The 115,343-nt window shown below is 52.4% G+C and carries 108 protein-coding genes, 1 tRNA gene and 1 rRNA gene (1 of these 110 running past the window's edge); 75 read left to right on the forward strand and 35 right to left on the reverse strand.

Going from position 1 to position 115,343, the window contains the following annotated elements; genetic code table 11:
• Positions 1-81, forward strand: a 5S ribosomal RNA gene (gene rrf / locus EOE65_RS18450); the annotation flags it as partial.
• 119 nt (positions 82-200) lie between these two features.
• Complete coding sequence (gene fabI / locus EOE65_RS13975; RefSeq protein ID WP_127694947.1) at positions 201-977, forward strand: enoyl-ACP reductase FabI; 777 nt, start codon at positions 201-203, stop codon at positions 975-977.
• A 2-nt stretch (positions 978-979) separates the two neighbouring features.
• On the opposite strand, the gene EOE65_RS13980 is transcribed toward fabI, so the two are convergent.
• Both EOE65_RS13980 and EOE65_RS13985 read right to left on the reverse strand, forming a co-directional pair.
• Positions 980-1,762: a TSUP family transporter gene (locus EOE65_RS13980; RefSeq protein ID WP_206052693.1), complete on the reverse strand. Its 783-nt coding sequence runs from the start codon at positions 1,760-1,762 to the stop codon at positions 980-982.
• 168 nt (positions 1,763-1,930) lie between these two features.
• Positions 1,931-2,006, reverse strand: a tRNA-Phe gene (locus tag EOE65_RS13985).
• 212 nt (positions 2,007-2,218) lie between these two features.
• On the opposite strand from EOE65_RS13985, the gene EOE65_RS13990 reads away from it, so the two are divergent.
• From EOE65_RS13990 to EOE65_RS14060, 15 genes are read left to right on the forward strand one after another with little or no spacing between them, the layout of a single operon-like run.
• Positions 2,219-3,124: a type IV pilus biogenesis protein PilM gene (locus EOE65_RS13990; protein ID WP_127694948.1), complete on the forward strand. Its 906-nt coding sequence runs from the start codon at positions 2,219-2,221 to the stop codon at positions 3,122-3,124.
• Positions 3,121-3,726 carry a PilN domain-containing protein gene (locus EOE65_RS13995; RefSeq protein WP_127694949.1) on the forward strand — a complete coding sequence of 202 codons (606 nt, stop codon included), beginning with the start codon at positions 3,121-3,123 and terminating at the stop codon, positions 3,724-3,726. The genes EOE65_RS13990 and EOE65_RS13995 overlap by 4 nt, the downstream gene beginning before the upstream one ends.
• Entirely contained in the window at positions 3,719-4,411 is a 693-nt protein-coding gene (gene gspM, locus EOE65_RS14000; RefSeq protein WP_127694950.1) for a type II secretion system protein GspM, read from the forward strand. The genes EOE65_RS13995 and gspM overlap by 8 nt, the downstream gene beginning before the upstream one ends.
• 25 nt (positions 4,412-4,436) lie before the next feature.
• Complete coding sequence (locus tag EOE65_RS14005; protein WP_127694951.1) at positions 4,437-4,724, forward strand: hypothetical protein; 288 nt, start codon at positions 4,437-4,439, stop codon at positions 4,722-4,724.
• Positions 4,725-4,742: 18 nt separating this feature from the next.
• Complete coding sequence (mshL, locus tag EOE65_RS14010; RefSeq protein WP_240657004.1) at positions 4,743-6,344, forward strand: pilus (MSHA type) biogenesis protein MshL; 1,602 nt, start codon at positions 4,743-4,745, stop codon at positions 6,342-6,344.
• Positions 6,345-6,361: 17 nt separating this feature from the next.
• The gene (locus EOE65_RS14015) at positions 6,362-7,279 is read left to right on the forward strand and encodes an ExeA family protein (protein WP_127694952.1); all 918 of its coding nucleotides are present in this window, start codon (positions 6,362-6,364) and stop codon (positions 7,277-7,279) included.
• Positions 7,276-8,652: a tetratricopeptide repeat protein gene (locus EOE65_RS14020; RefSeq protein ID WP_127694953.1), complete on the forward strand. Its 1,377-nt coding sequence runs from the start codon at positions 7,276-7,278 to the stop codon at positions 8,650-8,652. The genes EOE65_RS14015 and EOE65_RS14020 overlap by 4 nt, the downstream gene beginning before the upstream one ends.
• A 21-nt stretch (positions 8,653-8,673) precedes the next feature.
• Positions 8,674-10,434 (forward strand): GspE/PulE family protein, encoded by a 1,761-nt coding sequence (locus tag EOE65_RS14025; RefSeq protein WP_127694954.1) that lies wholly within the window; start codon positions 8,674-8,676, stop codon positions 10,432-10,434.
• A gap of 3 nt (positions 10,435-10,437) precedes the next feature.
• Positions 10,438-11,667 (forward strand): type II secretion system F family protein, encoded by a 1,230-nt coding sequence (locus EOE65_RS14030; RefSeq protein WP_127694955.1) that lies wholly within the window; start codon positions 10,438-10,440, stop codon positions 11,665-11,667.
• Between the two features lie 6 nt (positions 11,668-11,673).
• Positions 11,674-12,177, forward strand: coding sequence for a type IV pilus modification PilV family protein (locus EOE65_RS14035; RefSeq protein ID WP_127694956.1), 504 nt, complete (start codon positions 11,674-11,676; stop codon positions 12,175-12,177).
• Between the two features lie 58 nt (positions 12,178-12,235).
• On the forward strand, positions 12,236-12,757 hold the full coding sequence (locus tag EOE65_RS18360) for a type II secretion system protein (protein ID WP_127694957.1): 522 nt from the start codon (positions 12,236-12,238) through the stop codon (positions 12,755-12,757).
• 17 nt (positions 12,758-12,774) lie between these two features.
• Positions 12,775-13,281: a pilus assembly FimT family protein gene (locus EOE65_RS14045; RefSeq protein WP_127694958.1), complete on the forward strand. Its 507-nt coding sequence runs from the start codon at positions 12,775-12,777 to the stop codon at positions 13,279-13,281.
• Positions 13,262-13,777, forward strand: a complete 516-nt coding sequence (locus tag EOE65_RS14050) for a type IV pilus modification PilV family protein (protein ID WP_127694959.1) — start codon at positions 13,262-13,264, stop codon at positions 13,775-13,777. Before EOE65_RS14045 ends, EOE65_RS14050 begins: the two co-directional genes overlap by 20 nt.
• Entirely contained in the window at positions 13,777-14,568 is a 792-nt protein-coding gene (locus EOE65_RS14055) for a prepilin-type N-terminal cleavage/methylation domain-containing protein (RefSeq protein WP_127694960.1), read from the forward strand. Before EOE65_RS14050 ends, EOE65_RS14055 begins: the two co-directional genes overlap by 1 nt.
• Complete coding sequence (locus EOE65_RS14060) at positions 14,558-14,965, forward strand: hypothetical protein (protein ID WP_127694961.1); 408 nt, start codon at positions 14,558-14,560, stop codon at positions 14,963-14,965. The genes EOE65_RS14055 and EOE65_RS14060 overlap by 11 nt, the downstream gene beginning before the upstream one ends.
• Before the next feature lies 1 nt (position 14,966).
• Here the strand turns inward: EOE65_RS14060 and pyrE are convergent, their stop codons facing one another.
• Positions 14,967-15,608, reverse strand: a complete 642-nt coding sequence (gene pyrE, locus EOE65_RS14065) for an orotate phosphoribosyltransferase (protein WP_127694962.1) — start codon at positions 15,606-15,608, stop codon at positions 14,967-14,969.
• Positions 15,609-15,770: 162 nt separating this feature from the next.
• Here pyrE and EOE65_RS14070 point away from each other — a divergent pair, with 162 nt between their 5' ends.
• On the forward strand, positions 15,771-16,544 hold the full coding sequence (locus EOE65_RS14070) for an exodeoxyribonuclease III (protein WP_127694963.1): 774 nt from the start codon (positions 15,771-15,773) through the stop codon (positions 16,542-16,544).
• 60 nt (positions 16,545-16,604) lie between these two features.
• Here EOE65_RS14070 and rph read toward each other — a convergent pair whose 3' ends face one another.
• Positions 16,605-17,378, reverse strand: a complete 774-nt coding sequence (gene rph / locus EOE65_RS14075; protein ID WP_127694964.1) for a ribonuclease PH — start codon at positions 17,376-17,378, stop codon at positions 16,605-16,607.
• A gap of 108 nt (positions 17,379-17,486) precedes the next feature.
• Between rph and EOE65_RS14080 the strand changes: the two genes are divergently transcribed.
• Positions 17,487-18,350, forward strand: a complete 864-nt coding sequence (locus EOE65_RS14080; RefSeq protein ID WP_164847118.1) for a YicC/YloC family endoribonuclease — start codon at positions 17,487-17,489, stop codon at positions 18,348-18,350.
• A 355-nt stretch (positions 18,351-18,705) separates the two neighbouring features.
• Here EOE65_RS14080 and EOE65_RS14085 read toward each other — a convergent pair whose 3' ends face one another.
• Entirely contained in the window at positions 18,706-20,292 is a 1,587-nt protein-coding gene (locus EOE65_RS14085) for a DNA cytosine methyltransferase (protein ID WP_127694965.1), read from the reverse strand.
• A gap of 381 nt (positions 20,293-20,673) precedes the next feature.
• Here EOE65_RS14085 and EOE65_RS14090 point away from each other — a divergent pair, with 381 nt between their 5' ends.
• Entirely contained in the window at positions 20,674-22,119 is a 1,446-nt protein-coding gene (locus EOE65_RS14090) for an MvaI/BcnI family restriction endonuclease (protein ID WP_127694966.1), read from the forward strand.
• Positions 22,120-22,181: 62 nt separating this feature from the next.
• On the opposite strand, the gene EOE65_RS14095 is transcribed toward EOE65_RS14090, so the two are convergent.
• Together EOE65_RS14095 and EOE65_RS14100 are read right to left on the reverse strand one after the other, a co-directional pair.
• Positions 22,182-22,400, reverse strand: a complete 219-nt coding sequence (locus EOE65_RS14095; RefSeq protein ID WP_206052694.1) for a hypothetical protein — start codon at positions 22,398-22,400, stop codon at positions 22,182-22,184.
• A 174-nt stretch (positions 22,401-22,574) separates the two neighbouring features.
• Positions 22,575-23,426, reverse strand: a complete 852-nt coding sequence (locus tag EOE65_RS14100) for a helix-turn-helix domain-containing protein (protein WP_127694967.1) — start codon at positions 23,424-23,426, stop codon at positions 22,575-22,577.
• A gap of 152 nt (positions 23,427-23,578) precedes the next feature.
• On the opposite strand from EOE65_RS14100, the gene EOE65_RS14105 reads away from it, so the two are divergent.
• Positions 23,579-23,818 (forward strand): DUF2061 domain-containing protein, encoded by a 240-nt coding sequence (locus EOE65_RS14105; protein WP_127694968.1) that lies wholly within the window; start codon positions 23,579-23,581, stop codon positions 23,816-23,818.
• Between the two features lie 46 nt (positions 23,819-23,864).
• Here EOE65_RS14105 and EOE65_RS14110 read toward each other — a convergent pair whose 3' ends face one another.
• From EOE65_RS14110 to EOE65_RS14120, 3 genes are read right to left on the reverse strand one after another with little or no spacing between them, the layout of a single operon-like run.
• Positions 23,865-24,521, reverse strand: a complete 657-nt coding sequence (locus EOE65_RS14110) for a carbonic anhydrase (protein ID WP_127694969.1) — start codon at positions 24,519-24,521, stop codon at positions 23,865-23,867.
• Between the two features lie 60 nt (positions 24,522-24,581).
• The gene (gene oadA / locus EOE65_RS14115; RefSeq protein ID WP_127694970.1) at positions 24,582-26,387 is read right to left on the reverse strand and encodes a sodium-extruding oxaloacetate decarboxylase subunit alpha; all 1,806 of its coding nucleotides are present in this window, start codon (positions 26,385-26,387) and stop codon (positions 24,582-24,584) included.
• A gap of 52 nt (positions 26,388-26,439) precedes the next feature.
• Positions 26,440-27,855 carry an acetyl-CoA carboxylase biotin carboxylase subunit gene (locus tag EOE65_RS14120; protein WP_127694971.1) on the reverse strand — a complete coding sequence of 472 codons (1,416 nt, stop codon included), beginning with the start codon at positions 27,853-27,855 and terminating at the stop codon, positions 26,440-26,442.
• Positions 27,856-27,993: 138 nt separating this feature from the next.
• Between EOE65_RS14120 and EOE65_RS14125 the strand changes: the two genes are divergently transcribed.
• The 11 genes from EOE65_RS14125 (at position 27,994) to EOE65_RS14175 (ending at position 43,015) form a co-directional block, all read left to right on the forward strand.
• Positions 27,994-28,941, forward strand: a complete 948-nt coding sequence (locus tag EOE65_RS14125) for a LysR family transcriptional regulator (protein ID WP_127694972.1) — start codon at positions 27,994-27,996, stop codon at positions 28,939-28,941.
• 49 nt (positions 28,942-28,990) lie between these two features.
• Entirely contained in the window at positions 28,991-29,626 is a 636-nt protein-coding gene (gene acuR / locus EOE65_RS14130; RefSeq protein WP_127694973.1) for an acrylate utilization transcriptional regulator AcuR, read from the forward strand.
• Between the two features lie 53 nt (positions 29,627-29,679).
• Entirely contained in the window at positions 29,680-30,663 is a 984-nt protein-coding gene (acuI, locus tag EOE65_RS14135) for an acrylyl-CoA reductase (NADPH) (RefSeq protein WP_127694974.1), read from the forward strand.
• A gap of 181 nt (positions 30,664-30,844) precedes the next feature.
• Positions 30,845-31,831: an AAA family ATPase gene (locus EOE65_RS14140; protein WP_127694975.1), complete on the forward strand. Its 987-nt coding sequence runs from the start codon at positions 30,845-30,847 to the stop codon at positions 31,829-31,831.
• A gap of 11 nt (positions 31,832-31,842) precedes the next feature.
• Entirely contained in the window at positions 31,843-32,772 is a 930-nt protein-coding gene (locus EOE65_RS14145; RefSeq protein WP_127694976.1) for a DUF58 domain-containing protein, read from the forward strand.
• On the forward strand, positions 32,759-33,295 hold the full coding sequence (locus EOE65_RS14150) for a DUF4381 domain-containing protein (protein WP_127694977.1): 537 nt from the start codon (positions 32,759-32,761) through the stop codon (positions 33,293-33,295). Before EOE65_RS14145 ends, EOE65_RS14150 begins: the two co-directional genes overlap by 14 nt.
• Positions 33,288-34,277: a vWA domain-containing protein gene (locus EOE65_RS14155; RefSeq protein WP_127694978.1), complete on the forward strand. Its 990-nt coding sequence runs from the start codon at positions 33,288-33,290 to the stop codon at positions 34,275-34,277. Before EOE65_RS14150 ends, EOE65_RS14155 begins: the two co-directional genes overlap by 8 nt.
• A complete protein-coding gene (locus tag EOE65_RS14160) occupies positions 34,277-36,148 on the forward strand; it encodes a VWA domain-containing protein (RefSeq protein WP_164847119.1) in 1,872 nt (623 codons plus the stop codon). The genes EOE65_RS14155 and EOE65_RS14160 overlap by 1 nt, the downstream gene beginning before the upstream one ends.
• On the forward strand, positions 36,142-37,791 hold the full coding sequence (locus EOE65_RS14165; protein ID WP_127694980.1) for a BatD family protein: 1,650 nt from the start codon (positions 36,142-36,144) through the stop codon (positions 37,789-37,791). The genes EOE65_RS14160 and EOE65_RS14165 overlap by 7 nt, the downstream gene beginning before the upstream one ends.
• A gap of 235 nt (positions 37,792-38,026) precedes the next feature.
• Positions 38,027-41,362: an EAL domain-containing protein gene (locus EOE65_RS14170; protein WP_127694981.1), complete on the forward strand. Its 3,336-nt coding sequence runs from the start codon at positions 38,027-38,029 to the stop codon at positions 41,360-41,362.
• A gap of 9 nt (positions 41,363-41,371) precedes the next feature.
• Positions 41,372-43,015 carry a diguanylate cyclase gene (locus EOE65_RS14175; protein ID WP_127694982.1) on the forward strand — a complete coding sequence of 548 codons (1,644 nt, stop codon included), beginning with the start codon at positions 41,372-41,374 and terminating at the stop codon, positions 43,013-43,015.
• On the opposite strand, the gene EOE65_RS14180 is transcribed toward EOE65_RS14175, so the two are convergent.
• The gene (locus EOE65_RS14180; RefSeq protein WP_127694983.1) at positions 43,012-43,773 is read right to left on the reverse strand and encodes a DUF4197 domain-containing protein; all 762 of its coding nucleotides are present in this window, start codon (positions 43,771-43,773) and stop codon (positions 43,012-43,014) included. The two genes, EOE65_RS14175 and EOE65_RS14180, sit on opposite strands and share 4 nt — an antisense overlap.
• Positions 43,770-44,693, reverse strand: a complete 924-nt coding sequence (locus tag EOE65_RS14185; protein ID WP_127694984.1) for a DMT family transporter — start codon at positions 44,691-44,693, stop codon at positions 43,770-43,772. Before EOE65_RS14185 ends, EOE65_RS14180 begins: the two co-directional genes overlap by 4 nt.
• A 219-nt stretch (positions 44,694-44,912) precedes the next feature.
• Between EOE65_RS14185 and EOE65_RS14190 the strand changes: the two genes are divergently transcribed.
• Complete coding sequence (locus tag EOE65_RS14190) at positions 44,913-47,303, forward strand: polysaccharide deacetylase family protein (protein WP_127694985.1); 2,391 nt, start codon at positions 44,913-44,915, stop codon at positions 47,301-47,303.
• Between the two features lie 54 nt (positions 47,304-47,357).
• Here the strand turns inward: EOE65_RS14190 and EOE65_RS14195 are convergent, their stop codons facing one another.
• Positions 47,358-48,275 (reverse strand): LysR substrate-binding domain-containing protein, encoded by a 918-nt coding sequence (locus EOE65_RS14195; protein WP_127694986.1) that lies wholly within the window; start codon positions 48,273-48,275, stop codon positions 47,358-47,360.
• 316 nt (positions 48,276-48,591) lie between these two features.
• Here EOE65_RS14195 and phnG point away from each other — a divergent pair, with 316 nt between their 5' ends.
• Genes phnG through phnN form a run of 8 tightly spaced genes read left to right on the forward strand, consistent with a single transcriptional unit; the run spans position 48,592 to position 54,888 of the window.
• On the forward strand, positions 48,592-49,065 hold the full coding sequence (gene phnG / locus EOE65_RS14200) for a phosphonate C-P lyase system protein PhnG (RefSeq protein ID WP_127694987.1): 474 nt from the start codon (positions 48,592-48,594) through the stop codon (positions 49,063-49,065).
• Positions 49,062-49,676, forward strand: coding sequence for a phosphonate C-P lyase system protein PhnH (gene phnH / locus EOE65_RS14205; RefSeq protein WP_127694988.1), 615 nt, complete (start codon positions 49,062-49,064; stop codon positions 49,674-49,676). Before phnG ends, phnH begins: the two co-directional genes overlap by 4 nt.
• 1 nt (position 49,677) lies before the next feature.
• Entirely contained in the window at positions 49,678-50,793 is a 1,116-nt protein-coding gene (locus EOE65_RS14210) for a carbon-phosphorus lyase complex subunit (RefSeq protein WP_127694989.1), read from the forward strand.
• A complete protein-coding gene (locus EOE65_RS14215) occupies positions 50,786-51,640 on the forward strand; it encodes an alpha-D-ribose 1-methylphosphonate 5-phosphate C-P-lyase PhnJ (RefSeq protein WP_127694990.1) in 855 nt (284 codons plus the stop codon). The genes EOE65_RS14210 and EOE65_RS14215 overlap by 8 nt, the downstream gene beginning before the upstream one ends.
• Positions 51,637-52,437, forward strand: coding sequence for a phosphonate C-P lyase system protein PhnK (phnK, locus tag EOE65_RS14220; RefSeq protein WP_127694991.1), 801 nt, complete (start codon positions 51,637-51,639; stop codon positions 52,435-52,437). Before EOE65_RS14215 ends, phnK begins: the two co-directional genes overlap by 4 nt.
• 11 nt (positions 52,438-52,448) lie before the next feature.
• Entirely contained in the window at positions 52,449-53,138 is a 690-nt protein-coding gene (gene phnL, locus EOE65_RS14225; RefSeq protein ID WP_240657005.1) for a phosphonate C-P lyase system protein PhnL, read from the forward strand.
• A gap of 10 nt (positions 53,139-53,148) precedes the next feature.
• The gene (locus EOE65_RS14230) at positions 53,149-54,297 is read left to right on the forward strand and encodes an alpha-D-ribose 1-methylphosphonate 5-triphosphate diphosphatase (RefSeq protein ID WP_127694992.1); all 1,149 of its coding nucleotides are present in this window, start codon (positions 53,149-53,151) and stop codon (positions 54,295-54,297) included.
• Positions 54,298-54,312: 15 nt separating this feature from the next.
• Positions 54,313-54,888: a phosphonate metabolism protein/1,5-bisphosphokinase (PRPP-forming) PhnN gene (phnN, locus tag EOE65_RS14235; RefSeq protein ID WP_127694993.1), complete on the forward strand. Its 576-nt coding sequence runs from the start codon at positions 54,313-54,315 to the stop codon at positions 54,886-54,888.
• On the opposite strand, the gene modC is transcribed toward phnN, so the two are convergent.
• From modC to EOE65_RS14265, 6 genes are all read right to left on the reverse strand, one after another.
• A complete protein-coding gene (modC, locus tag EOE65_RS14240) occupies positions 54,880-55,977 on the reverse strand; it encodes a molybdenum ABC transporter ATP-binding protein ModC (protein ID WP_127694994.1) in 1,098 nt (365 codons plus the stop codon). The genes phnN and modC overlap by 9 nt on opposite strands.
• Entirely contained in the window at positions 55,971-56,672 is a 702-nt protein-coding gene (gene modB, locus EOE65_RS14245) for a molybdate ABC transporter permease subunit (RefSeq protein WP_127694995.1), read from the reverse strand. Before modB ends, modC begins: the two co-directional genes overlap by 7 nt.
• A complete protein-coding gene (gene modA / locus EOE65_RS14250; RefSeq protein ID WP_127694996.1) occupies positions 56,665-57,426 on the reverse strand; it encodes a molybdate ABC transporter substrate-binding protein in 762 nt (253 codons plus the stop codon). The genes modB and modA overlap by 8 nt, the downstream gene beginning before the upstream one ends.
• 99 nt (positions 57,427-57,525) lie before the next feature.
• Positions 57,526-58,482 carry a GTP cyclohydrolase FolE2 gene (folE2, locus tag EOE65_RS14255; RefSeq protein WP_127694997.1) on the reverse strand — a complete coding sequence of 319 codons (957 nt, stop codon included), beginning with the start codon at positions 58,480-58,482 and terminating at the stop codon, positions 57,526-57,528.
• Positions 58,483-58,614: 132 nt separating this feature from the next.
• A complete protein-coding gene (gene phbB / locus EOE65_RS14260) occupies positions 58,615-59,358 on the reverse strand; it encodes an acetoacetyl-CoA reductase (RefSeq protein WP_127694998.1) in 744 nt (247 codons plus the stop codon).
• Positions 59,359-59,386: 28 nt separating this feature from the next.
• Positions 59,387-60,751, reverse strand: a complete 1,365-nt coding sequence (locus EOE65_RS14265) for a malonyl-CoA decarboxylase (RefSeq protein WP_127694999.1) — start codon at positions 60,749-60,751, stop codon at positions 59,387-59,389.
• Positions 60,752-60,941: 190 nt separating this feature from the next.
• On the opposite strand from EOE65_RS14265, the gene EOE65_RS14270 reads away from it, so the two are divergent.
• The 8 genes from EOE65_RS14270 to EOE65_RS14305 all read left to right on the forward strand — a co-directional run bounded on the left by EOE65_RS14270 (position 60,942) and on the right by EOE65_RS14305 (position 68,400).
• A complete protein-coding gene (locus EOE65_RS14270; protein ID WP_127695000.1) occupies positions 60,942-61,379 on the forward strand; it encodes a MaoC family dehydratase in 438 nt (145 codons plus the stop codon).
• Positions 61,380-61,388: 9 nt separating this feature from the next.
• Positions 61,389-61,934, forward strand: coding sequence for an isochorismatase family protein (locus EOE65_RS14275; RefSeq protein ID WP_127695001.1), 546 nt, complete (start codon positions 61,389-61,391; stop codon positions 61,932-61,934).
• An 81-nt stretch (positions 61,935-62,015) separates the two neighbouring features.
• Positions 62,016-63,203, forward strand: a complete 1,188-nt coding sequence (locus EOE65_RS14280) for a sensor histidine kinase (RefSeq protein WP_240657006.1) — start codon at positions 62,016-62,018, stop codon at positions 63,201-63,203.
• A 7-nt stretch (positions 63,204-63,210) separates the two neighbouring features.
• A complete protein-coding gene (locus EOE65_RS14285) occupies positions 63,211-63,849 on the forward strand; it encodes a response regulator transcription factor (protein WP_127695002.1) in 639 nt (212 codons plus the stop codon).
• Positions 63,850-63,871: 22 nt separating this feature from the next.
• Complete coding sequence (gene gmk / locus EOE65_RS14290) at positions 63,872-64,495, forward strand: guanylate kinase (protein WP_127695003.1); 624 nt, start codon at positions 63,872-63,874, stop codon at positions 64,493-64,495.
• Positions 64,496-64,560: 65 nt separating this feature from the next.
• Positions 64,561-64,773 (forward strand): DNA-directed RNA polymerase subunit omega, encoded by a 213-nt coding sequence (rpoZ, locus tag EOE65_RS14295; RefSeq protein ID WP_127695004.1) that lies wholly within the window; start codon positions 64,561-64,563, stop codon positions 64,771-64,773.
• Positions 64,774-64,857: 84 nt separating this feature from the next.
• Positions 64,858-66,972 carry a bifunctional GTP diphosphokinase/guanosine-3',5'-bis pyrophosphate 3'-pyrophosphohydrolase gene (gene spoT / locus EOE65_RS14300; RefSeq protein WP_127695005.1) on the forward strand — a complete coding sequence of 705 codons (2,115 nt, stop codon included), beginning with the start codon at positions 64,858-64,860 and terminating at the stop codon, positions 66,970-66,972.
• A gap of 108 nt (positions 66,973-67,080) precedes the next feature.
• Entirely contained in the window at positions 67,081-68,400 is a 1,320-nt protein-coding gene (locus EOE65_RS14305; RefSeq protein ID WP_240657007.1) for an HDOD domain-containing protein, read from the forward strand.
• A 25-nt stretch (positions 68,401-68,425) separates the two neighbouring features.
• Here EOE65_RS14305 and EOE65_RS14310 read toward each other — a convergent pair whose 3' ends face one another.
• A complete protein-coding gene (locus tag EOE65_RS14310) occupies positions 68,426-70,354 on the reverse strand; it encodes an ATP-binding cassette domain-containing protein (protein ID WP_127695006.1) in 1,929 nt (642 codons plus the stop codon).
• A 23-nt stretch (positions 70,355-70,377) separates the two neighbouring features.
• On the opposite strand from EOE65_RS14310, the gene EOE65_RS14315 reads away from it, so the two are divergent.
• Positions 70,378-70,869, forward strand: coding sequence for a TIGR02444 family protein (locus EOE65_RS14315; protein ID WP_127695007.1), 492 nt, complete (start codon positions 70,378-70,380; stop codon positions 70,867-70,869).
• A 66-nt stretch (positions 70,870-70,935) separates the two neighbouring features.
• Complete coding sequence (locus EOE65_RS14320) at positions 70,936-71,634, forward strand: BamJ family beta-barrel-assembly machinery protein (RefSeq protein ID WP_127695008.1); 699 nt, start codon at positions 70,936-70,938, stop codon at positions 71,632-71,634.
• A gap of 40 nt (positions 71,635-71,674) precedes the next feature.
• Here the strand turns inward: EOE65_RS14320 and EOE65_RS14325 are convergent, their stop codons facing one another.
• Both EOE65_RS14325 and rsd read right to left on the reverse strand, forming a co-directional pair.
• A complete protein-coding gene (locus EOE65_RS14325) occupies positions 71,675-72,652 on the reverse strand; it encodes a WD40 repeat domain-containing protein (RefSeq protein WP_127695009.1) in 978 nt (325 codons plus the stop codon).
• A gap of 6 nt (positions 72,653-72,658) precedes the next feature.
• Positions 72,659-73,132, reverse strand: coding sequence for a sigma D regulator (gene rsd, locus EOE65_RS14330; protein ID WP_127695010.1), 474 nt, complete (start codon positions 73,130-73,132; stop codon positions 72,659-72,661).
• Between the two features lie 138 nt (positions 73,133-73,270).
• On the opposite strand from rsd, the gene EOE65_RS14335 reads away from it, so the two are divergent.
• Positions 73,271-73,675, forward strand: coding sequence for a flagellar basal body-associated FliL family protein (locus tag EOE65_RS14335; RefSeq protein WP_127695011.1), 405 nt, complete (start codon positions 73,271-73,273; stop codon positions 73,673-73,675).
• Positions 73,676-73,696: 21 nt separating this feature from the next.
• On the opposite strand, the gene gshA is transcribed toward EOE65_RS14335, so the two are convergent.
• The 3 genes from gshA to pyk all read right to left on the reverse strand — a co-directional run bounded on the left by gshA (position 73,697) and on the right by pyk (position 79,113).
• Positions 73,697-75,262 carry a glutamate--cysteine ligase gene (gene gshA, locus EOE65_RS14340; protein WP_206052695.1) on the reverse strand — a complete coding sequence of 522 codons (1,566 nt, stop codon included), beginning with the start codon at positions 75,260-75,262 and terminating at the stop codon, positions 73,697-73,699.
• 83 nt (positions 75,263-75,345) lie between these two features.
• On the reverse strand, positions 75,346-77,604 hold the full coding sequence (locus EOE65_RS14345; protein WP_127695012.1) for a Tex family protein: 2,259 nt from the start codon (positions 77,602-77,604) through the stop codon (positions 75,346-75,348).
• A gap of 72 nt (positions 77,605-77,676) precedes the next feature.
• Entirely contained in the window at positions 77,677-79,113 is a 1,437-nt protein-coding gene (gene pyk / locus EOE65_RS14350) for a pyruvate kinase (protein ID WP_127695013.1), read from the reverse strand.
• Positions 79,114-79,319: 206 nt separating this feature from the next.
• On the opposite strand from pyk, the gene EOE65_RS14355 reads away from it, so the two are divergent.
• The gene (locus tag EOE65_RS14355; RefSeq protein ID WP_240657008.1) at positions 79,320-81,512 is read left to right on the forward strand and encodes an ATP-binding protein; all 2,193 of its coding nucleotides are present in this window, start codon (positions 79,320-79,322) and stop codon (positions 81,510-81,512) included.
• A gap of 7 nt (positions 81,513-81,519) precedes the next feature.
• Positions 81,520-82,893 (forward strand): sigma-54-dependent transcriptional regulator, encoded by a 1,374-nt coding sequence (locus EOE65_RS14360; RefSeq protein WP_127695015.1) that lies wholly within the window; start codon positions 81,520-81,522, stop codon positions 82,891-82,893.
• Between the two features lie 53 nt (positions 82,894-82,946).
• Here the strand turns inward: EOE65_RS14360 and EOE65_RS14365 are convergent, their stop codons facing one another.
• Positions 82,947-84,542, reverse strand: coding sequence for a methyl-accepting chemotaxis protein (locus EOE65_RS14365; protein ID WP_127695016.1), 1,596 nt, complete (start codon positions 84,540-84,542; stop codon positions 82,947-82,949).
• A gap of 426 nt (positions 84,543-84,968) precedes the next feature.
• Here EOE65_RS14365 and EOE65_RS14370 point away from each other — a divergent pair, with 426 nt between their 5' ends.
• The 6 genes from EOE65_RS14370 to EOE65_RS14395 all read left to right on the forward strand — a co-directional run bounded on the left by EOE65_RS14370 (position 84,969) and on the right by EOE65_RS14395 (position 89,680).
• Positions 84,969-85,952 (forward strand): TRAP transporter substrate-binding protein, encoded by a 984-nt coding sequence (locus EOE65_RS14370; protein WP_127695017.1) that lies wholly within the window; start codon positions 84,969-84,971, stop codon positions 85,950-85,952.
• 161 nt (positions 85,953-86,113) lie between these two features.
• The gene (locus EOE65_RS14375) at positions 86,114-86,698 is read left to right on the forward strand and encodes a TRAP transporter small permease (RefSeq protein ID WP_127695018.1); all 585 of its coding nucleotides are present in this window, start codon (positions 86,114-86,116) and stop codon (positions 86,696-86,698) included.
• The gene (locus EOE65_RS14380) at positions 86,695-88,092 is read left to right on the forward strand and encodes a TRAP transporter large permease (RefSeq protein ID WP_127695019.1); all 1,398 of its coding nucleotides are present in this window, start codon (positions 86,695-86,697) and stop codon (positions 88,090-88,092) included. The genes EOE65_RS14375 and EOE65_RS14380 overlap by 4 nt, the downstream gene beginning before the upstream one ends.
• A gap of 198 nt (positions 88,093-88,290) precedes the next feature.
• Positions 88,291-88,911: a LysE family translocator gene (locus EOE65_RS14385; protein WP_127695020.1), complete on the forward strand. Its 621-nt coding sequence runs from the start codon at positions 88,291-88,293 to the stop codon at positions 88,909-88,911.
• 66 nt (positions 88,912-88,977) lie between these two features.
• Entirely contained in the window at positions 88,978-89,505 is a 528-nt protein-coding gene (locus EOE65_RS14390) for a hypothetical protein (protein WP_127695021.1), read from the forward strand.
• Positions 89,495-89,680 (forward strand): DUF6726 family protein, encoded by a 186-nt coding sequence (locus tag EOE65_RS14395; RefSeq protein WP_127695022.1) that lies wholly within the window; start codon positions 89,495-89,497, stop codon positions 89,678-89,680. Before EOE65_RS14390 ends, EOE65_RS14395 begins: the two co-directional genes overlap by 11 nt.
• 42 nt (positions 89,681-89,722) lie before the next feature.
• Here EOE65_RS14395 and ilvA read toward each other — a convergent pair whose 3' ends face one another.
• On the reverse strand, positions 89,723-91,240 hold the full coding sequence (ilvA, locus tag EOE65_RS14400) for a threonine ammonia-lyase, biosynthetic (protein WP_127695023.1): 1,518 nt from the start codon (positions 91,238-91,240) through the stop codon (positions 89,723-89,725).
• Between the two features lie 187 nt (positions 91,241-91,427).
• On the opposite strand from ilvA, the gene rpiA reads away from it, so the two are divergent.
• Positions 91,428-92,102, forward strand: coding sequence for a ribose-5-phosphate isomerase RpiA (rpiA, locus tag EOE65_RS14405; RefSeq protein WP_127695024.1), 675 nt, complete (start codon positions 91,428-91,430; stop codon positions 92,100-92,102).
• Between the two features lie 51 nt (positions 92,103-92,153).
• Here the strand turns inward: rpiA and EOE65_RS18365 are convergent, their stop codons facing one another.
• Both EOE65_RS18365 and EOE65_RS14410 read right to left on the reverse strand, forming a co-directional pair.
• On the reverse strand, positions 92,154-92,276 hold the full coding sequence (locus EOE65_RS18365) for a hypothetical protein (RefSeq protein ID WP_276317526.1): 123 nt from the start codon (positions 92,274-92,276) through the stop codon (positions 92,154-92,156).
• 140 nt (positions 92,277-92,416) lie between these two features.
• Positions 92,417-93,010, reverse strand: a complete 594-nt coding sequence (locus EOE65_RS14410) for a hypothetical protein (RefSeq protein WP_127695025.1) — start codon at positions 93,008-93,010, stop codon at positions 92,417-92,419.
• A gap of 136 nt (positions 93,011-93,146) precedes the next feature.
• Between EOE65_RS14410 and EOE65_RS14415 the strand changes: the two genes are divergently transcribed.
• Positions 93,147-96,149, forward strand: a complete 3,003-nt coding sequence (locus EOE65_RS14415) for a DUF748 domain-containing protein (protein ID WP_127695026.1) — start codon at positions 93,147-93,149, stop codon at positions 96,147-96,149.
• Between the two features lie 43 nt (positions 96,150-96,192).
• On the opposite strand, the gene EOE65_RS14420 is transcribed toward EOE65_RS14415, so the two are convergent.
• Positions 96,193-98,649, reverse strand: a complete 2,457-nt coding sequence (locus tag EOE65_RS14420; RefSeq protein ID WP_127695027.1) for an ABC transporter permease — start codon at positions 98,647-98,649, stop codon at positions 96,193-96,195.
• Positions 98,639-99,355, reverse strand: coding sequence for an ABC transporter ATP-binding protein (locus EOE65_RS14425; RefSeq protein WP_127695028.1), 717 nt, complete (start codon positions 99,353-99,355; stop codon positions 98,639-98,641). The genes EOE65_RS14420 and EOE65_RS14425 overlap by 11 nt, the downstream gene beginning before the upstream one ends.
• Between EOE65_RS14425 and EOE65_RS14430 the strand changes: the two genes are divergently transcribed.
• From EOE65_RS14430 to EOE65_RS14450, 5 genes are all read left to right on the forward strand, one after another.
• On the forward strand, positions 99,354-99,962 hold the full coding sequence (locus EOE65_RS14430) for an arylesterase (RefSeq protein ID WP_127695029.1): 609 nt from the start codon (positions 99,354-99,356) through the stop codon (positions 99,960-99,962). The two genes, EOE65_RS14425 and EOE65_RS14430, sit on opposite strands and share 2 nt — an antisense overlap.
• A 10-nt stretch (positions 99,963-99,972) precedes the next feature.
• Positions 99,973-100,599 (forward strand): DUF2799 domain-containing protein, encoded by a 627-nt coding sequence (locus tag EOE65_RS14435; protein WP_164847122.1) that lies wholly within the window; start codon positions 99,973-99,975, stop codon positions 100,597-100,599.
• Between the two features lie 11 nt (positions 100,600-100,610).
• Positions 100,611-101,450: a fumarylacetoacetate hydrolase family protein gene (locus tag EOE65_RS14440; protein WP_127695031.1), complete on the forward strand. Its 840-nt coding sequence runs from the start codon at positions 100,611-100,613 to the stop codon at positions 101,448-101,450.
• A gap of 102 nt (positions 101,451-101,552) precedes the next feature.
• Positions 101,553-101,846: a hypothetical protein gene (locus EOE65_RS14445; RefSeq protein WP_127695032.1), complete on the forward strand. Its 294-nt coding sequence runs from the start codon at positions 101,553-101,555 to the stop codon at positions 101,844-101,846.
• Between the two features lie 35 nt (positions 101,847-101,881).
• Entirely contained in the window at positions 101,882-102,256 is a 375-nt protein-coding gene (locus EOE65_RS14450; protein ID WP_127695033.1) for a hypothetical protein, read from the forward strand.
• Positions 102,257-102,270: 14 nt separating this feature from the next.
• On the opposite strand, the gene nudE is transcribed toward EOE65_RS14450, so the two are convergent.
• The gene (gene nudE / locus EOE65_RS14455) at positions 102,271-102,819 is read right to left on the reverse strand and encodes an ADP compounds hydrolase NudE (RefSeq protein ID WP_127695034.1); all 549 of its coding nucleotides are present in this window, start codon (positions 102,817-102,819) and stop codon (positions 102,271-102,273) included.
• Positions 102,820-102,864: 45 nt separating this feature from the next.
• Here nudE and yrfG point away from each other — a divergent pair, with 45 nt between their 5' ends.
• The 4 genes from yrfG (at position 102,865) to EOE65_RS14475 (ending at position 106,604) form a co-directional block, all read left to right on the forward strand.
• Positions 102,865-103,545 carry a GMP/IMP nucleotidase gene (yrfG, locus tag EOE65_RS14460; protein ID WP_276317527.1) on the forward strand — a complete coding sequence of 227 codons (681 nt, stop codon included), beginning with the start codon at positions 102,865-102,867 and terminating at the stop codon, positions 103,543-103,545.
• 1 nt (position 103,546) lies between these two features.
• Positions 103,547-103,933 carry a ribosome-associated heat shock protein Hsp15 gene (gene hslR, locus EOE65_RS14465; RefSeq protein WP_420846531.1) on the forward strand — a complete coding sequence of 129 codons (387 nt, stop codon included), beginning with the start codon at positions 103,547-103,549 and terminating at the stop codon, positions 103,931-103,933.
• A 72-nt stretch (positions 103,934-104,005) separates the two neighbouring features.
• Positions 104,006-104,878 (forward strand): Hsp33 family molecular chaperone HslO, encoded by an 873-nt coding sequence (hslO, locus tag EOE65_RS14470; protein WP_127695036.1) that lies wholly within the window; start codon positions 104,006-104,008, stop codon positions 104,876-104,878.
• A 178-nt stretch (positions 104,879-105,056) separates the two neighbouring features.
• Positions 105,057-106,604: a phosphoenolpyruvate carboxykinase gene (locus EOE65_RS14475; protein WP_127695037.1), complete on the forward strand. Its 1,548-nt coding sequence runs from the start codon at positions 105,057-105,059 to the stop codon at positions 106,602-106,604.
• A gap of 87 nt (positions 106,605-106,691) precedes the next feature.
• Here EOE65_RS14475 and ppx read toward each other — a convergent pair whose 3' ends face one another.
• The gene (ppx, locus tag EOE65_RS14480) at positions 106,692-108,212 is read right to left on the reverse strand and encodes an exopolyphosphatase (RefSeq protein WP_127695038.1); all 1,521 of its coding nucleotides are present in this window, start codon (positions 108,210-108,212) and stop codon (positions 106,692-106,694) included.
• A 331-nt stretch (positions 108,213-108,543) separates the two neighbouring features.
• Here ppx and trxA point away from each other — a divergent pair, with 331 nt between their 5' ends.
• The 4 genes from trxA to EOE65_RS14500 all read left to right on the forward strand — a co-directional run bounded on the left by trxA (position 108,544) and on the right by EOE65_RS14500 (position 113,055).
• Positions 108,544-108,870: a thioredoxin TrxA gene (trxA, locus tag EOE65_RS14485; RefSeq protein ID WP_127695039.1), complete on the forward strand. Its 327-nt coding sequence runs from the start codon at positions 108,544-108,546 to the stop codon at positions 108,868-108,870.
• Positions 108,871-109,166: 296 nt separating this feature from the next.
• Positions 109,167-110,426 carry a transcription termination factor Rho gene (rho, locus tag EOE65_RS14490; RefSeq protein ID WP_127695040.1) on the forward strand — a complete coding sequence of 420 codons (1,260 nt, stop codon included), beginning with the start codon at positions 109,167-109,169 and terminating at the stop codon, positions 110,424-110,426.
• A 96-nt stretch (positions 110,427-110,522) separates the two neighbouring features.
• Complete coding sequence (gene ubiD / locus EOE65_RS14495; RefSeq protein WP_127695041.1) at positions 110,523-112,007, forward strand: 4-hydroxy-3-polyprenylbenzoate decarboxylase; 1,485 nt, start codon at positions 110,523-110,525, stop codon at positions 112,005-112,007.
• A gap of 28 nt (positions 112,008-112,035) precedes the next feature.
• Complete coding sequence (locus EOE65_RS14500; RefSeq protein ID WP_240657009.1) at positions 112,036-113,055, forward strand: 2Fe-2S iron-sulfur cluster-binding protein; 1,020 nt, start codon at positions 112,036-112,038, stop codon at positions 113,053-113,055.
• Positions 113,056-113,291: 236 nt separating this feature from the next.
• On the opposite strand, the gene EOE65_RS14505 is transcribed toward EOE65_RS14500, so the two are convergent.
• Both EOE65_RS14505 and EOE65_RS14510 read right to left on the reverse strand, forming a co-directional pair.
• Positions 113,292-114,578 (reverse strand): heme biosynthesis HemY N-terminal domain-containing protein, encoded by a 1,287-nt coding sequence (locus EOE65_RS14505; protein WP_127695042.1) that lies wholly within the window; start codon positions 114,576-114,578, stop codon positions 113,292-113,294.
• On the reverse strand, positions 114,578-115,343 hold the 3' portion of the coding sequence (locus EOE65_RS14510) for a uroporphyrinogen-III C-methyltransferase (RefSeq protein WP_127695043.1). It continues 521 nt past the right edge of the window; 766 of the gene's 1,287 nt are visible here — the last part of the coding sequence; its start codon lies off the right edge, out of view; its stop codon occupies positions 114,578-114,580. Before EOE65_RS14510 ends, EOE65_RS14505 begins: the two co-directional genes overlap by 1 nt.

Below are 115,343 nucleotides of genomic sequence, written 5' to 3' on the forward strand. Positions count from 1 at the left end.
CATCCCGAACTCAGAAGTGAAACGATTTAGCGCCGATGGTAGTGTGGGGTTTCCCCATGTGAGAGTAGGACATCGCCAAGCTTTTAATTAGGAAGCCCTGATCGGTAACGGTCAGGGCTTTTTATATGGGAAAAATTTGTCACAGGATCGTCATTTCGTCTCCGTATAGTGGCGGCTCAATATTAACGAGGTATGCATCAATGACTGCTGCACTGACATTGAGTGGTAAACGCGGTGTGATCTTGGGTGTTGCGAACTCGCACTCAATTGCTTTTGGTTGTGCTAAGGCACTGGCGGATCTTGGCGCTGAGTTATGTATTACTTATGTAAACGAGAAGTCAAAACCGTTTGTTGAACCGCTACTTCCGGAGCTGAATGCACCGCTTTGTTTGCCCTGTGACGTCTCGGTGCCTGGTGCTATTGAGGCACTATTTGCGCAATTAGAAGCAGAGTGGGGCAGCCTTGATTTTGTTATCCATTCCATTGCATGGTCTCCATTAGCCGAGTTGCAAGGGCGCCTTGTGGATACATCCGCAGAAGGTTTTTCGCAAGCAATAGATATCTCATGTCACTCTTTCATTCGTGTTGCTAGTGCAGCAGAGAAGCTGATGGAGGCGAATGGCGGCACATTAATCACAATGAGCTACTACGGCTCAGAAAAGGTGGTTGATCACTACGCAATGATGGGGCCGATAAAAGCAGCCTTGGAGAGTTCTGTTCGTTATTTGGCAGCTGAGCTAGGTGAGAAGAATATTCGAGTTCATACGGTTTCGCCTGGCCCGATGCCGACGCGAGCTGCATCGGGCATCAGCCACTTTGATGAGCTTATGGATGATGCTGTGCGTCGTTCGCCTTTACACCGTTTAGGTACCCCGGATGATGTTGGCAAGCTGGTTGCATTCCTTGTTAGTGATTGGGCAACAGGCCATACCGGCAGCCAGATGTTTGTCGATGCTGGCCACCATATTATGGCGTAAGGCTAACCGAGCCAGCTAAACCACTCTGGGTAAGCTTGATAGAGCAAGCGCGCTGACATAATCGTTGAGACGCAAACAATCAATGGCTTAACCAGTGTGGTTCCTTTAGCAACGACCAATCCTGAGCCGAGCCTTCCGCCTAAAAACTGGCCCACTGCCATCGTTAAACCAATCCCCCACGCTACGTGCCCTCCCAGCGCAAAAAACAGTAATGCGGCGATATTAGAGGTGAAGTTAAGTAGCTTCGTATGCGCAGTCGCTTTTGCCATGCCAAAGCCTGCCAATGAGACAAAAGCGATAGCAAAGAACGAGCCGGTGCCCGGACCAAAGAATCCATCATAAAAGCCAATAGCGGTGCCAAAGATAAGGGCAAATGCGGCTTCACCGATGCGGCGCTGACTATCTTCATCTTTAACACGTTTAGAGAAAAGAAAGTAGAGAGCAAAACCTGTTAGGAGCAACGGTAATAGTTGGCTGAGCGCTGTTGCGTCAATTTGCTGTACTAGCAGAGTACCTGTCGCACTGCCAATAAAAGTGCAGATAACAGCAAGGCGCATATCGTGTAAATTGATCAGTTTTTGCTTGATAAAAAAACGTGTCGCTGAGAGCGAACCAAAGCAGCTTTGTAGCTTGTTTGTGCCAAGCGCCATGGCAGGAGACATACCGGTGGCTAGTAAAGCTGGAAGAGTAATAAGGCCCCCACCGCCAGCGATTGAGTCAACGGTTCCACCAATAAAGCCGACAAGTAGCAATAAACTAAGGGTGAGTAGATCAAGTTCCAGCATGAGGGTACTTTTGTCCTGTTTGCGCAGTACTCGTTATAGGTCGTTAGTCAGATGAGGCGGTACAGAAATTGCCTACAAAACAGCTAGCCGCTAAGGCAATAAGTCATTACCGTGACGTTATAGATGGGTATCAATAAAGAAGTTAACAGCAGAGCGCCATTTTTAGAATGGTGCCCAGAGGCGGAATCGAACCACCGACACGGGGATTTTCAATCCCCTGCTCTACCGACTGAGCTATCTGGGCTTCAAGATGGCGCATATTCAATCAAAAACCTGTTCGTAGATCAAGAGTGAATTTACTTTTTATTTTAAATTCATATAAATAAAACCGATACTGAGACTAAATTATTAGCAGTTCCTGACGTTATATTAAAAAGCGGTTCATATTTTGATATCAGTTCTTCTACCTGATGGAAACAGTCGTTAATATCTTACAAAAGTTAAAGGATGCCTAACTTGTTCTCATTCAAGCGCGGAAAAAAGCGACAGTCTGGATTAGTTTCTATCCACGTCAGTGAATCGGGCGTTGCGATTGCCTCTTCACACGGAGCCAATGCCTCAAAGCTTGCCTTTGCTGAGCTGTTTTCCGGAACCCCCGATACTGCCGCGCCTGCAATTACCGCTGCACTCGATAAGGCTAACCTAACAGGAATGCGCTGTTCGCTTGTGCTGTCCGGTGGCGAATACCAGCTATTGCTAGTCGAAGCGCCGGAAGTTCCCGCCAATGAGATGAAAGAAGCACTACTGTGGCGTGTTAAAGACCTCATTCAATATCCAACGGATGATGCGCTATTAGACTACTTTGAGCTGCCTGAAGATGCGTTTCGTGGCCGCGGTCAGATGCTTTATGTTGTAGTCGCGCAGCGCAGCACGGTAGAGAAGCGTATCGCTTGGGTGGAATCTTTAGGCCTAACCCCTGCGTATGTTGATATACCTGAAATGGCATTGCTGAATCTCGTTGAGGAGGTTTGTGATAATGAGGCAGGTACAGCGGTGCTTTATCTAGATGATAAAAGCAGTTTTCTGAATATTTTATCAGGTAGCTCCCTCTATCTGACACGTGCGTTGGCATCTGGTAGCCCCGCCGCGCTAGAGAGTACAGTGCTGGATCTGCAACGCTCGATGGATTACTTCGAGAGTCAGATCGGTAAGCCCCCATGTGTGCGCATCTTGCTGCTGCCACTTCAGGTTGGTGAGACGGCGCTAATGAGGGAGCTGAGAGAAAACCTTGGGGCTGATGTTCAGTCGTTTGATCTTGCGGATAGTATCGCGTCTGAAATCTCATTAACCATTGAGCTGCAGCAACACTGTTTACTCGCTATAGCGGGAGCGTTGCGGGTTGAGACGAGGAGCAAAGGATGAAGCAGAGAATCAACCTGCTGCCACCGCGACCTAAGGTGGTAAAACAGCAGTTTACGTTCAAACAGATGCTCTCTTTTGCTGCGGTTATCTTGGTTGCGTCTGGTGCGATGGCAGCTTGGCTGCATTTTGAAACGGCGACCAAAGATAACGAGCTGCGCGTCTACGCCGATACCGAGCGTAAGCAGAGCGAGACATTAAACCGTTTGGAATCTTTGCTTGCAGAGCAAGTGCCAGATCCTGTTTTAGTTGCCCGCCGTGATCGTCTTACAGGTATGTTGACTCAGCAGTCGAAGCTGGCTGACCTCCTAGAGCAGGTTGAGGTGGCACAGCGCTCAGGCTTCTCTCGTGATATGCGGATGTTATCGGAGCAGGTGCCGAACAAACTTTGGTTTACTGAATTCTCCATCACAGGCCCAGGGCAAGCGCTCACTCTAGAGGGGGTTGCTCAAAACGCCGATCTCGTGCCGTTGTTGGTGAAGTCTCTGAGCACTGCCGAGCATTTTGGCGCGCTCTACTTTAGTAGTTTAGAGACCACACGCGACGATGATGGCCTTTATACTTTCACGATTGCTGGGCAACGCGTAGGAGGCGAGCGTGATTAATCAGATGGCAGAGCGCTTTAACGGCTTGAGTACCCGTGAGCGTGTGCTGGTATTTGTCTCTGTGCTTGTGATTCTTGCGTTGCTCTTATTCGTTGTGTTGATTGAACCGGTCATGAAGCGATCGGCGCAAATCGATAACCAGTTAGCGGCGCAGCAGCGAGCGAGCAACGCTCGGCAGGTACAAATTTCAGCGCTTAGCCGCATGCTGAAAGAAGACCCTTCGATTGAAGTGCGTGCGCAGATCGAGGGGTTAGTTGGGCAGCAGACCGAGCTGCAAGAGATTATCCGTGAACGCTCTCAATATTTGGTAGCACCGTCGGAGGTCGCGCCACTTATCGAGCAGGTTTTAGAGCGTGAGAGCGGCGTTAAATTACTCAAGTTCAGCTCATTACCCGTACAGCAGCTTCAACTGACCAGCGCCACAGCCGCAGACACAGACACACCTGCGGCGGAGGAGAGTGCACAAGGGGAGGCGCTTGATGTTGCACCCGTTTACATGCACGGTTTTGAGGTCACGCTAGAGGGCGACTATAACGGGGTCTATGCGTATCTGTTGCAGCTAGAGTCGTTGCCACAAGCGTTCTTTTGGGAGCAAATGAGCTACCAAGTGGCTGAACACCCCAGCGCGCTAGTAACACTGCGTATCTATACATTAAGTATCAGCGAGGCATGGATCGGTGGTTAAGTATGTTTGCTCGGCGCTATTATTGATGGCGACGTCGCTGAGTGCGGCGCAGCTCAATGACCCTACTCAGCCGCAACTGCCAGCAGCGCTATTGAGCGAGGTAGAGGCTCACGATCAGTTTACAGTTTCATCCATTATTCTTCGCAAGCGTGCCCGTCTGGCCATTATCAACGAGCAACCCGTTCGTGAGGGTGAGCACGTCGATGGCGCTTATGTAGCACGCATAGAAGCGACCCGCGTTCGGCTTGTAGTCGCTGGTGAAGCTCGTTGGGTAACCACCCTAGCTGAGCCATCTGTAAAAACGAAGCGGTAGATAGGACAAGGTTTGTTTATGAATAAGATGCGAAAGCTCTCGATCTTGACACTGGCAACGATGGTTTCAGGCTGCCAGCTCGTTGGGCACGTTACTAAGGAGCCACCTAAGCAAGCTTCGGAAGTGATACTCGCGCAAGCGATTGAGACCGCGGCACCAACGGCACAAGCTTTACCAGCACCACAGCCTTTGCCTCCGCTTGATTTAGGCCAATTAGCGCAAGCGACAGAAGAGCGCTTTGATGTGGCGGCAAACCAGCTCTCTGCTCGAGCCTTTTTTATGGGACTTGTTGAGGGCACGCCGTACAACATGATCGTCCATGAAGCGATTGGTGGCGATATTTCACTGCAGTTAAAAGATGTGACCGTACCTGAGGTGATGCAAGCGGTGCGCGATGTGTATGGCTATGAGTTCAAGCGCAGCGGCAACCTCTATCAAGTGGTACCGGCCAAGCTTGAGACCAAGATCTATCAACTCAACTACCTTGATGTCTTGCGGGAGGGTAAATCCCAGATCTCAGTCAGCGCTGGTGCTGTGACCACCGCAGGGTCAAGTAACAGTGGTTCGGAAGATAGCAGCTCAAACAGCAGCTCGGATAACGACAGCACCGAAGCGGTTGTCGGCTCTGCTATTAGCACGCGCACCGAGGCAAACTTCTGGGGTGGGTTGCAGCAAACGCTAGCCGCCATCGTCGGTAGTGAGCAAGGGCAACAGGTCGTGGTGACGCCGCAGGCAGGTGTTGTGGTGGTGCGTGGTATGCCGAGCGATCAACAGCTGGTCGAGGAATATCTCGCGCGTTCAGAGCTGATTCTGCGCCGTCAGGTGGTGATCGAGGCGAAAATTCTTGAGGTCCGCCTGAATAACGGTTTCCAAGCCGGTATCGATTGGACCGCAATTGGCAACGATGGCAAGAATGTTGTCGTGGGAGGCATTGCCGGTACTCAGCTAAATAACCCAGATAACATTGGTGGTGTATTCTCAGCATCACTCAACTTAAATGACTTTACGGCACTGATTGAGCTGCTCGGCACACAGGGTGATGTGCAAGTGCTTTCCAGCCCGCGCGTCTCAACGTTGAATAACCAAAAAGCGGTTATCAAAGTGGGTTCAGATGAGTTCTTCGTGACCGAGATTGAAAACACCACGACAACAGGGGATACCACCACAACGTCACCGAGCGTTGAGCTGACGCCGTTCTTCTCGGGTATCGCATTGGATGTCACACCACAAATTAGTGAAGATGACGATATCGTGCTGCATATTCACCCTTCGGTGAGTGAGGTGAAAGATCAGCAGAAGCTGATCAAAGTTGGCGACGACTCATTTGATATTCCGTTGGCGCTGAGCACCATTCGTGAGTCCGATAGTGTGGTACGGGCACGTAATGGCCAAGTCATTGTGATTGGTGGCTTGATGACATCTGGTAGTTCCGACACGCAGGCGAAGACGCCATTGCTGGGTGATATTCCGGGATTAGGTACGCTGTTCCAGCAACGTCGCCAAAACTCGAGTAAAAGTGAGCTAGTGATCTTGCTGAAGCCGGTTGTGACAGGGTCACAAGAGTGGAAAAGCGAGCTGGAACGCTCGCTACAAAGCTTTCAATCACTAAAACCACGTTAGTGGAGCACACCTAGGGTATGTACTTAGAGCACTTTGGGATGCAAGAGCTTCCCTACACGCTAACGCCGAATACGCGGTTCTTTCTGCAGTTACCAACGCATCAGGAGGCACTGAACGTGCTGTTGGTGGCGTTGGGTAGCGGTGATGGCTTTATTAAAGTCGTGGGCGAGGTGGGTACAGGAAAAACGATGCTGTGCCGCGCGCTGCTCAATACGCTGGATAAAGAGCCGTGCGTTACCGCTTATCTGCCTAACCCCTATTTAAGCCCCGAAGCACTGCGCCGCAACTTCGCGCTTGAGATCGGGATTGAAGATGCGTTAGAGGTGCCTGATTACGAGTTGGTGAACCGCATCAATTTGCGTTTAGTTGAGATCGCGAAAGCGGGTCAGCACACCATACTGCTTGTGGATGAAGCCCAAGCCATGCCAGAAGAGACTATCGAGGCGTTGCGCCTGCTGACTAACCTGGAGACCGAGTCGGAAAAGCTGTTTCAGGTGGTGCTGTTTGGACAGCCTGAACTCAATCAGCTCTTGGCTCGTGATTCACTGCGCCAATTAAAGCAGCGTATCACCTTTAGCTGCCATCTCAATACGCTGTCAAATGATGCGGTGGCGCAGTATTTAGAGCAGCGTGCGCATCGCGCTGGGTTTGATGGCTTGGCACTGTTTGCTCCAGGAGCCGCTAAGTTGATCGCAAAAGCGTCAGGCGGTGTGCCACGGCTGGTGAACATCTTGGCGCATAAATCATTGATGGTGGCGTATGGACGCGGTGAGATGCAGATCAAAAAGGAGCATGTTCGTCACGCCGTTGAAGATACCGAAGGTGCGGCCGCGGTAGCGCGCGCCAACCCAGTGCATTGGTTGCTAGGGACAGGCCTTGTGACCACCTTGCTATGCGGTGCTGTTTATCTGGCTTGGCTACGGGGGATGATATGAGCTTGGTAAACGATATGCTGCGCGATTTAGATCAGCGCCAGCGTCAAGGCAGCGAGGGCTATACGCCGGTCCCGACGCGAAAGTCCGGCCCCAGCCGTCTATTTTTAGCCATTGCCTCCCTGCTGGTGATCGGCATTGTTGGCTTTTTATTGATGGACTTTCTTGGCCTTAACAAAAAGCTGATGACACAAACGTCACCGGTAGCTGCTGTTCCTGAAGAGTCCGTTGTGCCGCACAATGAGCCTACCTTTCAAGCAGTAAGTACAGAAAGTCAGCAAGTGCCTGAGGCTGTTAACGAAGACAAATCAGCGGCTGTTGCCAACCGTATTAGCGCGATCAACTGGATGCAGACGGGGCCGGCCCAAGGCCATCTCACGTTCTGGCTAGATCAAACCGCACCCTATGTCGTCCATGCTAAGGGCTCTAAGCAGCTAGATATTGAGTTACAGAGTGTCGACCTTGCGGCAGCGCCGCCGAGCAGTCTCGGTGCACTGTTGAACGGCATGGATATTATCGCCAGCGACGCCGGAAGCCGCTTTCGCTTATCCTCTGCGCATGATGTGGAGTTTAAAGCCCACCTAAAGCGTGACCCTGCAAGGCTACAGATCTCGGTTGCGCAGCGTCTACCCGATACCGCAACTACGCCGCCTAAAGCCGAGGTCGCGATACAGGATCAAGATACTGTACCGCCGCCGACTACGAGCGCTTCACCACCTCAGCCATCGCCAGATGTCGAAGCGCCTGACATTGCGCCTGCTAAGCCTACGATTGCTGCGAAGCCCGTAGAGAAACCGGTGCAGAAAAAGGTACAGCGGCGGGTGACCGATGCTTCGGTGGTTCGTGCAGCGAAGCGCTTGCTTGGCAAAGGGCAAACAGCAGCGGCACAAGCCCAGCTAGAGCGCCACGTGAGTCAGCAACCACAAGCGTTACAAAGCCGCTATTTGCTGGCTCAAATCTACTTGGCACAGGCGGACTACTCCGCCGTAGCGCAGCAGTTGCAACACGCGCCAAATAATCTGTCTTGGGCGTTGTTACGTGCCCGTGCAGCCCTCCAACAAGGGCAGCCCAACGCAGCGTTGCAAAGGCTTAAAGCGTTCCCTGAAGGGGCCGCTCGCGAGGACTATCTCGAGCTGTTCGCTGCAGCTCAACAACAGCTAGGGGCGCATCAGCAGGCCGTCGCGCACTATGTGAAACTTTTGGAGCTGAATACTCAAAATGGCCGTGCATGGCTCAATATGGGTGTGTCGCTGGAGCATTTGCAACAGCCAGCTAAAGCGCGTGATGCTTATCAAAACGCGCTGAAAGTCCCCACTTTAGATGGCGCTGCACGCACCTTCGCAACCCAGCAACTGCAACGTTTGGCAGCCAGATAACAAAGGAACCGCGATACGCTTATGGCTTCACCGAAGATGAAAATCCGCATCGGCGACCTGCTGGTACAAAACAGCGTTATTACTGAAGCGCAGCTGATGGAGGCGTTGGCGCGCCAGAAAGAAACCCGCCAAAAGTTAGGGCGTCAGCTGATCTCTTTGGGTTATGTTGAAGAGCAGCAGTTTCTTGAGTTTTTGGCGCAGCAGCTGAAAGTGCCGCTGGTGGATTTGGCCCACTACAATTTTGATCAACAGGATGTCCTGAAGCTTTCCGAGACCCACGCGCGACGCTTTCGCTCGGTGGTGTTAAAAGAGAATCCGGATCACTTTTTGGTGGGAATGTCTGATCCGCTGGATATCTTCGCATTCGATGAGCTGCAACGTTTGTTGCCGAAAAAAGTTGAGCTAGCCGTTGTTGCTGAGAGCCAACTTCTACAAACCCTTGATCTGATGTATCGCCGCACGAGCGATATCGATAGCTTAGCGAGTGAACTGAGTGAAGATATCGCTGAGGATACCTTTGACCTCTCACGCCTCACCGCCACCGATGAGGTGGATGCACCGGTGGTGCGGCTCTTAAAGAGCCTGTTTGAAGATGCGGTACAGGTGGGTGCGTCTGATATCCATATTGAGCCTGACGAAAGCGTGTTGCGTATTCGCCAGCGTGTGGATGGCGTGCTGCAAGAGCACGTTATGAAGGATACCCGGATCGCATCGGTGCTGGTACTGCGCCTGAAACTGATGGCAGAGCTCAATATCTCTGAGAAGCGCTTACCGCAGGATGGCCGCTTCAATATCACGGTGAAGAGCCACAATATCGACGTGCGTTTATCCACGCTGCCAACCCAGTATGGCGAGTCGGTTGTAATGCGTTTGCTCGATCAAAGCGCCGGTATTATCGGCTTGGATAAAGCTGGCTTACCTGAGCGCTTGTTGATGCGTTTGCGTCGATTGATCCGTGAACCCCACGGCATCTTACTCGTTACAGGACCTACCGGTAGCGGTAAAACGACGACCTTGTACGGGGCTTTGCATGAACTGAACGATGCATCTAAGAAGATCATCACCGTCGAGGATCCGGTGGAGTATCGGCTGCCGCGCATCAACCAAGTGCAGGTGCATCCGCAGATAGGATTGACCTTCTCCAAAGTGTTGCGCTCTTGCTTGCGTCAGGACCCGGATATCTTGCTCGTCGGTGAGATTCGTGACTTAGAAACAGCCGATATCGCCATGCGCGCTGCAATGACCGGCCACTTTGTGCTTTCAACACTGCACACCAATGATGCGATCTCGAGTGCGATGCGTTTGGTTGATATTGGCGTTGAGGGCTATTTGGCGGGTACCGCCTTACGGGGCATTTTGGCACAACGGTTGGTGCGGCGTATCTGCAACAACTGCGAGACCACCTACCAGCCAACAGCGCAGGAGCGCGTTTGGTTAGATATCAAAGCTGAGGAGTCGGGCATTGAAGCGGCTGAGCTAAAACATGGCAAAGGCTGTGCGTACTGTAACAACACCGGCTACAAAGGGCGTATCGGTATTTTCGAGTTGCTCGAATTTAACGATGAGATGGCCGATGCATTACGCCGTAACGATAGCGCTGAGTTCGCACAAGCGGCACGCCGTAGCGAAGGGTATCAGCCGTTGGTGATCAGTGCACTTGAGTTAGCCGCACAAGGTGTGACCTCGTTGAACGAGGTGTTCCGCGTTACCGAGCAGTTGGATGATAGCCTCTATCTTGAGCAGGTCGCCGAGCAGAAAGCTGGCGGTTTGGAGCTGGAGTAACGGATGGCTACCTTTCGCTACAGTGGCAGACGAGCCGATGGTTCAAAGGCAACGGGTAACCACGAGGCACTCAACCGTGATGAAGTGGCGGCGATGTTGTTGGAGCAGGGGATTACACCTGTGTCCATCGAGATAGCTAAGGCCGCTGCCCATGAAAAGCGCAACCGAAAGCGGGGCGAGATTCGCTTGTTTGAGAAGGTCTCTCTGGATGAGCTAATCATGTTTAGCCGCCAGATGGCGAGCCTTACCCGCGCGGGTGTACCGATTACAAACGGTATGCGCGGGTTAGCAAATACGATTCGTAATCCACTGCTCTCCACCACGTTGCACGAGATTGCCGATGAACTAGAGAAGGGTAACTCGCTCTCTACAATACTGAATAAGTACCCGAAAATTTTCAGCCATCTGTATGTCAGTATTATCCATATAGGCGAAAACACAGGTCGGTTGGACGACTCTTTTCGGCAGATGTCCGAGTATCTCGAACTAGAGCGCCAGACGATACGCAGCATCAAGCAGGCGACGCGCTACCCGACCTTTGTGTTGATTGCCATCGCGGTGGCGTTGGGAGTGATCAATGTGTTTGTGATCCCGGCATTTAAATCGGTCTTTGACTCGTTTGGTGCGGCTCTGCCTTGGCAAACCCAGATACTAATCAGTATCTCCGATTTTACGCTCGCGTGGTGGCCCGCAATTCTAGTGGGCCTAGGTGCGCTTTTCGTGAGCTTCTTGCGGTGGAAGAAAAGCGTTAAAGGGCGGCCCATATGGGATCGCTGGAAGCTGCGCATCCCGCTGGTTGGCAGTATTCTTTACCGCGCAACACTAGGCCGCTTTGCGCGGACTTTTAGTGTGGTTTTGCGCGCAGGCATACCAATCGAACAGGGGCTTTCAATCGTTGCTCGTGCGCTGGATAACGAGTTTATCGGTGAGAAAGTAGCGACGATGCGAAAAGGGATTGAGCGCGGTGAGGGCTTTACAGCGACGGCATTTCGTACCGAGATGTTCAGTCCGCTGGTAATGCAGATGTTAGCGGTTGGTGAGGAAACTGGCCGAGTGGATGAGATGTTGGAAGATGTTGCCAATTTTTACGAGGAGGAGGTCAGCTACGACCTGAAAAACCTCGCCAGTGCCATTGAACCCATCCTGATTATCGCGATTGGCGCAATGGTGCTTGTGTTAGCGTTGGGCGTCTTTTTACCGCTTTGGGAACTCAATACAACCATCAATGGATAGATAGTGGTGCGCAGGCAGCAGGGGTTTTCGCTTTTAGAAGGCGTCATCAGCATCTTACTGGTGGCATGCTTTTACGGTGTGCTCTCCCTGTATTTGGACCGCTTAGCGGCAAGAACCGAAGCTGCGGCGATGGACGCCGTAGTGCGGCAGTTGGAGCACCAAGTGAACCGACGGGTGGCGCAGCTCTACATACGTGGAGAAACCCAGAAAATCACAATGTTGGAGGGGCAAAACCCGTTTGTGTGGTTTGCCGAGTCACCGCAGTTTTACGGTGGTGAGATAGCGGGGCAACAAAAAGGCCAACTGAGATCAAAACGTTGGTATTACGATACAGAAAGTGGTCACATTCTGTATTTAGCTGAATATAATAACTATTTGAAAATTGAAGGAAGCAGCTCACGTTTTGTTCAGTTTGTGCTTAAATTAAAGCACACCGCTGCCGATGCAGTAGCTAAGAGGACAAGCTTGGAGTTAGTTATCCATCCTGTCACACCGTATAGCTGGTTTTAGGACGTTTTTGCGATATGGCGCAGAGTTGACTGCCCGTCGATTAACTAGGAGTAGGAAAATGAAACGACAATCTGGTTTCACAATCATTGAACTGGTAGTAGTGATTGCGCTGCTAGGTATCTTATCGGCGGTAGCACTGCCACGCTTTATCGATGTTACCCAAGACGCACGTCGTGCTGCCGTATCCGGTGCAGCAGGTGGTTTAGGCGCAGGGGTCGCTCTGGTGCGTGCTCAGTCGGTGGTGGATAACGTAGCGGCAGGCAATACTGTAGCGATTGATGGTTTGAATATTATCGCCAATGGTCGTGGTTATCCTGTGGGTACCAACGGTACAGCAATTACTGATGGCTCGGGTGACCAGACGCTGAATGCTGCAGACTGCGTAGCGATCTGGGGTGCCGTATTGCAAGGTAGTGCTCCAACTGTGGCGGCGAGTGGCACAGCTACGGACTATGTTGCTAGTGCGAGTGGTTCTGTTTGTACTTACGCTTATCAGGTCGGCCGCTCTGCTACTGAAACACGCGATATCACTTACGACTCCAACAATGGCGACGTATCGATCGCAACAACCGAGCCTTAATCTGGCTGGCGCCTAACATGCACAAGCTGCGGCGCCACGTTGCTGGCTTTACCATGATCGAATTGGTCACCGTTCTGGCCCTCTTAGGGATTCTCAGTGCGGTGGCTTTTTCACGTTTAGGGAACGTGGGGAGTTACGAGAGCTCACTGTTCTCGAATCAGCTACTGGCTTATCTTCGCCTCGTCCAGCGCACTGCGGTTGCGCATCAACAAAGCGACACCCTCTTTACCCTGACCCGAGCTGCCGATGATGCCTGGCAGGTGGAGTTGCGCTTTGGCGCTCCACAACAGACGTTGCGCTATGGTATCGAGAGCGATATTACCTTTAACTACGCGATGGCAGGTATCAATGGGCAACTCGATACTGGCGATACATTAACACTACGATATAACGATGAGGGTGATTTAGCGCGGTTGGAGTCTCCGGCGGCTGCGGACATTACCCGTAGCCTAGCGCTCACCGTCAGCGGCCGCGCGCTCTGTATTTCACCCACCGGCTTTGCTTATGCTAATACCTGCCTCTAACAAACGTCAGCGCGGTTTCTCTTTGGTTGAGAGCATTGTCACGATTGTGATCATTGGTATTGCGCTGGTGGCGTTGATTTCTGGCTGGGCTGGTTCCGCTAGCCGCAGTGCTGATCCCTTTTGGCACGCCAAAGCCGCTTATCTTGGCCAAGCGTATCTGGAAGAGATTATGGCAAAGCGCTATGACGAGAACACGCCAGAGGGAGGTGTACCGCCTTGCTCATCAACGAGTTGTTCTGCGGTGCTGGGGCCAGAAGGAGAGACGCGCGCAACCTTTGACGATGTGGATGATTATGATGGGCTCAACGAAGCGCCATCGGAAAATGCACTGGGTATCGTGCGGCCGGAATACCAGAATTACCGGATTGCTGTGCAAGTGAGCTATGCGCATGATGACTTCTCTCGCATTGCGCGTACAGTGAAGCGGGTAGAAGTCGCGGTGACACCGCCAGGCCAGAGCGTACAACGCTTTGTCGCGTATCGAGGTAATTTCTGATGCGTCGAGGGCAGTTGGGTTTTACGCTGGTGGAGCTGGTTGTTGTGATCGTGCTGCTGGGCATCATATCACTTGGAGCAACGGGGTTTATCGTCAGTTCGGTACAAGGATATGCCGATATGGCGCGGCGTGATGGTATGGCGGGAGCGAGCCGAGTGGCGATTGATCGGATTATCCGCGAGGTACGCAATGCGCTGCCCAATAGTGCGCGCGTTTCGGGGCAGTGCCTCGAGTTTATCCCGATCAACAACGCCACTCAGTACCTGATGGCGCCAACAGCAACCCCTGCTAATACTTTTAATGTTGTGCCATTTAGTGAGACGCCTGATGCTTTGGGGAGTGTGGCGATCTACCCAATCAGTACCGCGGCGATTTATCAAGGTGGCTCACCCGCTGTGATATCGCCAGCGATCACCAGTGCGGCGAGTGATCTGACGGGGAATGCGCCAGTGGCACTGAGCTTAGCGTCTGCCCACCAGTTCCCAACCGATTCGCCCAGCCAGCGTATGTACATTGTGGGCGGCCCGATCAGCTACTGCTTTCAGGGGGATCGGCTCTACCGCTATACAGGCTACAGCCGCCGTAGCGTGCAGCCGTTACCGGCTCAGTTGCCAACTGCCGAGCCATCGCGGGCGTTGCTAGCGTTTCCGGTGACCCACGATGGCCAGCCTTTTGAGCTTATTGGCGCTTCGCTGCAGCGCAATGCTCTGGTGATGGTGGAGTTTGCGGTTGAGCAGGGAGGAGAGGCGTTACGTATTCAGCAGGAGGTACAGATCCGCAATGTGCCCTAATCGTTCGTTACGCCGTGAAGCGGGTTTAGGCCTGATCTCTGCGATCTTTGTGATCGTGATTTTAGCGATTGTAGTGGTGGGGATGAGTAATATCGCGACGGTATCGCAAAAGTATCGTTCACAAGAGATTCTAGCAGCGCGAGCATTGTTTGCCGCTGAGTCTGGTGCGCAGCTACACCTATCAACCCTGTTGCACCCAGAGAACAGCCAAACCTGCGCTACTATGGCTGCGCCTGCTAACTTCACCACACAAGGGCTGCGTGAGTGCAGCTATCAGGCTAGCTGTGCGCAGGTAACCATCAACACCATCGACTACTTTACCGTTAAAAGCGTAGGGCGTTGCGGCACCGGAGTTGATTCCGCAACGCGTGTGGTGGAGATGCGTATCTCGCGCTAGCTTAGATACCGTATTGAGCGCGGTAGGCTTGGATCGCTTGGATCGATTCAGCGTAGCCGCCCACTTCTTGCAGGTACGCTACAACGTCTTCTAGCGAAACAATGCTGATCACTGGCATGTTGTAATCGCGCTCAACCTCTTGAATAGCAGACAACTCACCTTGGCCTTTTTCCATGCGGTTTAATGCGATCATGACCGCAGCAGGCGTCGCGTTGGCTGCATTGATGATCTCCATGACCTCACGGATGGCGGTGCCAGCGGTGATTACGTCATCGATGATCAGCACACGGCCCTCAAGCGGCGCACCCACCAGATTGCCACCTTCACCGTGATCTTTAGCTTCTTTACGGTTGAAAACATAAGGTGTGTCGACTTGGTAGTCATTGGATAGCGCGACAGCCGTTGTAGCGGCCAAAGGGATACCTTTGTACGCAGGACCAAACAGCACATCGTACTTGATACCCGCATCTTGCAACGCTGCAGCGTAGTAGCGGCCAAGCTTCGCTAGGGCTGTACCAGAGTTAAAAAGGCCCGCATTGAAGAAGTAAGGACTTACGCGGCCAGACTTGAGGGTAAACTCACCAAAACGTAAAACGTTCTGCTCAATTGCAAATTGAATAAACTCTCGTTGGTAGTCGCGCATGCTCGCTGCCTCTTGTCTGGGTTGAAAAAGCGCCATTCTACCACTATCTATAGGGGAGGAACGAGAATTCCGAGCGGGGAAAATTTCTTTTTCAAGCGCGAGACTATACAATTCCTCGTCTGACTTTTTGTGTTTGTATGCGCTTTATAGGATAAACCAGACATGCGTGTGATCACCTTCAATACACAGGGTATTGAGCAAGCGGCTGACCGAGGCTTTTTTGATTGGATGGTTAAGCAGGATGCAGATGTTATCTGCTTGCAGGACATCCGCGCCCGTGAGTATCAGCTCGACGGTGATCGTTATCACCCTGAAGGGTATTATCCCTACTTTTTTGAAGCGTTTGATGACGACTTTAGTGGCGTAGCCATCTACACCCGCCATGTACCCAAAGCGATTATGACGGGGCTAGGTTTTGAGCTGTGCGACTATCAGGGTCGCTTTATTCAAGCCGACTTTGATAAAGTGAGCGTATCGTCGCTGTTTATTCCATCGGGTTTGAAAAGCCACGAAGCGCAGAAAACTAAAGAAGAGTTCATGGCACATTTCATGGGTCATCTGAAAAAGACACTGCGTAAGCGCCGTGACTTTATCTTCTGCGGAACCTTTAACACCGCTCACCGCACCATCGACTTGAGTAACTGGTACGCGAATCAAACCGTATCGGGTTTCTTACCAAGCGAGCGTGCGTGGATGGAAGAGATGCTAGGTGATTTGGGTTATGTGGATGCCTTCCGCGAGATCAACAAAGCTGAGCGCCAGTTCACCTGGTGGCCCGATTACAATCGTGCGCGCAAGCTAAACGAGGGTGCGCGCCTTGATTACCAAATCACCACAGCCAATTTACGTAAGCTAGTGAAGAATGTGTCGATCTACAAAGATGAGATGTTCTCTGAGCACGCGCCGCTGATTATCGACTACGAAGGTGATTTTTAAACACCGCATGCAATGACAAAAAAGGCGCTATTTAGCGCCCTTTTTACATGCTGCATTGGATTAGTCCTGCGCCAGCGCTGCTTTTTGCAGCTCAACAATCTCTTTAATGCCTTTCTGAGCGAGCGCGAGCATCGCGTTTAGCTCATCTTGCGTGTAAGGCGCACCTTCAGCGGTGCCCTGTACTTCAACAAAACCGCCTTTCTCCGTCATGATGACATTCATATCGGTTTCGGCAGACGAGTCCTCGGCGTAGTCTAGATCGAGCACCGCCTCGCCCTTGTACATACCCACCGAGATCGCTGCCAGCATATGCTTAACAGGGTTGCCCTTCAGTGCACCATGCTTATCTTTCTTTAGGAACGCAATCGCATCCATAAGTGCTACGCAAGCACCTGTAATCGATGCGGTACGCGTACCGCCATCCGCCTGCAATACATCGCAGTCGATGGTGATGGTGTTCTCGCCAAGCTTGTCCAGATCAAGCGCTGCACGCAGTGAGCGGCCAATCAAACGCTGGATCTCGATAGTGCGGCCTGTTTGCTTACCGCGTGCTGCTTCACGGTCGTTACGCGTGTTTGTTGAGCGCGGCAACATCCCGTATTCCGCCGTTACCCAGCCAGAGCCTGAACCACGCAAAAAGCGTGGCACGCCGCGATCAACCGTAGCGGTACACAGCACCTTGGTATCACCAAACTCCACCAAGACAGAGCCCTCGGCATGCTTTGTGAAATGGCGTGTGATGCGAATATCACGTAGCTGGTCAACTTGGCGCCCGCTTGGACGGATCGTAGCAATACCCAACGTTTGAAGCTGATCGGAGATAGAGGAGCTCATCTGTAAAAATAACCTATCTTTTTAAGGAGGACACAGCACACATAGAGCAAAGCTCACAGGGCTGTTAAACTGAATCGAATGACAGCATTTTAATCGAGATTACCGCATATGACACGTAGTATGACCGCTTTTGCCCGCCAAGAAAGCCAACAAAGCTGGGGCAGCTTGACATGGGAAGTCCGCTCAGTGAACCACCGCTTTCTGGAGCCGCACCTGCGTCTGCCAGAATCGCTACGCGAGCTAGAAGGCCCCCTACGCGAGCTACTACGTAAGCGCCTTAGCCGTGGCAAAGTGGAGTGCACACTGCGCTTTGTACCCGAAGAGTCTGCGCAAAAACTCCAAGTCAACCAAGCCTTCGTGCAGCAACTGCTAGACGCAACCGCCGAAGTTGAACAACTGATGCCAGTATCCGAATCGCTCAACCCGCTGGATATTTTACGCTGGCCGGGTGCGCTTCAAGACAGCCGCCTTGATATGGAGCAGGTCAAAAACGAAGCGCTACGCCTTTTCAAAAGTGCCCTAGACGACCTTGTTGCTGGGCGTGAACGCGAAGGTAAAGAACTGGCCGACATGATCGAACAGCGCCTCGTGAGCATTGCCAGCGTCGTGGCAGAGGTGCGCAGCAAGCTACCGCAAATCCTAGAGAACCAACGCAATAATCTAAAAGCAAAAGTCACCGAACTGGCCGATGATCTAGATCCACAGCGCCTCGAACAAGAGATTGTGCTGCTGGCGCAAAAAGCGGATGTAGATGAAGAGATGGACCGCCTTAACACTCACGTACAGGAAGTACGCCGCGTGCTAAAGCAGAAAGAACCTGTTGGCCGCCGCCTAGATTTTCTGATGCAAGAACTCAACCGAGAAGCCAACACGCTATCGTCTAAATCGATCGTAACTGACACCACCCAAAGCGCTGTTGAGTTAAAGGTGTTGATCGAACAGATGCGTGAGCAGATTCAGAATATTGAGTAGGATTTCATAAGCCATCATAAACTATAAAATATAGCTATATATCAAATGCTTATGTAAAAAGCATCATTTCATAATTTTTCAATCACTAGCATAAGATTTAATTCAAATGGCGACATATAAGGTGACAAAAAATCCTCCGAATCTAGGATTCACCTCATCTGTCACCATTTTTATTTTCGCTTATGAATTACGCACAACTAAAGGCAGTACTAACATCAGGCAAGGTACGGCAAGTACAGGGTCGATACCGGTCTATATTTTTTTTAACCACAGGTTTGGGCTGAGAAGAATTTCGCCCAAATCTAATCTGACAGAAGTACTGGAAAAAACGGGTAACTGTTAGCTCATGTCTGAGCTAGTACAGCTTAAATATGCTTTTTAAAACTTTACCCAATGCAAAACCAAGTAAAGGCGGAACAGCATTACCCACTTGAGTATATTGAGGTACTTCAAACTTTCTCATCTGCCCCCCCGTAGTTACTTTGGACCTGAACACAAAGCTATCAGGGAATGACTGGATTCTTGCCATTTCCCTTACGGTCAAAACTCTCAGCTCTCTTTCGTCGTAATGACATGCATCATCAGGAATAGACAGTGCTGCTGGCGCTGGAGCATTCGGATTTAAAGCTTTCTGAGTCTGCTTTTTGGTAGGATGCCTCAGCAAATATTGCTCAAGCTCTCGCTTTGTATTGATGAATCTTAACTGTTCATTCTCTAGAAGAAATTCATATTCCTTCAGTACACTCCAAGCACTTTCTGAAAGTGTCAGAGACTCTCCTTTCAATATCGAAACCACCTCTTTGGTTGCCAGCTTTGAACTACTTAGTTGCAATACTTGATAAATTCTAAAGCGGCGCTGTACCACAGCATCATGTTTTCTTAGTTCATGGTTATGAACCCCTTTTACTTTAGGGGTTATTTTAGAGAAGAGTTTATTAAGATCTTTAATAAACTTAGACTGCTCAGTTGATGCTCTCTTTAAATCATCTAAAGCACTACCAACACTAACGACCGGGCTGGAAACTAAAGGCGCTAAGAAAGAGCTTTGAAACAAAGCCCTATGCTCTTCTTTCTGAACATCAAAGTAGTCTAAATGCCCAAACTCTAAAGACTCTCCATGCTGTTGCACAAGATTAAAGAATTCTAATGATTGATCAAACAAGTGACTCTCAGCTTTTTTACTAGCAAGTAACTCCAGTTGATAGTTACGAAAGTAATCCTCTCGTAATGCAATCATTATAAAGCGAGGTCTATTTTGTGGAACGCCTGCAAACTTAGCATTTATATGAAGACAAAGGGGGACGTAGCCAATGAGAGCAAAAGCTTTGGCTACTTCGTACCATGCATGAAATTTTTTACCATCATCATCGGAAAATGCTCTTAAGATCCCTGTGACATTCTCTAAAAGAGCTACTTTAGGTTTTGTCAGCTTAACGAATTTCGCGAACTCCCAAGGCAGTGTGTTTTTCTCGCTATGACGCTCTCTAAGACCCGCCATACTGAAACTCTGGCACGGAGGGCCTCCAGAAACGAGATCCAAACCACCATGGCTATTAAACCCACTGCGAACTGACGCCAATAAACTTTCATCGGCTTCTAATAATCGATTTAATTCAAGAATTGAGCCTACTACCAACTTTCCTTTCAAATCACTAGGTGACTGAGGCCAGTCAGAAACACCTTCATCATCGTATGCAGGGAATTGGAAAGGGTTCTCTCGAAGACGCCTCTTGAGATCAGAGTAACTGCTTTTGATCCACAGAACATTCTTAGGTTTAGTGTCTTCCTCAGCCATCAGAGCCAAGTCTTCATGTAACAAATTATACGAAAAGGACTCCGCGGCCATTGGTGAAAGCTCGTTCGCCATTAATAGCTCAAAGCCAGCAGCCTCAAGGCCTAGAGATAAACCTCCACAGCCAGCAAAAAGCTCTATATGGTTCATTGAGAAGTACCTTTGAAAATACGAAAGACAGATATTTTAATATCTAATTTGTGCAAAGTCCAGGAATTACACATTTTCTGTTGACGGTATGAGGCTTCAACCGGTAACGTTTAATAAGGCGAACGAGAGACGCCTCCTCACGCAAAGACCCTCTGGTCCTCTCTGTAGATAAACCGTATCGGTTCGTATTTGCAGATGACCAAGTTTCAAATCGACACGATTCAGATTATCTACCTAGGAGACCCTGTTTAGGTAGTTTTTCAATCTGTGTACACCTATCACACTCCTAACTAAGGCTCGAATGGGAAGCCTTCCCCAAAGCACCTCAGTGCCCCTAAGTACCTACATACACAGATTGGCATTTGCTTAGGACCTAATAGCATGCCAAAAAAAAGTGAATCCCGTTATATTAAGAACATTAAGAGTGCTGCAAAAAAACTTAAAAGTGAACGAGGTATAACGCAGACTCAAGCTCTAGATAAAATTAGTCAAGATCATGGCTTTGAAAACTGGAGAGCATTCGGCGCTCACATTGTTGACAGTGAGCAAGCGAATAAGCCTCTTCCAGTGCCTCAATTAAGTCTTGAATTCGTGAACGATCCTGATGTTGAGTTTGATGAAAGTGACTTCGATGATCTTGAAGAAGACGAAAACAGGGAAATATCCACTCAGGCGAAAGAAATAGTTCTCAGTAATCTCCGAGCTCTAGCGAAAGCGGGAGTTGAGTTTTCTATTTTCGAGCCGACGGCAACGGGGTTAAAAAAATCCATTCTAGATGCCACTCAGCCTGTGCGAACCCACTTTGAGCTTGAAGGGTTTCACAACTATGAATTTCAAGGACAAGGGCCTGATCATAAAGTCATGAAAGTGGCGTACTTTGCCAATAATGATGACTTTAAAAAAACCACCATGAGCCTGTATCGCCCAAATACAAAGAAAGGCGATCCTAGAATGTGGTTCCGTGGTTTAGGAGAATTTGTTACAGCTGGAGACCAAATTGCAATTGTTATAGTTGATGGCTCAGCTTGCCTCATCAACCTATCAGTACATGATCTAAAGAAAGATTTAGATGATCATACTTCTCGGCTTTGTGAACTAATAAATCAGTACAATAAGAAAGAGAATGAGGTCTTTGACGAGCTGCTAGAGAAGCTTAAAGAGCTTGCCAAGAGCCCACTTGAAAACCTTAGAAAAGGGGATACAGGTGTTGGTTTCACAGTTGAAACACGCTTAGGAATCGAAGCCAACTCTAGTAAAGCTCCAGACTATCACGGGATCGAAATCAAATCTGGGCGCAGCCAAACACGTACAACTCTCTTTGCTCAGGTTCCTGATTGGACTCTTAGCAGTTGTAAGAAGAGTGCTGAGATCCTCGATAAATATGGTTATGCACGAGATGATGACTTTAAGCTTTATTGTACAGTCTCGACTACAAGGGAAAACACGCAAGGGCTTCGGTTTATTTATGATCAATCTAATGATCAAGTAATTGAAGTGCATTCGAGCGGCGAAGATGTAGCTGTTTGGACTGGCAAACAGCTACGAGAGCGGCTGAAAGAAAAACATAGTGAAACAGTCTGGATTCAAGCGGAAAGTGTTGAAATTAATGGCGTTGAGCATTTCCAATTACTTACCGCGATACACACAAAAGCCCCAATACTCAGCCAACTAATGCCTTTGATTCATGCTGGTATCATTACAATGGACCATCTAATAAAGCGTAGTGGAAAAACAGGCAGAGTGTCCGAGAAAGGCCCTTTATTTAAAATTAACAAAAAGGACCTCGACCTGCTGTTTCCTGAGCCTGTTAGCTATTCCTTAAAATAAGTAATTAGCTGACCTACATCGTTAGACTTAAACAGGTTATTTTTAGAAGTATCTTCATAAATCTATGGAGATACTTCATCCCCTTCATTCACTGCACAGTTAATAGCATATCTAGGGCTGTCTGGATCTTCCCTGCACTCTGGATTTTGATGCTTGACCCATAAAAAGTACTCTCCATCTTTCTTAAAGTCGTAAGATGTACAAAAATCATTTGGGGATGTGTTGTTAGTCATTCTTACTGGTAGATCTTCTGAATTAAAACCAAGCTTTAGCATTTCCATTATATGCTCCACAAGCCGTCGTTGAACGTAAATTAGACAATGGCACAGATGGTGACATAAGTGGGAAAATCAGGCTTCTTAGTTTAATTCTTTTAAATCAAGAGCTTTATGGCTATTCGGCGCTCAGATCCAAAATATTGAGTGATAAACCCGCTGTGTGAGCTAGGGGTGAACTCACCCCTTTCCCCGCATATAAATCTGTTCAAACTGTTCTGCAATAGAACGAGCATCGAACTCGGCTTCGCGTACAAGGTGGTCGAAGTGCTCTGTTAAGGCCTGCACTTGGCCGCGTTCGCGAAACACCATGTAGTAGCGGCCCACGTAGACCGCCGCTAGTAGGTGGCCGAATACTGTCACGGGTGATGAATAGACCTTTTTGCTATCAAATAGATAAACGCGCAGCGCTGGGTAGTTGTTACGGCAGTAGCTGATGAGGTGTTCAACCTGCTGCTCGCGCACTGTGCTGGGCAGTCCTTCCCAGTAACCTGTGCCTTCAAATAAGCTGGTAACGGCGTGCAAAGGGATGCAGATCTCGTAGTCAGAGCCGGGTGATTTTAGCCACTCGATGGTTTCTTGCATGGTGCTGCTGGCTTGCTCGGGTGTTTTATCGCGATAGGCTGCGTACTCGAAATGCAATACGTCATCGGTTTTGAGGATGTCGGGGAAGGTCGCAGGTACATGGCGAATTTTGTAGCCTGCCGCCGCTTTGTGCCATTCAAGCAGTTGGATATCGGATGGGGTTCTTTCGGCGTCGGTAATTTCGCAGGCGGTGAGTAGCAGGTCGGTGCTGGTTTCGCTGCGCTCCGATAGGCCCAGCAGCCAGTCGCAGCTCACGCCTAATGCTGCTGCACATTCGGCAGCTAGGTGGGCATTGGGTAGGCGTACGGCATCATCATTGAGGAGTTGTGCAATGGTCGAACGATCAACTTGGCACAACCTTGCTAGCTCGCTACGGCTGACGCCACTTTCACTAATCCGCTGCAAGAGGCGCTGGCGGAAGAGTTCTGCTCGGTCTTGTTTCTTCATCTGTTTACAGGCTCTGATTTTAGTCACCAGTGATGAATATTATCACCACTGTGGCTTTTTGTTTTCAAAGTTCAGACTTATCGCGGCCCTGTTGGCGGCGTTAAAATAGCAACCTGTTTGATATGACTGTCGTTCGTAAATAGGGAAACACGTTGGAAACGAAACTGCGCACCATTAGCAAAGCGATTAGCTGGCAGCTACTAGGATTATTCACCATGACAGCCATTAGCTATCTTTACACTGGCGAGCTACAGAGTGCGATGTCGTTAGCAGGTACGTCGATGCTGACCAGTTTTGTTTTCTACATTATGCACGAGCGGGTGTGGCAAAAGGTGCGGTGGGGGCGGGAGATGTTGCCATCAGCACAGCACGATAACGGTGCGGCTCGTTAGGCTCGCAGTAAAAGAGGCAGCGCAGCCTGAAGCTGCGCATGGGGTGCTATAGATTGGCGATGATATCGGCGTATTGCTCGTCGAATTCGCGGAAGGTGTTGTCGTTATGGTGGCAGCAGCGGACGCCGCCATTCTTGATGTTGTAGATCCAGCCATGAATCTCGATCTTACCGCTTGCCAACTTAGCCGCGACCGTGGGGTGGGTGCGGATATGTTGCACTTGCTGTAGCACGTTCTCTTCGATCGCTTCATTCAGATGCGCATGGCCAACACTGTGCCCGCATGGAATACCGTTACGTTCGCGGACAATCTCCATCGCGGAGCGGCAGTGGCTCAGCCACTCTTTCACATGGGGTAAGCCCTCGACTGCAGAGAGGTCCAATGCGCCCTTGATCGCGCCGCAGTCCGTATGTCCGCAGATAATAATGTGGCGCACACCTAACACCGCCACCGCATACTCAATCGAGGCGGTCATCCCCCCAGTTTGATTGCTGTGCGGCGGTACGATATTCCCCGCATTACGGCAGATAAATAGATCGCCCGGATCGGTGCCGGTGAGCAGGTTCGGGTCGATACGCGAGTCCGAGCAGGTGACAAATAGAATCTCTGGGCTTTGCCCGGTTGCGAGTGTGCCGAAGAGATCTTTGTTTTCTGGATATACGTTTTTGCGAAAATTCAGTACGCCTTTGACTATCTTTTCCATCATCTATCCCCACTGTCTATTGATGTAAACCGCGCACGTGTGAGGTACGCGGTTGGCGTGTTAGCCGATCTCCATAAGCACTTCACCCGGTGTTACGCGGTCGCCTTTGGCAACGTGGATCGCCTTCACGGTCCCGGCAATACTGGTGTGTAGTTCGGTTTCCATCTTCATCGCTTCGGCGACGAGTACAGCTTGGCCTGCAGTCACTTCGTCCCCCACGCTAACCAGTATCTCGAAGATATTACCCGGCATCGCGGTAGTGACATGGCCTGGCTCTGTGGCGCGCTTGCGCCCGCTGCTGCCTTCGGCGACAAACTCATTCAGCGGCTCAAAGACCACCTCTTCAGGCATACCATCCATCGAGAGGTAGATCTTACGTTTACCCGCGCCATGGTCGCCGATACCCGTTACTGCGATCTCGTAGGTCTCACCGTGCACATCGATCGTGAACTCAGAGGCGGTTGCATGGCCGAGCACACTACCAGCAGCAGCTTCTGCGGGTAGCAGCTCCTCTGGCTGGAGGGTGCCGTCAGCGCGTTGCTGCAAGAATTCACGGCCAAGGTCTGGGAACATGGCGTAGGTCAGTACGTCCTCTTCGCTCTGCGCCAGCGAGCTGATATCTTGACGCAGTTTATGTAGCTCTGGCTGTAACAGGTCAGCTGGGCGGCCCACATCGACGCTCTCATTACCAATCGCTTTCTTCTGGACCTCGGCATTTACCGGTGCGGGTGCTGCACCATAGCCACCTTGCAGGTAGCGTTTGACCTCGTTAGTGATGGTTTTATAGCGCTCCCCAGCAAGCACGTTATAAACCGCTTGAGTGCCCACAATTTGCGATGTTGGCGTCACCAGTGGCGGAAAGCCAAGGTCTTCACGTACCCGTGGGATCTCGGCAAAGACATCACGGATGCGGTCCAGCGCGTTCTGCTCTTTTAGCTGGTTCGCTAAGTTCGACATCATGCCGCCCGGTACTTGGTTGATCTGTACCGATACATCTTCGCGGGTGAACTCGCTCTCGAACTGGTGGTACTTTTTGCGCACATCGCGGAAGTAATCGGCGATCTCCGACAGCAGTTCAAGATCGAGCCCCGTGTCGTATTCGGTACCTTTCAGTGCAGCCACTTGTGATTCGGTAGCGGGGTGGCTGGTGCCGCCCGCAAACGAGGAGATCGCAGTATCGATACGGTCTGCACCGGCTTCAATCGCTTTGAGCTGGCACAGTTGCGCCAAGCCCGCTGTGGAATGGCTGTGCACGACAATCGGTAAGTCGAGCTCGGCTTTCAGCGCGCTCACCAGATCGTAGGTGGCGTATGGCGTTAATAAGCCCGCCATATCTTTGATCACGATGGAGTCCGAGCCCATATCACGCATCGCTTTGGCTTGTTGTACAAACAGCTCTGGCGTGTGCACGGGACTGGTGGTGTAACACAGCGTGCCCTGCGCATGTTTGCCCGCTTTCTTAACGGCTTTCATCGCCGTCTCTAGGTTGCGCACATCGTTTAGCGCATCAAAGACACGGAACACATCAATGCCGTTCTCGGCAGACTTTTGCACAAAGGCTTCCACTACGTCGTCTGCATAGTGGCGGTAGCCAAGTAAGTTTTGGCCGCGCAGTAGCATCTGTAGGCGGGTGTTGGGCAGTGCGGCACGGAGTTGGCGCAGGCGCTCCCACGGATCTTCCTTAAGAAAGCGTACGCAAGCGTCGAAGGTGGCGCCGCCCCAAACCTCTAGGGACCAAAATCCCACTTGGTCGAGCTTATCGCAAATGGGCAGCATATCTTCGGTGCGCATACGGGTTGCGATCAGCGATTGGTGCGCGTCGCGCAGCGTTACGTCGGTGATTTCAATCTTCTTTTGAGTGCTCATTGTCTGTTCTCCTGCAACCGTGCTGGCGGTTGGCTAATTCGGTTGCCTATCTTCACCAGCCCGTGTGGGCTGCAATCGCGGCGGCAATAGCTAGTGCCATCTCGCTGGGGTGTCGTTTTTCGGAGTATTCCATCAGCTCTGGGTGGCTCGGTACGAAGCTGGTATCAAATACCGCCCGCTCAAAATCGGGGTGGCTCAGAATCTGTTGGTAGTAGTTGGCGGTCGTTTTGATGCCATGTAAGCGCATATCATCCAGTGCGCGTTTGCCCCGTGCGACAACCTCGTCCCATGTCAGCGCCCATACCACAAGCTTCAAACACATCGAATCGTAGTAGGGGGGGATCTCGTAGCCGGTGTAGATGGCGGTATCAACACGCACGCCCGGCCCACCCGGCGCATAGTAGTGCGAAATTCGGCCAAAGCTGGGCAGGAAGTCATTCTTGGGGTCTTCCGCATTGATACGGAACTGCAACGCGAAACCGCGATAACTGATATCTTGCTGGCGGTAGCTCAGTGGCAAGCCCGAGGCGATGCGCAGCTGCTCGCGTACGATATCAACACCGGTGATCTGCTCAGTGATCGTGTGCTCCACCTGCACACGTGTGTTCATCTCCATAAAGTAGACTTCGTTGCCCGAGAGCAGAAACTCCACCGTACCGGCGTTTTCATAATCAACCGCCTGTGCCGCTTTTACCGCTAAACCGCCGATATACTGGCGTTGCTCTGGCGTAAGTTGCGGACTTGGGGCGATTTCGATCAGCTTTTGGTTGCGGCGCTGGATCGAACAGTCGCGCTCGTATAGATGGATCACATTGCCTTGGCTGTCTGCCAAAATCTGCACCTCGATATGGCGCGGATTAACAATGCACTTCTCCATAAACACTTCGGCAGAGCCAAAGGCTTTGGTAGCCTCTGAGATGACCCGCGGGTATTGCTGCTGCAGCTCTTGGGGTGTATCGCAACGGCGAATACCGCGCCCGCCACCACCTGAGGTGGCTTTGATCATAATGGGGTAACCGATCTGCTCGGCGAGCTCTAGCGCCTCATCAACATCCGCTAGGTTGCCATCAGAGCCGGGCGTGATGGGTACCCCAGCTGCACGCATTGAGTCACGGGCTTGGGTTTTATCGCCCATGCCACTAATCACAGAGGCTTTCGGGCCGATAAAGGTCACGCCTTGCTCTTCACATAAGCGCGCAAACTTTGCGTTTTCAGAGAGGAAACCATAACCGGGATGGATCGCGTCGCAGCCAGTTTCTAGGGCCAGATTCACGATACGATTCGGATCAAGATAGCCCTTAAGAGGGTCTTCGCCGAGCGAGTAGGCCTCGTCGGCGCGTTTAACGTGGAGCGCATAGCGGTCAGGCTCGGTGTAGATCGCAACGGAGCGAATGCCCATTTCGGCACAGGCGCGCACGATGCGTACAGCGATCTCACCGCGGTTAGCAATCAGTACTTTTTTTATCATGGGGTCTCCTCCGTCCTACGACGGCCTTACCATCAGTGTGTTTTTATCCTAGTACGCCACTCGGGTATGCAGAAATTGATATTTCTTTGTTTATCTATAAGTTATTGGTTATAGATAAATGCTAAAGGTATTATCCCCATGCCACTTTCTGTACAACAAATAACCAGTCGCATGACGTTTCGCCAGTTGCAGGTGTTTAAAGCGGTCTATCAGTTGCAAAGTTACAGTAAAGCGGGGGAGCTACTGGGCTTGACGCAACCGGCAGTGAGTAGCCAGATGCGCCAGTTAGAGAGCGCGTTGAACCAACCGCTATTTGAGTATGTGGGGCGGCGGCTATTTTGCACCGCTGCTGGTGAGCGTTTGGCGCTGAGTATCAACGCTATCTTCACTGAGCTTAGCAACCTACAAACCGATCTAGCCGCACTTAAAGGGCAGGTTGCAGGGGACCTGCGCTTGGTGGCGGTAAACACCGCGCAATATGTGGTGCCCTATCTGCTGCGGGCGTTTCTGGATCTGCATCCGCAGATTAGCGTGAGTGTCTCGGTGGTGAACCGTGCTGCGGCGTTGCAGCGCTTGAATGATAACCACGACGATCTGGTCATTATGGGAATGGTGCCGGCTGATAAACCCTTGGCCTCACTACCATTTTTGAATAATGAGCTGGTACCGGTGGTGCCCGCTGGGCACCCGCTGTTAAAAAAGGCCCAGGTTAGTGCACAGGACTTTTTAGATAGCGAGTTGCTGATTCGAGAGCCGGGTTCTGGTAGCCGCTTGGCACTAGAGCAGTACTGCCAGCAGCAGCGTTTAAACCTGCAAGTTACCATGGAGCTTGGTTCCAACGATGTCGTTAAGCAGGCGGTGATCGCAGGGCTAGGTGTTGCTGTGCTGCCGAAGATCAGCATCCTTTCTGAGCTGGCGCTAGGCAAATTACATATCGTCCCCCTCGAGGGGTTTCCGCTGCGCCGAAGCTGGTGCGTTGTGCACCCGCAGGCTAAGCATCCAACGCCAGCGATGCAGGCATTTCTGGATTATGTGCAGCAGAATATCCGCCAGCTTGAGCAGGTTGTTGCGAATGCTGCGAGCTAGATGAGTGCTCCTATTGTTATTTTAGAGACGATCAGTCTATAATTAAATTATGACCTCATTCACGCCAGCACCCAAAAAACGTGGCCGACCACCCAAACGCCACCAAGATAACGTGGAAACACGCCAGCTACTGCTGCACGCAGGGCTGGAGCTATTGACGGAGCGGGGCTTTGCGGCCACGGGCTTAGAGGCCATCTTAAAGCGTGTGCAGGTGCCAAAAGGCTCTTTTTATCACTACTTTGATAGCAAAGAGGCGTTTGGCTTAGCGTTGATCGACCACTATGCGCATTACTTTTTGCGCAAGCTAGAGAGCCATCTCAATAACAGGGAGCTAGCGCCACTAGCGCGTATTTCGGCTTTTGTGAATGATGCGCAAACCGGCATGGCTCGGCATGATTTCAAGCGCGGCTGCTTGATCGGCAACCTAGGGCAAGAGATGGGAGCGTTACCAGAGAGCTTTCGGAGCCGCTTAATCGATGTATTTGAGCAGTGGCAAGCCGCACTTGCTGACTGTTTGCGTGCTGCGGTGGCCGAGCAAGCGCTTGCAGCAGATACCGACTGCGACCAATTTGCCCACCTCTTTTGGGTCGGTTGGGAGGGCGCAGTCTTACGTGCCAAGCTAGAGCAAAGCGGTGCGCCGTTACAGCTCTATCATGACTATTTTTTACGTAGCTTACCCCGGTAAGCTTTTTATTTATCAATTTAAAGACGACCGGTCTATAAATGGGAGGCGATGTTATGTTCAAGGCAGTTAAGATCGAAAAAGATGATGCGGGTTACCGCGCAGAATATGCAGATGTAACGCAAGAACAGCTACCTGAGGGCGACGTCACCGTGCGGATCAGCCACTCGACGCTGAACTACAAAGATGGACTGGCAATTACCGGAAAAAGCCCGGTGGTACGTCATTTCCCAATGGTGCCAGGGATCGACTTTGCGGGTGAAGTGACAGAATCTTCCCACCCCGATTACCAAGCTGGTGACTGGGTTGTTCTAAACGGCTGGGGTGTGGGCGAAAAGCACTGGGGCGGCTTGGCGCAGTATGCGCGTGTCAGTGGTGATTGGCTGGTGCCGTTACCAGAGGCGTTTAGCTCCCGCCAAGCGATGGCGATCGGGACGGCAGGCTACACGGCAATGCTGTGTGTTATGAAACTTGCATCACTCGGCGTAACACCAGAGAAAGGTGAAGTGCTAGTAACGGGCGCTGCGGGCGGTGTGGGCAGTGTTGCTATCGCTCTGTTGGCGCAACGTGGTTATGACGTGGTTGCGGTATCGGGCCGCCCCGAAAACACCGATTACTTGCTATCGCTTGGTGCCAAAGAGGTGGTTGGTCGCGAACTATTTTCTGAGCCTGGCAAGCCGCTCGGCAAAGAGCGCTGGGCCGGTGCAGTGGATGTAGTGGGTGGTCACACGCTTGCCAACGTTTGTGCTACCACCAAATATGGCGGCGCAGTGGCAGCCTGCGGTTTGGCCGGTGGTATGGAGCTACCTGCAACGGTGGCTCCCTTTATTCTGCGCGGCGTGACGCTGGCTGGTGTGGACAGCGTTATGTGCCCGAAAGCTGAGCGCCTACAGGCGTGGCAACTGCTGGCTAACGAACTAGATGCTGACAAGCTCGAGTCGATCTGTGAAGAGATCGGCCTGAGTGAGGTGGTGCCCTATGGCGAAGCCTTCCTTAAAGGCGAAGTAAAAGGCCGTCTTGTGGTTGATGTAAACCGCTAACGATAGCTTACCTGCCGCGCCCCGTTACTCGGGGCGCACATGAGTTGAAAAATTCCTCCTCGCCCCTATCTATCCTCTGCATAACATGAAAGGAACCAGAACGCCGGTTCGCTAGTCGGATAAGCGGTGTAGTGACCGCAGACTCAGCCGGTCTTGATGTTTTTGGCGAGAGGGAGAGTGCATGAGCACAGCAGCGAGTGATAACCAGCAACGATTTAGTGCGCTCAAAGCGCAGCTTGAGGCTTCTGTTGTTGGCCAAAGTGCCTTAGTAGAAGATCTACTCATCGCGCTGTTAACCGATGGGCATGTCTTACTTGAGGGCCCACCGGGGCTTGCAAAAACCCGTACCATCCAAGCACTAAGCACACTGCTTGAAGGGGTATATCACCGGGCCCAGTTCACACCTGACCTATTACCGAGTGACCTGACGGGAACCGAGATCTTTAACACCCAACAAGGCGTGTTTGAGTTTCGCCAAGGGCCGCTGTTTGGCAATATCATCCTTGCCGACGAGATCAACCGTGCGCCAGCGAAGGTGCAATCTGCACTGCTGGAAGCGATGGCGGAGCGCCAGATCACAGTGGCCGGCACCACCTATCCTTTACCGCGTTTCTTTATGGTGTTGGCGACGCAAAACCCCCTTGAGCAAGAGGGTACCTATCCATTACCTGAGGCTCAGCTCGACCGCTTTATGCTGCATATTCGGGTGGATTATCCGCAGTTTGAGCAGGAGAAAGCGATTTTGCAGCTGGTGCGTGGAGAGCACACCCAAGCACTGGCGGGGGAAACACCGGCTACGCAGACGGCAGTGACCGAAGCACAGCTATTTGCTGCCCGCCAAGAGGTGATGCAAACCCATCTGGCGGAGCCGCTCGAGGATTATATTGTGGCGCTGATTATGGCAACGCGCCAGCCTGAGGCTTATGGTCAAGAGCTGCGTGACACCCTGACCTTTGGCGCCAGCCCACGGGCGACCATTGCGCTCGACCGCGCTGTGCGTGCTAAAGCGTGGTTACAGGGGCGTGATTTTGTCACCCCTGATGATATCCAAGCCATCGCACCCAGTATTCTGCGCCACCGCATCGGCCTGAGCTATATGGCGGAGGCCAACGGTATGGACAAAGACCGCTTTATCCAAACGCTGCTGGAGCGCGTGCCGGTGCCTTAAGGAGGTTGACGATGTTAGCTGAATCAACCACACGGCCGACCCCCAAGCAGCGCCACCAAATCTCGCTGGAAGAGTTGCTCAGCTTGCGCCACTGGCCGCCCGCACGGGGTGGCCGGCGCGAGCGGATGGCGATTCGTGATGGCCATCACTTGAGCCATATTCGTGGCCGCGGTATGGAGTATGACGATGTGCGCCAGTACCAGCCGGGTGACGATATTCGCCATCTCGATTGGCATTTGATGGCGCGTACCGGCGAAGCCTACACCAAGCTGTTCCGTGAAGAGCGAGAGCGGCCTGTGTTTGTCATAACAGACCTGCGCCCCACCATGCAGTTCGCAACCCGAGGGCACTTTAAAGCGGTACTCGCCAGCTACGCCGCCAGCATGGTGGTGTGGAATACCCTTGCCCAAGGTGATCGTGTGGGTGCGCATCTGTTGGGAGCTGATGACGATCTGCTGTTCAAGCCAACCAACGCCCGCCAGCGGGTGATGGGATTGATGGCAGAGCTCGCCGAACGCCACTATCAGCCAAATAGCGAACGTGTGCAGCCTATCTCGTTAGCGGCTGCATTGAGTAAAGCGGAGCGCTACCTCAGTAGCGGCACTCTGGTTTACCTATTCAGTGATTTCCACGATGTAGATGCGGCTGCCCAGCAGCACCTCATGCGCTTAGCCAAACGCTGTGAGCTGAAACTGGTGCTGATCTCTGATCCTTTAGAGGAGCAGTTGCCCAAGGGGCGGCGCTATCGCTTTATTGGCCGTGATAAAGAGGTCTCCATCGCCGCAGGCGCTACCCAGCAAGATCAGTATCAACAGCAGTTTGCGCAGCGTATCGCCGTGTTAGAGCAGTTACATCAGCTACGTGGTGTTGAGTTCGCCCATTGGCGCAGCGCTGCGCACCCGCTGTTTGAGTGTGCAGGGGGTGATCATGAACACGCCTGATCTTTCCAAGCTCAATCTCAAACCGCTACATCTGCCCGAACCCGTCGGCTGGTGGCCATTGGCGCCCGGCTGGTGGGTGTTACTGGCGGCCCTGTTGGTTGCAGCTGTGTTATGGATGATGTGGTTAAGGCGTGATCGCTCATCTGCAGCGCCCGCACCGCGACAACTGGCCCTGACGCAATGGCAGCAGATATGCGAGCAGTACGCGCAGCAAGATGCAGCAGAGCAGAACGCCCAATGGCTTGTGGTACAAGCCAATCAACTACTCAAACGCGTGGCGCTAGCCTACGAGGGCGACCATGTGGCTCGGTTATCAGGTACCGCTTGGTACCGCTACCTTGAGCAGCGCGCCAACGGCGCTTTCGCAACGAAACCTCTTGAGGTGTTGGTGAGCGGGCCCTATCGCGCCGCGGATGCACCATTAGACGACAACTTTATTCCCGCTGTGACCCAGTGGCTAGCGCAAGCCCAGCTGAACTCGGCACATATCAGCCATGCCAATATCGGAGGTAAAGATGTTTGAATTTGCCTGGCTTTGGGCGTTTGCGCTGCTGCCACTACCTTGGTTAGTACGCCGTTTTGCCCCAGCGGCAAAGGTTGAGCAGCAAGCAGGTTTACAGGTGCCGTTTATCGATAATCTGGCTGCGGTTGCGGCGCAATCTGCCAGTAGCCGCACTTTAAGCGAGCGCGGGCCGCTGTTGCTTGGTGGGCTGGTGTGGGCGTGTTTAGTGACGGCCGTGGCCAAGCCGCAATGGCTGGGAGAGCCGATTCCACAACCGTTGAGCGGTCGCGACATCATGCTGGCCGTTGATTTATCTGAAAGTATGTTAGAGAGCGATTTTGTGATCGACCGGCAGCGGGTAGACCGGCTCACCGCGACCAAAGTGGTGGCGGGTGACTTTATTGAGCGCCGCGAGGGTGATCGAGTCGGGCTATTGCTGTTTGCAGATCAGGCTTATCTCCAAGCGCCGCTCACTCGTGATCGTGCCACGGTGCGCCAACTACTGGATGAGGCGCAGGTGGGGCTTGCGGGGCGGGCGACTGCGATTGGCGATGTGATAGGTCTTGCGGTAAAGCGCTTTAAAACCCTGCAAAGTAGCCAGCGCATATTGGTGCTGATGACCGATGGAGAGAATACGGCAGGTGCTTTGGCACCGGAGGCTGCCATCGAGCTGGCGCAAGCCGAAGGGCTAACCATCTACACCGTGGGTATTGGCCGTGACAGCGGCGGCATCAGCTTTATGGGGCTATCGGTCGGCGGTGGCAGCAGTATCGATGAAGCGCTGCTAACGCAGATCGCCCAACAAACGGGAGGGCGTTATTTCCGTGCTCAAGATTTAGATCAGTTGGTGGAAATTTATGCGCTATTGGATGAACTAGAGCCGGTTGAGCAAGATGCGGATTTCTTCCGCCCCGTTAGCAGCCTTTACCAATGGCCGCTCGGTTTCGGTGTGCTGCTCTTAGCGATCTTACTGGTTTGGCAGCGACAGCGAGGAGGCATTTAGTGGCCCAGTTTCATCTGTTGCAGCCGTTGTGGCTACTGATTATTCCGCTGCTCGTGGGGCTTAGCTATATCGTCTGTGCTCAATCGCGTAGCGCTAAACACTGGTCAATGGTCTGTGATCCTGAACTACTGCCTTTGTTGGTGGTTGAACAGCGCTCGCGCCAATGGGGGCGTTTTGTGCTGCTGTCGATTGTCAGTGTACTGCTCGGTGTTGCGCTGGCTCAGCCGGTTTGGCAGCAACAGCCGCAACCGGCGTACCAGCAAGAGGATGCGTTAGTCATTGCGCTCGATCTATCGGCATCGATGGCGGCACAAGATCTCAAGCCCAGCCGCCTTGAGCGAGCGCGCTTTAAAATCCGCGACTTGCTGGCGAAGCAGCGGGATGGGCAGGTGGCGCTACTGGTTTATGCGGCTGATGCGTTTGTGGTGACACCGCTAACGCAAGATGCTGCCACCATTGATGCACAGCTTGCCGCTATGTCGCCGGATATTATGCCGCGCCAAGGGAGCCGTGCGGACAGAGCGCTGCAGTTGGCTGAAAGCCTATTGCAACAAGCTGGTATTCAAGCGGCCAATATCCTGTTGGTGACTGATGAAATTCATCCGGCACAGGTGGCGGCAGAGAGTGTGCGCTTAAAACAGGCCGGACATCAGGTATCTCTGTTGGGCGTTGGTACAGCGCAAGGCGCAAATATCCCGACCGCATCGGGCGTATTGATGCATAACGGCACCGCGGTTGTGGCGAAGCTCGTGATGAGTGACCTGCAAGAGGTGGCCTCATTGGGTGGCGGGCGCGCTGTGCTGATCGGCCCAAGTGATGCGGACCTTGATTACCTGATGAGCGGTTTTTTGCGTGGGGGTGATGTGGTTGCTGCGCCGTCTCAAGTAGTCGATGAGTGGGTGGCCGAAGGCCCTTGGTTGGTGCTGCTCGCGTTGCCGTTCTTGCTACCGTTGTTTCGCCGTGGCGCGCTGAGCCTGCTGCTTCCAGCGATCTTTGTGGGGGCTTTAACCTCTAGCCATTCAGTGCATGCCAATGAGACTTCATGGTGGCAAACGGCCGATCAACGCGGTGCTGCAGCACTGAGTGAGGGGGATGCCGCGCGCGCCGCCGCGCTATTTACTGACCCCCATTGGAAGCAAATTGCTGAGGCACGTAACGGTGATTTGGCTGCTGCGTTGGAGGCGCTGCCTCACCCAGAGAGCGCGGACGATTGGTACAACCGCGGTAATCTTTTGGCGCAAAGTGGCGCACTTGAGGAGGCGTTGTCGGCTTATGACCAAGCGCTAGAGATCGCTCCCGAGATGGCGGATGCCAAACATAATCGTGCGCAGGTCAAGCAGTTACTTGAGGAGCAAACCCGTGCTGAAAATGGCTCGCAATCTAATCAAGAGCAGGGCGATCAAGCGCAAAGCGATAGCTCCGAAAACAGCGACGCGCAAGACAGCGACGATCAAAACGGCGAAACTCAAGGTGATGAGTCGCCAGCAGGCGAGAGCAACCAAACGGAATCAGATGCCAACGATGCCGCAGGGCAAAGCCAATCGAATGAGCAGCAAGGTGGGCAAGATAGCTCGACTCCTGCAGGTACTGGAGAGCCGCAAGCATCAGCGGGTGATCAAGCGCAGGAAGGTAAGGATCAACAACAGCTACAAGAGGCCTTTAAGCAGGCGCTAGATGAGCGCCAAGCACAGGGGGAAGACGCGACGGCGGTTGAAAGCACGGCAGCCACAGCACCACCAAGCGAAGCTGAGCAGGCCCGCCAGCAGTTGTTAAATCGTATCGAGGATGATCCCGCCGGACTTTGGCGGCGAAAATTCCGCTACCAATATCAGCGTGATGCGGCAGCGGAGCAGGAGAGTAAACCATGGTAAAAGCGTTCCAAGCATGGGTGATGTTCAGCCTGCTACTAGCAGGAGTACCGGCGAGTGCGCAGCTGGATGCGTTATTAGAGCGCGGCGCTATCGAAGAGGGCGATGTGGTCCGTTTACAGATCACCAGCACCGAGGGCGAGCTTGATCAGCTTGACCTGAGTCCATTGGAGAAAGATTTTACGGTGGTATCGCAAAGCCGGATGAGCAGCACATCGCTTGTAAACGGTTCACTGACCCGTAGCGAGCAACTTATGTTGGGTCTTCAGCCCAAACATTCCGGTGATCTGGTTATTCCACCATTAACGTTGGCTGGCGAGACCACCCAAAGCTTAGCGTTGAAGGTGTTGCCGGCTCAGCAACTCACATTGGAGCAGGGCGGTGTTGAACTGTTAGTGACAGCATCTAGCCTATCGCCGAAGGTGCAGCAACCGGTGATCTATCGTATGACGCTGTTTATCGGCCAGCAGCTGTATAACGCTTCATTAGAGCCGCCCGCGATCATTTCAGGCGATGCCTTGATGGAACCGCTCGGTGAGCAGCAACAGTACCAACAGCAGCTAAAAGGGCGAAATGTGACTGTTGTAGAGCAAATTTGGGCCATTACACCGCAAAAAAGTGGCACATTGGTTATAAAACCACCACGGTTGATGGCACAGGTGCCAGCGCAAAATCGGCGTGTGAAGCGCATCTCGGCGGTAGGGGACCAACTGACATTAACGGTAGGAGCGGTGCCTGCTGCATTTAAGGGGCCGAGCTGGCTGCCCGCTGAGCAGGTCACGATGACCGAGCAGTGGAGCAGCGAGGCATTACGTGCCGGTGAGCCGGTAACTCGCACCATAACATTGCGGGTGGAAGGTATAGGTAAAGAACAGTTACCGCCGTTAACCTTGCCCGAAGGTGAGGGGATCAAGCAGTATGCCGCGGCCCCGGAGATTGATGAGCAGTTTAACGGTGATACCTTGATCACAACGCTGACCCAAGCGGTAACGTTGATTCCAGAGCGTGCCGGTAAAGTAACACTGCCTGCGGTGCGGCTGCCTTGGTGGTCCATCGTTGATAACCAGCAGCAAAGCGCGGAACTGGCAGCCCGAACACTCACCGTTGCTGCGGGCGTCACGCCGAGCACGCCGCAGGTATTGCCTGAGCCGCAACCCCGTATAGCCCCGCCCGCAGAGCCTGCCGCTCCCGTTGTGGCTGTTGATAGTGATAGCGGTATCGCACCTTGGTTGTGGGGTATCGCAGGGTTGCTAGTGGGCGGATTACTGGGCTGGTACGTGCCCCGGCGCCAGCGGCCTAAACCATCCATACCGCCGGCTCGCCCCAGTGTTGATATCGCCACATTGCAGCAGCGTTTTCAGCAAGCGTGTCTTGCTAACGATGCATCTGCGGCGCGTGCGGCGCTATTGCAATGGGCCGGTGCCGTCGATCCAAACTATCAAACGCTAACGCAGATTATCGACGCGGTGCCCGCGGCGCGTGAGCCACTCATTGAACTTGATCAGGCGCTTTATGCCGCGCCAACGAAAACCCCTTGGCAAGGTGCTGACTTGGGACTGATTTTCCGAAGCGTCACGTTTGAAAAAAAACCTTCCCCCTCCCTTGATAAAGGTCAACTCCGGCCGCTATATCCCCATCAAGTATAAGGATTAGATCTATTAATATTTGGTCTGATTTTGCTACCACTTGCGCTATTTGCAGCTATGTTGAAGAGGCGGATAGGTAAAGTGCTGTTACTGTCTATCACAATGGCCGGGTTATCCGGCCTTTTGTGTATTTGGATGCTCGATGTCGAAACATCTGTTTGAATTTGGTTTGCCCTGCGTGTGAGATCGATATAGCAGGCGGCTGTTCAAGCAGGTAGGGGAGCTTGTTACCTTTATGTTTTTTGTTATCTCTTCCCGCTTTACCGCTATTGCGTTGGGCGGGCTTTTACTGTTTTTCTCGATGCTGACTAGCGCATTGGATCGCGTCACCTTGCAGTTGCGTTGGGATCATCAATTTCAGTTTGCCGGCTACTATGTTGCGCAATGGAAAGGTTACTACCTTGAAGAGGGTATCGATGTTGAGATTCGCTCTGCTGTGAGTGATAAAGGCATCAAAAGCGCAACACAGGAAGTGGCTGCGGGAAACGCTGACTTTGGTATCGGTGCTGCGGATATTCTGATAGCAAACGATAAAGGCGCAGGCCTGATGGTGGTTGCGCCTATTTTACAAACAAGCGCAGCGGCAATGTATGCGCTAGAGCCGACCCCGATGACCCGTCTTGCAGACCTGATGGAACTGCGTGTGGCGCGGCGCGAGAATGATCTGATCGATGTTGAGCTACAAGCGATGCTCAGAGCTGAGGGTTATAAGCCTAGTGCACTAAAAAGCTATCCGCATGGTTCAAGCCTCAACCACTTGATTAACGGGGATGTGGATGTCGTGCCCGGGTATCGTATATCAGTACCTTTTGAGGCGATGTTTGCTGGCGTAAAGGTGAGAGCGCTGTATCCTGCGACCTATGGTATTGATTTCTATGGCGACAGCCTGTTTGTCAGCCGTGACTTAGTCTCAAAAGACCCTAAGCTGGTAGAGCGCTTCAAGCGTGCCTCTTTAAAAGGGTGGCAATATGCACTCAGCCACCCAGACGAGATAAGCCGACTGATTGCGGAACGGCTGCCACGAACCGCCCCTTTAGAGGGCAACTTTGCCGCTTTCAACCGCTTCCAAAGTGAAGCCTTGCAGGATCTAACCCTTTTTAAGCATGTTCCCCTTGGTCAGCTTAACCCGCAGCGTTGGCGGCAGATGCATGCGCAGCTTAAGCGGTTAGGCTTGATTGAGGGCGAGTTTAAGCAACGTGCCTTTGTCTTTGACCTGCCTGCTATTCAAGAAGCGCGCTCGCGCCACCTATTTATGCTGTTTGTGATAGGGATGAGTGCACTCATCATACTAGTGATCGTGTTTTACATCTGGTCCGCTGCGTTAAAGCGGCAGGTTTCGATGCGTACGGCACAGTTCCATGATAGCGAACGACGCTACCAAGGCGTGTTTGAAAGCAGTGAAGTGGCTATCTGGAACCAAGATTTTTCCGCTATTTACGACGCATTTAGTGAGCTACGTGCCCAGCAAGTGGTAGATCTGCGAGATTATTTTGCTGAGGATGAAGCACGCATCTGGCTTTTGGTTGAGCGTTTGCGGATGGTCGATGTTAATCCTGCGACGCTACGGCTATTAGGCGCGGGTTCACAGGAAGAGTTGCTAGCGCGTATCGCAGAGCTCTATGACAAGGATACGGCGCAGCTTTTCGCAGAGCAGTTTGTTGCGATTTGGGAGCAGCAGCCACTTTATCGTGCTGAACATCAGATCCGTACTCTTCGTGGTGACTACGCATCGGTGATGGTGAGCTTTCCTGTGGCCAAAGATCGTGAGGCTGCGCGCAGTGTAGCGATCACACTGGTTGATTTAACAGAGCATAACCGGCGCGAAGCGCGTCTGCGCACCTTGTATCAAGCCGTCGAACAAAGCCCTGTTTCCGTCATGGTAACGGACCCTTTGGGGGCGATCGAATATGTTAACGGCACATTTGAACGACAGAGTGGCTATCGTGCAGATGCACTGATTGGCAGCAATGCACTGGAGCTATATAGCCAGTCCCGCAGTGACGTCTCTTTGAAAGAAGTGCTCGTTAGTCTGCGCGAAAATCAACACTGGGAAGGAGAGATAGAGAACATCAACAAAGCGGGCGATATTGTTTGGGAGGCCGTCAAAGTGGCGCCTGTTGTTGATACCTCAGGCACAGCCAGCCACTACTTGATTCTTAACGAGGATATTACCCTGCGTAAAGAGTATGAGGATCGTATTCTCCATCAAGCGCGCTTTGATCAACTAACCGGGCTCCCCAATCGGCTGAATATGCTTGAGCGTTTACGCAGTATGCGCAAGGATGCTGAGCGCAAAGGGCAGAGTTTGGCGGTACTATTTCTGGACTTAGACGACTTTAAAAAAGTTAACGATACGTTGGGCCATGAGTTCGGCGATAAACTCCTGATGAAAGCTGCACAGCGCTTACGTAACGCTGTGGGCGAGACGCAGGCTGTAGGTCGTCTGGGCGGAGACGAGTTTATCGCACTGCTGGCAAACAGCGGTGAGACTGATGCTATCGAGCCGCTACTCGCTCAGTTACTCGCAGCATTTCAAACCCCTTTTAACCTGGGGCAGCGTGAAATCACCCTAACGGCCAGTATTGGTGTAGCAACCTATCCGAACGATGGGCAGAGCTGTTCGGAGCTGCTACGTAACGCTGATTCGGCTATGTACCACTCAAAACGCCAAGGGCGTAACACCTATACTTTCTTCAATCACAATATGGGTAAAGAGGTGTATCAGCGTTTGTTGCTAGAGGAGCAGATGCTGGGCGCTCTGTCGCGCAATGAGTTCGAGCTGCACTTTCAACCGCAGGTTTGTTTAGTCAGTGGCAAAATGTCAGGCGTTGAGGCGTTATTGCGTTGGACCAACCCCGTTTTAGGGGCGGTAGGCCCTGATCTTTTCATTCCCATCGCTGAGGAGTCGGGGCAGATTGTGCCGATTGGTAAGTTTGTCATTACCGAAGCGCTCAGTGCGGCACAGGCTTGGCAGCAGCAGGGATTAGACTTGCGCGTTGCGGTGAATCTATCGCCGCGCCAGTTTCGTGATGAAAACCTTACCCAGTTCATTCTGGATGAACTTAACCGCTTTGAGCTGGCGGCATCGGTGCTGGAGCTGGAAATTACCGAGGGCTTGCTGCTCAGCGGCCACCCCGGTGTTTCGGATGCCCTTACCCAACTGAGTGATGCTGGTGTCTCAATCGCTATGGATGATTTTGGTACCGGTTATTCATCGCTTAGCTATCTGCGGCGCTACCCCTTCGACCTTGTCAAGATAGATCGCTCCTTCATCCGTGACTTAATGCTCGACTCTGCAGATCAAGAGCTGGTCAGCGCCGCCATCTCTATGGCGCATGGATTAGGATTAAGTGTATTAGCAGAAGGGGTGGAAACTGAGGCGCAATGGGCTAGGCTGAAAGCGATGGGATGCGATGCAATACAGGGTTTTGTATTCAGCAAGCCCATACCTAGAGATGCTCTCACACGGTTGGCGCTGGCAGAGTCGACAAGGACACGTCAGAACACAGACCGACTGCCAGATAGTCACGAATACTTAGCTGCGGCACCGGACGCTGCTGATGCTGGATAAGAGTACCCAATGAAATTACGTAAGAAGCTGCTGGTCGGCCTATTCACGCTTTTCGCTGTTCTGAGCGTTGCTATCGTTATTGTGCTGAACATCATGGTGCTACCGGAAGTGGCGCGTCTTGAAGCTGCATTCCAGCAAAAGGATTTTGAGCGCGTGCGCATGGCTCTAGAATATGAACAGAAGCGCTTGAGTACCGTCGCCGTTGACTGGGCGCAATGGGACGATACCTATACGTTTGCAGAGACCCGCAGCTCAGATTACATCGACTCAAACTTCCCGACGAATCAGCTGGATATCCTCGATGCGAGCTTTGTCATCATACGTAACGCGCAGGATCTCCTCGTGCTAAATGTTACTGAAGCGCCTTGGGAAACCTCGATTTGGCGTGAAATCAATCAGCCTCTACAGAGCAACCCGTTGCGTTTTATCAGCGATGAAGATGACGCTGCATCAGGGCTTTTCTGGCTTGGTAGTCGCGCGTATATCATTAGTGCGAGCCCGATCCTGAATAGTGAATCAGAGGGGCCGATAAGAGGTTATTTTTATATCGGCAGAGCGATTGATGAGTCCTACCAGGCGGCTGTTTCCGAGATGGTGCAAACCTCAATTGAGCTGACGGCTTCACAAAAAGAGTCGGCTGCCAAAAAGAAAACGCTACCAGATTTTGTGGGCAGCTTTAGTTTTGTTAATGCCCCCGATGCAGAGCTAGATGTGTATTGGCCCCGCGAGAGCGTATTTTACGACGAAGCATTAAAGACCATCCGCTATACCGTACTAACTGTGCTAGGGATCGGATTGATCGCGATGGCGATCGCTTACGTGGCGTTTCGTCACAGTGTCATGTTGCCACTTACGTTACTGATTCGCCAAACAGAGGAGTTTGGTGAAAAGAAAGCGATGCGCGCTTTTCGGGCGTTGCGCCGTGATGATGAGTTTGGCGAGCTTTCTGCCAGCTTTAAACGCATGGCACAGAAGCTGAGTGAAAGCTGGTGGCTACTTGAGCGTGAGCGCAGCGACTTTGAACGCGCCAGTGTGACCGATGCGCTCACTGGGTTGCGTAATCGGCGCTATCTGGAGCAGCGCCTCAATGATGAAGCGTTGTGGCAAGGTGAGCACCAGTGTGCGTTTTTTATGCTCGATATCGATCTCTTTAAGCGGATTAACGATCATTATGGGCATGATGTGGGCGATGTTGTCTTGCAGCAGTTTGCGGCGTTACTGCAAGAGGAATGCCGCGAGCAAGATATTCTGGTGCGTTACGGTGGTGAAGAGTTCACGATTGTGGCGCAGGGGCTTGGGTTTGATGCGGCCAAAGGGGTTGCTGAGCGCATCCGTCGTCGTATCGAAACAGAGGTGTTTGGTGGTACCGCTGCACAGGTCTACTTGAGCTGCTCGGTGGGGTTTTTCTGCGTGGACAAAATCGCACAGCAACACCTGCAAACCTACTGGCCAGATATGCTGAAAGTTGCCGATATTGCTCTGTATCTGTGTAAACGCAATGGGCGTAACACGTGGCTTGGGCTGGACGCTGTCGATATTGATCGCATCCAACCCTGTCCGGTGAGCTCTCAAGACTTACGCCAGTATGTGCAGCAGGGTGTGATGCAGCTATCTAGCCATCGTGCTGAAGAGGATAAACTGGTCTGGTTTTAGCGCTTGCCAAACACATCTTGAAGCAGCTCGGTGGTGCGTGCGATAGGCTGCTGGCGGATCCGTTTCTCCTCCTCTGCCAAGCGCACAAATAGGCCATCGAGTGCTGCTTCTGTCACATGATCACCCAAGTTAGGGCTCATACCCTTGAGCATTGGAACCTTATTTTCAGCCTCCCCAACCAGTAACTGATACGCTTGCGTCACGCCGCTGCTGGACATCGCCTCTTCAATCAGCGGCTTGAGCTTGGTTTGTAACTGCGGGCGGGTTTTTTCATCGAAGTAATCCGTGGCAGCGGTCTCTCCGGCGGTGTAGATCCGCTGCACATCTTCAAGCGTCATCTGCTCAAGCGTTTGTGTAAAGATGGGGGTAGCGGTTGTGATCGCTTTTTCTGCCGCTTGGTTCATGCTGGCCTCAAATGCGTCCACCTGATCGGAGAAACCATAGTTGCGTAGCAGTAACCCAACTGTATCAACACCCTTAGGTAGAGGAATTGCCACGTCTTTGTAGTTCGCATAACCGCCATCGCTAGCTAACCGAGCAATCGCGCGCTCACCGCCAATCTGCAATGCCTCTTTTAGCCCTTTGGCAAGCGTAGCGCTATCGACGCCCTGTGGCAGTGCGATGGCGCTTTGAGAGTCAGCCTTTAAAAGCTGCTCGCCTTGCTTCAATAGGTCGTCTAAGCCTGCTGATGCGGGCATTGCAACGGTGAGTGAAAGTGCCAGTGCTGCCGCAGATATGGCGTGAGTGGAATAGGTCATGACGACTCCTTGCTGATCGCTCTTGATGTGTTGGCGAGGCGCGCATGGCGCTTATCTCTAAACCAGCTTCGCACAGCCGGTAGGCGGTTGACCAGTACTGCAAGGAAGATAAGCACGCAGCCACTAAACTGCAGCAGGGTCATTGACTCGCTAAACCATAACGCCGCAAACAGGGCAGCCCAAACTGGCTCTAATGTCATGATAATGGCTGAGTGGCTGGCGGGCGCTAAGCTCTGTCCGCTGGTTTGTAGCAGAAATCGCAAGCTGGTTGCGATCAGTGCACTGGCCGCCAGCCAGCCCCAGATCGCGGGAGGTTGCTGGAAGTCCCAGCTTTCTAAAACGGCTGAACCGCCCGCCGTAATGACACCGGTCAGCAATAATTGAACGGCCGTCAGAGGCAGTGGCGAGATCTTCGCGGCTGCGCGGGAGTTGAGGATAAACACGAACGCGATAAACAGCGCCGATAGCAAAAAATAGATCTCAGCTAGACCAAACCGCAGCTCACTGTCCAGTGATAAGCACGCTAACCCGGCCACCACAAACGGGAGCGATATAAACACATAGCGGTTGGGACGCTCGCCAAACAGGAGGCTGATCAACGGCACCATCACGATACCCAAGCTGGTGAGGAATGCCCCGACGCCAATATGGGATGCATGTTTAAGGCCTAAAATCCAAAACGTCATCGCAATACCAAATGTCACGCCAACCACCGTGGCGCTGCGCCATTGGTACGCACTGAAGTTGCGCAGCGCCCTCCAGCCAATGACCGCCAGAATGAGCCCAGCACTTGTGAAGCGCAGGGCCATAAAGAGCAGTGGTGAAAGACCTTGAACCGCTTCGCGCGAGAAGATCCAACCAGCCGCTGCAACGAGTGTGGTGATCAGTAGTAGGAGATCTGCTCGGTGATGTGTGGTCACGCTTACCGTCCTGTCTGTAATCCATGTGAAAAGGGCAGCATGGTAGCAAAATTTAGCGGCTAAACCGTGTTTTGACGGCTGCATAAGTGTGTTGCAGCGGAGTAGATGTTGGGTAAGCGGTACCGTGAAATGGGTCATTTCAAACGTGCGTTTATTAATATCTTACTAATATCGGGATCACTACTATGCGCAGCTTTTAACCAATTAAAGGCACAAAACATGGCAGTTTCGCTTCGGGATCTGAAACGCAGACGGGTTTCCAAGCCTGTTGAGGCAGTACTGGTTTCGCTCTTAATGGCAGCAGGCAGCACCTCGCTCGCAGCAGACGAAAAACGCATCGCGATCGTCTACTCTGATGAGAGCGCAGAGCAATTTTACGATAAATTTGCTTACCAGCAGCTCTTTGCCGCATCCCAGTATCAAGCGACGATGGCGGGAATTCCGTTCGATCTGATCAACGCCGCTGAGTTAACACAGTCTGAGCAATTGAAGCGTTACTCCGCTATTTTGATGCCAAATCTATCGCATATTCAGGCGGACTGGCGCGAGGCGATCGAGGCTTCGCTGGCTGAGGCGACCGCGGCAGGCGTTAGCTTAATCACCGCCGGAAACTTCTTAACCAATGATGCCGACGGCAATGTCCTGGCGGGTAACCCTTATCGTGCCACTGAAAACCTGCTGCAGCTGAGCTATTCCCAGTATTTTGGCGGAGTGGCAGCGAGCGTGACCACCTCGGCGGCACCGCACCCGGTGATTGATCAGTACGGCACGAACCAAGCGGTTGTGGATTATGGCCAGCTCTGGTTCAACAGCTATCAGCCACTCACCACCCATGCGCATGATCTTGTTAGCGTTGCAGTAAACGGCAGCACGGTGACCGGCGGTTGGGCTCTCGATCATGGCGATTACCGTGTTGTGCACTTCTCCAATGAGCAAGTCATGATGGATAACAACCTGTTGTGGCGTGCGCTCCAGTGGGCGACGTATGGCTCGCAAGAAGCCGTTGGCTTACAGATGACACGTGCCGACAGCCTCTTTTATGCGCGCAACGATATGGATCAATCGATGTTTGCCAACACGTTACACAACACCGATATTCCGTTACTGGATATCGTGACAACGTGGCAGAAAGATTATGATTTTGTTGGCTCGTTCTACCTAAATATTGGTAACAACCCAGCAGCGGGTGAGTACACGGACTGGAGCGTTTCTGCACCGCTATTCCAAGCGTATGCTGATCTTGGTAATGGCATTGGCAGCCACTCCTACACCCATCCACACCACACAACAGAGCTCACTGATGAGGAGCTAGTCTTTGAGTTTAAAGACAGTGCACAGGTGCTGCGCGATAACCTTCAGCTACCGGTTATAGGTGCTGCGGTACCGGGTAATCCCGAAGATGAGCGCGTGCGCACCGAGATGAAAAAGCACTACAAATATATCTCCGGCCGCACTGGCGATATCGGCTCTGGCTACCGTGGCGCCTTTGGTAAACTGACAGATAAAGATACCAGTCTCTACTTCAGCTTGAATATGTCGCCGGACTACACCCTCATTCAATACTTGAATCAGACCCCTGCACAGGCCTTAGCAACGTGGAAGCAAGAGTTTGACGCGCTAACGCGTTACGGCTCTGCGCCTATCGCTAATTGGCTATGGCACGATTATGCCGTGACCAACTCTGCTGATCTGTATGGCACCAATACGTTACGTGATCTGGTTGCCTATGCGGCCGAGCAAGGTACCGAGTTTATTACCGGTGAGGGTCTCTATCAGCGCCTGGAGCAGTTCGCGAATACGCGCTTAGATAGCGAAAAAACCGCCGATGGCTGGCGTGTCAGCGTTGCGGGTAACGATATCGGACACTTTGCGTTGAAACTGACAGCCGATACGCAGATTGCAGCGGTTGCCAACTGGTATGCCTATAACACCAATGAGGTCTTTGTACCGCGCCAAGGCGGCACATTTGAGATAAAAACAGGTGGCCAGCCTAGCGCTGTGACGCGTATCACTGACCTGCCGACTCGCGCTGAGCTGATTGACGTAACCGGCGATGGGCAGCAGCTTGCGTTTACCCTGCAAGGCCAAGGTGATGTGGTTGTCACACTCGCTTCATCTGCGCCGGTCACCGTATTAGGTGCAAGCAGCTACCAGCAGCAGGGAGAGCAACTGGTCATTACACTGGCTCATGCTGCTCAGCATACAGTCACAGTGAAGCCTACCGTGGTAGAGACGAAAGCCTGTTACTTGAAAGACCTGTACTCCAACAAGTATCTGGAGGATTACAACGGTTACTATGTTGCTTTGAGTGCTAAAAAAACCAAGCGTACCGAGTGGCAACTGGAGCGTTATGGGAGCCGTTATGTGCGGATTCGTAGCGTGAATAGCCAGCGCTATCTATCAGCAGCCAGCCGTTACTATCCTGTGTTATCTAGCACGCCACACCGCTACCGTGCGAGCTGGCGTTTCTATGAGGGAAGCCAAAGCACCAAGATCCGTAATCGCGGCTATGGCCGTTACCTGCGGGCGCGTAACTACTACCAAATTGATCTAACGAGCTACTCTAGCCACAGCGAGTGGGTCTTTGAAGGCGATTGCGCGATCAAGTAACCCAGCAAGATAGAGACCACTAAAGCCCTGCATCGCAGGGCTTTTTTATGCCACTTAGCTAATGCGGCATAGGTGGCCTTCGCTATCGAGGCGTTGTTTAATCCAGCTGCAAAATGCAGCGACTTTTGTGGCGATAGGTTTGTTGGGCAGCACCAGATAATGAGCGCCTGTTGATGGCAGCGTAAAGGGATGCGCTGCCACCAACTCTCCGCGCTTAATTTGCGCATCCACAACAAAACTACGGGCCAACAAAAGGCCGACCCCATTGCAGGCCGCATCGATAGCAATCGTGCTGGTATCGCTCTCTAAAATAGGCTGCGGCACCGCATTATGTATGCCCTGCTTGCGAAACCATTGCTGCCAGTTTTCACGATCTCCCATGGTGCTGATAAGCGGGCACTCCGCGATCTCAAAAGGATCCTCCGTGACGGGGTGATGTGCTAAGAACGCTGGGCTGGCAACCACCTGCCAATACTCATTAGTGAGGCGCTCTACACGCATACCGGTCCAATCTCCAAAGCCGTTAGAGATCTCCAGATCCGCCGCCTCCACTTCGGTTTGCGATGGCCACACCGATGAGATTAACCGGACCTGTAAATCGGGGTGTTGCGCGTAGAAATCGTTTAAGCGCGGCACGAGCCAGCGCTGCATAAAGCTGGTGCCACATTTAATTGTCAGCCGAGCGCGCTGATCCTTGCCAAATAGATCGTGGGTGCTGGCTAGCAAGCTGCTGAACGCCTCGGTCAAGATGGGCAGGTACGCCTGCGCGCTATCCGTGAGCTCCAGTTTGCGCGGCTTACGGATAAATAGCTGAGTACCGAGATACTCCTCGAGTAGCTTCACCTGCTGGCTGATCGCTCCCTGCGTGACATGTAGCTCCTCTGCTGCTCGGGTTAGGCTGCGCAGCCGTGCGGCAGCCTCAAATGCTTTCAGTGCATTTAACGGGGGGAGAGGTTTACGACGTGGAGACATAGTGCGCTCGTATGGGTTAGAAAATCTGAGGTAAACAAAGCGATGTTGCTAATGCTGGACCTTGGCTCAGCGCAGCCGAACGCCCTTGATAGCAAAAAAAGATGACAGATATGTTGCATATAGTTGCATGAAAGCTGGTTTTTTTAAGTTTTAGGTGCACTTTTTCGGTTCTCAGCGCGTCAATCACCACCATGCAACGCGTTCGCTAGCGCATTAGAATTTCTTATCAATGCGTGAAGATATGCTCCATTTTTTCTCGCGCAATCACTCGCCACAATGCTGCTCATCGAATGACAAAACAGGATGGGATTTCAGCATGAGTGCTGCCAATCAAACCACGCTAACCGCATCCCAGCTCGCACGTCAGCATTGGCTGGGTGTATTAGCTAAAGTGCCTGCCGAGCAGCTACAACAGCAGTGGGCGGCGTTGGACTTAACCCCCGATTATCAACTGATCCGCCCGCCGGAGATCGGCCTGACGATGGTGCGCGCCCGTGTGGGTGGCAGTGGTCAGCCGTTCAATATGGCAGAGATGACAATTACACGCTGCGCTATACGGCTAACCAGCGGCACGTTGGGCGTTAGTTATGTTGCGGGGCGCGATAAACGCAAAGCGCTCACCGTAGCTTTGGCAGATGCGCTGTTGCAAGAGGACACAGACCAGCAGCTTCAACAGCAGTTGGTTGTGCCACTGGAAGCCAGCCTACAAGCCGCTGCAGATGCGCGTGCCGCTGATGCCAGCCAAACCAAGGTGGACTTCTTTACGCTAGTTCGAGGAGAGGATGAATGAGCGTCTCAAGCGAGTTACTCGTCGCAGGTTTTAATGATGCCGTGCACGATGGCCAGCAGGTGTTTCGTGCTCTGCTCACGGCCATGAGTGAGCCGGGCAAGCTGCAGCAGCCAAATCTGATAGCTGAGGGACCGGGCGCGTTAAATGCTAATAGTTGGCAGGTGGCGTTAGCTTTGCTGGATGCTGATACACCAGTCTGGTTGAGTGAGCGCTTGGCCGCTGACGCCGCGATCTCGTCTAACCTGCGCTTTCATTGCCAAAGCCCCCAGGTGGATAGCCCGCAGCACGCAGCTTTCGCGTTGTGTGATGCCAGTGATGTTCCTGATATTACCCTGCTGAATATGGGCAGCGCCGAGCAGCCCGATCGCAGCACAACATTGATTGTTCAAGTTCCCGCGATTAGCAACGAGCCGCACTGGACGCTCACAGGGCCCGGCATCGCAACCGAGCGTCAGTTGCGCATCGGTGGGTTGAGCTCAACATTTGTTGAGCAGCTTATTGCCAGCCGCCAGCGCTTTCCGATGGGCATCGACTGCATCTTCTGCAGCGCCGACACGCTCGTAGCGGTGCCGCGCTCGACTCAGATCGATATCAACATGGGAGGCCGTTGAGATGTATGTTGCCGTAAAAGGGGGCGAGCAGGCGATCGATAACGCACACGCGTTGATGCGCAAGCAGCGCCGCGGAGATACCAAACTTGCAGAACTTACTGTTGCCCAGATCCAAGCGCAGCTGCCGTTAGCGGTTGATCGCGTCATGAATGAAGGGTCGGTTTACGATCCTGAACTGGCGGCATTAGCGTTAAAACAAGCCAGTGGTGATGCGGTGGAAGCGATCTTCCTGCTGCGCGCTTACCGCACCACACTGCCGCGTTTTGGTTACAGCGAAGCGTTGGATACCGAAGCGATGCAGATTGAGCGGCGTATCTCCGGCACCTTCAAGGAGTTGCCGGGAGGTCAGATATTAGGCGCCACTTATGACTATACCCACCGCCTGCTCGATTTTGCTTTGTTAGCAGAGGGCGAGGCGGCGCAAGCAGCGCGTGAGCCTGCGTCGTCAGAGCCGCTTGAGCCATGTCCGCGCGTTTTGGAGTTACTGAACCAAGAGGGGTTGATTGAACGCAGCCGCAACGAAGGCGAGCAAGATCAAACCCCACGAGATCTGACCCGCGAGCCTGTCACCTACCCAGCCGAGCGTACCGTGCGGTTACAGAACCTAGTGCGCGGCGATGAAGGTTTCCTGCTCGCCTTGAGCTATGCCTCCATGCGCGGCTATGGCGATAGTCACCCCTTTGCGGGCGAGCTGCGTACAGGCCGTGTGAGCGTTGCGCTGGTGCCGGAGGAGCTCGGTTTTGCGGTGGAGATTGGTGACATGCTGCTCACCGAGTGCGAGATGGTAAACCAGTTCCATGGCAGTGCTACGGAGCCTCCTCAATTCACCCGTGGTTATGGTGTGGCGCTGGGGCGCTCGGAGCGCAAAGCGATGAGTGTTGCGCTGGTGGAGCGCGCGCTGCGTGCCGATGAGCTGGGTGAGATGGTGGCCTATCCCACACAAGATCAAGAGTTTGTGCTCTCCCACACCGATTGCGTGTCGGCCAATGGCTTTGTGTCGCACCTTAAGCTGCCGCACTACGTGGACTTCCAGTCGGAGCTGGAGATGATTCGCCGTCTGCGCCGCGAACAGCAGACCTCAACACAACAGACGGATGCGGAGCAGAACGATGTCTGAAGTCGCAACAGGTTATAACTTTGCTTACCTTGATGAGCAGTCCAAGCGGATGATTCGCCGCGCGTTGTTGAAGGCGGTGGCCATTCCGGGCTTTCAGGTGCCTTTTGGTGGTCGCGAGATGCCACTGCCACACGGCTGGGGAACCGGCGGTATGCAGGTCACAGCATCGGTTATTGGCCAGCAAGATACGCTGAAAGTGATCGACCAAGGCGCTGACGATACCACCAACGCGGTGAGTATCCGTCGCTTCTTTGCTCGCACGGCAGGCGTGGCCACCACCGAAGAGACCGCCGCCGCTGACTTGATCCAAACGCGCCACCGTATTCCAGAAACACCGCTGCGTAACGGCCAGATTTTAATCTATCAAGTGCCGACACCAGAGCCGCTGCGCTTTATTGAGCCGCGCGACTCGGAAACGATCAAAATGCACGCCCTGCGCGAGTATGGCGCTATGCAGGTCAAGCTCTATGAAGATGTGGCACGTTTTGGCCATATCGCCACCAGCTATGACTATCCGGTGATGGTGAATCGTCGCTACATGATGAGCCCCTCTCCGATACCGAAGTTCGATAACCCGAAAATGGATCGTATGCCGGCACTGCAGCTCTTTGGTGCAGGGTTCGAAAAGCGCATCTACGCGGTGCCGCCCTACACCCAAGTGACGAGCTTGGATTTTGATGATCACCCCTTCGAGGTGCAGAGCTGGGAAGAGAGCTGTGCCATCTGTGCAGCGCAAGACAGTTTCCTTGATGAGGTGATCACGGACGATGCCGGTAGCCGGATGTTCGTCTGCTCTGATACTGACTACTGCCGCCAACGTGTGGCGCAACAGGAGGCCAACCCATGAGTGCGCAAACAGCACAATGGCAAGATGTCGCGCCACTACTTCAGGTGCGTGAGTTAAGTAAGTTTTATGCGCCGGGTAAAGGCTGCGGTGATATTGATTTCGACCTCTATCCTGGAGAAGTACTGGGGATTGTGGGGGAGTCAGGCTCGGGTAAATCAACGCTGTTGAATGTGTTATCCGCCCGCTTAGCCCCCGATGCTGGGCAAGTGATCTACCAAAGCGAACAGTTTGGTGAGCTGGATCTATACGCCTGTGATGAAGCACAGCGCCGCGTTTTGATGCGCTCAGAGTGGGGCATTGTGCACCAACATGCCCGCGATGGTTTGCGCATGAACGTGAGCGCCGGAGCGAATATCGGCGAGCGCTTGATGGCGGTGGGTGAGCGCCATTACGGCAATATTCGTGAACGCGCACAAGCATGGTTGGAAGCGGTAGAGATCGATAGCAGCCGAATTGATGATCGTCCTAGCCAGTTCTCGGGTGGTATGCAGCAGCGCCTACAAATTGCCCGCAACCTGGTGACTCATCCGCAACTGATCTTTATGGATGAGCCCACCGGCGGCTTGGATGTATCGGTACAGGCGAAACTGCTCGATATGTTGCGTGGTTTGGTGGCGGAGCTGGGCTTGAGCGTCATTATCGTGACTCATGATTTGGCGGTTGCGCGGCTACTGGCGCATCGTCTGATGGTGATGCGTCGCGGCCAAGTGGTGGAGAGCGGTCTAACGGATCAGGTGCTAGATGATCCGCAGCACCCTTACACCCAACTGCTCGTCTCTTCGATTTTGCAAAACTGATGGATAAGACCATGACAACCATGATTTCGGTGCAGAACGTTGCCAAAACGTTCACGTTGCACAACCAAGGCGGCACCAGTTTTGCGGTGCTAGAGGGGATTTCACTGGCGGTTGCTGCCGGTGAGTGTGTGGTGCTGCACGGCCAATCAGGTGCCGGCAAGAGTACCTTTTTAAAGGCGCTATATGCCAACTACAGCGTCGATGCGGGCGCTATCGTGCTGCGCGATGGTGAACAGCAGGTGGATATTACCCAAGCTCCGCCGCGCCGTATTATCGCACTGCGCCAGCAAACGCTGGGGTATGTATCCCAGTTTTTGCGTGTCATTCCGCGGGTGCCCACGCTAGAGGTGGTGATGCAGCCGCTCTTGGATTTAGGGGTGGCACGGGAGGTATGCGAGGCCAAGGCACGGGAGCTACTAACCCGCTTGAATGTGCCGGAGCGGCTGTGGCAGTTAGCGCCGAGCACTTTTTCCGGCGGCGAGCAGCAACGGGTGAATATCGCCCGTGGCTTTATCGTCGACTATCCCATTCTACTGCTGGATGAGCCCACCGCGTCTCTGGATGCGAAGAATCGCCAAGTGGTGGTGCAGCTCATCAACGAAGCCAAGCGCCGCGGCGCGGCCGTGGTAGGGATTTTTCATGATGAAGATGTACGCGAAGCCGTAGCAGATCGGCTGGTTGATATTCGCCTGAGTAAATAGAGAGACCGTGATGAAAGAGCAATTATTGACCAACGCGAAGTTGGTGCTGGCTGATGAAGTGATCACTGGAACGCTGCTGATCCGTGAGGGTGAAATCGCCGATATTCATACCGGTGTTTCCAGCGTGCCGATGGCGGAAGACCTCGACGGGGAATATCTGCTGCCCGGCCTGATTGAGCTGCATACCGATAACCAAGAGAAGTACTTTACCCCACGGCCCAAGGTGGACTGGCCGGCTCACATGGCTATGGCGACCCATGATGCGCAACTGGTGGCGGCGGGGATCACTACCTCGTTCGACTCAGTGGCGCTAGGTGATATCGTGGGCGACAGCACACGTGTCGAAAAGCTAGATGCGATGATCAACGCGATTATCAGCTCGCAGGAGCAGGGCTTAAACCGTGCCGAGCACCTGCTGCACCTGCGCTGTGAGGTGAGCTTTCCGGGTTTGATGTCCCTGTTTGAGCGTTATGTTAATCAGCCGTTGGTGAAGCTGGTTTCGGTGATGGATCACGCTCCAGGACAGCGCCAGTTCCCACCGGAAGCGATTGGTAAATATCGCGATTACTATCAGATTAAGTATGGTTTGAGCGATACCGAGCTAGATCGATTCGTCGCCGAGCAGCAAGCTAATAGTGCTCAGTATGCTGATCCGTTCCGGCGCCAGATTTGCAGCATGTGCCACGCGCGTGACATCACGATCGCTAGTCATGATGATGCCACCTTGGCCCACGCACAGGAATCAGCTGAGCTTGGTATGCGAGTTGCCGAGTTCCCAACCACACTCGAAGCTGCACGCGCGTCCCACGAACTAGGCTTGAAGGTGCTCATGGGCGCACCGAATATCGTCCGTGGCGGCTCCCACTCTGGTAACATTGCCGCCAAAGATCTGGCGGCGGCTGGAGTGCTTGATATTTTAAGCTCCGATTACTATCCATCGGCGTTGATTCAAGAGGCTTTCCTAGTGGCAGGGCTTGAAAACGATTACGACTTGGCTGCCGCTGTTCGCTTAGTAACGGCAAACCCTGCACAAGCGGCGCGGTTAACAGACCGAGGTGAGCTTAAAGTGGGCTTGCGCGCTGATCTTGTACAGGTCAATAGCCACTCGGTTATGCCGTTGGTGGAGCGTGTTTGGAGCCGTGGCAAACGGGTTTTCTAACATCCTGAGGTTGAGATGAGCGGAACACTTTTTTATTTAATCGGCGCCTCTGGAAGCGGTAAAGACAGCCTGTTGGAGGGCTGTCGCGCGCAGCTTAAGATGGATGATCGTATCTGTGTTGCCCACCGCTATATTACTCGGGCGCCCGGTATCGGTGGTGAAAACCATGTTCATCTAAGCGAAGCGGAGTTTGCGCTGCGGATTGAGTTGGGTATGTTCGCCATGCATTGGGACTCCCATGGTTATCGCTACGGCATTGGCGCTGAGGTTGATCAGTGGTTAGATGCCGGTGCGAATGTGGTGATTAACGGCTCGCGCGAGTACCTGCCGGTGGCGCTTGGTCTTTATGATGAGCTGGTGCCTATTTTGGTGGATGTCCCAGCTGAGCGGTTGCGCGCGCGTCTTACTGCACGTGGGCGTGAAACCGCAGCCGAGATTGAGCGGCGTTTAGCTCGCCACGAAGCGATGGTGGCAGCACTGCCACCTGATGTGCTGAAAATCAGCAACGATGGCCCGCTCGAAGCGGGTGTTGCTGCGTTAGTGGCACTGCTGCGCCAACACAGCTGGCTACCCACTGGCCACTCAGGCTAGTGGGAGCGGCTGGGCCCGCCAGTCCTCCTGAGTGACGCTCACGCTTTTTAGTTGCGCATAGAGCGTCATACCAACTTCAAGGGCAAGCTCATCCGCTGCCCAAGGTGTGATGTGTGCCCAGAGTTGGCAGCGGCCAAGCCCTAGCAAAACCTCAACTTGGGTGGCTGTGCGTGCGATGCGAACCACCTGAACCGGCAGAATATTGCGGATTGAACTCTTCACAGGGCGCTCTTGTGCGAGTGATATGTCACTGGCAAAAATACGGATGCGTATGCTTTGTTGGGGAGTAGCCGCTACTTGGCTGACCCATAAAAACTGATCTGCGCATACCTGTAGTTTGGAGAGCGGGTAGTCGGGGTGGTGCGCAACAAATTGCGCATCGAGCAGGGTGCTGTGTGCTTGCTCTCCCAGCCAGGGCCGCATGGCATCGCTATTCCACACCTCTGCTGTGGGGCCGTTCGCGATCACATCGCCGGCCTCTAACAGCACGATTCGATCAGCCAGATGCAGTACTTCATCTAGGCTATGCGTGACATAGACGATGGGAATGTCGGTCTCTTTCGCTAGGCGCTCAAGATAGGGGAGCAGCTCCTGCTTACGTGGTAGATCTAAAGAGGCCAGCGGTTCATCCATCAACAGAAGCTGCGGAGCGCTGAGGAGCGCGCGGCCAATGGCAACACGCTGCTTTTCCCCTCCTGATAGATCCTTTGGGTAGCGGTCCAATAGGTGGCCGATGTCGAGTAGCTCAACGATATGGGTAAATGTGGCCTCGGTGACTGTGGCGGGGCGGCCATAGTTTAGGTTGCCTGCAACGCGATAGTGCGGAAAGAGGCGGGCATCCTGAAAAACGTACCCAATTCGGCGCGCCTCTGGAGGTAGACAAAGGGCCCGCGTTGTACAAAAGAGGGTTCGATCAGCAAGGGTGATGTGCCCTTGATCCGGTCGGCTGAGCCCACTAATCGCGTTGATGAGTGATGTTTTACCAGCACCTGAGCGACCAAATAAAACCGTAATCTGGCCGGCGGGTGCCGCAAAGCAAGTATTGAGCGTGAAAGTTCCCAGTTGTTGGCGAATATCCAGTGTTAACATTGGCCCCCCAGGCGCGCGCGGGTGTAACGTGTTAACCACTCTGACGCCAGTAGAGATGCCAATGCGATAACGATGGCAATGGCGCATAGCCAAGCGGCTTGCGCTTCAGCGCCGGGTGTTTCGATAAAGCTATACATCGCCAGCGGTAGTGTGCGAGTTTCGCCGGGGATATTCGAAACAAAGGTGATGGTGGCGCCAAACTCGCCTAAGCTGCGTGCAAACGCCAAGACGGCACCGGTGAGAATACCCGGTAGCGTTAATGGCAGTGTGATGGTGGCAAAGACGCGCCAGCGGTTTGCGCCTAAAGTGCGTGCCGCCGCTTCTAGCTTGGGATCGACGCTTTCAAAAGCCAGACGAATAGCACGCACCATTAAAGGGAAGCCAACCACCGCAGCCGCGAGGCTGGCACCTTGCCAATTAAAACTGAAACTAAGACCTAGCTGTTCATCGAGCCACCGCCCAAGCCAGCCCTGCTGCCCCATCACCACAAGCAACAAATAGCCGATCACCACCGGCGGCAGCACCAGTGGGAGATGGATAACGCTATCGAGCAGCGCTTTACCAACAAAACGGTGCCGGGCAAGCAGCCAAGCCACGGCAATACCCACAGGTAAGCTGGCCAGCACTGCAACGCTTGCTACTTTTAGGCTTAACCAGATCGCCTCAGTGGCGTAACTACCCAGCCACTCAGTCATGGTTGGCCTGCGTAAAGCCGAATGTGGCTAACTGCTGCCGAGCCGCAGGGCTGGTTAAAAAGCTGAGGAGCTGCTGAGCATCCGCTTGGGCGTGCTGCGTGAGTGCAATCGGGTAGGTGATGGTGGGATGCGCGTCGCTAGGAAAGGTGGCCAACGGCTTTACCTGCTGCGAGGCTTTGGCATCGCTTAGATAAACAATGCCCAGCGGCACTTCGCCACGCTCCACAAGCGCGAGCGCTGCCCGGACATTACGGCTGCGGGTAGTGCGAGGCTCCACATCAGACCACTGAGAGAGCTGTTGCAGGGCGGCTTTTGCGTAACTCCCCGCTGGCACATGATCGGGATCTGCCATGGCGAGGCGCTGGCGGCCAAGCAGGCCTGATAGTTGAGTCTTTTCAAGATCAATCTGGGTGAGGTGGCTCTGTATCGGTGCCACTAACACCAATTGGTTGTGCGCCAGTGTTTGGATGCTATCGCTGACCACTGCTTTTTGCTCGCGGGCGTAGTCCATCCACTTCTGGTTAGCACTTAGGTAGATATCTGCGGGTGCGCCACGTGTGATCTGGCGCGCCAGTGCTGATGATGCTGCAAATACAGTACGAACCGGTTGGCCTGTTTGGTCGGTATAGCGCTGGGTGAGATGCTGCATCGCCTCTGTCATTGAGGCAGCAGCAAAAAGAGTCAATGGCCGCTCTGCGCTACTATGCATCGCGATAAACAGTAAGCACAGGCCCAGCACACGACTGATCGCCATCGATATATCCCTCCTGGAACAGGTATAAAGCTCCAGAGTATATAGCAGGTTAGCGGTGAGAGCCGCAACGCCAGATTGGTCGAAGCGGCTGGTTAGAGGTTACAGTGGTGAGGTGGTCACTGACCTATAGCCGCCTGCACAGCCTTTGGTGGCGATTGCTACGGCATTGTGCGCGTGTAAGCTCTCTTGGTGTTCGACCTTGACCCAGAAGTCGCTGATAGCGCTGTGCTGCTCTAGCGCTCTCTTGATGCGCCGTGCAGCATCTTCGCAGAACATAAGGTTAGCGCCGTTCAAGCGTGCAAAGGCCTGCTCATCTTCACGCTTAACCGCTGTTTGTACCGGTGTGCCCAAGCTCTGCTCGACGAGATCGATTAGCTCCAGCAGTGGGTAGTGGCTGCTGACGTTAGGTGCGAGCTTAAGTACCAAGTAAGCATAGGAGCGTTGGCTATGGGGCGTTGCCACAGAGCCGCGCTCACTGCGCAGCCATTGGGCGATCTGATCAGCACTGATCTGTGTTTGATCGGCAAAATCGTGACGGAATGCCTCTTCAAGCAGTTGGCGAGAGAGCGATGCCGAACACGGGCAGGTGCTGGAGTAGGGGATGGTTAGCTGGACTTCGTGACAAGCGGTTTCCTGTTCTAGGGTACCTTTGATCACCGCAGGGTAAGCTTTCCAGCCTTGGTATTGGCTCAGTAGTGCAGGGCGCTTGTGCAAGTAATCAAAGGCCAGCGTTAAAGAGGATTGATCACTGATCTCTTTGTGAGTGGCCAGTTTATCGTGTAAAAACTGCTGCATCGCTTGGGGCGAAAAGGCGTTTTGCTCGGCAAATTCCGCCAGTAACAGATAGAGGCGTGACATATGTATGCCTTTGATATCTGAGCGGCAGATATTAACGAACAACGAAGCCAAAGCCTCGCATTCGGTGGTGCTGTGGGCTTCATCCTGAAGCGAGAAGGGGACGGCAACCTCAGTCATCCCGACCCAGTCTAAAGGACTGTGATCCGGTGCCGGTGTATTAGTGATATCGGGCAGCGCGTTTGAGCGTTTTACTGTCATGATGAAACTCTAGGTTGAGAGTAAAGGGCTCAATAGTAATGTTATATTATAACTTTTTGTAGTGCGTTTTATGCAACAAGGCGTTGTGGGTTGTGTTGTCAGGCCCAGCGTGTCGCTGAGCCTGTTCAGCCGTTAGGCCATGTACTGACCGCCATTGACTGACATGTTAGTACCGGTGATAAAGCCTGCATCATCTGCGGTTAGAAATGCCACCGCCCGTGCAATCTCTTCTGGCTGTCCTAAACGCCCAACGGGAATCCCTTGCACAATGCTATCAAGCACCTTTTCAGGCACTTGGCGCACCATAGGCGTATCGATGTAGCCTGGTGATACTGCGTTAACCGTCACTCCTTTGCGCGCGCCCTCTTGAGCGATCGCCTTAGTGAAGCCATAAATGCCAGCTTTTGCAGCTGAGTAGTTTGCTTGGCCAAATTGGCCCTTCTCGCCATTCAGTGAGGAGATGTTCACGATGCGGCCAAAACCGCGTTCACACATGGCCGCGAAGATAGGCTGGGTCATGTTGAACATAGAGTTTAGATTGGTCTGAATCACCGCTTGCCACTGCTCTGCTGCCATCTTTTTCAGCGGCGCATCGCGTGTAATACCTGCGTTGTTCACGAGTACATCGATCGGGCCGACCTCGCTCTCGATCTCGGTCAGTAGGCGCTGGCAGTCGTTAAAATCCGCGACATCAACAGCGCGCATCTCGATTGTGTAGCCTGCCTCTTGCATCGCTTGCTGCCATGCTGTTGCTGCTTCCTCTTGACCGGGTAGGTAGGTACCGATCACTTGGCGGCCTTGATCATGAAGTGCTTTGCACATTGATTCGCCGAGGCCGCCATTGGCACCTGTTACCAACGCAATTCGTTTTGACATGGTGATTCCTTCTCTTATTTTTCGTGGGTTATTTGCTCAGCAGGCTCTTAAAGCCTGATGAAAGCGTTCGCGTACCGTCGCGGCTATAGGCTTCGCTGCGCTCTTCGATCTTGGGTAGATCGTAGAGGTAGTTCACCATCATGCCGGCCGACTGTTTAAGACCGTTGGCCGAGCCATCGGCCATCCAGTTAAGTTGAGCGATCTCAGCACCATTACTTAAGTGGAAGTGAGTGACGGGGTCTGCCGCTGTGCCGCCTTTGCGCTCGGCAACGGCGAGATAGTGCGCAGTCAGTTGCAGCAGGGCTGCTTGGAGTTCGTCGTTTTCGAGTGACTCGGGTAGCTGACCGTCTGTTAGCTGTGCAGCGACGATACTGCCACCTGGAAGCGCGGCAAGCTCCTCTGGTGCGGTGCGCTTCAACCAGCGTGTTAGGCCTGGGATCGGTGATAGCGTTGCGAATTGGCGCAGTTGCGGGAAGTCATGTTGCAACTCTTTCACTACGCGCTTAATCAGAAAGTTACCGAAGCTGATGCCCGCTAAGCCGCGTTGTGCGTTGGAGATGGAGTAAAAAATAGCGGTGTCGGCCTGCTCGATATTGCCAACGGGGGCGCTCTCATCGAGCAGCGCCTGCACGTTGTCGGCTAAGCCGTTTACGAGTGCAACCTCAACAAAGATCAGCGGCTCACTTGGCATGTTTGGGTGGAAAAAGGCGAAGCAGCGGCGGTCAGAATCAAGCCGGTTTTTGAGGTCGTCCCAGCTCTGGATCGCATGGACCGCTTCATACTCGATCAGCTTTTCGAGCACTTCTGCACTGGACTGCCAGCGAATCTGCTCTAGTTGCAGCAAACCAACGTCAAACCAGCTGCGCAGCAGGTTTTTTAGATCGCCCTCAAGCGGGCGTAGCTCTGGGTGCTGGTTGCGCAGCGCCAAGATCTGGGCGCGCATATCCACCAAAAACTTGATCCCTTGGGGGAGTTCGTTAAACAAACGCAACAGGCGCATGCGTGGCGGCTCGAGTAGCTCGCGAAGCTGTTGCGCAGCCTGTGGACGGTGCGCAGGGGAGGCTTGCTGCCAAGTAGCGATACCGGCTTCTACAGCAGCGTTATCGGTATCGTAGTGGGCGGCCAGTATCTTTAGGAAGCGCAGTTGGCCCTCATCACTTAAATCCAGATAACTACGGCCCAATGTTGCGGCGCGTACGCGGGCTGCAACTTCGCCGCCGCGCTCCTCAAGGCAGTGGTCGATCCACTCACGCAGTGTGGCTTCATCCTTCTCGCTCAGCTCGGCAGATAGCTCAAGCTGTTCACGACGGGCGCGGAAATCAGTTGCATCGCGCCAGATATCGCGTAGGTGAGTAATTGTCTTTCCTAAAAAGTTATTGCTAGGACTGGGCATCTTTACGACCTCGTTAAACGGTAACGTCTCAAGCTTAACCTAAGCTCGCCAGAGCGTAATGCAGGCAACGCTATCAAAAGGCTTATTAAAAACCAAGTAAAAACCCTTGGTTTTTAGGTAAAAAACCATTAGCTTTACCGAATCATTATTCGTGAGCGTCCGTTGTCGGACAGGAAAAGAGGGATTCAAGATGCAGGAACTACATGGCTACTACTTGGAAGATCTATCGGTAGGAATGTCTGCCAGCTACGCTAAAACAATCACGGAAGCGGACGTAGTGCTGTTTGCCGGTATTACTGGGGACGATAACCCTGTGCATATCAATGCCGAGTACGCGGCGCAAACAATGTTCAAAGAACGTATTGTGCACGGCATGTTTAGCGCCGGTCTGATCTCCGCTGTGCTGGGTACTCGCTTACCAGGCCCGGGTGCGATCTATGTTGACCAGCAACTGAAGTTCAAAGCGCCTGTACACATTGGGGATACAGTAAAAGCGACTGCAACGGTGAAAGAGATCAACGTCGAGCGCCGCCGCGTGGTGTTGGATACCGTGGTTACAGTGGGCGATAAAGTGGTTGCCGAAGGTGTGGCGACCAACATGGTTGATCGTCGTCCAACGGAAGGGTAGGGCTACGTCATGATGTTAGAAAAGAACCGCGCATGTTTGATGGTGATCGATGTTCAAACACGTTTGCTACCCGGTATTCCAGATAGCGAAACGCTGGTTGAGCGCTGCACGGCACTGGTTGGGCTAGCGAACGAACTGGAGATTCCGGTGTTTGGTAGTGAGCAGTATCCTGATGGCGTTGGCCCGATGGACGACACACTCAAAGCTGCGATTGGTGCGGACAATGTCGCGGGTAAAACCCACTTCTCCTGTGTGGATGCGCCAGAGTGCGCTGATCTCATGCAGCAGATGACACAGGACCAGATCGTGGTCTGCGGGATGGAGTCACACGCCTGTGTATTGCAAAGTGCACTGAGCTTTAAAGCACAGGGGAAAGAGGTCTTTGTGGTGGCGGATGCCATCGCCTCGCGCCATGCAGCAGATACCGAGTTTGCCATCGCACGTATGCGTGAAGAGGGTATCAAGCTGGTCACCTGTGAAATGGTTGGCTTTGAGTGGCTGCGCCGCTCAGATACCGCTGGATTTAAAACCTTCAGCAAAGCGTTTCTGCGCTAATCGTGAGTGCGCCGAGTGCCTTTGGGTGCTTCGCGCGCTGGTTTCTCAGGTTGGAGGCGCGTTTTATACTAGGGAGATTCAATGGCTGATACTGAAACCGCTGATATGATCCCTGCCACCCCCCAACACGGCATGAGTGCTCTCACTGACGATGCCGAACGGAACCGACTGCTGGCTGAAATGGCTGAGCAGTCCACCGATATGATTTCACGCCATACGCCCGATGAGTGGCGATTTATCTACGCGTCTCCCGCTGTCGAGATGCTGCTGGGTTACTCGGTTGACGAGATTATCGGCCGATCCGCATCGGAGTTATACCATCCCGATGATCGCGATGACTTTGAGCGCCGCCGCCCCACCGTGGTGTATCAGCAGGGTTTCTACACCCACACCTACCGCTTTCGGCGCAAGGATGGCGCTTATACGTGGTTAGAAAGCACCAGCCGGTCGATCCGTGATCCCGAGAGTGGCGAGCTGCGCGAAATATTGGTTGTGTCACGTGATGTGAGCCACCGCATTGAAGCGGATCAGCGTATGCAACGCTACCAAGAGGAGCTGAGCCGTGCCGCGCGTCTGGTGGCGATGGGCGAGATGGCCTCTGGTTTGGCCCATGAGCTGAATCAGCCACTCACCGCAATCACCAACTATGTGCGTGGTATCGAGCGGCGCATTCAGGCAACCCCTGCGCCGACGCTTGACGAGTTGGTACTGCCGCTGGAAAAGATCGGTAAAACCTCGCTACGTGCCGGTGAGATTCTACACCGTATGATGGACTTCACCCGCAAGCGTGAACCGACCCGCTCGGCACTATCCCTGCATCCTGTGATCGAAGATCTCATCGAATTCTGTGCGCATATTGCAAAAGCGCACAATGTCACGCTTGAGAACTGCGTGACCCGTGCCCTACCCCAGATTACGGCGGATAAAATCCAGCTTGAGCAGGTGCTTTTGAACTTGCTGACTAATGCAATCGAAGCGAGCCACAGCAACCCAGATGAGCCACCACGCCATGTCTGGGTGGAAGCTTCTCTGTGCAGCAACGAAGAGGTTATAATTTCAGTGTGCGATCAAGGTGTTGGGCTGGGTGAGAGCAGCGTTGATAAACTGTTTGAACAGTTCTACACCACCAAACCAGAAGGGCTGGGTATGGGGCTTGGCATTAGCCGATCTCTCGTTGAAGCACACGGTGGCTCCTTGAGCGCTGAAAACCAGATTCATGGCGGCGCCGCTTTTCGGATCCGCTTACCCGGTGTAATTTCGCCAAACTGAGGCAGGCATGACCCAAACCCGTACCGCTGAGCAAACTGTTTTTGTTGTCGATGATGATGTGGATGTGCGTGATTCGTTGCAATGGTTGCTCAGCTCCGTCGGCTTACATGTCGAGACGTTTGCGTCTGCGGATGCTTTTTTTCAAGCGGCGGCTAACGCGCCATTGCGCGGCTGTATCTTGATGGATGTGCGTATGCCGGGCATGAGTGGCTTAGCTGCGCAGACCGAGCTGGAAAAGCGCGCGATCCACCTGCCGCTGATTATGATCTCTGGCCATGCGGACGTGGATATGGCTGTCACAGCCATGACGCAAGGTGCCCTCACGTTTTTGCAAAAGCCTTTTAGCGATCAAAAGCTGATCGACCATGTCTATGCAGCGCTAGAGCAAGAGCAACTTACGTTTTTGAAGCAAACGGAACTTGCTGCGTTAAAGCACACCTATAGCCAGCTAACGCGCCGTGAACGGCAAGTGTTCGATGGGGTAGTGGCGGGTTTAGCCAACCAAGAGATCGCGGACCAATTGTCCATTAATCGCAAAACTGTCGAGGGTCACCGTGCTAATATGGTGGCAAAGATGGGTGCAGGCTCGTTATCAGAGCTGGTGCAGATGTCAGTTAAATTGGGTTTAGCTAGCCCCTTTCGTTAATTCTTTACTATCGAGATCGATCATGAGTACAAAAGGTACGCTGTATATTATTTCTGCGCCCTCTGGTGCGGGCAAAACCAGCTTGGTATCAGGTTTATTGGAGAAAGACGCACAGGTACGCGTTTCGGTGTCCCATACCACTCGTGATATGCGCCCAGGTGAAGCGGATGGCGTAAACTATAATTTCGTGACGCTAGCACAGTTCGATGCCCTGATTGAGCAAGGCAACTTTCTAGAGTACGCCGAAGTGTTCACCAACAAATATGGCACCTCCCGTGTTTGGGTTGAAGAGCAACTGGCGCAGGGCACCGATGTGATCCTAGAGATCGACTGGCAAGGTGCTCAGCAGGTGAGAGAGCTGGTAGCTGAGACGGTATCGATCTTTATTCTGCCACCGTCACGTGAAGAGCTTCGTAACCGCCTGACGGGGCGTGGCCAAGACGGTCAAGAGGTCATCGATCTGCGCATGTCTGAGGCGATCAGTGAGATGCAGCACTACGATGAGTTTGACTATGTTGTTATCAATGACAACTTTGATCAAGCACTCACTGAGCTGCAAGCGATCTTCGTTGCACAGCGCCAGCGCTTGAGTAAGCAGAGGGATGGCAAGCGCGCATTAATCGCCGATCTCTTGTCAGGCAATTAAGGCTTCGGTAGAATTGCCGGTCCTGTACAAATCCTATACAACTCCCACGAATTTTGAGGTTAAGCATGGCACGTGTCACTGTTGAAGATTGCTTGGAAAATGTAGATAACCGCTTTGAGCTGGTTATGGTTGCAGCAAAGCGCGCGCGTCAGCTAGCTACTGGCGGTAAAGACCCTAAGGTTGACCGTGAAAATGACAAAGACACGGTTGTAGCACTGCGTGAAATCGCAGACGGTCTTGTTGATAAAACCGTTTTGGACGACGTTAACGAGAAATAACCCGCCAAAAGTTGTCGGCGATTATTCCATCCTTGGGCGTTTGACAGTAGATTATCACTAGCGCCCTGTTGTACCGGAGGAATAATGCCGACGATCGATGCTCTATCCAATCGACTGAACGAATATCTGGATCTACAGCAGATTCGGTCAGTTCGTCGTGCGTATTTCTACGCTGAGCAGGCCCACGATGGCCAGCGCCGTAAAAGCGGCGAACCTTACGTTACCCACCCCTTAGCTGTTTCCAGCATCCTTGCCAATATGCATATGGACCATCAGAGCCTGATGGCTGCCATGCTCCATGATGTGATTGAAGACACCGAAATCAGTTATGAGGGTATCGCCGGTCAGTTTGGTGAGTCGGTGGCGGATATCGTCGATGGTGTGTCAAAGCTGACCCATCTAGAGTTTGAAACCAAAGCCGAAGCGCAGGCGGAAAACTTCCAAAAAATGGTGCTGGCGATGGCGGAGGATATCCGCGTCATGCTGGTGAAGTTGGCAGATCGCCTGCACAACATGCGCACACTGGGCGCTATGCCGCCGGTAAAACAGCGCCGCATTGCCAAAGAAACTATGGACATCTATGCGCCTGTTGCAGCCCGCTTGGGTATGCGCGATGTACAGGTTGAACTGGAAGATTTGGCGTTCCAATCTTACTACCCTATGCGTGCGAAGCGTATTCGACGTGCCGTGATTCAGGCGCGTGGTCAGCGTAAAGATATGGTCGGCTCTATCGAAGAGGCGATTCGTGCGCGCCTAGCACTGGAGCGCTTGCCCGGCGTCGTGGTAGGGCGTGAGAAACACCTCTATAGCATCTACTCAAAGATGAAGGCGCAGCGTAAATCCTTCTCTGAAATTATGGATGTGTTTGCGTTTCGAATTGTCACCGAAACAGTGGATGACTGTTACCGTATTTTAGGGGCCATCCATAATCTGTATAAGCCGGTCCATGGCCGCTTTAAAGACTATATCGCTATCCCTAAAGCCAATGGCTATCAATCTCTGCACACCGAGCTATTTGGTGCGCGCGACATCACCATTGAAGTGCAGATCCGCACCCGTGAGATGGACGCAGTGGCGAACCAGGGGATTGCTGAGCACAGTAACTATAAAATGTACGGCGATTCTGCCAGCGCTGTGGGCTCCTACAACCGAGCACGTAAGTGGGTGCAAGGCTTGTTGGAGATGCAGAAGAAGGCGGGCGACTCGATGGAGTTTATCGAGCACGTTAAGAAAGACCTCTTCCCTGACGAAGTCTATGTTTTCACACCACAGGGCAGAATTTTAGAGCTACCGCGGGGGGCAACGCCGGTTGATTTCGCCTATGCCGTGCATACGGATATCGGTAACTCTTGTGTATCGTGCCGTATTAATCGTCGTTTAGCGCCGTTATCGGAGCCGCTCGAAAGTGGCGAAACGGTTGAGATCATCACGACACCGAGCGCGCAGCCGAACATGGCGTGGCTCAACTTTGTTGTGACCGGCAAAGCACGTTCGAGCATCCGTCACTTTTTGAAGAATCAACAGCGCCATGAATCGGTAGAACTGGGGCGCCGTTTGCTAAACCAGTTTTTGGGTCACTACAGCGCATCCATCGATGAGATCGATCCCGACAAACTAGCGCAGCTGCTGAAAGAAGCGGACTTTAGCGAGTTGGATGATCTGCTAGAAGATATCGGGATGGGCAACCGGATGGCTTATGTGGTCGCACGTAAGCTAAAGCCTGAAGATAAGGTCGATAACGAACCGGTTAAGGACAACCAAAAGCCAATTGCGGTACAGGGTACCGAAGGTATGGTTATCCAATACGCGAAGTGCTGCCGCCCGTTGCCGGGTGATAAAATCGTTGGTCACTTTAGTAGTGGCCGTGGTTTAGTGGTGCATCGCACTGAGTGTCGCAATATCCGTTACATGAAGGATGATCCGGAGAAGTGTATCTACCTTGAGTGGTCAGCGGCGATGGATGATGAGTTCAGCGCTGTGCTGAAAATTGAAGTGGCGGCACAGCGTGGTGCAATCGCCACCCTAGCGACCACGGTTTCGGCTACCGGTGCCAACATTCTGCGTATCGATATGGGTGAGAAAGAGGGGCAGCTCTCAACGGTAGACATGGAGATCACCGTAACAGATCGGATTCATCTGGCGCGGGTTATTAAACGGCTACGTGTTATCCGTACGGTGACACGAGTAACACGGCTATAACGGCTCACGTGTTGGCCAATCCTGCCGACACGTCAAAGGACTGCTATTATGGTAGAGAAGAAAGCTCAGCCATAATAGCGCTGGCAACACTGCAATGGAGATAGGAAATTGGCGATTGGGGTAAGCACCTTAGATCATGTGGCGCAACAAGATAACGGTGCGCGAATTGTATTGCTGCATGACAGTGAAGGCAAAGTACTGGTGGTTCTGCCGGTCGATAAACTGCTCAACCTTGTCCCCATTTGGCGCGATTCAGAGCGCCATCTGCAGCCGGTGAAAGCGGCCGATGTAAAACGTTTCTTTAGCCAAGATCAACTGCAAATTGAAGCCGGGCAGCGCAAGTTGTTCTCTCTGCCTGTGATCCTCGATAGCGACCTTGATGTAGCACCATCTCTGAATATCGTTGAGCCGCTCAGTGGCCTTGAATTCACCGCTGATCGTAGTTGGTATACGAAACACGCGGATATCATGGAGATTGGCGTAGGCCTGCCTGATATCGACAAGGTACAGCCTGAGGGCGACGATGAAGCGGTGATCACGCGCGCAGTAGAGCGCTTCACCGCACTGCGTATAAAGCAGCGCCTTGAAGATACGCTAGGCTTACCCAGCCTTGCGCCGACGACGCAGAAAATTATCTCACTGCGCTCAGATCCTGCAGCGGGCGTTGATAACTTAGTACCGGTTGTGAAGGTGGACCAGAGCTTAGCCGCGCAGGTGATGAGCTGGTCGGTCTCTCCTTTCTACGCTGCCCCTGGCAGTATCCAGTCGATCGAAGATGCGATTATTCGGGTATTAGGTTTTGACCTTGTGGTGAACCTTGCACTGGGTATCGCAATGGGTAAAACACTGGACCTACCAGAGGATGTGCCGCGCAATGCGACGCCTTACTGGTTGCAGGCAGTTTACACGGCCACATTGTCCGAGCGTCTAGCGAAGCAGATGGAACCTGATGTGCGCCCTAAACCGGGACTGGCCTATCTAACAGGGCTGCTGCATTCCTTCGGTTATGTCATCTTGGCACACCTATTTCCTCCGCACTTCTCACTGCTATCACGCTATATCGAGGCCAATCCGAATATCCGCCTTGATTACATCGAAAAACACATTTTGCATGTAACGCGTGAACAGATTGGTGCGTGGTTGATGGAGTGCTGGAGCCTTCCTGAAGAGGTTTGCAATGGTGTGCGCTACCTAAACGAGCCACAACATCCTAAAGCAGAAGGCTTCTCAAAGGTGGTATTCATCGCCAACCGTGCGCTGCGCTATGAAGGTTGGGCTGATGGCCCGCTTGAGCGCATCCCGAACACGCTGCTTGAGGAGTGTGGATTATCGCATCGTCAAATCAACGCTGAGATCGAGTTTATGCGTAAAGAGAGCGATGCGCTGGATGACCTAACCAAAACATTGGCAGGTCAAAGCCGGAAGTAAATAAGAGCGGGGGTACCCGCTCTTTTTAGTTCGCAAACGCTGAAATCTCTGCTTCAAGCTGCTCCAAGGCTTCACTCTGCTCCATCCATTCAAGCTCAGTGGCCTCATTGTCTTGCGTCAATGTTGCTTGCTGGGCAAGCAGCTCCTTAAGCTGCGCTTTCTGCTCCGCTTCATACAGGCTGCTATCTGCAAGCTGCTCCTCCACTTCGGCAAGTTGTGTTTGGTAGGTCTCCATTGCCTGTTCGAGGGCGCTGAGGCGTTTTTTGATAGGACTTAGCTGTTTACGGCGCTCTGCCTCCAAGCGTTTTTGCTCTTTGCGCTCAGTCGCTGATAGCGAACGGCCTTGGCGTTCAGTGCTAGGTTGTGACGCTTGCGCCTCTTGGCGGCGCTGATCAGCTAACCAACGCTGATAATCATCGAGATCGCCACTGAAGTCGGTAACCTCGCCGTTAGCGACCAGCAGGAACTGATCCACTGTATTGCGCAAGAGGTGACGATCGTGCGACACCAAGATCACCGCCCCTTCAAACCCCTGCAACGCGACGGTTAGGGCATGCCGTACCTCAAGGTCCAAGTGGTTGGTGGGCTCATCAAGCAGCAATAAGTTAGGCTTTTGCCATGCGATCAGCGCCAGCGCAACACGTGCTTTTTCACCGCCGGAGAAACGTTTTACCGGCTCCAGAGCTGCATCACCGATAAAGCCAAAGCTACCTAAAAAGTTTCTTACCGCTTGGTCAGTGGCCTCAGGTGATATGCGCATGATGTGCAGCAGTGGTGATGCTTCAAGATCTAATGCTTCGAGCTGGTGTTGAGCAAAGTAACCAATGCGCAGATGCTCGCCGCAGTGACGCTCGCCCTTGAGCAACGCTAAGTCACTGACGAGGGTTTTGATGAGTGTTGATTTACCGGCCCCGTTAGGTCCCAGTAAGCCGATACGTGAGCCGGGGTTCAGCGTAAGTGAGGTGCCGGCAAGAATGGTTTTCCCGGAATAACCACAGTCAGCTTTACGCAGCGATAGCAGCGGGTGGGAAACCTTATCACTGCTAGGGAAGGTGAAACTAAAAGGGCTGTCCACATGCGCTGCGGCGATCATCTCCATGCGCTCAAGCTCTTTTATACGGCTTTGCGCTTGTTTCGCTTTGCTGGCTTTGGCGCGGAAGCGGCGCACAAAGTTTTCGATCTCGGCGATACGTTGTTGCTGTTTCTCAAATTGCGCTTGCTGCTGTGCTAACCGCTCTGCACGCGCGCGCTCAAAGTGGCTGTACTGGCCTTTGTAGATATCCAGCTTTTGGTTGCTCATATGAACAACATGGGTCACAACCTGATCGATAAAGTCGCGGTCGTGCGAGATTAGCAATAGTGTGCCGGGGTAACTTTTGAGCCATTGCTCAAGCCATAGTGTGGCGTCGAGATCCAAGTGGTTGGTGGGCTCATCCAACAGCAGTATATCGGAGCGGCACATCAGCGCTTGCGCGAGGTTGAGGCGTATTCGCCAGCCCCCGGACAGCGATTTCACCGCTTTTTCGAGGTCTTGGGTGGTAAAGCCTAGGCCCATCAAAAGTTGTTCGGCGCGTGCTTTGGCGGAGTAACCGTCAAGGGCATCTAGTTGGGCATGTAGCTCACCGAGCTTATCGGTTTGATGGGCTTGCTCTGCTGCCGCAATTGCTTGCTGGACCGCGCGCAGCGGTTGATCGCCATCGAGGACATAGTCGATCACAGTGCGATCGATCGCTGTGACCTCTTGCGCCATATGAGCAAAAGTTAAGTTATTAGGGAGGTAAAGATCACCTGCGTCGGCATGAAGTTCGCCAAGTAGTAACTTAAATAAGCTAGACTTACCTACACCGTTGGCGCCAATAATACCGACGCGCCAGCCGCTGTGAATGGTCAGATCGGCTTGCTCAAGCAGGAACTGAGTGCCGCGATGTAAACTGAGTTGAGATAACTGAATCATAGGCGCAGGATTTTATCATAGCTATGTCATTACAGAATCCTCTTTGGGACTTTGCGCTAAAAACCTACAGCGAACCTGATGTTGAAGCTGCCTGCCTAGCGCTGCAGGATGGCTGTGGTTTGAGTGTTAACGCGATACTCTTTGCATTGTGGCTGGCTGAACAGGGGCGCGAGTATCACGTTGATGCAGCCGCACATGAGCAGATAGCACAGTGGCAGAATAAGGTAACGGCATCGATTCGCAGGGCGCGCTTACATGTTCGCGGGCAGCGAGATATGAGCGGGTTATACCAAACGCTCAAGACGGTGGAGCTGGAAGCTGAACAGGCAGAGCTTGCGATGTTTTATCAGCTCACCGAGCAGATGCCCGTGATCGCAGACTGCGATGTGGCGCTCTTACGCTACAATAATTTACTCGCTGTCAGTGGCTCCGAGTGTAGTGGAGTGTGTCGTGAACAGCTCGAAAATTTGCGCCAAGCTCTATTAAAAGCGCAACAAAAGCTAGAGCCCTTCTGAACTTTACGGTTTAATCAAACACTAACGCTTATTCAAAGCAGATCCAGTAGCAAGGAAAACGAAAGAATGAAAAAAACATTACTGACCATGGCAATCGTCTCTTCGTTTGCAGTCATGCCAGTTGCACAAGCGGTTGAGCTGAACACTGAAGAGCAGAAAGTGAGCTACAGCCTTGGTCTAGTCTTGGGTGAAAAGCTGCAACAAGACATCAGTCAACTTGATATTGAAGCATTCACAAAAGCCGTTGAAGCGATCTATTCCGGTGAAGAGCCTGCGATGACCCGCGAAGAGGTGGGTGCAACGATGCAGGCATTCCAGATGAAGAAACTGGAAGAACAGCGTCAGGCGGCTGCAAAAATCGCTGAGGACAATCTTGCTGCGGGCCAGAACTATCTGAAAGACAATGGCGCTCGCGATGGCGTGAAGACAACAGAATCAGGCCTACAGTATGAAGAGCTGGTGGCTGGTGATGGTAAACAACCTACCGCGGAAGACACTGTAAAGGTTCACTACCGTGGCACCTTGATCGATGGTACTGAGTTTGACAGCTCCTACGCACGAAATGAGCCAGTATCCTTCCCGCTGAATGGTGTGATCCCAGGCTGGACGGAAGGTCTACAGCTGATGAAAGAGGGCGGCAAAGCTAAGTTGGCCATTCCAGCTGATCTAGCATACGGCCCAGGCGGCATGGGTAACGTGATTGGACCAAACTCAACACTAGTATTTGAAGTTGAGTTGCTTGAGGTTAACCCGAAAGCCGAATAAGCCAGTACAGAGTAAAAAATGGCCGCAATAGCGGCCATTTTTATTTCAAGATGTTGAGAATACCGTTCGAGCCGACCGCGTAGTAGCTACCTGCCCCAAAACCCACCGCATTCACGCCGGTACTGGTCGGGCCATACTGCTTACGTTTCTGTACCCGCCAGCTTTTAACCATTTGTCCTGACTGTACGTTCCATAGCTGCACCAGCCCGGACGCGGTGCCTGTAAGCAGCTGGCTACCATCATTTGAGAAGCGAGCCACGATGTAGCTAACACGCTTTGGAAAGAAACCTTCGGTGCTGGAAAGGGTGTGGCGTATCTGGCCGGTTGTGGTATCCCAGATCACTGCTTGATCGAGCGTGCTGGCCGAAAACGCGACTTTACCGTCTGGGGATAACGCCACAGCATCAATCACGTTTTCTAGCGTGAGCTCGTGGAGCTTCTCTCCGGTATCGACACTCCACAGCGTGGTCGTGTAGTCATCCGCGCCGGTTATGGCAATGCTGGCATCGGCGGATAGATCAACGGTCCGCACGCGGCCACCATGTAGGAAAGAGCGTTTAACGCCCCCATTAATGGCATCGAACAGCACCGCCTCATGGTTGTCGAGCCCCAGCAGTGCATACTGACCTTGCGGTGCTAATACCAGATCAAGAATCTCACCGGGAGAGCGCCAAAACCATTCCGGTTGGCCGCTATCCGTATGCCAAAGCACTAAATTTTGCTGATCTGCCGTTGCTGCAAAGCGCGCTTGAGGCGAAAAACCCGTTGCGGCCAGTAGCGAGCGCTCACCACCTTTATGGTTCCAATCGTATAAACGTGCTTTATCAGCGATATTCCATAAGCTGCCACCCTCAAGACGTGCTCCGACAACCGCGAAACGCCCGTCGGTAGAGATCTCAGCTGTGTAGGTGCCTTGGCTGGCAACTTCATACCAACTGCTAGGGTCGTTTGCAGAGTCACAGCCGGATAACAACACCCCAGCCGTTAACCAAGGGAGCAGGAAAAGAGGCTTAGCCATGGGTGATTACACCTCTTCGAGCACTTGGTCTCGATGCGCAGTATGCAAGATTTCGATCAAACGATCTTCCAGAGAGAAACGCTCCTCTAGGGACTCTCCAAGCTTCGAGAGCTGGAAGGTGAGTTCGCGTATCTGCTGCACGGTTGGAGAGTTCAGGGTCGCGTAGTCGTCATTGAAGTCCAGAGCGGCATCGGTGGTGGGTTGGATCAGCGGGAATAACTTTTGCGCCTCTTCAAGGCTACCATCGTTAAACTCACTGCCCTCTCTTAGCAGTTGCTCATAGACCTCGAAATGGCCGGAGGAGAGATAATCCATCAAGTCGGTGCAAAAAGCGCTTAGGCGGTCTTCCAGTAAACTGATTTCGATGCTTGGAAAAGACACAAACTGGCTAATCAGTTTTTGCCTTTGCTCTAGCCAGCTATCGATAATTTCGCTAACGCCACCCCAGCGCTCACGCGCAGTTTTGCACTTCTCCAACATGATTAGATCCTTGTTGTTATCTATCCTTTCATACTAATCCGAAGGCGCGCGCCGGTGCAATAGAGATCCCCCTGACGATTTCTGAAACCGCCGTTATACTTAGGTAAATATGTCCATTACACAGGGAGCAATCAGGTTATGTTGTTACGGTTTTTTTCGATCCTTCTACTCAGTTGCTGGTTACCATTTGCGTGGGCTGCTGATGAAGAGGGTGCACCAGCAGAGGATTACATCGGTTACATCGAATTAAAGCCCTTTATTACGAACTTCGGTGGTCCGGGCAAATCTCGTTTCTTGAAATGTGAAGTGACGATCCAAGTGGCAACGGAAGCGGCTCACCATGCAGTGAACGCGCACATGGCCCATATTCGTAATGACCTTGTCTTTCTCTTCAGTGCTCAGGAAGAGAAAGATCTAGACGGGATTGAGGCACAACAGAACCTTGCCAAAAAAGGGCTAAAGCTTGTGCAGAAGATTCTCGTTGAAGAGGAGGGTGAGGCGATGGTGAGTGATATGTTCTTCACCAGCTTTGTCACCCAGTAACTTTGAAGGACTCGCCAGCGTTTAGCTGGCGAGGTATTGCGCTAGATAGGTATCAAAATCCACATTGTCGGCCGCTTCAATTTCGCGTTGAGCGGCCAGTGACGCTTCGGCAGTCTCTGCCAACTGTTGCGCCAGTGCTGCATCAAGCGGGGTCTCTTGAAGCGTTGCTTGATGCTCACGACTTTTCTGCAGTAACCACTCGGTATGGCCAAGCCCACTCTCTTTTAATGCTGCCAGCACCTGCGCAGATGGCGTTAATGCACTGTCGTGTAACTTTGCAACCTGAGCTGCAACGGACTCGCTGTAAAGCGGCGTATTGTGCAGAGTATCCAGCACGTGAGCGGTCAGTGACACGGCATCTAGCAGTTTTTCGCCAGCGGCAACCAGTGTTACTTCACCATCAATGGTGTCCAACGTTAAACCGGGTTCACGGCCGCGATTCACAACTTTCTGCAAATTATCGCTGATAAGGTCACACTCTTGATCGCCAATCTCTGTATCGTCCATCAACAGGCAGGTGATTAAGAAAGCATCCAAAAAGCGCGCTTGTTGAGCGCAGATACCGATAGGTAGGAATGGATTGATATCCGTATTGCGTACTTCGATGTACTGTACACCGCGGTTTTGCAGGGCATGTAGCGGCTTTTCGCCACTTTCAGTAACCCGCTTAGGGCGGATATCGCTGTAGTACTCGTTTTCTATTTGCAGAATATTCGTGTTTAACTGGCGATAGCTGCCATCCACCTTCTGGCCGATCGCTTCGTATGCTGGGTACGGCGTGTGAATCGCACGATGTAACGAATGCATGTAGGTATTGAGGTGGTTGAAGCAAATCCCCAACGAGGCTTGAGCTTTGTTGGAGTAGCCCAAGTCACTCATGCGCAACGAGGTCGCGTAGGGCAGATATAGGGTATGCTCGTTCAAGTATTCAAGCGCGTGCTCACGCCCCTCTAAGAACGAATCGCAAAGCGCGGGTGATGCGCCAAAGAGATAGAGCAAAGCCCACGAGTGGCGGCGGAAGTTGCGAATCAGGCGGAAGTAAGAGGCTGAGCGGTACTCTTGCAGGCTATCGGTGTTCTGCTGCTGTGCTTTGAGTGCCTCCCAAAAGCTGTCAGGCAACGAGAAGTTGTAATGAATACCGGCAATGGTTTGCATCATCTTGCCGTAGCGGTGCTCAAGACCCACGCGGTAGACATGTTTCAGGTGACCGACGTTAGAGTTGCCGTAGCGCGCGATCGGGATCGCTGCAGCGTCACGGATGTGGCAAGGCATACTGCCTCCCCAAATCACCTCTTGATCGAGTTGTTGATAGGTAAAACGATGCAGATTCTCAAGGTGATTCAGTGCATCTTCTGGCTGCTCATACACCGGCGTAATGAACTCTAATAACGCTTCGGAGTAGTCTGTGGTGATCTCACCATTGGTCATGGCAGAGCCTAGGCCCTTTGGATGCGCGGTTTGCGCAAGGTCACCCGACAGGTCAACCCGCAGCCCCTCTTTCTCGATACCATGCAGCACCCCTTTTAGGTGTGCGACGTTCCCGCTAGAGACCAGTTGTTCTAGCTGTTCTTGCAGCGTACAAGCCAATGTTTTTATCCTTATCTCGGAGTCGATATAAGCGCCATTATAAACTGACAACTTCGTATCATGCATCGCAACAGTGCGTTGCACTATTTTAGTTTAAATCCAGCGGCTTTAAGGCCCGCTGCTAGGGAGTTTTGCTGGCGCGGCTTTGTTTGCTTTGGCGCAGGCTTTGGTGGTGCCGATACACTGCCACCCGCCGCTTCCGTTTTCATCGAGAGAGCGATGCGGCGGCGCGGCTGATCGACCTCCACCACGCGTACGCTCACAATATCTCCCGCCTTGACCACGTCATGGGGGTCTTTGATAAAGCGGTCCGCCAACTGTGAAATGTGTACCAAACCATCTTGGTGTACGCCGATATCCAAAAACGCGCCAAAATTGGTGACATTCGTAACCACGCCCTCAAGCTGCATCCCTTCATGCAAGTCGTTGATGGTTTCAACGCCTTCTTGGAACGTCGCGGTGCGAAACTCAGGGCGCGGGTCACGGCCGGGCTTTTCCAGTTCGGCGATCACGTCGCGCACTGTGTAGCTGCCAAAGTCACTCATAAACTGCTCGGCACTTAGGCGCTGAATCTGTGCCTGGTTACCAATGATCTCATGGCTAGAGAGCTTGAGTGACGCCGCCATCTGATCCACCAACGGATAGGACTCGGGGTGAACCGCGGAGTTATCTAGCGGCTGAGTACCACCGGCAATTCGCAAAAATGCAGCACACTGCTCAAAGGCTTTGTTACCTAAGCGTGGCACCTTTAGCAATTGGCGGCGCTCAGCGAAACGGCCATGTTCATCACGAAAGGCCACAATATTCTTCGCTGTTGTCGCGTTCAGCCCTGCGATTTGCGTCAGTAACTCAACCGATGCGGTATTTAGATCAACACCCACGTGGTTCACGCAATCCTCGATGACAAAGGCTAGTGAATCGCCCAGTGCTTTTTGATCAACATCATGCTGATATTGGCCAACACCGATTGCTTTAGGTTCGATTTTAACCAGTTCTGCGAGCGGGTCTTGTAAGCGCCGCGCAATGGAGACGGCGCCGCGAAAGGCCACATCCAGATCGGGAAATTCAGCCGCAGCCAGCGCAGATGCGGAGTAAACAGAAGCACCAGCCTCACTGACCATTAAACTCGTTAAGGTGAGTTGTGGATGGCGTTTTTTCAGCTCATTCACCAGCTGCTCTGTCTCGCGTGAGGCCGTGCCGTTGCCGATACTGATCAGCTCAACGTGGTGACGTTGAGCTAGCTTTGCGAGGGTATTGAGCGCCTCATCCCAGCGCTTTTGCGGAGCATGAGGAAAGAGAGTGGTGTGATCAATCAGCTTGCCAGTGGCATCAACCACCGCAACTTTGACGCCGGTGCGAAGACCAGGATCAAGGCCCATGGTGACTTTTTGGCCCGCGGGAGCCGCTAGTAACAAGTCTTTTAAGTTGCGTGCAAACACCTTAATAGCCTCAGCTTCGGCGCTGTCGCGTAACTGCTTGAGGAGTTCGGTTTCGAGCTGTTTGTGAAGTTTTTTATCCCAGCATTGCCGAGCAGTCTCACTTAACCAGAGCGCGTTCGCATCGCGGCCTGCGGGCAGACGCATCGCTTTGCTAATAAGCTGATAGGGCTGATCGGTATCACTGTCTGCCAGTGTCACTTTTACGCGCAGTTCGCCCTCTGCTTGGCCACGAAAGACCGCCAGTGCGCGGTGCGACGGGGCTTGGCGCAGAGCCTCATCATGGCTGTAGTAGTCGCGAAATTTACTGTGCTCGTTGGCCTTGCTCTTAATCACACGCACCTGTAACACGCCATGTTGCCAGAGCCAACGGCGTAGTTGGGCAACGAGGTCAGCTTGCTCACCAAACAGCTCTAGCAAAATCATCCGGGCCCCTTCGAGTGCATCGGTTGGGGTGTTGATATCCGCAGCCGGATTGATAAAGGCGTTTGCAGCCGTTACAGGCTCATTTGCGGTGCCTGCTAACAGGGCTTGTGCCAACGGCTCTAGACCCGCTTCACGAGCAATCTGCGCTTTGGTGCGGCGCTTTGGCTTGAAGGGTAGATACAGATCTTCGAGGCGAACTTTGGTATCTGCTTGCTCGATACTGGCGCGCAGTGGGTCGGTCAGTTTGCCCTGTTCTGCAATCGATTGCAGTATCGTCTGGCGGCGCTGTTCCAGCTCGCGTAGGTAGCCTAGGCGCTGCGTGAGATCGCGTAGCTGGGTGTCATCCAGTGCACCGGTGGCTTCTTTTCGATAACGGGCGATAAAAGGCACGCTAGCACCTTCATCTAACAGTTTGATCGTTGCTTCAACTTGGCGAGAGTGGATATTTAGCTCAGTGGCGATCTGTTGCGCAAGACTCATGTAGCGGACCTTAAACAGCGGGTAAAACGAAACAGGGTACGTGCGAACACATACCCTGCGTAGTCGTGGAGATTAGGACACTTGCAGAACTTGCATGGAGTTAGTACCGCCTAACTCACCAATATCTGCGCCGCGTGTCAGGATGACAAGGTCGCCGCTTTGCAGATAATCTTTAGCTTTCAAGCCTGCCAGAATCTCATCATTGAGCTTGTTCTCTGCAACCGCAGTTGCATCAAAGAACATCGCTTCCACACCGCGGTAAAGTGCCATACGGCGCATAACGCGATCGTGGCGTGTCAGTGCATAGATCGGCAGCCCAGAGCGGATACGTGACATCCAGCGTGGTGTAGAGCCTGATTCGGTTAAGCAGATAATCGCTTTAATACCGACCAAATGGTTGGCGGTATACATCGCTGAGCGAGCGATGGTTTCGTCAATGCGATCACCGCGCTTAGTGATGCTGGTAACCGTGGGGCGCGCTTGCTGGTGGCGCTCGGCGCCTTGGCAGATCTCGGTCATGGAGCGCACCACTTCAACAGGGAAGTCACCGGCGGCGGTCTCTGCTGACAACATGACGGCATCGGTACCATCCAGTATCGCGTTGGCCACATCAAACACCTCTGCACGGGTTGGCATGGGCGCTTTGATCATGGTTTCCATCATTTGGGTGGCCGTGATCACAGAACGGTTGAGCTCGCGGGCGCGGTTGATGATGTGCTTCTGTTGGCCGATTAGCTCGGCATCGCCAATCTCTACGCCTAAATCGCCGCGCGCTACCATAACTGCATCGCTGGCAAGAATGAGGTCGTCTAGCACTTGGTGGTCGTGCACGGTCTCAGCGCGTTCAATTTTTGCGACCAGCTCGGCGCGAGCACCTGCCTCTGCTAGCAGCGCGCGTGCTTCCTCCATATCGGCAGCCGAGCGGGGGAAGGAGACCGCGATATAGTCCATATCGATCTGTGCGGCGGTTTTGATATCGCGCTTGTCTTTATCGGTGAGCGCCGCAGCGGATAGCCCGCCTCCTTGCTTATTGATCCCTTTGTTGTTCGATAGCGGGCCGTTGAGCAGCACCTTTGTCTCAACGCGGGTGCCCGAGACGCTGAGCACTTTTAGCTGCATGCGGCCATCGTCGAGCAGTAATACATCCCCCGGCGCACAGTCTTGCGGGAGGTCTTTGTAGTCGAGCCCCACTTGCGTTTGATCCCCAGCCGTATTGTCTAGGGCGCTATCTAGCGCGAAGTGATCGCCAATCTTGAGTTCAATGCGATCATTTTGGAACTTGGCGATGCGGATCTTAGGGCCTTGCAAGTCGCCCAGTACCGCGACAACTTTACCCAGGCGGCGTGCCGTATCGCGAACCTCTTGAGCACGACGGCGGTGATCATCGGCTGAGCCATGCGAGAAGTTGAGCCGCACAACATTAACCCCCTCCTTGATGAGCTGTTCCAGTACGCCTGGTTGATCGGTTGAGGGACCTAGTGTGGCAACAATCTTGGTTCGTTTAAGCATAACCATTCTCTTTTTGGCAGTTAGCGAGGGCGTTCAAAAAATGCGCCTAATGGCAGTGGAGGTTTCCGAAGAACACGTGGACAGCTATTATGCTAGGACATTTTTGATACGTCTGGCCCTGATAGTATCAACGTTTTGTGTACATTATTCGAAGGTAATCTGTTCTGGCAAGATCTTTTCCTACCTATCGCCCTCTGATTGCAGCGGTGCTGATCTGTGGCTTTATCCTGTTGTTAGCGCAGGTGGATATCTTGGTGCGCCAAAGCGCGCTAGAGCAGCTTCAGCAGCGCACGCTTGCGGATCTCAACCGCTATGCGTTGAGCTTGCAGCAGCGGCTGGACCGGTTCAAAAACCTGCCGGGGCTATTGGCTACCCATCTTGAGCTGAGGCTTCTGCTATTAGACCCCGACTCCAAGCAACTGCAAACGGTGGCAAATGAGCACCTTGAGAGTGTTAACCGTCGTATAGGCGCTGCAGAAACCTATCTGTTAGATCGCAATGGTATGACGTTGGCGGCGAGCAATTGGAACCAGCCGCTTTCGTTTGTGGGCGGCGACTATAGCTTCAGGCCGTATTTCCAAGAGGCCGTTCAAGGGGAGAGCAGCCGCTACTTTGCGCTTGGTACCCGCTCCAAACGCCGTGGTTATTACTTTGGGCATCCGGTTGAACGGGGCGGTGAAGTGATCGGTGTGGTGGTCGTTAAGATCGATCTAAACGACATTGAGGAGGATTGGGAGTCCCCCGAGACCGACCTGCTCGTTACCGACAGCGACGGCATCGTCTATATCTCGACTGAGCCGAAGTGGAAGTTTCGTGCCGTGCAGCCGTTGTTGGAGAAAGACCGGCTTAGAATTGTGCGCAGTAATCGTTATGGCGATGCTGAGCTTGATCCGATTGGCTTTACCGAGCGTGAGCAATGGCGTGAGGGGGTGAGCTTGGTGTCGTTAGTGATTCCGGGGCAGCGCTTAAAAGAGAGCTACGTACTGCAACGCACGGCTGTACCCGGAGCACAATTTGATGTGGCTATCTTAGCCTCGACACGGCCAGTTAACCGCCAAGTGTGGGAGATGATCTCGCTGGTGGCGGTAATCTATCTGGCCGCTGTACTGTTGGGGCTGGTGCTGTTATCGCGGCGGCGTATCTTGCGCGAGCGTGAGCGCTTTAAAGCACGCGAGTTAAGAAACCTAGAGGCAAATGAAGCACGCATTCGTGCGATCCTTGATAGCACCCAAGCGGGGCTGTTGACCATCAACCATCAGGGCCGCGTGCTCTCTGCAAACCGTAAAGCTGAGCTGTTGTTCGGCCTCTCCCAAAGTAGCTTTTGTGATCAACTGTTTGATGATGTTTTACACGGCACGGAGCAAGCGCTGCGCTGGGACTCGCTGCGTGATGAGGTCAAAGACTCGGTTGATGAGGTGATGCTTGAGTGCGAAGCGCAGCGCTTTGATGGCAGCCACTTTCCGGTGGAGATCGCCATCGGTTTAATGCCGCAGCATCGTGGCGTGTGGCACCGCCAGCATTTTATCATCACCGTACATGATATTACCGAGCGCAAAGAGTACGAGCGTGCGCTACGCGAAGCGCAGGTGGCACTGGAAAGCCGTGTGGCTGAGCGTACCCGTGATCTTACCACCGCAAACGACAAGCTGCGTGAAGAGATTCAACTCCACAAAGGCACTCAAAACGAGCTGATTCAAACGGCGAAGCTTGCGGTGCTGGGGCAGATGTCTGCGGGGATTAACCACGAGCTGAATCAACCTCTGACGGCCATTCGTGCCTATGCTGATAATGCCCAGCAGTTCTTGCGTATGGAGCGTTTGGACCCGGTCGCGCAAAACCTACGCGAAATTGGGATGCTGACACAGCGTATGGCGCAGATTATTCATCCCCTGAAAGAATTCTCCCGAAAGACCAGTGGGCAAGCGGAACCGGTGTGCTTAAAGTCGGTTAAAGATGGTGCGATGTCGATTATGTATGGCCGCTTACACCGCGAGACAGTGGAGGTTGTCTGGCCCGATGGGTTGGATAGTGCGTTTGTACTGGGTGATATTGTGCGCATCGAACAGGTGATGGTGAACCTGTTAGAAAATGCGATTCAAGCGATGGAGCAAAACGAGACGAAGCAGGTCGATATTCGGCTGGAGCAGCAAGACGAGTTGATCGTCTTGGTGGTGCACGATAACGGGCCCGGTATCAGCGATGCAGAGCTTGCCCGTATTTTTGAGCCATTCTACACCACCAAAAAAGCGGGGCAGGGGCTTGGTCTGGGGTTATCCATCTCCCATCGAATCGTGGCCAGCATGAATGGCGAATTGAGTGTGTCGAACCACAGCGAGGGCGGCGCTGAATTTCGTTTAGCTCTCCCAAAGGGCGATAAGCCCGCATTGAAAGAGATATGAGGCAGTTATGCAGTTAGATTCCAATTCACCGTGTTCAGTGATGCTGGTGGATGATGAAGAGCACATCCGCATCTCGGCCGGACAAACGCTGGAGCTTGCCGGTTATCCGGTGACCTGTTGCGCGAATGCTCAGCAAGCGCTTGATGTGCTGGCAGATGGTTGGGTGGGCGTTATGGTCAGCGATATCAGTATGCCGGGTATGGACGGGCTGGCGCTGATGCGTGAAGTCCAGCAGCGCAACAGCGATATCCCGGTGATTCTGATTACCGGCCATGGCGATATCAGTATGGCCGTGGGTGCGATTCGCGATGGCGCATATGACTTTATCGAGAAACCCTTCTCCGCTGATCTGTTGCAAGATGTGGTGAAACGAGCGGTTGAAAAGCTGACCCTGACGCTAGAGAACCAGCGCTTACGCCGCGAGCTTGAGGCGCAGAGCGCCCCAGGGCCGCGTTTGATCGGTAAAACACCGGCTTTGCAGCAGCTACGGGGTTTAGTGCAAGCGGTGGCTGATACGCCTGCCGATATCCTGATTTTGGCTGAAACCGGTTCCGGTAAAGACTTAATGGCGCGTTATATCCATGAACACAGCAACCGCCGGGATAAGAACTTTGTGGCGATCAATTGCGGGGCCGTGCCGGAAAACCTGATCGAGAGTGAGCTATTTGGCCACGAAAAAGGTGCGTTTACGGATGCTAAGGCGCGTCGTATTGGTAAGTTCGAACATGCCAATGGCGGTACGCTCTTTCTGGATGAGATCGAAAGTATGCCGTTGGCGCTGCAGGTGAAGCTGCTGCGGGTGATCGAGGAGCGCAGCGTTGAGCGCTTGGGCTCAAACGAATCGATTCCGCTGGATCTACGTATTATCGCAGCCAGCAAAGCGGACTTGAAACAGCAAGCCGAGCAAGGTTTGTTTCGAGAGGATCTCTACTACCGCTTGAATGTCGTTAAAATCGATATTCCGCCCTTGCGTGAACGTCGTGACGACATCCCGTTGCTGTTTCAGCACTTTGCGATTGTTGCATCAACACTGTACGGGCGCGAAGTTGTGCCGCTCAGTGCCGAACGTATGCACAGTTTGGTGACGCACGATTGGCCGGGCAATGTGCGAGAGTTGCGCAACCTAGCAGAACGCTATGTGCTGCTGGGTGAAAACTGTACCTTTGATTTTGATGATCAGCCGATTTTAGATGCGACAGAGCGCGGCCATATGACGTTACCACAACAGATGGAACGTTTTGAAAGAATGCTGATTCAAACCGAGCTTGCCCGTCACGGTGGCTCGATCAAGGATACGCAAGAGAGCTTAGGGCTACCGCGCAAAACCTTGTACGACAAAATGAAGAAGCACGAGATCAATAAAGACGATTTTAAAAACTAGTGGTCCATAAAAAAGCCCCTGCTCAGCAGGGGCTTTTTCGTCACGGGCTCTTTTTATAGCTTAAAGCGGTTTACCAAGGCTTCGAGCTGGTTGGCAAGGGAGCCGAGTTCGCTGGATACGTCGTCTAAGCGGCCTGCTCGTTCTGCGGTTAGACGTGCGTTGTTGTTGATCTCTAGTACATTATCTTCAACGCTGGCGGCCATCTGTGACTGCTCGCGAATCGCACTGGCTACCTGATGGTTCATGTCGTTGATCACCCGCACCTCCTCTGCGATGTTCGTCAGGGAGTCGGTGGTGCGTTGTACGCTTTCTACGCCCGTCCCAGCACGGCTCATCGCTTCATCCATAACGCTTACAGCTCCGCGAGCATCCTGCTGCAGCTGAGAGATGATCGTGTTGATCTCTTCTGTTGAGCTGTGAGTGCGGCTAGCCAAGGTGCGCACTTCATCGGCGACGACGGCGAAGCCTCGGCCTTGCTCACCAGCGCGCGCGGCTTCAATGGCTGCGTTCAATGCGAGCAAGTTGGTTTGCTCAGCGATCTTCTGAATAACCTCCAACACTGTGCCTACATTTTGGCTTTGGGTGTTGAGGTTTTCGATCACCTCAGTGGCATGGGTCATCTTCGCTTTGAGCTCTTCGATCGAGTGCAGCGCGGCTTGTGTAATTTTGGTGCCTTTGGTGCTCTCAGTCATCGCCAGATCAGAGGCTTCTACCGTGCTTTGTGCGTTTTGCTCGACACTGCGGGTTGCGGCTTCCATCTGCTCCATAGCTGAGGCTACTGAGCTTGTTTGCATCTGCTGATTGGCGGTGGCTTCCGCCGCTTGGTGAGCGATCTCTGTGATCTGATGGCTAGAGTTACCGAGCTTTAATACAGTATCGCTGACTTGCCTTAAGCTACTTTGGAAGTGGTCGAGCATGGAATTAAACGCAGATGACATCTGGCCGATCTCATCGTTTGAGGTGTTCTGAGTACGTAAGTTGAGGTCAGCTTCGTCTTCAATGCGTTGAATCGTATGACTAAGCTCGTTAATCGGGCGCACCACCAGCTTACGTAGCAACAGGCTGATTAAGATGATACCCACGGTGAACAGCCCCAGTTCAACTAGCGCAACCGCAGTGATGTTACTCATCACCGTTTTGTCCATCGCTGCAAACGAGTAGGTCACACGCACGGCACCCAATACCTCGCCTTTATTGACCGGGTGGCACATCAGGCAGTTGGTACCTTTATAGTCCTCTTCAGCACGCATGGGCGTAACCACGACCAGACGATGACCATCTTTATCGTCCAGCTCCTCGATGATTTGCTCACCGTTCATAGCACGGCGGTCAAAGTCATCCATCACCTTAGAGTCGGGTGTGCCCGCGCCATACATCTTTGTGACGGCATCACCACGAATGATGCGCGCTTCAGTGAGGTCTGGGTTGGAGAGTATCTTCTCTTGCAGAGTGCCGCGGTTTGCCATGGCTCCACTGAGCATCAGGATGTTGATGCTGTCGAAGTAGGAGTCGGCGGTATTCACTGTTGTGTTACGCGCGACATCGCGGCTTAGGTTCATCTCACTGTTATAGATCGCCGTTAGACTACCGATCAAAACGATGATGAAAACAGCCACCAAGGATAAGTTAACTTTTGTTTGAATTGACATCTCAGTGGTCCGTTTCACTGTGAATCCTTACATTAGATTTGTTTGATAAATCTCTTGATTTAGAAAGAGATTTCGGCACGTCGTTAGGAATCTTTATAGTTCGGTTATGACCATTGTTCAACTTGCCACTGTGTACAAAGTGAACTAATTGACGTTTATCAAACCCTAAATGGCGGAAAACGACTCATCTTGATTTTGCTCTGGGCGGAAATCCACCCATTTTTTCGGGGCGATCTACTGCGGTTTTTTATTAAGATATTGAAATAATTAAAATTTTTTCTTTTGGCCTTTTCTTTGCTATCTCCATCAGGACTTGTTCATGCGTGTGCCGAGCACGGGCATGGGGGACAGCGTGATTTGATGAGACGTATCACGCTGCGCCACAGCGCAACAATCTGAATAAATCCAAAAATTAGGAGAAGCGTTATGCGTTTATTAACTGCCGCGGTGACTTCCATTGCACTGGCTCTCGGAGCCCAAGCTGCTGTTGCTGCACCTGTTGAGATCAAATTTTCCCACGTTGTGGCGGAAAACACCCCAAAAGGCCAGATGGCACTGAAATTTAAAGAGCTGGTTGAAGCGCGCCTGCCGGGTAAAGTGGAAGTTAAAGTTTTCCCTAACTCTCAGCTATTTGGCGACAACAAAGTTCTTGAAGCGATGTTGCTAGGTGATGTGCAGATGGCTGCACCTTCACTGTCTAAGTTCCAGAAATACACGAAGAAACTACAGATCTTCGATCTACCTTTCCTATTCAAAGATATGGACGCAGTTGAGCGCTTCCAGAATGGTCCAGAAGGCCAAGAGCTGCTGGGCTCACTGCGCAAGAAGGGCCTTGTCGGTCTAGGTTACCTGCATAACGGTATGAAGCAACTGTCTGCAAGCCAGCCGCTAAAAACACCGGCTGATGCGGCGGGTAAGAAGTTCCGCATCATGACATCTGACGTACTGCAAGCGCAGTTTGAGGCGGTTGATGCGGTACCTTTGAAAAAGCCATTCTCTGAAGTATTCACCCTGCTACAAACCAAAGCGATTGATGGCCAAGAAAACACCTGGTCGAACATCTTTTCGAAGAAGTTCTTCGAAGTGCAGCCATACATCACTGAATCCAACCACGGTGTGCTGGATTACCTTGTTGTGACATCGGCTGAGTTCTGGATGGGTCTGGACGATGACCTGAAAGCTGAGATCCAGAAAGCCCTGAATGAAGCGATCAAATACGGTAACGGTATCGCGGCAGAAAAAGCGGATTCTGATAAGCAGAAGATCATCGCATCTAAGCGCTCTGAAGTGCTTGAGCTGACTGATGCTGAGCGTGCTCAGTGGGTTGAAGCGATGCGTCCTGTTTGGAAGCAGTTCGAAAGCGAAATCGGTGCTGATCAGATCAAAGCGGCAGAAGCTGCGAACAACTAATCAGCCTGCGCACGGTTGTGCGCGTCTAGATCGTTGGGTAGCGCGGCTGCGCTACCCAACACCTCGGGCTTTCCAGAGGAGAGCTTCAGTATCCTGAGAGGGAGCTGTCCTGTGGATCTTCTTTTTTAATCTGAACGACGTGAGTCGTTGCGGGGGTTGTTATGGTACGTAATCTCGTGACAAAGCTAGAGGAAGGGTTTTTATCGCTGCTTCTAGTGTCGATGACCTTACTGGTGTTTGCCGAAGTGGTAGCCCGGTTTGGTTTTAACGCAGGTATCCATTGGGCACAGGAAGTGACCTTGCTGATTGCTGCTTGGTTTGTTCTGTTTGGTGCATCTTACGGGGTAAAAGTAGGTGCCCATATCGGCGTTGACGTTTTCGTAAAGATGCTACCTAGCGGACCTCATCGCTTCTTTACCCTACTCGCGGTTGCGCTGTGTCTAGTGTACTGCGGCTTGTTCTTGTACGGCTCTTGGATCTATCTGAGCAAAATGAAGATGATCGGTATCGAGCTTGAGGATCTACCCGTACCCAAGTGGATCCCGATGACTATTCTCGTGATCGGCTTTGTGTTGCTCATTGTGCGCTTTTTGCAGCTGGGGTGGAAAGTGGTCACTCGTCAGGCAGATGGCTTCCACTTTGCCGATGAAGCTGAAGAGTCCATGGAGCTTGCGAACGAGCTTAAAGAGACGGCTATCGGTTCTGATGCTGCCAACAATGATCAGCCGAAGGAGAACAAAAAATGACCATTGCCGTGCTGTTTTTCGTGCTATTCGCATGCATGTTTATGGGGATGCCTATCGCGGTTGCGCTTGGTTTGTCCTCAGTGACGACGATCCTATTGTTTTCCAATGACTCGCTGGCTTCTATTGCGTTAAAACTTTTTGAAGCAACCTCTGAGCACTACACGCTCTTGGCGATTCCTTTCTTTATTTTGTCGTCTGCTTTCTTATCGACGGGCGGTGTTGCGAAGCGCTTGATCAACTTCGCGGTTGATTCTGTCGGCCATATTCGTGGCGGCTTGGCGATGGCCTCTGTTATGGCATGTATGCTGTTTGCAGCGGTATCTGGTTCGTCTCCGGCTACTGTGGCGGCGATCGGTACCATCGTTATCGCTGGTATGGTGCGTGCAGGTTATCCGCAAGCCTTTGCGGCGGGTGTGATCGCGAATGCCGGTACGCTGGGTATCTTGATTCCGCCATCGATCGTCATGCTGGTATATGCGGCTGCAACGGAAGTGTCAGCGTCGCGTATGTTTATGGCAGGCTTTATTCCGGGTCTGATGATGGGCTTAATCTTGATGGTGGCGATCTATATCGTGGCACGCATCAAAGGTTTGCCATCACAACCGTTCCCAGGTTTCCGTGCGCTGGCTAAGTCAGGCTTGATTGCTCTGGGCGGTTTGATGTTGATCATCATCGTGCTGGGCTCTATCTACGGTGGTATTGCCTCGCCAACAGAAGCTGCAGCGGTTGCGGCCGTTTACGGTTACCTGATTGCGGTGATGGGCTATCGCGATATTGGTCCGTTGAAGAACGTCCCTTGGCGTCACGAGGGCGAAGCGCTGCCAAAAGCGGTGGTGCGAAATACCGTCCAAATGTTGCTGGCGTTTCCAAAGTCGTCCTTTGATCCCGAGGTACGTAAGACAATTTTGGATGCCGCAAAAGTATCGATGATGCTGTTGTTCATCATTGCGAATGCGATGCTGTTTGCGCACGTTCTAACGACTGAACGTATTCCACACACCATTGCTGAGCAGATCATCGCTTGGGGCTTACCAGCTTGGGGCTTCTTGATTGTGATGAACATTCTGCTGTTGATTGCGGGTAACTTTATGGAGCCATCAGCGATTCTGTTGATTATGGCGCCAATCTTGTTCCCAATCGCGACGCAGCTAGGCATTGATCCTATTCACCTAGGTATCATCATGGTTGTGAACATGGAGATCGGGATGCTAACACCGCCTGTGGGGCTGAACCTCTTCGTGACGGCGGGTATCACAGGCCAGAACATGGTCTGGGTAATCAAAGCCTGCTTACCATGGCTCTGCTTGCTGTTGGGCTTCTTGATGTTGATCACGTACGTTCCGCAGATCTCGTTGTTCCTGCCGGAGTATATCGATCACCTAAAAGGTTACTAAAACCGTTTCTGCACCGCTGCAAGCGAGCGTCTCATCTGGCTTGCAGCTCGTTAAATAGTGCTTTGACCACCGCCTGTGCGGTGGTTTTTTTTTGCCTGTTATTTCTGAGAAATGCGCAACTTTTTTATAGTGCCCATATCGATGAGCTGTTACCGTGCGGTTTTTAAATCGTAACTGTAACTCTTTAGGGCTGGGCTGATGTCTTACGCGCTGCTGTCTTTGTTTATTCCAACCTTCTTTTTTGTCTCAATTACGCCGGGTATGTGCATGACGTTGGCGCTGAGTTTAGGAATGTCGATTGGTGTGCGCCGCAGTTTGCATATGATGTGGGGTGAGTTGCTCGGCGTCGGCTTGGTGGCGGCTGCGGCAGCTTTGGGTGTGGCAACACTGATGCTCAAGTTCCCAGAGGCCTTCGTGATTTTAAAGCTGGGTGGTGGTGCTTATCTGCTGTGGTTAGGTATCCAGATGTGGCAGTCAAAGGGCAAGCTGGTGATGCCAGAGCCTGGTTCCGAAGTTGTGGTGCAAGGCAACTTTCAACTAGCGCTCAATGGCTTTGTTACGGCGATCGCCAACCCTAAGGGGTGGGCTTTTTTTGTGACGTTACTGCCGCCGTTTCTAGATCAGAATGCGCCACTTGCGCCTCAACTGGCGGTGCTTATTCTGATGATTCTGCTCTTGGAGTTTATCTGTTTGCTGATCTACGCCAGTGGTGGAAAAGCGTTGAGCCATCTGCTGATGGATCGTGGCAATGTGAAGCTGATGAATCGTATCGCAGGTAGCCTAATGATGGTTGTGGGTGTCTGGTTAGCGTTCGGCTAACACTGTGCAAGTGCAAAAGGGTATACTGTTGGCTTTGCTAATGGTGACAGTGGAGCAAGTGTTCAGGTGGGTTACATAGCAGCACTATGGGGCTTTGTCGGTATCTTTTTGCTGATCGGCAGCGCCGTTGTTCGTTTGGGTTATATTGGCTTACAAACCTTTAACTACCCTTTGGAGTGGCATCATTGGTTGGCCATGGCATTTAGCATCGTGTTTATGGGCTTTGCTGAAGGCTACCGCGGGTTCCAAAAAGCGTGGGCTCCACGTGTCGCGGCGCGCATTCATTATCTATCCAAACATACCACCCCCGTTCGGTTAGTGTTGGCGCCGCTGTTTTGTATGGGCTTCTTCACTATCGAGCGCCGCCGTATGTTGGTCACCTACTGCCTAACATTTGGCATCATTTTAATGGTGCTCCTCGTGCATAAATTGGAGCAGCCTTGGCGCGGTGTGGTGGATCTAGGCGTTATTACCGGATTGATCTGGGGGCTAACAGCGCTACTGATCTTTACTGTTAAGGCGTTTTTTACCACCGCTTTTCAGCACTCTCCTGAGATTCCGCATACGGTCGAGTCATCAAGCTATGAAAGTTAAACTGTTGCTAGTGTTGAGTTTTGCCTTGTGTCTACAAGGGTGTGTCTTAACAAAAGTTGTGACGGTACCCATGCGTATCGGCGGTGCTGTGATTTCAGTGGTTCCCGTGATAGGTGACCCGATAGATGAGAGTATCGATACCGTGGCAGATGGTATCGATACAATACCGATCTAATAAAAGAGCTCCCATCGGGGAGCTTTTTTGTGGCTGCTTTTGTTACTGTAAGAAGAGCTGATACGCGGGGTTGTCGGTCTCTTCCCAGAAGTTGTAACCGATCTCATTGAGATAGTGCTGAACTTCGTCGCGCTCCTCTTCAGGAACCTGCATCCCCACCAATACGCGCCCGTATGCTGCACCATGGTTCCTGTAATGGAACATCGAGATATTCCAACGCCCGCCTAAGGTGCTGAGGAATTTCATCAAAGCGCCTGGGCGTTCTGGAAACTCAAAGCGATAGACCACTTCATTGGTGACGCTCTTGGGAGCATGGCCACCTACCATATAACGCACGTGTAGCTTGGCTGATTCGTTATCCGTAAGGTCAACCACTTCACCAATATGCTCTTGCATCTCGGCGAGTAGCTCCGCTTTACCGTCATTGTTGGCGCGGATCTGAACGCCTGCAAATACGACGGCTTCGCTATCGCTGCTATAGCGGTAGTTGAATTCGGTAATGTTACGCTTGCCCAGTGCTGCACAGAATTTACGGAAGCTGCCGGGTTTTTCAGGGATCTTCGCAGCGATGATCGCTTCACGCTTTTCACCCAGCTCCGAGCGCTCAGCGATGTGGCGCAAGCGGTCGAAGTTGACGTTGGCACCGGAGTTGATCGCCACCAGTGTTTTGTCTTCAAGGTTATGCGTCTGCGCATATTTTTTTAGACCGGCTACACCCAGCGCACCCGCTGGCTCACAGATAGAGCGGGTATCGTCATAGATATCTTTGATCGCCGCGCAGATCTCATCGGTTGTTACCGTGATCACGTCATCGACAAACTCTTTACACATCTCGTAGGTATTTGCGCCAATTTGCGCCACCGCAACGCCATCGGCGAAGATGCCAACCTGAGATAGGGTAAGACGCTCGCCACTGTCCATCGCTAGCTTCAAGCAAGCAGAGTCTTCTGACTCAACGCCGATCACTTTGATACCAGGGCGAACATATTTAATGTATGTCGCGACGCCTGCGATAAGGCCACCACCTCCTACTGGGATGAAAATAGCTTCAATAGGGCCAGATTCCTGCTCAATAATCTCCATGCCGACGGTGCCCTGACCTGCGATAACATCGGGGTCATCAAAGGGGTGGACATACGTTTTACCCTCTTTCTCCACCAGCTCTTGCGCCAGTTTGGAGGCGTCATCGAACGCATCGCCGTGCAGGACAACGCGTCCACCTAAGCGGCGCACATTGTTGACCTTCACATCAGGGGTTGTTTTTGGCATCACAATAGTCGCATCAACGCCCAAGCGCTGTGCAGCCATCGCTAACCCTTGTGCATGGTTACCAGCGGATGCGGCAACCACACCGCGTGCTTTTTCAGCTTCGGTCAGCTGAATCATTTTGTTGTATGCGCCACGAATTTTGAAAGAGAATACCGGCTGCTCATCTTCGCGCTTGAGCAGTACGCGGTTATTCAGACGTTCAGACAGGCCGCGTGCGGGTGACAGCGGCGTTTTTACGGCTACGTCATAGACGCGAGCCTGCAGTATTTTCTTGATGTATCTATGCGGCATGATAGGAGATTCTTTGTAGTAATAATGGACTGCACCGCGGCACAGTTAAGTAGACCAATAGCCCCGCAGCCTTGAGCAAAAGCGAGGGGATCAGAAATCGTACAAGTTGCGCTGCTATTCGTCTACAAGCGCGACGCAATGGCGCGTATAATTTCGACTAAAGCCAACCTTCAAGTGAGAAAACAGCATGACACAAGATGAGATGAAGCAAGCGGTCGCACAGGCTGCCGTTGATTACATACAGCCTAAGCTTTCTAGCGACTCGGTTGTTGGTGTCGGAACGGGCTCAACGGCTAACTTCTTTATCGACGCCTTGGCGAAGGTGAAGCACCTATTTGATGGTGCCGTGGCAAGCTCTGAAGCTACAGCTGAGCGCCTTAAAGCGCACGGAATCACGGTGTATGACTTGAACGAAGCAAACGTACTGGATGTGTATGTTGATGGCGCTGATGAGTTTGATGGCCACCTAAACCTAGTCAAAGGCGGAGGCGGTGCCTTAACACGCGAGAAGATCGTTGCGGCCGTGGCAAAGGAGTTTGTTTGTATTGTTGATGCGAGCAAAAAAGTCGACGTATTGGGCGATTTTCCATTGCCGATCGAGGTGATACCGATGGCGCGCTCTTACGTGGCACGTGAAATTGTTAAGCTGGAAGGGATGCCGGTCTATCGTGAGGGCTTTGTAACGGATAACGGCAATGAAATTCTGGATGTACACCATCTCGATATCGTCAATCCGAAAGAGCTAGAGCGCACTTTAAACAATGTAGTGGGTGTGGTGACGTGCGGTCTTTTCGCGAATCGCGGTGCGAATATTGTATTGATGGGCACGGAGCGTGGTGTCGAGACGATTAAGCTTTCTTAAGTTGTCGCGCCTAGATAAGAAAAAACCGCGTTTAACGCGGTTTTTTTCATTTCACTGCACGATTTTAACAAGTGCGATGCTGACCGGCATAGTGACCCAAAGCATGGCCACTAGGTTGACCGCTACCCAGCCAAAGCTTGCTGAGTCACGAAAGTTTTCATCATGATCTGCCATAAAATTCACCCTGATAATTTGTTAATTGCATAGAACTGTATTTTTTTTGGGCGGAATCTTAGCAGTAAAAGTGAGGGTTTTATAGCGTTAGGTTATATCCCTTCTTTTTGTAATGTTATTCGGGTCTAGAGCCAAGCCTTTCAAAGGCACCAATCTCCCGCCATTTTCTGTAGTAGCACTTTATTGCGCGATGGTTTCTCGCGTGGGCCATTGGCATTCAAAATACGCAGCACCCAGCGCTCCAGATAGCTAGGCAGCGGGGTTGCGGCGTCTGTTGTAGTGGCGATATAGAATTGATCAACGGCGTATCGTGCTGTGAAAACGTGGCCGGTAGTGGTGTCCACCATAATGAGCCCCTCCTGTAAGCCGCCACAGTGGTCGCGAGTGCCCTTCATAATTAAGAAGGGCTCGCGCACTTGTATCGGTACAAAGCCGCCGCCTAAATTTTTGAAGAGGCGTTGAAACTCCTGCTCCCCCAACAGAGTCAGTAGAACGACGTATAGGTAATCCTCGTACATCGGTTCGCGCAGGTATTGGCTATGGTAGCGCTTGAGCTTAGCGGCGCTCTCAGGATCAACAAAGATCTGATTATCCTCAGCTGCGTAACGAATGGTGACTTGGTGGTGCCAGGCCTGTTTTGGTACAGCTTGGAGTGACGGTTGCCAGAGCATTAAGCCCAGCATCAGCCAGAACCACGTAGCGTTTGGTGTTAGGGAAAGAGGTTTAAATTTCATCGTATCGGTGCAAGGATGCTGTTAGGTTACACGCTAGCTTAGCGGGTAGCGCGTGTGATGGCGCTAGCGCTTAAGTTGTAAGTATTCGGCAAACGATCAAGGTTGAGAAAACTGCTTTTGTGAGCAAAGGATTTATATGAAGCTACTGTTATCGCTTATTGTCATCGTCTTACTTGGGTTACATACGCTGCCATACTTGGTGCGTGACCAAGTGGTGATTTGGTTGCGGGACCACGGTGCGCAGGAGGCGCATTTTGAAGCGATTAATATCAACTGGTTTGATGGCTCTATCGCTCTTACGAAGCTTTCCGCGACCGCTCCTGATGCGCCTCCGATTAATGTTGGACAGCTGGATCTGGGCATCGATTACAAAGCGCTGTTTGAGCAACGCGTACTCGTTAAGCACCTTGCTGTGAAAGAGGTGCAAACAGGGCTGTATCAAAAGCAAGATGATCTATGGCTTGGGCCGATCAACTTAAGTGCATTGTCAGACGATAAACCAGAGAGCCCCGATACTACCGCGAGCGACGAGCCATCGGCATGGCGCTTTGGTATTCAGTCTGTTGCGATCGATTCGTTGGTTTGGGCGCTGGATATTCCGCCGTATAAGCAGAGCCTGTTTATCGAAACGGCCGAACTGAATTCGTTGTTGCAATGGGATGAGCAAGCGACGACAGCGCTGCAACTGAAAGGCACCTTGAACGGCTCTTCGTTTGATATTGAGAGTGAAGCTACGCCACTGCCTGCGCAAAAGGTATCTACCTTATCCCTAAAGTTGGATCAGTTCCCGTTAGAAAGCGTCGCTGCGCCGTGGGTGCCGCAACTAAAAGGAACCTTGACGACGAACCTCTCTGTTAAAGTGGATCTCACCGATCTGAGCGGCCGCATTGAGCATACCGGTGATATCAAGGTAACGGGCTTTCGCTGGCAGGACGAGGGTCTATCAGCCAAAGACCAAGTGCTGACATGGGCAGGTAAAGGGGTCGTTGATCTTAAAGACGCCGCACCAGAGAAGATCACCTTAGCCGGGCGAATCCAATCAAATGGTGTGGCATTGCAGCAGGATGACGCGCTTGACCTGACACTGGCCAAACTGGGGTGGCGAGGTGATATCGCCATGGCTTTTGCCAATGGTCAGCTTAAGCAGGTAAAAGGCCCGCAGACGGTTAGCTTGGGTCAGCTCGATCTGACTCAACCGGGACTACAACTGAGCGCAAAGAGCCTCACGCAGCAAGGTCCGCTAACGCTCGATTTTGGTAAGCAAGGCCCACAGCGTATAACGCTGGGTACAGCGCTAGATGTACAAACGCTAAGCTTACAGCAGGGTGAGATGGCGCTGCAGTTGGACAGCGTTCGCCAGCAAGGGCCGTTGTCGGTGACATTAGGGGAGGGCGGACCACAGCAAGTGACTGCGGCGATTGATGCCGCATTAGCGGGGCTATCGTTATCGCAACCAGCGTTGCAGCTGAAAATGGCTGGCGCTGATATCCGCTCTCAAACTGAACTCGCTTGGCGGGAAGCGGAGCTAGCAACGATTAGTGCTACTCCTGACATTCGCCTCAAGGGGCTAGATCTTAGTCAAACAACGGGGCTGGTGGTGCGCACTGATAGTGCCACTCTCAAGGCGCAGCTCAACGAGATGTCACCCACCGCACCCAAAATTACGGCGGCCGATGTCGCGCTTGAACAGCTCTATGTAGCGGCAGATAAAGCACCCTTAACGCTTGCCTCACTGGATCAACTGGCGCTGAGCAATGGCTATTATGATGCCAAGATGATCAGTGCGGACCGTATCCGCTTGGCAAATCTAAAAGCGAACTACCAAGAGGGCTCAGCGCCCATGGTGGCAGCGGGCAGTATTGATATCGCGCAGTTCAGTATGACTGAGCTAGCGCGGCTTGTTATTGAGTCCATTGTGATCAATCAAATGACGACCGAAGTCACGGTCACTAAAGCGCAAGCGATCAAAGAGGTTGAGCGCTTACAAGCGGCGTTGGCAACGCTATCGGGCCCTAGCGCCGCACCCGAGAAGGGCGTTAAATCCGACAACAACGATGCAGGCATGACCGTGCGTATCGGAAAAGTCAGCCTGGCTGATACAAATCTGGTGCGTTTTGCGGACAATAGCGTGGCGCCACGTTTTCAGTCTGAAGCGAGCATTACCGCGCTGAATATCGCCAATATTGATACCGGCTCGGAGCAGCAAAGCCAGTTTAGTGCCAAAGCCACGATCAACAAGCGTGCTTCACTGGCGGTGGATGGCAAGCTAAACCTGTTTGGCGCAGATAAAAATGGCAACTGGAAGCTAGAACTTAACAACATGCAGCTACCAGTGATCAGCCCGTACGCCGGAAAGTTTATCGGCTACTACCTACAAAGTGGCCAGATGAACTTTGCTAGTGATGTCACATTGAAAAAGAGTGAGCTGTCAGGCACGAATCAGATCGACCTGCGCCGTATCGAAGTGCAGCCCGCACAAAATAGCGCGACCGGTAAGTTCAACCAGCAGTTGAGTATGCCATTAGGCACCGCCATCGCGGTGCTTGAAGACGGCAACGATAATATCAAGCTAGATCTGCCCGTTGAAGGCTCCTTGAACGACCCTAAGTTTGGCTATCAGAGTATTGTTGAGCGGCTCGCGAAAAAGGGCCTCAAGCAGGCTGCGTTTAGCTTCCTTACCAAGTCACTTCAGCCATATGGGGCGCTGATCTCCATTGCTAAAACGGCGATCGATGCCAGCCAGTCCGGGGCGTTTATCAATCTGGCACCGGTTGGGTTTGTGGCGGGTGAAAACCAGCCTAATGCAGACGCTAGCGATTACGTTGCGAAAATCTCAGGGATGCTCAAAGAGCGTGATGCACTGCGCTTGAATGTGTGCGGAAACGCGGTTTTAGCAGATAAACAAGCACTGCTGCCTGAACTTGAAAAGATGAACAAAAAGCGTGAAAAGCCACTAACTGCCGAACAGCTTGATGAAATAGTGACGGATAAGCTTCAAGTGCTCGCGGGTGAACGTGGCGAAACCGTTATGGATATGTTGCTGAAACAGGGCGTGCCGCAGAAGCAGTTGTTTAGCTGCTTTGCCGTGCCGAATACGAAGAACGCAGAGTTAACGCCGGGGGTTGCGTTAGCGTTGTAACAAACAATAGAAAGGGGCCTGAGGCCCCTTTATTTTTGTGAGTTTAGCTGCCGCTTTTAAGCAATGTGTAGCTGGTGGGGAGTGGCAGAGGTTTGCGCACTAATCGCCCGGTGATGGTTAGCAAAAGCACGGCAATCGCCGGAACGCATAACCAAAGCAACGGGTGCCATTGCGGGGTGATCTTTAGCAACTGCTGGTAGATCAGAGCCAGTAACCCTTCGCTGATAAAACACGCAACCAAACCACTCGCGCAGCCGATCATGCAATATTCCAGCATATCCAACTGGCGGGTTTGGCGCTCGGTTGCGCCCATCGTGCGCAGCAGTGCCACCTCAAAGCGGCGCTTGACTAAGTCTTGTTGCACAATCGTGATGATGAGCACCAAACCGCTTAGCAGTGTCAGCACCATAATCATCGAAGCGCTATCGCTTAGCTTGCTGATCAGTTCTTGCGCTTGGGCGAGTAGCTGCTCGATATCGATCACCGTTAGGGTCGGGAAATCACTCAGTAGTGTTTTCGAGACGCCTTGTTGCGAACTATCCAAGCGGAAGCTCGTGATATAGGTGGCCGGTAAGGCGTCGATCACGCCGGGCGAGAAGATCACATAGAAGTTGGGTCGGAACGATGCCCATTCAACGCCGCGAATACTCGTGATGCGGCCAGTAAAGGTCTCGCTGCCCACTTGAAATCCGAGCGTATCACCCAGCTGCAAACCCAGATCTGTTGCCATCGACTGCTCAACCGATATCGACTCTTTGGCATCACTCCAGGCGCCCGCCTCCAGTGTATTGTGCGCTGGAATGGCATCGGTGAAGGTGAGGTTTAGCTCGCGATTCAGCGTGTTGTGTTCTAGCTGAGTGGGTGTAAACGCGTCATCTTTATCAACCCCGTTAATACTGGTGATGCGGCCCCGAATCATAGGGTAGAGCTGGCTATCGATCTGCTGCTCCGCTAGCCACTCGGTGACGCCGTCTTTCTCCCATGGTTGGATATTGATAACAAAGCGGTTAGGCGTGTCGGCGGGCAGTTGGCTTTGCCATTGCTGCAATAGATCTTGGCGCGCAAAGAACAGCACGGTCATAAGCGTTAACAGGAGTACCAATACACCACCTTGCACACGATGCCATTGGCGCTGCTGGCGGATGCGCAGTGTAAGCAGCGGCATCAAACGTAGACGCCCTTTGAGAAGACTGCACGCATGGTGAATTAAGCGTTGTACCACCCAGCCTGCTAACCAACCCGCCAGCAGAAGCGTTACGCTTAGCAGCGCCGCTAGTACAACGGATTCAACAAAGAGCACCATCAGCAAGAATAGCCCCGGCGGCAGAATCCAATAGAGGCGCTTATTCTGAGCAAACGTGCTGTCGCTGTTCGGGTTAAACAAACTGAGAATCGATGCTTTACCCAGCGGTAGCAGGGTGGTTAAGCCCGCCAGCATTAAGACTGCACCGGCAAGCGCTGCGCTGCTAAAGAGTGCAAAAAGATCAACAGCTGGGAGCGGCTTGGGCAGCAGGTCCGCCAGCGTGAGCATCATCAATTGATGTAACCCTAAACCGATAAAGGTGCCGGGAATCGCAGCCAACAGCCAGCCTAGCACGAGCTGCCAGCTAAACAGGGGTAACAGTTTGGCGCGTGGCAGACCTAAGCTCAGTAGCAGTGCGGTGCGTTGTTGTTGATCGGCAGCGAAGCGACGCATACTCAAATAGATCGCGAAGGCACCTAGCAACAGTGCGAACAGCGCGCTCAAGCGCAGATACTGCCCAGCGTTTCCGATAGCGTTGCGGGTGGTGGGTTGATCGCCGGATGCTTCGTATAAGCGCTGCCAGCTCTGCAGTTGCGTTTGTGACTCGGCTTTGAAAGTGGCGAGTGCATCGGCATCACCGGCGAGCAGTAACCGATATTGTGCGCGGCTACCCGGTGCGATAACACCCGTTGCAGCAAGGTCTTCGCTGCGCATAATGATCTGTGGGTTGAAGCTGCGAAAGCCGCTGCCGCGGTCCGGACTTGCAGTGATCACGTGACTGACGGTGAAAGTGGAGTAACCGATCTGGAGCGTATCGCCAACTTCAATGCCTAAACGGCTCAACACGTTAGGCTCAGCCCAAATATTACCTAGCTCAGGAAGCGTGGTTGCCGCGGCTTCTTGGAGGGTGATCTCGCCGCGCAGCGGATAGGGTGGTGTGACAGCGCGAATTGAGGCTAGCAACATCGCGTCGCCTGCTTCGGTCATGCTGGCAAACTGGATTACCGGGGCAGATTGAAGGCCCAGTTTTTGGGCATCCTGCTGCCAAGTATCAGCCAGTGGTCGGCTGCTGCTGAGTACCATATCAGCGCCAAGAAAATCAGCGCTGCGCTGCGCCACGCTTTTTTGTAGCCGGTCGCCAGTTAAGCTCAGCAGGGTGATCAAGCTGGTCATCAAAAAGATCGAGATCAGCAGAGCTCGCCAATCGCTGCGGCGTAATTGGCTAAATAGCTGCCTGCGCGCCAGTTTAGCAATCATGCGTTGCGACCTCTTGTTGCGGCAATACTTCGAGTAACTTGCCCTGCTCCAAGCGGTATTGGCGCGAGCAACGCGCGGCTAGGGCTGGGTCGTGGGTGATCAAGATCAGCGTTGTCTGGTGGGTCGCATTCATATCAAAGAGCTGATGAATGATCTTTTCACCGGTTTTCGTGTCTAGATTACCGGTAGGTTCATCGGCAAATAGGATGTGCGGTGCTGTGACGAACGCACGAGCAATCGCGACACGCTGCTGTTCACCGCCTGAGAGTTGGCTGGGGTAGTGATGACAGCGTTCTTTCAAACCGACCTGTGTGAGCAGTGTGCGAGCGCGCTCTGCGGCATCGCGATCACCACGGATCTCGAGCGGCAGTTGCACGTTCTCCTGAGCTGTTAGTTCAGGCAGCAGATGAAACGACTGAAAAATAAAGCTAAGGTGTGTGGCGCGCCAACGTGAACGCGCTTCATCATCTAAATGATTAATATCTTCGCCAAGTAGGCGAATGGAGCCATCAGTGGGCTCATCAAGCCCCGCCAACAGGCTAAGAAGTGTGGATTTGCCCGCACCCGATTGGCCAATGATCGCTACGCTCTCGCCCTGCTCAATCGTAAGAGAAAGGTTCTCGAAGAGCGTTAGTGGCTCGGTTTGCGTTGCGAATGTTTTTGCGAGAAGGTTGGCTTCAAGTGCGTAAGGAGTTGTCTCTGTCATGAAATTTATCCGTTTCCTCATCCTGCTGTCCGTGATCGTTAGCAGCAGCGTTCAGGCACGTACCCTACTGGTACTGGGTGATAGTTTATCCGCAGCCTATGGTATCGACCCCGCGAAAGGCTGGGTGGCCCTGTTGGACGCGCGGCTAAAGCAAAGTTACGACGATATCACGGTTGTTAATGCAAGCATCAGTGGTGAAACCACCCAAGGCGGTTTGACGCGTTTGCCGGCGTTGTTGGAGAGACATCAACCGCAGTGGATAGTTCTGGAGCTGGCAGCGAATGATGGCTTGCGTGGCACACCGCTGCGCATTATCGAAAAAAACCTTGAGCACTTACTAGATATGAGTACGCAGGCGGGTGCACAGCCGATCATTGTCGGTATTCAGCTGCCGCCCAACTATGGCCCGTCGTACACGCGTAAGTTTTACAATCTGTTCTCTGAGTTAGCAGATGAGTATGGCATCCCGCGCGTGCCGTTTCTATTAGAGGGTGTTGCCCTTAATCATGATCTAATGCAGGCAGACGGTTTGCATCCGACAGCGGAGGCGCAGCCGATTTTGCTAGAGAATGTCTGGCCATACATTAAGCCGATGATCGATGGCTAGGAGGATGAGTATGAAACCTACCACGTTAATACGCGTTACAGTGCTGTGCGTCAGCGCCGTATTGGCCGGTTGCAGCGCCATGAGCCAGAAGGAGTGCCAACAGGCGGATTGGAGCTTAATGGGCGAGGTTGATGCCAGCCAAGGCCGCGCATTTGCAGCCATTGATACCTACCGCAAAGAGTGTGCAGAGCACGATATCCATCCCGATAGCCAAGCGTATCAAGCGGGTTTTGAACGCGGTTTAGAGCGATTCTGTAGCCGCAGCAATGGCTTCTATTTTGGTAAGCGCGGTGGCCAATATAAAGGGACGTGTAGCAACCATCATGAGCAGGATTTCTTGGCTGGCTATGAGCCAGGCTTTGAACTTTTCATGATTCAAGATCGCATCACCAAGCTCAACATGGGGGTGCAAAGCGATGAACAGGAAGTGCGCCAACTGCAGGAAGAGATTGATGAGCGCGAAGCGCGGCTCATTAAAGAGGAGCTAACACCCGGTGAGCGCGCCGTGCTGCTAAAAGAGATCAAGGCACGCCATGGGCAGATCTTCCATCTCAAACAGGATTTGCGGGATAGACGCTTGAAGTTGCTGCAGATGCAGCAAGATTTGCGTAAAAAAACACAGCTCGTAGAGCGATAACGGAGACCATCGTGAAGTACATTTCGTTTCAATATCAGGGACGCGCAGGATTTGGGTGTGTTGATGGCGAACATGTTATCGACCTTACCGGTGTTGCCGACTGTATCGATTTGAAGAGCTATCTGCAAAGCGCCGTGTGGGGAGAAACTGAGCACTTCTCGGTATGTCCTCGGCTATTGCATGCTGAGGTTGTGCAGCAGCCCGTGATTCCCAACCCTGAAAAGATTCTCTGTGTTGGTTTGAACTATGAGAGCCATCGTTTAGAAACCGGTATGCCTGAGATGGAGCATCCGGTGTTATTTACCCGTTTTGCTTCAACACAGATTGCTCACGGCGCACCAATTGTGCGTCCGCATGTGTCAGAGAAACTCGATTTTGAAGGGGAGTTGGCCGTGATTATCGGGCGCACCGGGCGGCACATCAAAGCGGCCGATGCTGATGCGTATATCGCTGGATACAGCTGCTACAACGACGCCAGTATTCGCGATTGGCAGATGCACACGCGCCAGTTCACGGCCGGCAAGAACTTCGATAGTACCGGTGCGTTTGGGCCGTGGCTCGTTACCCCCGATGAGATGACCGGCCTGCCGAATCGTACCGTAACGACTCGCTTAAACGGTGAGGTTGTCCAGCATGCGCCCTTTTCTGATCTGATTTTTGATGTGCCTGCACTGATTGAATATATCTCGACGTTCTGTACGCTCCAACCCGGTGATGTGATTGTCACCGGCACGCCAGGAGGGGTGGGTGTTGTGCGTAAGCCGCGCTTGTATATGAAGCCCGGTGATGAGATAGCGGTCGAGATAGAGGGCATTGGCGTTCTAAGCAACCCGATCCAACAAGAGCGCTAAGTGCGACTAAAGTCCGCTGTGGTTGGCGCACCAATCCCATAGAATGAGCGGGGTAAGGTATCGCCTTGCTCCCCATTACTCTAAGAATAAGAGCCCAAACTTATGGCCAAAGTGTTGCTTTGGATCGCTGCAGTATCGTTTGCGATCTACATTGTGAAGTCACAATACCTCAGTTCAAAAACCTACGAACCTTTTATACAAGCGTGTGTGAGTGCAGGCAGCGCCAGTGAAGCGCGTTGTACTTGTTTATCTGACTATATCCACCAGCGCTATAGCGATAAAGAGGTGCAAGCGATGATGGATAACCGTATTGCTGATGCGGCCGGACGCCAACAGATCGAACGCGACGTGCGGTTGGGTTCTGAATATTGCGCAGCGCAGCATCCGTCCAACTAGGGTTTACGGAGTTAAGTGACAGGGAGTTGCTTCAAATGAGCTATCGCTGGTGGAAGTGCACGAATACGTTGTGGGCTTTGGTGTTTCTGCTGTTGTCTGGGTGCTTTAACGAGGGCGGTACTGTTCGTTCCGGTATGACCTATGAAGTAATGAAGGAGCAAGGGGCCTTTAAGCTTGTTTATGTGGTTCCTTTATCTACGAAAAGTAAAGTCCCTTATCGAGAAGTAGCGAACAAGGTTTGTGCAGGTGAACGTATCTGCATAGCTCTGTTCTGGGATGAGAAAGAAAATGTGCCGCTTTCAATGCCCATGACCGATATGCAAGTGGCCACTAAAGTGGCGCACTATAACCTCAACAAGAACACGGGCTTAGACCGTGTGAGGATTTGCTCTAATGAGGGTTGTAGTTAGTTTGTGTGGTATTTTTATTGTTCCTGCTGCAAAAACTCCCGCGCTAGATACAAGGCTGCGATGGCGCGGCCTTCGGTAAACTCTTCACGGGCTACAAGCTCGTTGATCTGTGACAGCGGCCAGCGCACCACCTCTAAAGGCTCTGGCTCGTCACCCTCCAGCTTACAAGGGTAGAGATCACGAGCGATCATCGCGGTGAGCGTACTGCCCATATAGCTTGGGGAGTTGGTCATCTCTTTCAAAGGATCAAGACGGCGACAACCAAAGCCGATCTCCTCTTTTAGCTCCCGGTCAGCTGCCTGCAAAGGCGTCTCTCCAGCATCAATCAACCCTTTAGGCAGTGTGAGGGTGTAATCTTCAATACCGCCGGCGTACTCGCGAATGAGCAGGAGGTGGTCTTCGCTATCAATAGCAACCATCATCACAGCACCATTGCCACGTGATGCAAGCCGTTCATAGGTGCGTTCGACACCATTACTAAAGCGGATCTCTAGCTCCTCCACTTGAAAAAGGCGGCTGCGGGCGGTGGGCGTTACCTTCAAAATCTCGGGCTTCACGGGCATACTAATCAACCGTTTTGTATTGGCTTTAATTTGGGGCTTATTACTTTGATTGTACCTGCTGCGTTGGATTGGTCTAGTATCGATACCGTTTTGCTGGATATGGATGGCACGTTACTCGATCTGCACTTTGATTCCTTTTTTTGGCTCGAGCACTTACCGCTGCGATATGCGGATATTCATCAGCTCGACCCAGATGAGGCGAAGCGTTGGCTGCATGAACGCATCATGCAGGAGCAGGGCACATTAAATTGGTATTGTCTGGATTACTGGTCGCGCGAGCTGGATGTCGATATCGTGGCGCTCAAGCGTGAGGTGACTGAGCGCATAGCGTTTCGCCCCCATGTTAAGGACTTCCTCTCTCAGTTAAAGGTGCACGATAAGCGCGCTGTGATCGTGACGAATGCGCACCGCGGAAGTTTGATGCTGAAGCTTGAGAAAACCGATCTTGCTGAGCGTGTTGATCATATTATCTGCTCGCACGACTATGGGGTGCCGAAAGAGGAGCAAGCCTTTTGGCAGCGGCTGCAACAGGAGGAGCCGTTTGATCCCGAGCGCACGCTGCTCGTCGATGATAGCTTAGCTGTGCTGCGTGCTGCGCAAACCTATGGTATTCGCTACCTGCTCTCCATCGTGCAGCCTGATAGCCAAAGCCCGAAACGCGATATTGCAGAGTTCACTGCGATTGATCGGTTCAGCTCGATTACACCCGGAGGAGATGATGAGTGATATGGCTAAAGTCCGTCTGGATAAATGGCTCTGGGCGGCACGTTTTTATAAGACCCGTGGTATCGCGAAACAGATGATAGAGGGCGGCAAAGTGCACTATGAAGGGCAGCGCGCAAAGTGCAGCAAAGCCGTTGAATTAGGTGCGACGTTGCAGATCCGCCAAGGCTGGGATGAGCGAATTATCGTCGTTAAAGCACTGTCTGAACAGCGCCGCGGAGCAGCAGAAGCGCAAGCCTTGTATGAGGAAACAGCGGATAGTTTGGCGCGCCGTGAAGAGCATGCTGCACAACGTAAAGCGATGAAGGGCAGTGAGCTCAGCCCTAAGCAGAAACCCGATAAACGCAGCCGCCGTCAATTGCTTGAAGTTAAGGAGCTGCAAAGAGGGTGAAAGGTCCACTTTGGTGGTAGAATAGCGCCTTTGTAGATCGATTATTTTTAGTTAGGTGAGAAACAGCACGTTATGAGCAATCCTGATCAAATTCAGCGCATTCTATTTGATAAACTCGATATTCGCGGTGTTCTTGTCGGGTTAGAAGAGTCCTACCAAGCCGTTTTAGAGCGCCACGACTACCCGGATTCGGTACGTGACGGGCTGGGTGAGATGCTCGCTGCGGTGGCCTTACTGGGAACAACGCTGAAGTTTGATGGCCGTTTACTCTTGCAGGCTCAAGGCTCAAATAACGTGCGTGTGCTGATGGCTGAGATTAATCATCGCCGTGAATGCCGCGGTATTGCGCGTTATGAAGGCGAAGTGCCCGATGGGCAAGGCGTCATCGATATGATCGGTGATGGTCATCTTGTGATCACGATCGAGCCCGAGGTCGGCCAGCGCTACCAAGGCATTGTCCCGCTTGAGAAGGCAACCCTCGCCGAATGCCTCACGGATTACTTCCTACAATCCGAACAATTGAACACACAGATCCATCTTTCAGCTAATGATAAGCAAGCAGCTGGTTTCCTATTACAGGTGATGCCTGCTCAAGGCACTGCTGAGCTGGATTGGGAACATATTGCGCAGATTGGCGCGACACTCACTGGTGATGAACTGCTAGCGCTCGATAATGAAGCGTTGCTGTATCGTTTATTCCATCAAGAAGAGTGCCGCCTCTATGAGCCAGATAGCATCCAGTTTAAGTGTGACTGCTCACGCGAGCGCAGCGCTAATGCACTGCAAATGATGACACAGGATGAATTGCTAGAAATGTTGGAAGAACAGCAAGTTATTAGCGTTGGCTGCCAGTTTTGCAATGCAAAATATGAGTTCGATGAAACAGACGTTCGCGCTATGTTTAGCGACAGTGCCCATGTGCCAAAATCGGACGAGCTTCATTGATCTTGCAGCCATCTGTGTCGAACGGGCCATACATCGTTTTGTGTATGGCATAAAAATAGAGTTTTTGTGATAATAATGGCCCCCCAACAATAACCAACTGCGGCCTTAGGTGCAGATACAAACGGGGTCTATTGCTTTTCAGGTAACGTTTTTGGCGCCGAGCCAAGGGAATCCAGTAATGACCAAAGAAACTGAGAATACAGTCCATCTTAATCTGAGCCGCGCAGAGCTCGTTGAACATGCCGTTAGACGTGGTGAAGGTACGCTGGCCGATACGGGTGCACTGGTTGTCACAACCGGTAAGCGCACCGGCCGCTCTCCGATGGACCGCTTCATCGTAGAAGAACCCAGCACTGCTGATGTTATCGATTGGGGTAATGTGAACCGCCCGTTTGATGCGGACAAGTTTGATGCGCTGTGGAATCGCGTTGAAGAGTATCTTTCAGAGCAAGAGCACTTTGTTGCTAACGTACACGTAGGTTCGGACCCGAACCACTATCTGCCGGTTAAAATGTCGACGCAAACAGCGTGGCAAAACTTGTTTGGCCAAAACTTGTTTATCCGCCCAGATGAGTTCAACCCAAAAGCCAAAGAAGAGTGGCAGATCTTGAATGCTGCAGGTTTCGAATGTGACCCTGAGCGCGATGGTACTAACTCTGATGGCTGCGTTATTCTGAACTTTGCTAAGCGTAAAGTGCTACTTGCGGGTATGCGCTATGCGGGCGAAATGAAGAAAGCGATGTTCTCTGTACAGAACTTCCTACTACCAGAAAAAGACGTCTTGCCAATGCACTGTTCTGCGAATGTGGGCGAAGATGGCGATACAACGCTGTTTTTCGGTCTGTCTGGTACGGGTAAAACAACACTATCTGCAGACCCTGCACGTTACCTGATCGGTGACGATGAGCACGGTTGGGGTAAAGGCGTTGTCTTTAACCTAGAAGGCGGCTGCTACGCTAAGACTATCAACCTTAGCAAGAAGAACGAACCAATCATTTGGGATGCGATCCGCTTTGGTGCAATCGTTGAAAACGTGGCGCTAAATGAAGCTCGCACAGCTGACTACGACGATACGTCTCTAACTGAGAACGGCCGTTGTGCATACCCGCTTGAGCACGTTGAGAAGCGTACTGAAGAGAACATGGGTGGCGAGCCAAAAGCGATCGTTTTCCTGACTTGTGACCTTACAGGTGTTCTGCCACCGGTATCTATCTTGAGCAAAGAAGCAGCAGCTTACCACTTCTTGTCTGGCTACACGGCGCTGGTCGGTTCTACTGAAATGGGCTCTGGTGGAGGTATTAAGTCTACCTTCTCTACTTGCTTCGGTGCGCCATTCTTCCCACGTCCTGCACGTGTTTACGCTGAGCTGCTGATGAAGCGTATCGAAGAGTTTGGTTCACAAGTGTACTTGGTTAACACTGGCTGGACCGGTGGTGCTTACGGTACGGGCGAGCGTTTCAGCATCCCAACAACACGTGGCATCATCGCTGCAATTCAGAGCGGGGCGCTTGTCGGTGCTGAAACTCAGCACCTAGAAGGCATCAACCTGAGCGTACCAACGAGCGTACCAGGTGTTGACTCTACACTGCTGAACCCACGCGACACGTGGTCTGATAAAGGTGCATACGATGCGACAGCACGTGACCTAATCGGCCAGTTTGTGACAAACTTCGAGAAGTTTGACGGCGTATCTGAAGAGATCGTTAAAGCGGGCCCTAAAGCCTAACACGGCTGGAGCCGCGATAAAAAAGCCCCAATCATTGATTGGGGCTTTTTTGTTGGTGCGCAAACCGCATGACGGCGGCGCAACCTATTAGCTAAACGTGAACTTGATATCCGCGTTTTTCAGGTAATCCGCCTCTTGCTCGAGCTCCATATGCGTGAGTGGATGCATATCTAGCCAGCCATCTGGGAAGCGCAGGCTTAATTGCTTGCTCTCTGCTTTTAGGTCGAAGGCCGGAAGCCGTGCGGATGAGCGACTACGATTGAGCACAACGGCCAAGCGCAACAGCACACAGAGCCGCTTAAAGGTTTCCTTGCGTGCGTCAGGGAGCTGCTTAAACTCTTCGCGCGGGAATTTGCGGCGATTACCGCGTACCAAAAATGACAGTAGTTGCTGTTCAAGGGCGGAAAAACCGGCTAAATCCGAATGCTGCAGCAGGTAGGCGCTGTGCTTATGAAAGCCGCTATGAGCAATGGTGAGGCCAATCTCATGGGTGCGTGCAGCCCAGCTCAGCATGTCGTGGTGTGCATGTCCTGTTAATGCCCAACTCTCTTTAACCTGTGCAAGTGCTAACAATGCGGTGTGTTCAACACGCTGAGCGTGCTGCTCATCAACATGGTAGCGCTGGCTTAGGGCGGAGATAGAGCGCTCGCGCACATCCTCATGGTTTTTACGCCCTGCCATGTCATAAAGTAAGCCTTCGCGCAGAGCACCCTCTGAGAACGCCATCTCCTCAATGCCAAGAGACTCAAATAACGCGCTCAGGATGGCGAGACCTGCGGGCAGTATCGCGGTGCGTTCGGGTTTGACGCCGGGAATCTCCAGTGTGTCGATATTCTCGAAAGAGAGAATTTTCTCGCGTAGCTGCTGTAAGCTTTTCCGAGTAATCAGCTCGTCACTGAAGCCGCATTCGATCCCTGCATTGCGAATCGCTTTGATCGAGCCGGATGAACCCACACAGCTCGTCCAGCCCGTTTCTAGGTAGCGCTCCCGGATAACCTGTAGTTCGCGCAGCGCGCCGTACTCAGCTTGCTTGAAGTTCTTTTCCGAAAGGACACCATCAGTAAAGTAGCGTTGGGTAAAGCTCACACAGCCCATGTGCAAGCTCTCCATCTCGAGGGGAGTAAAGCGCTCCCCGATAATGCACTCTGTACTGCCACCGCCGATATCGATCACTAAGCGTGCGCCGGGAGTGTTGGCGAGTGTATGTGAGACACCAAGGTAAATTAATCGCGCTTCTTCTCGGCCTGCGATAATTTCGAGCGGGACATTCAACACCTGCTCGGCTGCATCGGCAAAAGCGTTACGGTTGTTTGCCTCACGTAATGCGTTGGTGCCAACTATCTTGATGGCATCGTTAGGGATATCGGCTAGGCGTTGTGCAAAACGGCTTAAGCAGGCTAAGCCTCGCTCAAAGGCTGCTTCGTCAAGCATACCGTTTGGGCCGATACCCGCCGCAAGCTGGACCTTCTCCGACATAATGTCGATCGTAGTCAGTTCGCCGTGGGCAAGCTTAGCCACTACCATGTGAAAGCTATTTGAACCAAGATCAATGGCTGCTAGGAGTGAATCTTCGGCAGCTAAATCGGTGTTGTTTTCGTTATGTAACATTCCGTCAATCTTCTACCCGTAAAACTAGTTCGTAGAGTACCAGATACCCGGGTCGCAAGCAGTGATTTACAACATTCATCGATCAGGATTCACACTTTTTTCTGGTAGGTGGTATGATCAACGGCAGTTTTAAAGCGCCTAAGGGCGATGTGAACAAGCCTTGTACGATACCGTTTGCATATTTCAGTTGTCATTGAGAGTGCTTGATTTGACTCAAGTCGCCCCCATGATAACGGTGTATGTAATTTGGCATCGGCAGCCTTTGCAGCTGTAATTAAGTGGCGGGACTTATTCACACCTCCCTTTTTCGGTGCATTTGGAGAGAGAATCAATGAGCGAAAATATCGTAAATGTAACAGATGCATCTTTTGAAGAAGATGTCCTTAAGTCGGAAGGTGCAGTTCTAGTTGATTACTGGGCTGAATGGTGTGGTCCTTGCAAAATGATTGCTCCAGTTCTGGAAGAGATTGCAAAAGACTACGAAGGTCGTCTTAAAGTATGCAAGCTTAATATCGATGAAAATAGCGAAACGCCGCCTAAGTTTGGTATCCGCGGTATTCCAACATTGATGTTGTTTAAAAACGGCAATGTAGAAGCGACGAAAGTGGGCGCATTGTCTAAATCTCAATTGGCAGCTTTCGTAGACGCGAACCTGTAATTGAGACATACGGAGAAGAGGTGTTGACTTGAAACACTTTCTTCTCCTTTTTACTAGACACCGGTCAGACAACCTTTTATATTTAAGCCGCTGGTGTTATTGCTCACTATATAAACACCTCGAAGCCGAATTTCACCTTGGCTTTTGAATTTACCGATACAGTTTCACTATCAAGCATCAGAGCTATGCTCCAAATGGCTCCAGATCGCGTAAATTGTATTTTTATTAGTCCGTTTAGATTAATTTCCTAACTCCTTCAAAACAATCGCCTCAATCAGGCATTCACTTCAAAGCATATGAATCTTACCCAATTAAAAACTAAAAGCGTTCCTGAGCTTCTCGAAATTGCTCAAGAGATGGGCCTGGATAACTTAGCCCGCTCCCGTAAGCAGGATGTGATCTTTTCGATCCTGAAAAAACATGCCAAAAGTGGTGAAGATATTTACGGCGATGGGGTGCTGGAAATATTGCAAGACGGCTTTGGCTTCCTGCGCTCTGCTGACTCCTCTTATCTAGCGGGCCCAGATGATATTTATGTGTCCCCAAGCCAGATTCGCCGCTTCAACCTGCGCACAGGCGACACCATTGCCGGTAAGATCCGCCCGCCAAAAGATAGCGAGCGCTACTTCGCGTTACTGAAGGTCAATGAGATCAACTATGACCGCCCTGAAAACGCGAAGAACAAAATTCTGTTCGAAAACCTGACACCTCTATTTGCGCAAGATCGCCTGCGTATGGAGCTGGGTAACGGCAGTACAGAGGATCTGACAGCCCGTATCCTTGATCTGGTTTCGCCGATGGGTAAAGGTCAGCGTGCTTTGGTTGTATCACCGCCTAAAGCTGGTAAAACGCTGATGCTGCAAAACATTGCCAATAGCATTACGCGCAACAACCCTGAGTGCCACCTGATTGTTCTACTCATCGACGAACGCCCGGAAGAGGTAACCGAGATGCAGCGCACCGTGCGCGGCGAAGTGGTTGCTTCTACCTTTGATGAGCCGCCAGCACGCCACGTGCAAGTGGCTGAAATGGTCATCGAAAAGGCTAAGCGCCTCACTGAACACAAAAAAGATGTAGTGATCCTGCTTGATTCGATTACGCGTCTAGCGCGTGCTTACAACACCGTGATTCCATCATCCGGTAAAGTACTCACCGGTGGTGTGGATGCTCATGCCCTTGAGCGTCCAAAGCGTTTCTTTGGTGCTGCGCGTAACATCGAAGAGGGCGGTAGTTTAACCATTATTGCGACAGCGCTCGTAGATACCGGCTCCAAAATGGATGAAGTTATCTTTGAGGAGTTCAAAGGTACTGGTAACTCTGAGGTGCACCTAGATCGCCGTGTTGCTGAGAAGCGTGTCTTCCCTGCGATCAATATCCGCCGCTCTGGTACACGTCGTGAAGACCTGCTGACGAGCGAAGATGAGCTGCAACGGATGTGGATCCTGCGTAAGTTGCTTGATCCAATGGAAGATGCCGCTGCGACTGAATTCGTCATCGATAAGCTGAAAGACTTTAAAACGAACGATGAGTTTTTCCTTTCGATGAAACGAAAATAACCACAGTTACGTATCAAAAGGGTGAGCTTATGCTTGCCCTTTTTTGTTAATAGATCGCCTGTCCTAGGCGCTACTAAACAGGTAATACGAAACCCCATGGCGACCCCCAAATATAAAGACCTGCGCGACTTTATTCAGATGTTAGAAGCGCGCGGTGAGCTTAAGCGGATTAAGCAAGAGATCGACCCCCACCTAGAGATGACAGAGATTAGTGACCGCACGCTGCGAGCTAAAGGCCCTGCCCTGTTATTTGAAAACCCCAAAGGCTACGACTATCCGGTGTTAGCAAATCTGTTTGGAACACCGGAACGTGTGGCGCTGGGTATGGGGGAAGAGAGCGTCTCGGCGCTGCGTGATGTTGGCAAGCTACTCGCACAGCTCAAAGAGCCAGAGCCACCCAAAGGGATGAAGGACGCATGGGAGAAGCTACCGATGTTCAAGCAAGTGCTGAACATGGGGCCAAAAGTGGTGCGTAACGCACCATGCCAAGCGAAAGTGTTTGTTGGTGATGAAGTTGATCTGACCAAGCTACCTATCCAAACCTGTTGGCCGGGTGATGCTGGTCCGCTGGTCACGTGGCCATTGGTCATTACGCGAGGTCCGGGTAAAGAGCGCCAGAACTTGGGCATCTATCGACAGCAACTGATCGGTAAGAATAAGCTGATAATGCGCTGGTTAGCTCATCGCGGCGGTGCACTGGACTTCCGTGAATGGAAAAAAGCTCACCCGGGTGAAAACTTTCCGGTTGCAGTTGCGCTCGGTGCTGACCCTGCAACGATCTTGGGTGCAGTTACACCTGTGCCTGATACGCTCTCTGAGTACGCTTTTGCAGGGCTGTTGCGCGGTGGTAAAACAGAAGTGGTTAAGTGTCTTGGTAATGACTTGCAGGTTCCGGCGAGTGCGGAATTTATTTTAGAGGGATATATCGCGCCAGACGAGATGGCTGATGAAGGCCCCTTTGGAGATCATACTGGCTACTACAACGAAGTGGATAGTTTCCCCGTGTTTACCGTGGAGCGCATTACCCAGCGCGAGCGCCCGATCTATCACAGCACTTACACAGGACGTCCACCCGATGAACCCGCGATCCTTGGGGTTGCGCTGAACGAAGTGTTTGTGCCGATTCTGCAAAAGCAGTTTCCGGAGATTGTCGACTTCTACCTACCGCCAGAAGGGTGTTCCTATCGAATGGCGGTGGTCACGATTAAGAAGCAGTATCCGGGGCACGCAAAACGCGTCATGCTGGGTGTGTGGTCGTTCTTACGCCAGTTTATGTACACCAAGTTTGTGATTGTCTGTGATGACGATGTGAACGCGCGTGATTGGAATGATGTGATTTGGGCGATCACGACCCGTATGGACCCGCAACGCGATACAGTCATGATCGATAACACCCCAATCGACTACCTTGATTTCGCTTCGCCGGTATCTGGCTTAGGTTCTAAAATGGGGATGGATGCGACCAATAAATGGGAGGGTGAAACCACCCGTGAATGGGGTGAACCCATCACCATGGACCCTGCGGTGAAAACACGGGTGGATGAGCTGTGGGAGAGCCTTGGCATCTTGAATGATGCCTAAAGTACCACTAAATGTGTGGTTGAATGATATGGCGCAACCTCTATCATGCAACCCGCAAGAAACATTACTCGAGGTGCTTGAGCGGCTCGGTTACCGTATGCGGCGCAGTTGCCGCAACGGTGTATGTGAAATATGTGAGTTTACCCTGTTAAAAGGACAAATGAGCCAGTCTTACCCTGCACAAGAACTCTGCGTTGAGCCATTAGATCCGCAGAGTCGCATTTGCGGTCTGGCCTGTACCGCCGTCCCTGTCACCGATATTTGGGTAAACATTGATGGGCTGAAGCGCCCCGGAGAAGTGATCTTGAAAAGATTAGTATGTGATGTTGAGCGTGTTGAAAAGCTCAGCGGCGATGTTTACCGCGTCACGTTGCTGGCGCCACCTACAGCCTCGCAAGCGGTTGAGTTCCATGCTGGGCAGTATTTAGAAATTGTTTTACCCGATGAGCGTAAAGCGGCTTTTTCAATTGGCAGTGCGCCAGAAGCAGGTCGCGAAATAGAGCTGCATATTCGTCAAGTGGCCGGTAGCGATGTGGCTTCAGCGATCATTGAGCAAATAAAAACGTCAGCGCAGATCACTGTTGAGATGCCTAAGGGTGACTGCTTCCTGCAAGCTGCCACGCTAGCGCCTGAGCAGACAGTTATTTTGGCGGCTGCCAGTACGGGTTTCTCGCAGATTAAGAGCATGGTTGAGCACCTGATCGCTGCTAACGTTACCAACCCTATCCATATCTACTGGGGTGCGCGTATCGCAGCTGATCTATACTGGCCGGAGCTGCCTCTGGAGTGGGCGGGCAAGCACGATAATATCGTTTATCATCCTGTCGTTAGTGAGCCTGGCGACAGTTGTGGTTGGACTGGCCGTATTGACCTGCTGCCGGATGCGATCAAAACAGACTTTGATAGCTTCGAAGATACTGTTGTCTATGCCAGTGGCTCACCTGCCATGGTATATGCATTAGTGGATAACTTGGCGGAGAAGGGCTTGCAAGAGACGCAAGTGCATTCGGATGTTTTCGCTTACGCACCGCGTCCCGCGAAAAGCTAAATAGCATCTCTTATTCAAGGATAAAGCCAGCCTTAGCGCTGGCTTTTTTGTGAGTGGTTGACTCGGGAGAGAGCACTCTATTTATGGAGAGCAAAATCTCAGCTTAATCTATCCAAAGGTTGGATATCGGCTTTGTCTGAGCTAGGCCGCTTATTAGAGCGAGGTTGTGACAGCCGGACATAAAAAACCGAAAGCCGCTAGACTTTCGGTTTTAGGTGTTATCTCAAGATGAAGCGTTAAGAGGCGACCGCTTTCGCTTCAGTTGTCTCTTCGGCAGGTTTGTCTTCCGCTTTAGGTGCAGATTCTGCTGGCAAATTGCCCATCGCAAAGTTGCGGCTCTCTTCCATCATAGCCTTAGCTTGCTCGGATTCACCCGCTTGCAGTAGCTGGTTGATCAGCTCTTGGTAAGCATCGCTAGACTTCTCTAGAGCGAGGCTTGCTTGAGCGTACTCAACAGCTTTACCAAACTGCTCATTACGCGCACTTAGGCGTGCCAGAGCAAGTTTGAGAGCGGCGCTATCGGCATGTTTTGCTTCCCAAGATTTGGCTGTTTCAAGCTGCTTGTGAGCATCAGAGCCTTGCACTTGGCCGTAAAGCGTTACTAGGCTTTCATCCCAGTTCTTCTTGAGTTGGTCTTTCAAGAACGCTTCCGCTTTATCTTCAGAGCCAGCCTCAATCAGCAGTTCTGCATAGCGGCGAACCAGTGGCTCTTCGCTAGATAGCTTGCTTGGGATCGCTTTCCACTCTTTGTTTAGAGCTTGTAAGCGTGTGCTATCGTCTGCCTCAACAGGTAGTGCAGGCAGTACATTACCTAGCATGTTGGCGTAGCATTGCTGCTCAAGTGTGGCCATCTCGTCGTCTTCAAGCACTTTGTGCTTACGCAGCTCAGGTAGCAGCGTTGTGAGGCTGCTCCAGTCGCCAAGCTTGAGGTAAACCTCTTTCAGCATTCGCATGATGTAGGAGTGCTTCGGCGCTAATCGACGCAAACGTAGCAATGTTGCTAGAGCAGGGTCGTATTGGCCACGCTCTAATTGGATTTGCGCTTGCGTGACACCAATTGCCAGCTCTGCCTGCGGTACGCTGGTTAGGGCTTGCTGTAGCAACTGATCCACTGCTTTGTCTTCGCGTTGCTCGTGTGCAGCGCGTGCAGCGGCAAGATAGTTCACCAACGGCTGTCCTGAAGTTTCAGCGGCTTGCGTTAGCAAACGCTGTGCTTTCCACCAGCGGCCTTCCGATAGTGCGAGTAGACCTTTAAGCGTTTTGCCTTGGCTGCTCGCTTGCTGGCGGCGCTGACGCCACTCACGAATTTTGTGAGTAGGAATGCGCGCTTTAAAGAACAGGTTAACGGCCCAGTGCAGTGCCAAAAAACCAACAGCGGCGATCACCAATAGCACCCATAAGCTGGTTTCAATACTGGTTTCGCTATAGGTAATGAGCACATAGCCTGGATCTTTGACCATTTTTTCGCCGATCCACGCGCCTGCTGCGAGTACGATAAGCAGGAGCAGAAACAGTCTTTTCATTATGCTGCTCCTTCTTCCTTCAGCTTAGTCATCTGCTGGAGGTATGATTTCAGTGCATTAAGCGAGCCACTGATATTTGGCAGCTCAGGTGAAATCTGCAGTGATTTTAGCTCGTTGATACCGCGCAATAGTGCTTGTGTGGTCGCGTCTTTCTCTTCGAAGTAGGTCGCGATCCACTTCTCGGCTTTGTCTAGGCTGCGGATAAACGCGGCTTGCTCTTTTTGCAGCAAAGATAACTGTGCTTGTTCAAGCATCAGGTGCAGGTTTTGCTGCAAGTAGTAAGTTTGCTCAGGTGATAGCAGCGGCTCGATTTTTTCGTCGCGATGTTGAATAACGACGAGCTTCTCAAGCTTATCAACGGCCTTAGCCCAAGACTCTTTCAAGCCTTGTGCCCAGCTTTCACTCACAGACTCAGGTGTGATCTCTTCGATAAGCGACGGTAGCTTGTTCTTATCGGTGATTGGGATCAGGCGCAAGTTATCGACCTGCTCATTCAGTGCTGCGAGCTTCAGGTAGGAGCCTTCCAGATCAAATGTAGGAACGGCTTCTAATGCAGCGATGTCAGAAGCAAGCTTTTTACGCACATCGTAAATAGAGACATCATCCGTCTCCTGCAAAATCTTGTCAGCTGACTTGAGCAGCGCAAGTGCACCGACTGATGTGTTTTCCATCAAGATGCGTTGGTTAGCCAAGCGCAGCAGGTATTCGACCTCTGCAAGCAGCCAGTCTTTACGGGTGTTGCTCTGCTTCGCCATCACTTGTTGA

Source organism: Neptunomonas marina (genome assembly GCF_004005935.1).
GTDB lineage: Bacteria > Pseudomonadota > Gammaproteobacteria > Pseudomonadales > Balneatricaceae > Neptunomonas > Neptunomonas marina.

Coding starts and splice junctions, on each gene's coding strand:
- EOE65_RS14095 (WP_206052694.1), bottom strand. CDS start 22,400: ATGGAAATGCTAAAGCTTGGTTTTAATTCAGAAGATCTACCAGTAAGA.
- EOE65_RS14325 (WP_127695009.1), bottom strand. CDS start 72,652: ATGGCTAAGCCTCTTTTCCTGCTCCCTTGGTTAACGGCTGGGGTGTTG.
- EOE65_RS14285 (WP_127695002.1), top strand. CDS start 63,211: ATGACCCAAACCCGTACCGCTGAGCAAACTGTTTTTGTTGTCGATGAT.
- EOE65_RS14475 (WP_127695037.1), top strand. CDS start 105,057: ATGACCAAAGAAACTGAGAATACAGTCCATCTTAATCTGAGCCGCGCA.
- EOE65_RS14060 (WP_127694961.1), top strand. CDS start 14,558: ATGTGCCCTAATCGTTCGTTACGCCGTGAAGCGGGTTTAGGCCTGATC.
- EOE65_RS14090 (WP_127694966.1), top strand. CDS start 20,674: ATGCCAAAAAAAAGTGAATCCCGTTATATTAAGAACATTAAGAGTGCT.
- ubiD (WP_127695041.1), top strand. CDS start 110,523: ATGGCGACCCCCAAATATAAAGACCTGCGCGACTTTATTCAGATGTTA.
- EOE65_RS14120 (WP_127694971.1), bottom strand. CDS start 27,855: ATGATAAAAAAAGTACTGATTGCTAACCGCGGTGAGATCGCTGTACGC.
- EOE65_RS14275 (WP_127695001.1), top strand. CDS start 61,389: ATGATGTTAGAAAAGAACCGCGCATGTTTGATGGTGATCGATGTTCAA.
- EOE65_RS14335 (WP_127695011.1), top strand. CDS start 73,271: ATGTTGTTACGGTTTTTTTCGATCCTTCTACTCAGTTGCTGGTTACCA.
- EOE65_RS14320 (WP_127695008.1), top strand. CDS start 70,936: ATGAAAAAAACATTACTGACCATGGCAATCGTCTCTTCGTTTGCAGTC.
- trxA (WP_127695039.1), top strand. CDS start 108,544: ATGAGCGAAAATATCGTAAATGTAACAGATGCATCTTTTGAAGAAGAT.
- EOE65_RS14360 (WP_127695015.1), top strand. CDS start 81,520: ATGCAGTTAGATTCCAATTCACCGTGTTCAGTGATGCTGGTGGATGAT.
- rph (WP_127694964.1), bottom strand. CDS start 17,378: ATGAGCTCCTCTATCTCCGATCAGCTTCAAACGTTGGGTATTGCTACG.
- EOE65_RS14370 (WP_127695017.1), top strand. CDS start 84,969: ATGCGTTTATTAACTGCCGCGGTGACTTCCATTGCACTGGCTCTCGGA.
- phnN (WP_127694993.1), top strand. CDS start 54,313: ATGAGCGGAACACTTTTTTATTTAATCGGCGCCTCTGGAAGCGGTAAA.
- EOE65_RS14215 (WP_127694990.1), top strand. CDS start 50,786: ATGTCTGAAGTCGCAACAGGTTATAACTTTGCTTACCTTGATGAGCAG.
- modA (WP_127694996.1), bottom strand. CDS start 57,426: ATGGCGATCAGTCGTGTGCTGGGCCTGTGCTTACTGTTTATCGCGATG.
- hslR (WP_420846531.1), top strand. CDS start 103,547: ATGGCTAAAGTCCGTCTGGATAAATGGCTCTGGGCGGCACGTTTTTAT.
- EOE65_RS14265 (WP_127694999.1), bottom strand. CDS start 60,751: ATGCCCAGTCCTAGCAATAACTTTTTAGGAAAGACAATTACTCACCTA.
- EOE65_RS13995 (WP_127694949.1), top strand. CDS start 3,121: ATGAAGCAGAGAATCAACCTGCTGCCACCGCGACCTAAGGTGGTAAAA.
- EOE65_RS14145 (WP_127694976.1), top strand. CDS start 31,843: ATGTTAGCTGAATCAACCACACGGCCGACCCCCAAGCAGCGCCACCAA.
- EOE65_RS14505 (WP_127695042.1), bottom strand. CDS start 114,578: ATGAAAAGACTGTTTCTGCTCCTGCTTATCGTACTCGCAGCAGGCGCG.
- EOE65_RS13980 (WP_206052693.1), bottom strand. CDS start 1,762: ATGCTGGAACTTGATCTACTCACCCTTAGTTTATTGCTACTTGTCGGC.
- EOE65_RS18360 (WP_127694957.1), top strand. CDS start 12,236: ATGAAACGACAATCTGGTTTCACAATCATTGAACTGGTAGTAGTGATT.
- EOE65_RS14315 (WP_127695007.1), top strand. CDS start 70,378: ATGTCATTACAGAATCCTCTTTGGGACTTTGCGCTAAAAACCTACAGC.
- phnL (WP_240657005.1), top strand. CDS start 52,449: ATGACAACCATGATTTCGGTGCAGAACGTTGCCAAAACGTTCACGTTG.
- EOE65_RS14385 (WP_127695020.1), top strand. CDS start 88,291: ATGTCTTACGCGCTGCTGTCTTTGTTTATTCCAACCTTCTTTTTTGTC.
- EOE65_RS14195 (WP_127694986.1), bottom strand. CDS start 48,275: ATGTCTCCACGTCGTAAACCTCTCCCCCCGTTAAATGCACTGAAAGCA.
- EOE65_RS14030 (WP_127694955.1), top strand. CDS start 10,438: ATGGCTACCTTTCGCTACAGTGGCAGACGAGCCGATGGTTCAAAGGCA.
- EOE65_RS14310 (WP_127695006.1), bottom strand. CDS start 70,354: ATGATTCAGTTATCTCAACTCAGTTTACATCGCGGCACTCAGTTCCTG.
- phnG (WP_127694987.1), top strand. CDS start 48,592: ATGAGTGCTGCCAATCAAACCACGCTAACCGCATCCCAGCTCGCACGT.
- modB (WP_127694995.1), bottom strand. CDS start 56,672: ATGACTGAGTGGCTGGGTAGTTACGCCACTGAGGCGATCTGGTTAAGC.
- EOE65_RS14190 (WP_127694985.1), top strand. CDS start 44,913: ATGGCAGTTTCGCTTCGGGATCTGAAACGCAGACGGGTTTCCAAGCCT.
- EOE65_RS14170 (WP_127694981.1), top strand. CDS start 38,027: ATGTTTTTTGTTATCTCTTCCCGCTTTACCGCTATTGCGTTGGGCGGG.
- EOE65_RS14430 (WP_127695029.1), top strand. CDS start 99,354: ATGAAATTTATCCGTTTCCTCATCCTGCTGTCCGTGATCGTTAGCAGC.
- phnH (WP_127694988.1), top strand. CDS start 49,062: ATGAGCGTCTCAAGCGAGTTACTCGTCGCAGGTTTTAATGATGCCGTG.
- EOE65_RS14270 (WP_127695000.1), top strand. CDS start 60,942: ATGCAGGAACTACATGGCTACTACTTGGAAGATCTATCGGTAGGAATG.
- EOE65_RS14345 (WP_127695012.1), bottom strand. CDS start 77,604: ATGAGTCTTGCGCAACAGATCGCCACTGAGCTAAATATCCACTCTCGC.
- EOE65_RS14230 (WP_127694992.1), top strand. CDS start 53,149: ATGAAAGAGCAATTATTGACCAACGCGAAGTTGGTGCTGGCTGATGAA.
- ilvA (WP_127695023.1), bottom strand. CDS start 91,240: ATGCCGCATAGATACATCAAGAAAATACTGCAGGCTCGCGTCTATGAC.
- pyrE (WP_127694962.1), bottom strand. CDS start 15,608: ATGCGCGACTACCAACGAGAGTTTATTCAATTTGCAATTGAGCAGAAC.
- oadA (WP_127694970.1), bottom strand. CDS start 26,387: ATGAGCACTCAAAAGAAGATTGAAATCACCGACGTAACGCTGCGCGAC.
- ppx (WP_127695038.1), bottom strand. CDS start 108,212: ATGTTACATAACGAAAACAACACCGATTTAGCTGCCGAAGATTCACTC.
- EOE65_RS14025 (WP_127694954.1), top strand. CDS start 8,674: ATGGCTTCACCGAAGATGAAAATCCGCATCGGCGACCTGCTGGTACAA.
- EOE65_RS14500 (WP_240657009.1), top strand. CDS start 112,036: ATGGCGCAACCTCTATCATGCAACCCGCAAGAAACATTACTCGAGGTG.
- gmk (WP_127695003.1), top strand. CDS start 63,872: ATGAGTACAAAAGGTACGCTGTATATTATTTCTGCGCCCTCTGGTGCG.
- EOE65_RS14005 (WP_127694951.1), top strand. CDS start 4,437: ATGGCGACGTCGCTGAGTGCGGCGCAGCTCAATGACCCTACTCAGCCG.
- EOE65_RS14210 (WP_127694989.1), top strand. CDS start 49,678: ATGTATGTTGCCGTAAAAGGGGGCGAGCAGGCGATCGATAACGCACAC.
- EOE65_RS14070 (WP_127694963.1), top strand. CDS start 15,771: ATGCGTGTGATCACCTTCAATACACAGGGTATTGAGCAAGCGGCTGAC.
- spoT (WP_127695005.1), top strand. CDS start 64,858: ATGCCGACGATCGATGCTCTATCCAATCGACTGAACGAATATCTGGAT.
- EOE65_RS14020 (WP_127694953.1), top strand. CDS start 7,276: ATGAGCTTGGTAAACGATATGCTGCGCGATTTAGATCAGCGCCAGCGT.
- EOE65_RS14050 (WP_127694959.1), top strand. CDS start 13,262: ATGCTAATACCTGCCTCTAACAAACGTCAGCGCGGTTTCTCTTTGGTT.
- pyk (WP_127695013.1), bottom strand. CDS start 79,113: ATGCTTAAACGAACCAAGATTGTTGCCACACTAGGTCCCTCAACCGAT.
- nudE (WP_127695034.1), bottom strand. CDS start 102,819: ATGCCCGTGAAGCCCGAGATTTTGAAGGTAACGCCCACCGCCCGCAGC.
- EOE65_RS18365 (WP_276317526.1), bottom strand. CDS start 92,276: ATGGCAGATCATGATGAAAACTTTCGTGACTCAGCAAGCTTTGGCTGG.
- acuI (WP_127694974.1), top strand. CDS start 29,680: ATGTTCAAGGCAGTTAAGATCGAAAAAGATGATGCGGGTTACCGCGCA.
- phbB (WP_127694998.1), bottom strand. CDS start 59,358: ATGTCAAAACGAATTGCGTTGGTAACAGGTGCCAATGGCGGCCTCGGC.
- EOE65_RS14155 (WP_127694978.1), top strand. CDS start 33,288: ATGTTTGAATTTGCCTGGCTTTGGGCGTTTGCGCTGCTGCCACTACCT.
- EOE65_RS14100 (WP_127694967.1), bottom strand. CDS start 23,426: ATGAAGAAACAAGACCGAGCAGAACTCTTCCGCCAGCGCCTCTTGCAG.
- EOE65_RS14380 (WP_127695019.1), top strand. CDS start 86,695: ATGACCATTGCCGTGCTGTTTTTCGTGCTATTCGCATGCATGTTTATG.
- EOE65_RS14375 (WP_127695018.1), top strand. CDS start 86,114: ATGGTACGTAATCTCGTGACAAAGCTAGAGGAAGGGTTTTTATCGCTG.
- acuR (WP_127694973.1), top strand. CDS start 28,991: ATGACCTCATTCACGCCAGCACCCAAAAAACGTGGCCGACCACCCAAA.
- EOE65_RS14425 (WP_127695028.1), bottom strand. CDS start 99,355: ATGACAGAGACAACTCCTTACGCACTTGAAGCCAACCTTCTCGCAAAA.
- EOE65_RS14420 (WP_127695027.1), bottom strand. CDS start 98,649: ATGATTGCTAAACTGGCGCGCAGGCAGCTATTTAGCCAATTACGCCGC.
- EOE65_RS14080 (WP_164847118.1), top strand. CDS start 17,487: ATGACACGTAGTATGACCGCTTTTGCCCGCCAAGAAAGCCAACAAAGC.
- rpiA (WP_127695024.1), top strand. CDS start 91,428: ATGACACAAGATGAGATGAAGCAAGCGGTCGCACAGGCTGCCGTTGAT.
- EOE65_RS14175 (WP_127694982.1), top strand. CDS start 41,372: ATGAAATTACGTAAGAAGCTGCTGGTCGGCCTATTCACGCTTTTCGCT.
- EOE65_RS14165 (WP_127694980.1), top strand. CDS start 36,142: ATGGTAAAAGCGTTCCAAGCATGGGTGATGTTCAGCCTGCTACTAGCA.
- EOE65_RS14085 (WP_127694965.1), bottom strand. CDS start 20,292: ATGAACCATATAGAGCTTTTTGCTGGCTGTGGAGGTTTATCTCTAGGC.
- EOE65_RS14395 (WP_127695022.1), top strand. CDS start 89,495: ATGAAAGTTAAACTGTTGCTAGTGTTGAGTTTTGCCTTGTGTCTACAA.
- fabI (WP_127694947.1), top strand. CDS start 201: ATGACTGCTGCACTGACATTGAGTGGTAAACGCGGTGTGATCTTGGGT.
- EOE65_RS14055 (WP_127694960.1), top strand. CDS start 13,777: ATGCGTCGAGGGCAGTTGGGTTTTACGCTGGTGGAGCTGGTTGTTGTG.
- EOE65_RS14140 (WP_127694975.1), top strand. CDS start 30,845: ATGAGCACAGCAGCGAGTGATAACCAGCAACGATTTAGTGCGCTCAAA.
- rsd (WP_127695010.1), bottom strand. CDS start 73,132: ATGTTGGAGAAGTGCAAAACTGCGCGTGAGCGCTGGGGTGGCGTTAGC.
- EOE65_RS14045 (WP_127694958.1), top strand. CDS start 12,775: ATGCACAAGCTGCGGCGCCACGTTGCTGGCTTTACCATGATCGAATTG.
- EOE65_RS14365 (WP_127695016.1), bottom strand. CDS start 84,542: ATGTCAATTCAAACAAAAGTTAACTTATCCTTGGTGGCTGTTTTCATC.
- EOE65_RS14415 (WP_127695026.1), top strand. CDS start 93,147: ATGAAGCTACTGTTATCGCTTATTGTCATCGTCTTACTTGGGTTACAT.
- EOE65_RS14280 (WP_240657006.1), top strand. CDS start 62,016: ATGGCTGATACTGAAACCGCTGATATGATCCCTGCCACCCCCCAACAC.
- EOE65_RS14435 (WP_164847122.1), top strand. CDS start 99,973: ATGAAACCTACCACGTTAATACGCGTTACAGTGCTGTGCGTCAGCGCC.
- EOE65_RS14180 (WP_127694983.1), bottom strand. CDS start 43,773: ATGACCTATTCCACTCACGCCATATCTGCGGCAGCACTGGCACTTTCA.
- EOE65_RS14015 (WP_127694952.1), top strand. CDS start 6,362: ATGTACTTAGAGCACTTTGGGATGCAAGAGCTTCCCTACACGCTAACG.
- EOE65_RS14110 (WP_127694969.1), bottom strand. CDS start 24,521: ATGGAAAAGATAGTCAAAGGCGTACTGAATTTTCGCAAAAACGTATAT.
- EOE65_RS14125 (WP_127694972.1), top strand. CDS start 27,994: ATGCCACTTTCTGTACAACAAATAACCAGTCGCATGACGTTTCGCCAG.
- EOE65_RS14450 (WP_127695033.1), top strand. CDS start 101,882: ATGAGCTATCGCTGGTGGAAGTGCACGAATACGTTGTGGGCTTTGGTG.
- EOE65_RS14150 (WP_127694977.1), top strand. CDS start 32,759: ATGAACACGCCTGATCTTTCCAAGCTCAATCTCAAACCGCTACATCTG.
- hslO (WP_127695036.1), top strand. CDS start 104,006: ATGAGCAATCCTGATCAAATTCAGCGCATTCTATTTGATAAACTCGAT.
- EOE65_RS14410 (WP_127695025.1), bottom strand. CDS start 93,010: ATGAAATTTAAACCTCTTTCCCTAACACCAAACGCTACGTGGTTCTGG.
- mshL (WP_240657004.1), top strand. CDS start 4,743: ATGAATAAGATGCGAAAGCTCTCGATCTTGACACTGGCAACGATGGTT.
- folE2 (WP_127694997.1), bottom strand. CDS start 58,482: ATGACAGTAAAACGCTCAAACGCGCTGCCCGATATCACTAATACACCG.
- phnK (WP_127694991.1), top strand. CDS start 51,637: ATGAGTGCGCAAACAGCACAATGGCAAGATGTCGCGCCACTACTTCAG.
- EOE65_RS14445 (WP_127695032.1), top strand. CDS start 101,553: ATGGCCAAAGTGTTGCTTTGGATCGCTGCAGTATCGTTTGCGATCTAC.
- rho (WP_127695040.1), top strand. CDS start 109,167: ATGAATCTTACCCAATTAAAAACTAAAAGCGTTCCTGAGCTTCTCGAA.
- modC (WP_127694994.1), bottom strand. CDS start 55,977: ATGTTAACACTGGATATTCGCCAACAACTGGGAACTTTCACGCTCAAT.
- rpoZ (WP_127695004.1), top strand. CDS start 64,561: ATGGCACGTGTCACTGTTGAAGATTGCTTGGAAAATGTAGATAACCGC.